The sequence below is a fragment of the Burkholderia sp. LAS2 genome (assembly GCF_018417615.1).
Classification (GTDB): domain Bacteria; phylum Pseudomonadota; class Gammaproteobacteria; order Burkholderiales; family Burkholderiaceae; genus Burkholderia; species Burkholderia sola.
This window is the reverse complement of sequence record NZ_CP071053.1, coordinates 56,970-172,312: the sequence shown is the minus strand read 5'-3', so window position 1 is coordinate 172,312 and position 115,343 is coordinate 56,970. Positions and strand designations below refer to the sequence as shown.

The window sequence follows — 115,343 nt, the reverse complement described above, 5'->3', positions numbered from 1 at the left end:
AAGGCAGCATTCGTGCGGCCGCGCGGCGCCTGAACGTGTCGCCGGCCGCGCTGACGAAGGCGGTCAAGGAGCTGGAGATCGCGCTCGGCGTATCGCTCGTCGTGCGCACCGCGCGCGGCGTGCAGCTCACCGCGTTCGGCCAGCAACTGCAGGTGCGCGCGCGGCTGATCGTCGCGGAAATGCAGCGCGCCCGCGACGACATCGAGCAGGCGCAGGGCGCGATGACGGGCTCCGTCGCGGCGGCGATCACGCCGGCGGCGGCGGTGACGATCCTGCCCGACGCATTCCGTGCATTCCGGCGCCGCTTTCCGGTGGCGCGCGTCAATCTGGTCGAAGGGTTTCCCGGCGTTGCGCTACCGCGCCTGCACGACGGTTCGCTCGATTTCGCAGTGGCCGTCGTCGTGCCGGAGCTGCTGGCGGCCGAGTTCGATCATGCGGAGCTCTATGCGAGCCGCTCGCTGATCGTCGCGCGCAAAGGGCATCCGCTCGCGTCGGCCACGTCGCTCGCCGATCTCGTCGAGGCCGACTGGCTGATGAATCCGTCGCCGGAAAGCTCCACGCAGGTACTGTTCAACTCGTTCGTCGCGTACGGATTGCCGGTGCCGGCGCGTGTCGTCGAGTGCCCGAGCTTCGGTCTCGCGCACAGCCTGATGACCGGTTGCGACCTGATCGCGTCGATGCCCGAGCAATTGCTGCAAGGCGAGTGGGCACGCGATCAGCTCGCGGTGCTGCCGATCCGCGAGCGCTTGCCGGGCGTATCGGTGCAGGTCGTCACGCGCCGCGACAGCCCGCTGACGCCGGCCGCGGCGATGCTGCTCGATTGCCTGCGCGATTCCGCGCGACGCAAGGGATTAAGGTGAGCGCGGCTCCGCAAGGATCGCGTAGTGATCCTGACGATCATGGGCCCGGCATGTGCCGGCCGCGCGCCGTTCGGGCGCACCTTGCGCGAGCCGGTATCATAGCGGCCGGCCCGCCGCTCCGGCCGGCCGCCAACCACACCGCCATCCGGCATCCAGCAATCAGAGGCATCCCATGACCAGTGCAACCCAATTCGACAACGTATCGGTCGTCAAGCGCGCGAACGTCTATTTCGACGGCAAGTGCGTGTCGCATACCGTGCTCTTCCCGGACGGCACGCGCAAGACGCTCGGCGTGATCCTGCCGTGCGCGCTCAACTTCGGCACGGATGCACCCGAATTGATGGAAGTGCAGGCCGGCAAGTGCCGCGTGAAGCTCGACGGCAGCAGCGAATGGCAGACCTACGGCGCCGGCGAATCGTTCTCGGTCCCGGGCAAGAGCCGCTTCGACATCGAAGTGCTCGAGACGCTCGATTACGTCTGCAGCTACCTGTAAGGCGCTTCCCGCGCGGCAAAGAAAAAGCCCCGCCGAAGCGGGGCTGGTCGCAAGCGGATGGCGCAAGGCCATCCGAAGCGCCTGTTCTCGTTACTGCGTTACAGGCAGGCGTTGATGTCGCCGGCGGACGCTGCGTCGCCACGCACGCCGACCCACGTTTTCGCACCCGGCTTCCACGACGGACGAACCATCGCGGCGGCGCCGTTCGGCGGCTGCTGGCCCGGTGCATACACGTCGGTCGCGAGGCCATTGGCCAGCACGTTCTGCGAGATCACCTGTTGTTGCGACTTGTCGGCCCAGGTCTTGGCGATGCACGCCGACACCTCGGGCGCGTTTTTCTGGCTTTGTCCCACGTTCTGCACGGCAGGTTCGGCGGCATGAGCAGAAATTGCCACGGTCAATGCGATGAGCGGTAAGTATTTCACGTTCACGTTATCTCCCTCGAGTCGTGATTGATTGAGTGGGATGCGCAGCAATGCTGCGTGCAAGTGAGATTCCATCCTGCAAGCACGGTTCCGGCCATTCCGAAACAAGTTGTTAACGCGCTTGCCAAATGGCGGCTCGGATGCTGCGCATGTTGCTGCGGCGCGGCATGCGTCGTGTACGGTTCGACGTCATGCGTGGCGCGGTCCGCGCGCTGCCCGATCGTGGTGTGGTGAAGTGACGGCCGCGGCTGGCGGGATGTCTGTGCATCCCGCGCCGCGACGCTTTATCTGATGACGAAGTGGAATGGCTGATGGATGGCCCCGTCGCATGAGCACCATGATGACAAACTTTCGTCTGCCGAATTGTTAACCAACTTTAAACGCCGGAAGGCGGCGGGGAAGCGATGCGCGGCCGGGCGAACGCCCCGCATGCGGTTTGTGTCAGCTGGCCTTGCGCGAGCCGACGTCGCGCAGGTTGACCGGAACGACCGGACGGAAGCGCTCGCGCTTCTGTTCGTCGTCGAAGTGCTGGAGCGCCGGCTTGATCAGGTCGCTGCGCGACACGATGCCCGTGACGCGCAGCGATTGTTCGTCGGCGACCACCGGCAGGCGTTCGAGGCCGAGCATCGCGAGGCGAGACGCGACGACGCGGCACGTTTCGTGCGCCAGCGCGACGGCCGGTGCGCGGTTGGCGAACGCGTCCGAGATCGGCGTGTCGGCGCCGGTTTGCGCGCGCTGCGCATCGAGCATCGCGCGATCGACGAGGCCGAGCAGTCGCCCGTGCTGCACGACCGGATACGCGCGGTGCGTCTGCCTCGCGCCGAAGTATTGCGCTTCGACGGTATCGAGCGTCGTTGCGCCGTCGATCGCGACGAGCCGATCGGCCGACGTCATCACTTCGCCGATGTCATGCCGTTCGAGCGGATCGACGCCGTATTCGCGATAGATGTGATAGCCGCGACGTGCGATTTTCTCCGTCATGATCGAGCGCTTCATCACGATGGTCGCGAAGCCGTGCGCGACGAGCGTCGCCGCAAGCAGCGGCAGCAGCGCGTTGGCGTCGTGCGTGAGGCCGAACGCGAACACGATCGCGGTGAGCGGGGCGCCGAGCGTCGCGCCGAGCGTCGCGGCCATGCACACGAGCGGCCACAACGCCGGATCGCCGCCCGGCAACACCGGCGACAGCACGGTGCCGAGACCGGCGCCGAGCATCAGCAGCGGGGCAAGCACACCGCCCGACGTGCCCGAGCCGAGCGCGATCACCCACATCACGGCCTTCACGATCAGCAGCGCGAGCGCGATCTTCAGCGCGATGTGCTGGTGCAGCAGGTCGCCGATCACGTCGTAGCCGACGCCGAGCGCGCGCGGCTCGAGCCAGCCGCCGACGCCGATCACGATCGCGCCGAGCGCCGGCCACCACATCCAGTGCACGGGCAGCTTCGCGAATGCGTCTTCGACGCGATAGAGCGCCGCCGACAGGCCGCACGCGAGCATGCCCGACAGCAGGCCCGCGACGATGCACGACAGCAGCGCGACGGGCGTCGGCGCGGCCGTCGTCAGCGGAAACAGCGGATCGACGCCGAAGAACACCGCGCGTGCGAAGCCGGCCACCGCGCATGCGAGCGCGACCGGCAGGAAACTGCGCGGACGCCATTCGAACAGCAGCAGTTCGACCGCGAGCAGCACGGCGGCCACCGGCGTGCCGAACACGGCCGTCATGCCGGCGGCCGCACCGGCGACGAGCAGCGTCTTGCGCTCGGCGGCGGTCACGTGCACGCATTGCGCGATCAGCGAGCCGAGCGCGCCGCCCGTCATGATGATCGGGCCTTCGGCGCCGAACGGGCCGCCGCTGCCGATCACGACGCCGGACGACAGCGGCTTGAGGATCGCGACCTTCGGCGACATCCGGCTCTTGCCGAACAGGATCGCCTCGATCGCTTCGGGAATGCCGTGGCCGCGGATCTTCTCCGAACCGAAACGCGCCATCAAGCCGACGATCAGCCCGCCGATCACCGGGACCGCGATCACCCAGGCGCCGAGCGTGTTGTTCGCGGGCGAATGGTCGGCGAACGACAGTTGCTGGAAGAAGAACAGGTTCGTGAACAGGCGGATCAGGCTCAACAGCACGAATGCGGCGAGCGTGCTGAGCAGGCCGATCCCGGCGGCGAGCAACGCGATCCTGGGCAGGCGTTCGTTGGTCGAGAAATCGCGTTTGTGTGGTGCGTTCATCGGAGTGGCAAGGGTCAGTAATCGATCTGGGGAACCAGGAACGTGCCCTTGAGCGACTTCAGCTCGGCACGATGCATGGCCGCGAGACGGGCAAGCAGCGTTTCGCCGGCCGGCTCGAGGTGGACTTCGACCTGGCGGCGGTCGGCTTCGCTCGGCTTGCGCTTCACGAGCCCGAGTGCTTCGCAGCGCGTCACCAGCGCGACGACGCCGTGGTGCTGCGCCTGCAGGCGTTCCGCGAGTTCGCCGATGGTCGCCCATTCGCGATGCGGATAACCCTTGATGTGCAGCAGCAGCAGGTATTGCAGCGGCGTCACGCCTTCGCTTTGCGCGGCGCGTTCGGAGAAGCGCTCGAAGCGGCGCATCTGGTAGCGGAACTCGGACAGTTGCTGGAAATCGCTTTTCGTCAGTGCGCGTCGGGTATCGGTCATCGAGGTCATTCGGGCAGTCGGTTGCGGTGACGATTAATATATCACAATGTGATATAAATGGCCGAAATCGGTCGGATTGGCTGCATTCCGCGTTCCGCCGGCGGCTACATGTGGTGCGCGCTACGCGGCTTCGAGCATTTGGGTCTGCTGATAAAGGCCCGTGACGAGATCCGTCTGCGTAATGATGCCGACGAGCCGGCGCGATGCATCGACGACCGGAATATGGTGGTGGCCCGAATGCGTGAACAGCGGCACGAGCGCGGTGATCGGCATCGTTTCCGGCACCGACGCGACGTCGCGCGTCATTACCGACGCGACGCTCGCGGGCTGGCCGCCGAACGATTGCGGCAGCCGCGCGGACAGGCGCTGCCACAGCGGGGCCGGATGGCGCAACTGGCGCGTGAGGTCGGCGCGCGTGACGATGCCGATGAGGCAGCCTTCGCCGTCGACCACGGGCAGCGCCTTCACGCGGTGGCGGTCGAGCAGCGTGAGCGCGGCCATGACCGACGTCGACGGCGCGACCTCGATCGCATGCTTCGTCATCAGGTCGGCGCACTTCAACTGGCCGAACGTGCGCGTATAAGCCTGCATTTCCGTTTCGCGCAGCAGCGTTTCGAGATCGTCCGGATCGACGTCGAGCCATTCGCTGCGGCGCTTCAGTACCGCATCGAGGTCGTCGCGCGTGAAGCCGCCGCGCGCCGGTGCGGCGCCCGCCTGCGGTTTCGCTTCGGGGCGCACGCCGCCGTGCGGGTAGCGGTGCCCGGTCAGCGCGTGGTAGAGGAGCGCGGCCGACAGCAGGATCGCCGATTGCAGCGCGATCGGCTGCAGCACGAAGCCGAAGCCGAGCGAATGAATCGCCGGGCCGCCGACCACCGCGGTGAGCGCGACGGCGCCCGACGGCGGGTGCACGCAGCGCAGCGCGAACATGCCGCCGATCGCGCAGGCAATGGCGACCGCGGCGGCCGTGATCGGATCGGCGATCCATTGCGCGCACGCGACGCCGACGGTCGCCGCGACGAGATTGCCGCCGACGATCGACCAAGGCTGCGCGAGCGGGCTCGCCGGCACCGCGAACAGCAGCACGGCCGACGCACCCATCGGCGCGACGAGCATCGGCACGAGGCCCGGCACGCCGGGCAGCAGCCGCATCGTGACGCCGACCGTCGCAATGCCCACGAGCGCGCCGGCGCACGCGCGCAGGCGCTCGCGCCAGCCGAGGGTCATCGGATGGGGAATGAAACTGTGCAGCCATTGCCGCAACGTGCGGCGCGACGGGGAGGAGCCTGACGACATGGATGGTGAGCGGTAAAAGGACGGCGCCGGGGCGCGGTGACAAGCGTCGAATTATATCGTGTTGTGATACAAATTGCCGCGCCGCATCACGCCGTTGCACGCGCACGACGTACAAGTCTTGCAAAATCCTTTCATCGCATGAGAGCTTGCGCGCGCATCACCGCGCAAATTTGTCTGCAGCGGCGTACAATTCGGCGCAGTCAATTCCCCCGTCATGCCAGAACCCTGTCCTCGATGCCCGCTCTCCCGCCTTCTCCCCGGCACGGTGATCGATTCGACGCGGTTCGCGGCCGCGTTCCGTTGCCCCTCTGACGCGAGCGCCGCCGACGCCTCCCCACCGACTCTCCCCAAGCCAATTCAATGGACATGCTCGAAAACATGCGCCTGTTCGTGCGCGTTGTCGAAGCCGGCAGTTTTACTGCGGTCGCGAAGGAAATCGACGCGACCACCGCGCAGGTGTCGCGCGCGGTCTCGAACCTCGAAGCCCACGTACAGACGCGCCTGCTGCATCGCACGACCCGCCACCTCGGCCTGACCGAAAGCGGCGAACGCTATTTCGAGCGCGCGAAATCGATCCTCGCGGAACTCGACTACGCGAACGCGGAGGCGCGCAACGCGCTGCTGCGGCCGAGCGGCAAGATGCGCATCCATGCGATGACGGGGCTCGGGCAGAGTCATGTCGTGTCGTCGATCGTGCGCTACCAGGCGGACAACCCCGACGTGTCGGTCGAGCTGACGCTCGCGCAGCGGATGCCGAATCTGGTCGAGGAGGGCTATGACGTGTCGATCGTGACCGCGTCGCAGTTGCCCGATTCCGGCTATGTCGCGCAGACCTGCGGCACGAGCTGCAGCGTGCTGGTCGCGTCGCGCGAATACCTGGCGCGGCACGGCACGCCGCAGACGCCCGACGAGCTGCCGAACCACGTATGTCTGCGCCTCGACACGCCCGCGTCGCCGGCCGGCGAATGGCGGCTCGAACGCAGCGACGGCGAGGAGACCGTCTACGCGCTGCAGCCGGCGCCATTCCAGGTCAACGTGCCGGATGCGCTGTGCGTCGCGGTGCGTGCCGGACGCGGGATCGCGTGCGTGGCGCTGTATACGGTGCTCGACGATATCCGCGAAGGGCGCCTGATCCGCGTGCTGCCCGAATACCGGCTGCAGACGGTGAGCGTCTATGCCGTCTATGCGACGCGCCGTTATCTCGATGCGAAGATCCGCACCTTCCTCGATCACCTGCGCACGACGCTCACGCCCGCGCTGGAGAACGATCTGCGCGAACTCGACCGGCTGACGACCGAGCACGCGCCAGCCGGCCGTCAGCGCGCGTAACGGTGCGCCGTCGCACGGCCGCGACGTTCATGCGGCCGGCGCGATGCGGATCCGCTCGAAGCGGCCCGCGAGCCACGTGTACGCGGCAATGCCGATCAGCCCGTGCGCGGCGACGAACCACAACGCGCCGGCGAACGAACCCGTGCTCGCGACGAAGTAGCCGATCACGAGCGGCGTGACGATCCCGGCGATGTTGCCGAGACCATTGAAGACACCGCCGCTCAGCCCGACCATGCCTTCCGGCGCCGTGTCGGCGAGCACGGCCCAGCCGACCGCCGCGAGTCCCTTGCCGAAGAACGCGATCGTCATCAGCGCGATCACGACCGCGTTCGACGATGCGCCGTTCGCGAGCACGAGCAGCGTCGCCATCGCCATCCCCGCGACGAACGGCGTCTTGCGCGCCCGCGACGGATGCATGCCGCGCCGGATCAGCCAGTCCGACAGCAGGCCGCCGAGCACGCCGCCCGTGAACCCGCAGATCGCCGGCAGCGCGGCGACCCAGCCGGCTTCCATGATCGTCATCCCGCGCCCCTTGATCAGATAGATCGGGAACCACGTGATGAAGAAGTAGGTGAGGGCCGTGATGCAGTACTGGCCGATGTAGATCGCCCACAGGTTCCGGTGGCGGAACAGTTGCGACACGTCGCGCCACGACGCGCGCGGCCGCTCGCGCACGCGGTTCGCCTCGAGATCGACGAGCGCGCCGTGGGCGCGCAGGTAGTCGCGCTCCGCGTCGGTCATGCGCGGGTGGCCGTGCGGTTCGCGATACCACGCGAACCACAGTGCGGCGAGCGCGATGCCGAGCAGCCCCATCCACAGGAATACGTGTTCCCAGCCGAGCGCATGCGTGAGCCACGCCATCGCCGGCGTGAACAGCACGACGGCCATGTATTGCGCGGAATTGAACAGCGCGGACGCGGTGCCGCGCTCGGCCGTCGGGAACCAGCAGGCGACGATCCGCGAATTGGCCGGGAACGCCGGCGATTCGACCAGGCCGAGCATGAAGCGCATCACGAACAGCGCGAGCGTCGCGGCCGCGCCCTGCACGGCGAACCCGCCGACCGTGCCCTGCAGCATCGTGAATATCGACCACAGCAACAGGCTCAGGCCGTACACGCGCCGCGCGCCGAAGCGATCGAGCAGCCAGCCGCCCGGAATCTGGCCGATCGCATAGGCCCACGCGAACGCCGAAAAGACGATGCCGAGCTGGACGGGCGTGAGTCCGAGGTCGTGCGCGACGCCGGTGCCGGCGATCGACATCGTCGCGCGGTCCGCATAATTGATGACGGTGACCGCGAAAATCAGCGCGAGGACCGCATAACGGACGCGGCCGATCGTGCGCGACGCGGCGGACGATGCGGCGAGCGCAGCGCCGCTGGATCGATTGGACATGCGTGTCTCCTGGCCTTCGTCGTGCGAAGGCATCGGTGTTGTAACGGGAAGGGGCGTGCCGCGCTCAGCGCGTGACGCTGGTCGGCGGGCGCTGGCCCGCGAAGCACGCGGCGAGGTTCGCGAGCACGATGCGGCCCATTGCCTCGCGCGTTTCGTGCGTGGCGCTCGCGCGGTGCGGCTGCACGACCACGCGATCGAGTTCGAGCAGCGGGGCCGGCACGTGCGGTTCGTTCGCGAATACGTCCAGCCCGGCGCCGGCGATCGTGCCGTCGGCCAACGCGCGCACGAGCGCGGCCTCGTCGACCAGCTTGCCGCGCGCGACATTGATCAGGAATCCTTTGGGGCCGAGCGCGGCGAGCACGTCGGCCGTCACGATCACGTTGCCGTGATCGGCCGACGCCGCGATCACGAGCACGTCGCTGTCGCGCGCGAGCGCGGCGAGGTCGGGCACGAAGCGATAGCCGCTGTCGCGATGCTCGCGCGGGCCGAAGTAACTGACGGGCATCCGGAACGCCTGCGCGCGCTGTGCGATCGCGCGCCCGACGCGACCGAGCCCGACGATGCCGAGCCGCTTGCCCGTGACCTGCGTCGCGAGCGGCTGGGCCGTCTTGCCCCAGCGGCCGGTGCGCACGATCCGCTCGCCGGCGCCGAGGTCGCGCAGCGTCATCAGGATCAGCCCGAGCGCCATGTCGGCGACGTCGTCGGTCAGCACGTCCGGGGTGGTCGTCACGTGGATGCCGCGCGCCCGCGCGCGGTCGAGATCGACCGCGTCGGTGCCGATGCCGCTGATCGCGACGATCTCGAGCGCGGCGAGCCGGTCCATCAGTGCGGCGGACAGGCCGTTCGCGCCGCCGGTCACGACGCCGCGAATGCGCGGCGCCACGCGATCGAGCAGCGCGTCCGGTTGCTCGGCCGCATACAGTCGATGCACGGTGTAACGGGCGGACAGTTCGGCGTCGATGGTGTCGGGGAGCGGCTGCGTCAGCAGGATGTCGATGGTCATGAAAGTCTCGGTCGTCGTGCGCGACGTAGGCCGCGCATCAGGTGGAACCGAGTATAGAAATCGCATCGATATCGGTCTAACATCAAAAGACTATCGATTGATTCAAGATTTGAATGATTGAACTGCACCAGCTTCGCTGCTTCGTCGCGGTTGCCGAGGAACTGCATTTCGGCCGGGCGGCCAGGCGGCTCTTCATGACCCAGCCGCCGCTCAGTCGGCAAATCCAGTTGCTCGAGCATGCGCTCGGCATCGCGCTGCTCGAGCGCAGCAGCCGGCAGGTCAGCCTGACCGCGGCCGGCGAGCGCTTCCTGCGCGACGCGCGGCACATCCTCGAATTCTCCGCGCGCGCCGAGCAGGCCGCGCAGCGCGTCGCGCACGGCGGGGCCGGGCGCATCACGCTCGGTTTCACGGCCGTCAGTGCGTACCGGATGATCCCGGTGCTGCTCGCGCATGCCGCGCATGCGTTGCCGGACGTCGACGTCGAATTGCGCGAGATGGTGTCGACCGTGCAGATCGACGCGCTCGCGTCGCGGATGCTCGACGCGGGTTTCGTCCGCCAGCGCGCCGCGCGCCAGCCGCTCGAATACCGGCTCGTGCAGCGCGAACCGATGCTCGTCGCGGTCGCGGAAGGCGCGCCGCTCGCGGCCTACGCGCAGCTCGGCCCCGACGAGCTCGACCGACAGCCGTTCATCGCGTATTCGCCGAACGAGGGCAAGTATTTCCACGACATGATCTCGGGGATGTTCGCAGGCGCCGGGCGGTTGCCGAACTACCTGCACTACGTCGGCCAGACGCATACGATCCTCGGCCTCGTGCGCGCGGGGCTCGGCGCGGCGCTGGTGCCGGCGTCGGCGCGCGAGCTTCATGTGGACGGCGTGGTGTTCCGGCCGCTGGCGGGCGCGAACGTGGCGGCCGAGTTGTATCTCGCATGGCGCACGGACAACGACAATCCGGCGCTGCCGTTGTTCAACGCGATGGTCGAGCGGTTTCTGACCGGCTGCCCGGACGACGCGGGCGTTTAGCGGCGCTTGCTCGCATGAGCGGGGCGTCCTTCCGCCCTCAAAAGTCTGTCGTCTGATGATTCGGTCCGTAGGTTCGAATTATTTCGGCGACGTCTGAAACGCATGAGAAACGGCGATCTTTCATCCAAAATTGCGCCGGAACCCACCCGTATACCACCCATCATTTCACCCCGGACAGGGGAAACCCTCATTTTTCTCTCATCGGTCGTCGTATTACTGTATCGATACACTAAATCGATACAGTTGCGTCGCGAGACGCACTCGCAAAGGAGACGGCTCATGAGTACCTATACCCGGCGGCGCTTTCTGCAGACGGTGTCCGCCGCCACGCTCGCGGCCGCGGGCAGCTTGCCGGAGACCGTGCGCGCGCAGCAGCCGGCGGTCACGCTGCGCTGCTCGTCGTCGATGCCGGCCGACCAGAACGCCGCGCACTACGTGTGGTACCAGCGTCTCGCCGCCAACCTGAAGGCGAGCGTCGGCGAGGCGATTCGGGTCGACTACTTTCCGAACAGCCAGCTCGGTAAGGAAAGCGACGTCGTGCAGCAGGTCAAGATCGGCGCGATCGACATGATGATCGCGGGTTCGTCGATCTGGGCCACGATCGCACCGGAGCTCGGGATGCTCGATCTCGGCTACCTGTTCGACAGCTACGCGCACGTCGCGAAGGCGCTCGACGGCCCGGTCGGCACGAGCCTGAACGCGCTGCTGCAAAAGCGCGCGGGTTGCTCGGTGCTGACCTGGGGCTCGCATTTCGGCGGACGCTGCGTATTCACGAAGCAGCCGGTGACGGCGCTGCCCGGGCTGAAGGGGACGAAGCTGCGCGTGCTGCCGACGCCCGCGTTCATGGATACCTTCAAGGCGATGGGCGCGGTGCCGACGCCGATCCCGTTCGGCGAGCTGTACATGGCTGTGCAGACGGGCGTCGTCGACGGCCTCGAACACGATCCCGCCACGGTGCTCGCGAGCCGTTTCGACGAGATCGTGAAGTCGTGCTGGCAATCGCACCACGTATTCGCGGCGATGACCGTCGTGATGGGGCGACGTGCGCTCGACCGGATTCCGGCCAACCTGCGGCCGGCGTTCGACCGCGCGGTGGCCGATGCGACCGTGCAGCAGCGCGCGATTGCCGCGCAGAAGGCCGCGCAGGCGGAGCAGGCGCTGAAGCAGCGCGGCATGGCGTTTCATCCGCTGGCCGAGGGCGAGCACGCGGCGCTGCGGCAGACGATGCAAGACCGCCTGTATGTGGCGTTCGCGAAGCAGTATCCGGCCACTGCGCCGCTCTTTCCGGCGATCGCCGCCGCGCGGGGTTGAGCGATGGACATGCATTCCGTCTCGGGCGCCGCGCCGGCGCCCGCCGCAGGCCGCCCGGCGCATCGCGCCGCCCGCGTGCTGGATGCGGTGCTGCGCTGGATCGAGATCCTGTCGGCCGCGGTGCTCGCCGTCGACGTGCTCGTCGTGTTCGTGTCGGTCGTGTTCCGCTATTTCCTGCACGACCCGGTCGACTGGGCCGAGGAGGTGGCGAGCGCGCTGATGATCGTGCTGGTGTTCTTCGGCGCGGCGACGGTGCTCGGGCGCAGCCAGCATGTCGGCATCGACGTGTTTCGCGGCCTGCTGCCCGCACGCTGGCAGGGCGCGTTGACCCAGGCCGGCCACTGGATCGTGGCGGCCGTTGCGCTGAACCTGCTGGTGTCGTCGTGCCAGTTGCTCGCGGATTCGTACGACCAGATGACGACGGGCGGCTTGCCGGGCTGGATCAACGGGTATCCGATGATGTTCGGCGCGCTGTTCATGACGGTATTCGCGCTCGCCAATGCGCTGAACGCGCCGCGCCGCCGGGTGATCGGCACGTTCGCGTGCTGTGCGGCGCTCGCGGCCGCCATCTACGGCTGGAACGCGCTGTGGCCCGCGCATGCGGTCGCGCCCGGCACGCTGCTCGTCGCGGGCTTCGTCGGCGGGCTGGTGCTCGGCGTGCCGATCGGATTCGTGCTGGCGTTTTCGGCGCTGCTGTATTTCCTCGCGGATCCGACGCTGCCGCTGCTCGTCTACTCGCAACAGGTGATGGCGGGGGCCGATCACTTCGTGCTGCTCGCGGTGCCGTTCTTCGTGCTGGCGGGGCTGCTGATGGAGTCCAACGGGATGTCGGCGCGGCTCGTCGAATTGCTGCTGCGGATGTTCGGACGCGTGCGGGGCGGGCTCGGCCTGATCGTGATCTTCGCGACGGCCTGCTTTTCCGGCGTGTCGGGCTCGAAGCTGGCCGATATCGCGGCGGTGGGCGGCGTCGTGATGCCGGCCGTGCGCCGCGCGCGGCAGGACCCGAACGAAACCGCCGCGCTGCTCGCATGCAGCGCGGTGATGGCCGAGACGATTCCGCCGTGCGTGAACATGATCATCATGGGCTTCGTCGCGAACATCTCGATCGCCGGGCTGTTCGTCGCGGGGATCGTGCCGGCGGCCGTGCTCGCCGCGTCGCTCGCGGTCGTGACGGTGATCACCGGACGCAAGATCGACGTGGCCGAGGTATTCGGCGAGCGTCGCGCGTGGCTGCCGCTCGCGGGCGGCGCGCTCGTCGCGCTGGTCATGGTTGCGATGATCGGCAAGGGCGTGACGTCGGGGATCGCGACGTCGACCGAAGTGTCCGCGTTCGCGGTGGTCTATGCGCTCGTCGTGGGCTGGCTCGCGTTCCGCGAACTGACGTGGCGCTCGGTCGGCCGCGTATTCGTGCGCGCCGCGTCGATGGCGAGCGGCATCCTGTTCATCGTCGCGGCGGCGTCGAGCGTGTCGTTCGCGCTGTCGATCGAGCAGATTCCGGCCCTCGTCTCGGGCACAATGACGGCGTTTGCCCATCAGTACGGCGCGACGATGTTCCTGCTGCTGTCGGCGCTGCTGATGATCGTGTTCGGCGCCGTGCTCGAAGGCGCGCCCGCGCTGATCATCTTCGGGCCGCTGCTCGCGCCGATCGCGCTGCAGCTCGGCATCCATCCGCTGCATTTCGGCACGGTCGTGGTGGTGGCGATGGGGTTCGGGCTGTTCGCGCCGCCGGTCGGGCTCGGGCTGTTCACGACGTGCGCGATCACGGGCACCGAGGTCGGCCGCGTGGCCCGGCCGATGGTGAAATACCTGCTGGTGCTGTTCGCCGCCCTCGTGGCGCTGATCTTCGCACCGGCGTTTTCGTTGTGGCTGCCGGCCCATTTCGGCCTGTAGCCCGTTCCATGCAAGACGACATGAGTACGATTCAGGACGTGGCCCGTCATGCGGCCGTTTCGGTCAGCACGGTTTCGAACGTGCTCAACGGACGCACCGACCAGATGAAGCCGGCAACGCTCGAGCGCGTGAAGGCGGCGATGGATGCGCTGCAGTACCGGCCGAGCACGCTCGCGCGCCAGCTCAAGACGGGGCAGACGCCGCTCGTCGGGCTGCTGGTGCCGTCGATGGCGAACCCGATGTACGGCTACATCGCACGCGAAGTCGAGGCCTGCGCGCAGGAACGGTATGGTCATCGCGTGCTGATCGGCAACACGTACCGCGATGCGCGCAAGGAGGCGTCGTTCTTCGACGATCTCTACGCGCATGGCGTGCGGCGCGTGATCGTGATCTCGTCGCTCGCCGACGAAAGCCACCTCGAGCGCGCGGCCGAACGCGGGATGACGGTCGTCAGCTACGACCGTCGCGCGACGCCCGGCGAGCAATCGAAGGTCGATCACGTGACGGCCGACAACGAGGCGGCCGCGCGGCTCGCGACGCGCCGCCTCGTCGACGCGGGTCATACGCGGCTCGCGTTCGCGACCGTGGCCGGCATCACCGTGAGCCGCAGCGACAAGATCCGCGGGTTTTTCGCCGCGGCAAGCGAGGCGGGCGGCGCCATGCAGGCCCGCGTGCTCGACGGCGGCCCCGCGAACGAATACGGCGACTCGGTGATCGTCGATGTCGGGCGTGCGCTCGGCGCCGAGCTCGCGGCCGATCCGGCGCGGCCGACCGGTATCGTCGCGGTCAACGACCTGTTCGCGCTCGGTCTGATGGCCGGGCTGCGCGACGGCGGGCTGCGGGTGCCGGACGACGTGTCCGTCATCGGGATGGACGGTCATTTCCTGTCGGCGATCTCGTGGCCGGCGCTGACCACGGTGCAACTGCCGGTCACCGAAATGGCCGGCGAGATGGTGCGGCGCGTGATGCGGCAGGAGGGCGACGCGCCGTCCGCACCGGGGCAATGCGTGTTCGCGGACGTGACGCTCGTCGAGCGCGCATCGGTCGCGCCGCCGCCGCCGGATGCGGCCGGTACGAGCGGAGGTCAAGCATGACGCGCGTCTACGTCACGCATCCGACCGGGATGATCGACCACTACTTCGGCGCCAAGGCGTTGCGCGCGCTGGGCGCGCTCGCGGACGTCACCTGCAACCCGCACGATCGCGAACTCGGTACGGACGAACTGATTGCCGCCGCGCAGGGATGCGACGCGATCATCGCGTACCGGCAGACCCCCGCGCCTCGCGGACTGTTCGCGGGGCTGCCCGCACTCGCCGCGTTCCTGCGTTGCGCGGTCGACATCCGCACGATCGACGTCGCCGCGGCGAGCGCGTTCGGCGTGCTGGTCACGCAGGCGAGCCCCGGCTTCGGGCCGGCCGTCGCCGAGTGGGTCGTCGGCGCGATGATCGACCTCGCGCGCGGAATCGGCGGTTACGCGGATGCCTACCATCGTGGTGCACCGCCGGTGCCGAGGATGGGGCGCGAACTGCGCGCCAGCACGCTTGGCCTGATCGGCTACGGGCAGATCGCGCGTCATCTCGCACCGATCGCGACGGCGCTCGGGATGCGTGTGCTCGTCAGCGATCCTTACGTGCGGATCGACTCGCCGCCGCTTGAACAGGTCGATTTCGCAACGTTGCTGCGCGACGCGGATTACGTCGTCTGCCTTGCGCCGGCCACGCCGGCCACCGCGAACCTGATCGATGCGGCGGCATTCGCCGCGATGAAGCCGGGCGCGTATTTCATCAATGCGTCGCGTGGCGAACTCGTCGACGAGCAGGCGCTTGCGGACGCGCTCGACGGCGGCCGGCTCGCCGGCTGCGCGCTGGACGTCGGCCGCGCGGCGGACCAGATGCCGCCTCCCGCGCTTGCCGCGCATCCGCGCGTCATCGCGACCCCGCACATCGGCGGACTGACGCTGCCGGCGATCGAACACCAGGCGCTGGAGACGGTCGACCAGCTTGCCGCGCTGCTCGATGGACGGGTGCCGAACGGCGCGGTCAACGCCATGCAGGCAACGCGGCTCGCGCGCTGGCGCAGGTCGAGCGCATCCGTCGGCCAGGGGCTGCAATGACGCGCGACGGGGCAGACGGCATGCGGTTCCCGGATGCGTGCGATTGCCATATCCATATCTACGACGATGCGTATCCGCTCGCGCCGACGGCGACGTTTCGGCCGCCCCATGCGCCGGTGGATGCATATCGGCGCATGCAGCGGGCGCTCGGCCTCACGCGTGTGGTCGTCGTGCAGCCGACCGGCTATGGCTTCGACAACCGCTGCACGCTCGACGCATTGGCCGCGTTCGGTTCGCGCTCGCGTGGCGTCGCGACGTTGCCGGTCGACGTGCCGGACGCCGAGCTGGAACGTCTGCATGCCGCCGGCATGCGCGGCGTGCGGTTCATGATGCTGGCGGGCGGCACCGCGCAATGGGGCGATCTGGAGCGGATGGCCGCACGGATCGCGCCGCTCGACTGGCATATCGATCTGCAGTTCGACGGTCGCACGCTGTGCGATATCGAACACGCGCTATCGCGGCTGCCGGCGCGCGTGGTGATCGATCACACGGGCAAATTCCTGACGCCCGTCGCACCGGATGCGCCGTCCTTCCTCGCACTGCGCCGCCTGCTCGATCGCGGCCACGCATGGGTGAAGCTGTCCGCGCCGTACGAGACGTCGCGATCCGGCGCGCCGGGCTACGACGACGTCGCGCGTCTTGCCGCCGTGCTCGCGCGCGGCCATTCGGCGCGCTGCGTGTGGGGCAGCAACTGGCCGCACCCGAACGCATCGCCGGTGCCCGACGATGCGCGCCTGCTCGGCTGGCTGCGCGATTGCGCGGCCGACGACGCGACGGCTCGCGCAATCCTGGTGGACAACGCGGCTGCGCTCTACGGATTCCACGCCGATACGCGGCGCGATGACGCGACGTAACGCGCTGTCGATCCGGACGCATTGTGCGATTGCGACCCGGTGACGGCGGCGTGAAGCGAAGGAGGGCGGAAGGGACGGGAAGACGTGCACGCGGCCCGGCGGAGAGGATTCGCCGGGCCGCGCGCATCGGGACGTCAGTGCGTGAACGACAGGAACAGATAAGCGGCGAACAGCGCGACGTGCACGACGCCGTGCAGCACCGTCGTGCGTCCCTGGCTCAGCGTGAGCGTGCTGACCAGCAGCGTGAGCGCCAGCAGGACCGTTTCCATCGCGCCGATCCCGAGCGTGAGCGGCTGGCCGACCCAGATGAATACGGCGGCGACGGTCGGGATCGTGAGCCCGATGCTCGCGAGGGCCGAACCGAGCGCGAGGTTCATGCTGGTCTGCAGGCGGTTCGCACGCGCGGCGGTGACGGCCGCGAGCCCTTCCGGCAGCAGCACGAGCGCGGCGATCACGATACCGACCGCGGCTTCGGGCGCGCCGAGCTTCAGCACCGCATGCTCGACGGCCGGCGACAGCAGCTTCGCGAGCAGCACGACCGCGACGAGGCTCGCGAACAGCAGCACCATGCTGATGATCGCGGTGCGGTTGCTCGGTGCGGCGGCATGCACCGCTTCGTCCGCGCTGTCGTGCGCGGCGAGGAAGTAGTCGCGGTGGCGCACGGTCTGCACGAACACGAACGCGCCATACAGCACGAGCGACGCGACGCCGGCGAACGCGAGCTGCGATTTCGAGAAGAACGGGCCGGGCGCGGCGCTCAGGTAGTTCGGCATCACGAGCGACAGCACCGACAGCGACGCGAGCACCGCGAGCGCCTTGCTCGCGCCGCGCCCCTGGAAGTCCTGTTCGCCGTGCTTCCATGCGCCGACCAGCAGGCAGATGCCGACGATGCCGTTACAGATGATCATCACGGCGGCGTACACGGTGTCGCGGGCGAGGCCCGATTTTTCCGGGCCGGCGCCGAGCATCACCGACACGATCAGCGCGACCTCGATGACGGTCACGGCGACCGCGAGCACCAGCGTGCCGAACGGTTCGCCGACGCGGTGCGCGACGACTTCCGCATGATGGACGGCGGCGAACACGGCGCCGGCCAGCGCGGCGGCGAACACGGCGATGACGAGGCCTTCGGCCGGCACGACGCGCGACAGCGCGAGTACCAGCCACGCGGCAAGCGGGGCCCAGAGGGTCCAGCGCGGGAGCTGGTTGGACGAGAGCGGCATGAGGGATTCCTTATGCGAGTGGCGGCGCGCGACGCGCCGTCACGGGTTGACGAAGCCCGGCCGTACTATCCGCCGAACGAGGACGATGAAACCGATGGGTGGCGGCACGCAGCGGTGCCGCCCTGGGTTCGCTGCCGCGAGGCGGCGACGGCGCGGGCGGGCCGAAGCCCGTCGCGGGATGAAACGATTCGATGCGGTTGCCCGCTGACAGCGCGACGAACATCACGTGGCGACGCGCGGGCCGGAGCCGCGATTCGACCCCGAAAGGGAGCGACGGACGGCGGTGATGTCGCGACACGCGTTTCCCCTGGAATCCGGCGATTTGTCGAATTTTATCAGGCGATCAGGGGGCACTATCTCATATTCGAATCATTACATTGACCTTTCGGTTTACAAAAAGTGCCCCGGCCTGTCGATTTTTTGTCGTTGCAGCTTCCGTAACGGTGTCTTGCACGACACATTCGGGCTCGCCCTGACATAAATCTACCGACCGGTCGGTTTATAATCGCTCGCACTTCCACTTCATGACGGATCGCAAGCGATGGCTGTTTCCTCTGCACATTCGGTGAATTCGGGCGCGCTGGCGCCGTCGGCCGTCGTCGGCGTGATCGGCGCCGGCGCGATGGGGGCGGGCATTGCGCAGGTCGCGGCCGCGGCCGGCCATCCGGTGCTGCTGTACGACCTGAACGAAGCGGCCTGCGACAAGGCGCTGGCGGGCATCCGCGCGCAGTTCGCGCGGCTCGCGGAGAAGGGCAGGCTCGAACCGGCGCAGGCCGACGCGGCCGGCAACCGAATTCGCGCGGTGCGCACGCTGGCCGATTTCGCGGGCGCCGCGCTGATCGTCGAGGCGGCGGCCGAACGGCTCGACGTGAAGCGCGAAATCTTCGCGACGCTCGAGCGTCATGTCGACGACGCCTGCGTGCTGGCGACCAACACGTCGTCGATCTCGATCACGTCGATCGCGGCCGGGCTGCGCGTGCCGCAACGCGTCGCCGGCCTGCATTTCTTCAACCCGGCGCCGCTGATGGCGCTCGTCGAGGTGGTCTGCGGGCTCGCGACCGCGCCCGAGGTCGCGCGGATGCTGCATGCGACCGCCGCCGCGTGGGGCAAGCAACCGGTGATGGCGAAATCGACGCCGGGCTTCATCGTGAACCGCGTCGCGCGGCCGTATTACGCGGAGGCGCTGCGCGTGCTGAACGAACAGGGCGGCGCGCCGGCCACGATCGACGCGGTGATGCGCGAAGCGGGCGGCTTCCGGATGGGGCCGTTCGAGCTGATGGACCTGATCGGTCACGACGTGAACTTCGCGGTGACCGAGTCGGTGTTCCGCGCGTACTTCAACGATCCGCGCTACACGCCGTCGCTGATCCAGCAGGAGCTCGTGAACGCGGGCTTTCTCGGGCGCAAGTCCGGGCGCGGCTTCTACTCGTATGCGGACGGCGCGACGCCGCCCGCGCCCGACCTCGAACCTGCACGTGACGCGCCGGCCGACGTCGCGCTGTTCGCGCAGGACGGCCCGGCCGCCGCGCTGCATGCGCGCTTCGTCGAACGCATCGCGACCGCGCGGCGCCACGACGCGCATGCCGACGCGCTGCTCGCCGTGGCCGGCCGCGCGTCGATCGCGTTGACCGACGGCCGTACGGCGACCGCGCGCGCCGCCCGGACGGGCGTGGCGGATCTCGTGCTCGTCGACCTGGCGCGCGATTACGCGCAGGCGGGGCTCGTCGCGCTGACGCGCGCGCTCCAGTGCAGCGACGCCGCGTATGCGGACGCGGTCGGCCTGTTCCAGCACGCGGGCTTTCGCGTCGTCGGCATCGCGGACGTGCCGGGGATGGTCGCGATGCGCACCGTCGCGATGCTCGCGAACGAGGCGGCCGACACGGTGAACCAGGGCGTGTGCTCGCCGGCCGATCTCGATCTCGCGATGGAGAAGGGCGTGAACTACCCGTGCGGCCCGCTCGCATGGGCCGATGCGATCGGCATCGGCCGCGTGCATCGCGTGCTGTCGAACCTGGCGGCGAGCTACGGCGAGGACCGCTATCGCGTGTCGCCGCGTCTTGCCGCGCTGCACGCGGCCGGCCGCACGTTCCGATCGTGACCACCGCGTCACCTCGAACACGACAACGACATCACTCCATTGGAGGAGTACCCCGATGACTCACCCGACGCATCCCGCCGCCGCCCTCGAGCCGATCGAGACCGCCAGCCGCGACGAACTGCAGGCGCTGCAGCTCGAGCGCCTCAAGTGGTCGCTGCGCCACGCGTACGACAACGTCCCGCACTATCGGCGCACGTTCGATGCGGCGGGCGTGCATCCGGACGACCTGAAGTCGCTCGCCGATCTCGCGAAATTCCCGTTCTCGACCAAGAGCGACCTGCGCGACAACTATCCGTTCGGCCTCTTCGCGGTGCCGCGCGAGCAGGTCGTGCGCGTGCATGCATCGAGCGGCACGACGGGCAAGCCGACCGTGGTCGGCTACACGGCGCGCGACATCGACACGTGGGCGAACGTGACCGCGCGCTCGATCCGCGCGGCCGGCGGCCGCCCGGGCGATACGCTGCACAACGCGTTCGGCTACGGCCTGTTCACCGGCGGCCTCGGGATTCACTACGGCGCGGAGCGGCTCGGCTGCATGGTCGTGCCGATGTCCGGCGGGCAGACCGAGAAGCAGGTGCAGCTGATTCGCGATTTCGAGCCGAAGATCATCCTCGTCACGCCGTCGTACATGCTGAACCTGATCGACGAGATGGTGCGGCAGGGGATGGACCCGGCCGAATCGTCGCTGAAGATCGGCATCTTCGGCGCCGAGCCGTGGACGCAAGCGCTGCGCAATGAAGTCGAGACGCGCGTGGGCATCGACGCGCTCGACATCTACGGGTTGTCGGAAGTGATGGGCCCGGGCGTCGCGTGCGAATGCGTGGAGACGAAGGATGGCCCGGTGATCTGGGAAGACCATTTCTACCCGGAGATCATCGATCCCGTCACCGGCGAAGTGCTGCCCGACGGCAGCCAGGGCGAGCTCGTGTTCACGTCGCTGACGAAGGAGGCGATGCCGGTGATCCGCTACCGCACGCGCGATCTCACCGCGCTGCTGCCGCCGACCGCGCGCGCGATGCGCCGGCTCGCAAAGATCACGGGCCGCTCCGACGACATGCTGATCGTGCGCGGCGTGAACGTGTTCCCGAGCCAGATCGAGGAAATCGTCGTCGCGCTGCCGCAGTTGTCGGGCCAGTTCCAGATCACGCTGTCGCGCGACGGTCACATGGACCGGCTCGACCTCGCGGTCGAATTGCGCTCCGAGGCGGTGGCATCGGTCACCGATGGCGATCGCGCGGCGCTCGCGCGCGAGCTGCAGCACCGGATCAAGACGATGGTCGGCGTGTCGTCCGGCGTGACGGTGCTGGCGGCCGGTGGTATCCCCGCGACCGCGACCGGCAAGGCGCGGCGCGTGATCGATCGCCGCCAGGCCGCCTGATGTCGATGTGTGCCGTTCTACCCGAGGAAACCTGTTCGATGGATGAATTGAAGACCCTGGCCGTCGCGGTCGATGCGCGCGGCATCGCGACCGTCGCGCTGCAGCGCGGCGACGTGCTGAACGCGTTCGACGAGACGATGATCGCGGAGCTGACCGACGCGTTCGCGACGCTCGGCCGGCGCGACGACGTACGCGCGATCGTGCTGCGTTCGGATGGCCGCGCATTTTGCGCGGGCGCCGACCTGCAGTGGATGCAGCGCGCGAGCGCGAACGACGCCGCCGCGAACCTGCGTGACGCCGAGCGGTTCGCCGCGATGATGCGCGCGATCCGGCAGTGCCCGAAACCGACGGTCGCACGCGTGCAGGGCCACGCGTTCGGCGGCGGCGTGGGCCTGTGCGCGGCGTGCGATATCGTGATTGCGAGCGACCACGCGCGTTTTTCGGTCAGTGAGGCGCGCTTCGGAATCCTGCCGGCCGTGATCGGCCCGTATCTGGTCGAGGCGGTCGGCCAGCGTCAGGCGCGCCGGCTTGCGTTGACCGCGACGCAGCTCGCGGCCGCCGAGGCCGTCGCGATCGGCCTGATCCATCAGGCCGTGCCGCTCGATGCGCTCGACGACGCACTCGAGCGGACGCTTTCGGAACTCGGCCGCAACGGCCCGCACGCGCTGATGGAGATCAAGCGCTTTTTCGATGCGATCGGCGAGTATCCGCCGTCGGACGAACGCACGGCATTCACCGCGCAGACGATCTCCCGCGTGCGGGCGACGCCGGAGGCGAAGGAAGGCTTCGCGGCCTTCTTCGCGAAGCGGCCGCCGGCGTGGGAGACGGGCACCGAATAAGGCCGCGCGACGAACTTTCACGACGATCGACGGCGGAACCGGGCCGGCCGCATTTTGCATCTCGGGCGCGGGCGCTTGCACTACAATGCGTGACCCCCGGCGCGCTGCCGGCCCCGTCCCGACCGATGCTTCGCACGATGATCGTCAATCGCCTTGTCTCCGAGATCCTGTTCGGCTTTACCGGCCTGATCGGCATCATCAATCCGATCGGTATCGCGTTCCTGTTTCTCGAACGAACCGAGGCGCTTACCGCGCACGAACGGGATCTGCTCGCGCGGAAGGTCGCGTTCAATGCGTTCGTCGTGCTGATGGTCGCGTTCTTCGCCGGCACGCCGGTGCTGCATTTCTTCGGGATCTCGATGGAAGCGCTGCGGATCGGCGGCGGCTTCGCGGTTGCCGTCGCCGGCTGGCAGATGCTGAACGAACCGGACGGTCCGGGTGGCGGCGACACGCCGGTCAAGCCGATCGACGCGAACGCGATCATGACGCGCGCGTTCTTCCCGTTGACGGTGCCGCTGACGGTCGGCCCCGGCTCGATCGCGACCGCGATCGCGCTGAACGCGAACCGCACGCACAAGCTGTCGGAATTCATGCTGTCGAGCATCGTGTCGATCGCCGTGTCCGTGCTCGTCGCGCTCGTGATCTGGCAGGTCTACAGCCGCTCCGCGCTGCTCGCGCGCTACCTCGGTAGCGAAGGGACCAAGGTCGCGAAGCGCGTGTCGGCGTTCCTGCTGCTGTGCATCGGCGTGCAGATCATGCTGACCGGCTTCTCCGCGTTCCTGCAGCCGATCGCCGACCAGGCCAAGTAACCGGGGCCTTCCGGTTCGTCCTTCGAGGTCCGTCCTTTCACGCAGCCTGCATGCGGCGCGCGGTCATACGCGTTCGCGGCATGCGGGATACCATGCAACGTCTGGCGGATGCGCGGCGCGCATCCGGCCGCAACCCCCAACTTGAGTGGCGAGGCGTGCAATGGAATACGTGAAATTCGGGTCGACCGGGCTGGATGTGTCGAAGCTGGTGCTGGGCTGCATGACATTCGGCGAGCCGTTGCGCGGCACGCACCCGTGGACGCTGCCGGAAGCGGAAAGCCGCCCGATCATCCAGCGCGCGGTCGAGGCCGGCATCAACTTCTTCGACACCGCGAACATGTATTCGGACGGGACGTCCGAGGAGATCGTCGGCCGCGCGCTGCGCGATTTCACGAAGCGCGACGACGTCGTGATCGCGACGAAGGTGTTCTACCGGATGCGGCCGGGGCCGAACGGCGCCGGCCTGTCGCGCAAGGCGATCATGACCGACATCGACCAGAGCCTGAAGCGGCTCGGCACCGACTACGTCGACCTCTACCAGATTCACCGCTGGGACTACGGCACGCCGATCGAGGAGACGCTCGAGGCGCTGCACGACGTCGTGAAGGCCGGCAAGGCGCGCTATATCGGCGCGTCGTCGATGTTCGCGTGGCAGTTCGCTAAGGCGTTGCACACGTCCAAGCAGAACGGCTGGACCCGCTTCGTCAGCATGCAGAACCACCTGAACCTGCTGTATCGCGAGGAAGAGCGCGAAATGCTGCCGCTGTGCGAGGACGAACGCATCGCGGTGATCCCGTGGAGCCCGCTCGCACGCGGGCGCCTGACGCGCAACTGGGACGAGTCGTCGGAACGGCAGCAGAAGGACGACGTTGGCCAGCGGCTGTACGACGCGACGGCCGACGCCGACAAGGCGGTCGTCGAGGCCGTCGCGGCGATCGCCGCCGCGCGCAACGTGCCGCGGGCGCAGGTCGCGCTCGCGTGGGTCGCGCAAAAGCGCGGCGTGACCGCGCCGATCGTCGGCATTTCGAAGCCGCGGCAACTGGACGATGCGCTCGGCGCGCTCGCGCTGAAGCTGACCGACGACGAGATCGCCACGCTCGAACGCCCGTACGTGCCGCACGCGGTGGCCGGGTTCAACTGAGCGGCGGCGCGGGCGACACAGGCGTCGGCGCGATCACCGCGCGGTAGCGAGCATTGGATAGGTGAACAGGCCGAAGTGCACGACGTTCAGCCCCGCATGCGCGAGCGCGGCGGCGAGCAGGCCGCCGCGCCGCCACGCGAGCCCGTAGCCGACGCCGGCCACCGTGCCCAGCACGATCCATGGCCAGCCGCCGGCCGCATGCGCGGCGCCGAACAGCACCGCGCCGGCCGCGAGCGCGACCCACGGGCCCCATGACCAGGCGCGGAGCACGCGGGTCAGCCCGCCTTGCACGTAGCCGCGGAACAGCGCTTCCTCGGCGAGCGTCACCAGCAACAGGTTGTTCGCGAGCCACAGCCAGCCGGACGGCGGCCATTTGGGCGCCCAGCCGACCATCCCGAACGCGAGCGCGCCGACCAGGCACGCGGCAGCCGTCGCGACGGCCGCCACGACGCCGGTGCGCAGCGCGCGCGACAGCGCGACGTCGGGGGCGACCCACGGCAGCATCCACAGCAGCCACAGGCCGACGAGCGGCTTGTCGAAATTCAGGTACATCGTGAACGGCACGGCGTCCGGCGTGAAGCGGATCGGCCCGATCACGCGCGGATTATGGAAGCCGGGAATCAGGTGCAGGCTCAGCGCGATCGCGAGCGCGGCAAAGACGACGTGCGCGGCGATGCGCACCGCGAGCGGGCGCCCGGGCAGCACGCCCCAGCCGGCCGCGATCAGCAGCGCGAACGGCGCCAGCGTGATCGGCGCAAGCTGGCCGAACGCCAGCGCGCCCGCATAGCCGAGCGCGGCGAGGCCGATGCTCAGGCCGTGCAGCGGGCGATGCCATGCGAATGCGGCGGCCGCGAACAGGGCGATCCAGATCGTGGCACACGGAAGGAGCGAAAGGGACATGACGGGAAACGAATCGGCGGACGAGACGCCGCGCATCATACAGCAGGCGCCGTGACATGCCGCCGGGCAACGGGCCAGCCGCGTGTCAGCGGCCGGCCGTCTCGGTGACGCCGCTGCGGCCGGGGATGTCGACGCTGTTGCGCACGCGCATCCGCCGTCGGTACCAGAACGTCCACAGCAGCAGGCAGGCAAACACCGTATAGCCCATGACCGGCGACACGACGAGCACGCGCTCGACCGGCCAGTTGACGACCATCCACCAGCGCAGCAGCATCTCGATCGTCATGATGGCGCCCCACACGAACGTCATCAGCCGCAGCATCTGCCGCAGGCCCGGCTGCGCGTCCCAGACGGCTTCGAAGTGTGCGGCGCCGCCGTCCATCTCGCGGGCCACGGTGGCGCGGGCCAGATAGTAGATCAGCGGGCGTTCGCGGAACAGCGACAGCAGGAACACGATGCCGATCGTGCCCGACCCGATCGATTCGCGCATCAGCAGCGTGCGCGGGCTGCCGCCGAACGCCATCCCGACGATCGACAGCGTGATGCCGAGCAGCACGATGGCCGCCACCGCGTCGACACGGCGCGAGCGGATGAATTCGACGATCGACCAGACGATCGGCGGAACCGCCGACGCGTACAGCGCGCCGGTTTCGCCGAAATACGGATGCGCGACCCGATAGGCCACCCAGGGCAGCACGAGGTTGACGAAGAGTTCGAGAATCAGTCCGGCTCGCGGTTTCACGGTGCGCTTGTCCACGCAGGTCGGGGCGGACGCGCGAAAGGCGCCGTTGCCCTTGTTGCCCCGAAAAGGGTTCGGCCCAGTATATCGAAGAATCGTGCGCGGTTGCGGTGTCGCCTGCCGCGACGGCGATCCGCCGGACTCGCGTGCGGCGGCCGGCGGATTGATCGGCGCACGCGGCAGCAGGGCCGGGGGCGTCCTGCACGATCGCGCCGTGGCGTGGTGTCGTGTCGTGTCGCGGCACGTCGTCGATCGGGATGCATTGGCGGTACGCGAGCCTGCGCGGCGCGGCGTGAATCGATGCCGCGGCCGCGCAGGCCGTGCGGTCAGGAGACGGCCGGCTGGACGATGATCTTCACGTTGCGGTCCTTGTGGTTGACCAGTTCCTCGAAGCCGCGCGTGACGATGTCGCCGAGCGCGATGCGTCCGGTGATCAGCGGCTGCACGTCGATGCGGCCGTCCGCGATGAAGCGGATCACGTCCGCGAATTCGCCGTTGTACGCGAGCGAGCCGATCACTTCCTTCTCGGTCGACACGATGTCGAAGAAGTTGAACGGCGCCGGTTCCTCGAAGATGCCGACCATCACCGACTTGCCGGCCTTGCGGATCACGTCGATCGCGAGCTTCGCGGTGGTCGTGTGGCCGATGCACTCGAACGACACGTCGGCGCCGTAGCCGCCCGTCAGTGCCCTGACTTCCGCGATCGCGTCGGACGTCTTCGGATCGATCACGACGCTCGCGCCGACCTCCAGCGCCTTCTGCTTGCGCGCGGCCGACATCTCCAGCGCGATCACGCGCCCCGCGCCCGCGGCCTTCGCGCACATGATCGTGCACAGGCCGATCGTGCCCGCGCCGACCACGACGACGGTCTGCCCGACGATGTTGCCGGCTTTCTTCACCGCATGCAGCCCGACCGCGAGCGGTTCGATCAGCGCGCCGGCCTCGGTCGGGAAATTATCGGGCAGCTTGTACAGCAGTTCGGCCGGCACGTTCACGTATTCGGCGAACGCGCCGTTGTTCATCAGCCCGGTGAACGCGAGGTTCTCGCAGATGTTGTACAGCCCGTGCCGACAGTACCAGCAGGTGCCGCAATGCTGGCACGCGTCGGCCGTCACGCGGTCGCCGACCGCGAAGCCCGACACGCCCGCACCGAGTTCGGCGATCTCGCCGCTGAACTCGTGGCCGAGGATGCACTGGCCTTTCAGGCCGGTCAGCGGATGCGGCGCGTCGACCGGGATGAACACCGGCCCGGCGACGTATTCGTGCAGGTCGGAGCCGCAGATGCCGCACCAGTGCACGCGGATCGTGACCCAGCCTGTGGGCGGGCGCTCCGGAACGGGAACCTGTTCGACGCGGATGTCGTGGCGGCCATGCCAGACGGCGGCTTTCATGCTGGGCGGGGTGATCGATGCCGGTGTACTCACGTTGCTGTCTCCGTCAGGTTGTCGTCGGGCGTGCGGCAACGCTGCCGGTGCGCCCGTCGCGCGATTGCGCGATCGACCGGTATGCAGGAACGGGGCCAGCGTGAATCGGGGCTGTGCGTGGCGGTCGGAAGATGCCGGTACGCGCACTGCACCATGTCGCTTTTCGCCGTCCGGTAAAGGTTCGGAAGAAATGGTGGGTCGAATTTGCTGCGATAGCGAGCGGCGAGTCGAGTGAGACGCCGGGACGTTCGTCTCAGCGCAATGAGACGAATCGCGAGACGAACCGCCACGGGCAGCGTTGCTCGATCCGCAGTCAGGCGAGCACTTCGTCGACGGCAACCGTCGCGAGCGCCGTGAATCCCGCAGCGCGGTACAGCGGCTGGCCGGCTTCGGTCGAGATGAGCCATACGCGCTGCGCACCGCGGTGCCGCGCGTGCGCGACGATCGCGGCGAGCAGCTGCGTCGCCAGGCCGCGACGCCGGTATGCGTCCGCCGTCCCGACGCGGTCGACGACGATATCGCGCGGCGACGCGAAACCATAGCGCGCGGTGGCCGCGATCTGGCCGTCGATGCGGTGCGCGAACAGGACCGCGGCCGGATTCGGCTGGAACGGCGGGAAGACGCCGCTGGCGTTGAACGCCGCGATGGCGTCCGGCGTGTCGCAGGCGAGTGCTCGCGCGAGCGCGTCGTCGCCGGACAGCCCGTCGATATCGGCGGCCATGAAGTGCTCGTCGGTCAGCCGGCGCGTCCTGCCGTGCAGTGCGGGCGGCAGCGGGGCCGCGCCGTAGCGCGTGATCCACGCGCCGACGGCAAACGGGCCGGCGCCGGCGACGGGCGCACCCTCGATCATGAAATGCTCGAACGGCCGGCCCATCGCGTCGTCGAACTGCACGACATGGCCGTCCGGGCCGTCGTGCAGCGGCGCATCGCGCCGGTCGCGCGCGGCGCAGTATCCGGCGATGAACGCGCGTACGGCCGCCTTGCGGCGCGGGAAGGCGGACCAGGCCTCGTCGAGCGGAAACAGCGTGGCCGGTGCGGGGGAGGCGGTCGGCATGCGTAGGTGCGCAGCGTTGTCGGGGGGCGAGGCCAACAGCTTAAATCAGGACGCCGTCGGGCGTCGCGCCGGCCATTGTCGTCATCGCCGAAACGGATCGTTGCGCACGCTACCCCTTTACTTGAAGTTAACTTCAATTTGTATCATGTGCGGCAGTCCGATTGCGCTCGCGTCAGGCATCCCGTTGCACGCTGCCGCTTCGATGGCGGTGACGATGACCGAAGCGCCGGTCGCGGCCGATGCCGCCATGCCGCCATGCCGCCGTCGCGCGGCTGCCGGCGCGGCGATCGGTCTGTTCCTGCGGCGCGAACCGATGGGGCGGCGCTGAGTGCTGCGCCTGCGTCGGTCCACCTGCACGGAAATCCGTCAAGCATGCTCGACATCATGGAAAGCCTGATCTGCGAAGAAGACCGATCGTGCGATGTGCTCGCGTCCACGCTCGACGGAGACGATGCGCCGCCGTCGCGCGACGGCGTGGTCGCGCATCCGCTCGCGCCGATTCCGGCGCACGCGACGGCCGCGGCGTCGCCGTTGCGCCCGCAACTGTTCGTCACGGTACTGGAGGCGGGCGACGATGCACTGCTGGTGCGATGGGTCGAGAGCGGCCGCTGTCATTACGGCGAGCAGCGCTGGCGCCTGCGCGTCGCGTTGCAGCCCGGTCGCTGCGCGCTCTCGGGGCAGACGATCGAGCCGGGCGAGCCGGTGTTCCGGCCGGTGCGGCGGCCCGTGCCGGCCAATGGCGACGAGATGATCCACCCGGCAGCGGTGTCGGGTATGGACGGTTCGGCGTGTGATGGCGCGCCGGAGGACGGCGACGCACGCCGTCCGGGCGACGACGTTACTTCTTCAGATCGTGCCGGTACTGGATGAACCCGGCGTTGTTCGCGAGCTTGTCGTACAGCGCACGTGCGGTCGTGTTGGTTTCGTGCGTGAGCCAGTACACGCGGCTCGCGCCGGCTTCGCGGGCCCGTTCGTACACGGCCTCGATCAGCGCGCCGCCCGCGCCTTGCCCGCGCGCGTCGGGCGCCGTGTACAGGTCCTGCAGGTAGCAGTACGGCCCTTCCGTCCAGCACGAGCGGTGGTAGATCGCATGCACGATCCCGACCATCGCACCGGACGCGTCGAACGCGCCGAGCACGAACATCGGCTCGGCCGGGTCCATCAGGCGCGCCCAGGTCGTCGCGAACACCGCGCCGCTCAGCGCGGTGTCATAGAACGTCTGGTAACCCTGCCACAGCGGACGCCACGCGGCTTCGTCGGCGGCGACGAGCGGGCGCACCGTGACGCGCGTGGCGTCGTTTGCGCGGCTGGCCGCATCGCGCGCGGCGGCTTGCGCGTGGCGGATCGCGGTGAGCGACTGGCGCTGGTTGCCTTCGGCGTCGAAGTTATCCGGGGCGAGCCACGCGTCGAACGCGGCGCGGACGTCCGGCCATTCGCCGTCGATGATCGAGAACCACGCGGTGTCGCGATTGCGGCTGCGGTAGACGATCGCCTGCCGGAACGTGCCTTCGTAGCGGAAGCCGAGGCGCGCAGCCGCCTTGCGCGACGGCGCGTTCAGGTCGTCGCACTTCCATTCGTAGCGCCGGTAGCCGAGCGTGTCGAACGCATACTTCATCAGCAGGAACTGCGCTTCCGTCGACACCGGCGTGCGCTTGAGCAGTGGCGAGAACGTGACGGAGCCGACCTCGATCACGCCGTTGGCCGGATCGATGCGCATCAGCGCGAGCGTGCCGACCGCGCGGCCCGTGGCGCGATCGATCACCGTGTAGTGGAGCGGATCGGCGCTCGCCTGCGCGCCGCGCGCGTAGTCGCGGTAGCTGGACGCGTCGGCGTACGGGCCGTGCGCGAGATAGGTCCAGTCGCTGCCGTCGGGCGCTTGCGCGTAGGCGGCGTACAGGTCGGCCGCGTGGCGCTCGGCGTCGAGCGGTTCGAGTCGGCAGTAACGGCCTTCGAGCGCGATGCGCTCGGGGCGCGGACGCGCGGACCAGTCGGGAACGGGGTGGCCGATGGGCTGCTGGAAAGCGTTGGTGAGCGTGGGCAAGGTCGATCTCGCTTCGGTTGTCGGCCGGCGACATGCCGGCATGCAGACGATCGTAGTCCCGGCGAGGTACCATGAGAAGCGCCAGAGTATGGCAAATTTATGGTGCCATGAGCGGTGGCCGTCAGGCGTATGAGCGCTTACCGGTGCGCCACCGCCCATCCGTCCCGTTCCCGCCTTTCACGCTGCAATGTTCCGATGACGACTGCCTTTCCTTCCGCCGACGCGCCGTTGCTACCGCTCGATGCGCCGCTGGCGCGCGCGCCCGGCGCGCCTTCGCTGCAGCGCCAGTTGCTGCGCCGCGTGCGCGACGCGATTCTCGGCGGCGCGATGCCGGCCGGCACGCGGCTGCCCGGCACGCGCGCGCTGGCCGAAACGCTCGGCGTGTCGCGCAATACGACGGCCGCCGTGTACGAGCAGCTCGTCGCCGAAGGCTTCCTGCAGTCGGACCGTCGCGGCACGCGGGTCGTCGGGCTGTCGCGGCCCACGCCGCCGCGCCGGCGTGCGGCGCCGCCGGCCGTCGCGCAGCGGCTTGGCCGGATTCGCCCGAGCCTCGTCGGCACCGGCGAATCGGAGGGTTTCCGGCCGGGCGTGCCCGCGCTGTCGCATTTCCCGGTGGACGCGTGGCGGCACGCGATCGACCGCGCGTTGCGCCGCGCGGGCCGCGACCTGCTGGCGTACGGCGATCCGCTCGGCGAGCCCGCGTTGCGCGAATCGATCGCGCGCCATCTGGCCGTCACGCGCGGCGTGCGCTGCGACCCGGAGCAAATCGTGATCACCGAGGGCGCGCAGGGCGCGATCGCGCTGTGCGCGCAGTTGCTGACGAATCCGGGCGATACGGTGTGGGTCGAGGAGCCCGGCTATCGCGGCGCGCGCACCGCGATGCAGGCGGCGGACCTCGACGTCGTGCCGATGCCGGTCGACGCGGAAGGGCTGCGCGCGGAACCGGACGACTGGCGCGAGCGACCGCCGCGCCTCGTCTACACGACGCCGTCGAACCAGTTCCCGACCGGCGCCGTGCTGTCGATCTCGCGCCGGCTCGCGCTGATCGATGCGGCGCGCCGCCATCGCGCGTGGATCATCGAGGACGACTACGACAGCGAATTCCGTCACACCGGCGAGCCGATCGGCGCGATGCAGGGGCTCGCGTCCGATTCGCCGGTCGTCTATCTCGGTTCGTTCAGCAAGACGATGTTTCCGGCGCTGCGGATCGGCTTTCTCGTGCTGCCCGACACGTTGCTGGCCGCCGTGCGGCCGGCGCTGCCGGAGATGCTGCGCGGCGGGACGCGCCACGTGCAGCTCGCGCTGGCCGATTTCATCGAGACGGGCGAGTACGGCCGGCATCTCGGGCGGATGCGCCGGCTGTATCGCGACCGGCGGCGTTTGCTGCTCGCCGCGCTCGACAGCAGCCTGAGCGTGCCGCATCAGGTCGAGGGCGGCCCGTGCGGGCTGCATCTCGCGTTGCGGCTGCCGGCGCGTTATCGCGATCGCGCGATCGTCGAAGCGGCGCGCGCGCATGGCATCGGGCCGTTTCCGCTGTCGGGTTTCGCGATCGATGCGGCGCGGGCCGGCAACGGGCTCGTGCTCGGCTTCGGCAATACGTCGGCCGACGCGTTCGAGCCGATGTTGCGGATGGTGTCGACGATCGCGGAGCGGGTGGGCGCGGGTGGCGCGTGATGGTATGGTTTCGCGATTTCAACTGCTTGCTGCCCGATCGTGATGACGCTCCGCCCATCCCTGCTGTTCGCTGTCATTGCCTGCACGTCGTGGGCGACCGTCGCCGCTCACGCGCAACCGACGCGCGACGGCTTCGTCTGCGATACCGACAAGCATCACATCGTGATCGACCACGCGGCGGATCGCGCATTGCGCTACCGCGCATGGAACAAGCCGCATCCGGTCGACGGGAAGCCGGACGTCGACGTGCGCGGCGGCACGGAAACCACGGGCGGAACGAATCCGTGCGTGAGCACCGACTGGTCGTTCAAGCGCGGCAATATCACGTACGAGGTATCGGACAGCGCCGCCTGCACCGACGGCAAACCGCCGCGCGGCGCTTACGGGACGGTCTCGGTGACAATCAACAAGGAATTCGCCGCGCGTTACTGGTGCGTCAAGTAACCGGTGCTTTAAAACACCGAAAGGCTGCGCCGTCAGCAAAACATTCAATATTTTAAAAAATCGGCCGATATCCCGATATTGAAGTTTCCTGAACGCGCGACGTGAATCGAAAGTCTTGCTTTTTCGATCGTAAGGAATGGTCAATGGCGCTTGCCACGACACATGCCATGAGCGACGATTCTGCCCTGTGACAAGCGGTTACTTTTTCATGATGAATGGATAGTGGAGGACGAAGGCCGGCGCAAGTCGCGATGCGTCGCATCGGCCATGTGCTCCTATAAATAAAAATGCCGATCCGATGAGATCGGCCGCAGGCATCCGAGCGCGCAATCACCGCGTGTGCCGTCTGCGACATCGTACAGAGCCAGATGAAACCCGATTCAAGCCACTATTGCTTCCCGAATCTGCTGGAAGCGTTTTTTATCGTCGTCGTGCTGAACCTGGTCGAGTATTTGACGAACTCGATTATCTGGTCGCTCGGCCGCAACGCAGGGCTTCAGACGATGGCGATCGCCAGCATCGGAAGGGTGCTCGCGAACGGGCTCTTATTTACGGTGCTGCTTCATCACAGCAAATTGACCTACCGTAGCCTGCTGCACGACAGCGTGGATTCCTGGCGAACGACGATCAGGCGATTTCTCGTGCCCGTTTTGCTGATCACACCGGCATTGCTCGTGGCGATGAGCGTGCTTGAAGTCGGCGTCGGGCAGTTTTTCCCGTGGAGCGGAAGCCGGGAGGACGCCGACGAGGTTTATGCGAATGGCGGACTCGGCCTGATCGTATTGACCTGCGTGATTGCGCCGCTACTCGAAGAGATGTTGTTTCGCGGCGTGATGCTGCGCAGCTTCTTGCGACAGTACCCGGAGGGAACGGCTATCGCGCATTCGGCCGCCGTGTTCGGTCTCGCACACTTGAATGTGTATCAATTCGCGCTCGCATTCGGACTCGGTTTGTTGATCGGAAAGCTCTATGCGGCTACCCGATCGTTGTTGCCGGGAATGTTGATTCACGCCTGCTACAACACCGCGGTGGTCATCGTCGCACTGAAATCGCCGTTCGTCCTCACCAGGGAGAGCCTGCTCGAGATCTGGCCGACGTCCTGGTGGTTCGGCGCGCTCGCGTTGGGCGGCGTCGGCGCATGGGGGCTGGTCAAGTCGGTGGATGCGCTGCGAATGGCGCCCGCGCGTACGGCAAACGACAACGGCGCGAACTGAGCGCGCGTCATGATGGTTTCTACAACGAGAAAACGAGGTAAAGCATGCGGGGCAAGCAAGTCTGTCTGGTGGGTCTGGCGAGTACGGTGTTGATGCTGGCGGCGTGTGGCGGCGGCGATGACGGTGGCGCGGCCAAAACGGGCAGCAACGCATCGAACAACGATACGGCGGGAACGCCGACGGTCACGCCGCCCGCCACGCCGGCGCCGGGCGCGCCTGCCCAGCCGTCCGCACCCACGGCCTGCCGACCGAACGGCCGCTTCAGCTATTCGGGCGCGGCGTCGCCGGTTGCGGCGAACAACGGCCAACTGGCGGTGCTCGTAGTGCCGAATTTGCCGAGCGAGTGGGCGAAGAACCGCAACATGACGGCGGACAATGTGCCGGCGACGAGCCTGGTTCAGCAGGGAAGCGGCGCGTTTACGACGCTGGCGTCGTCGGCGGCGGCGACCGACTGCCTCGGGCTCGACCACGGGGCCGTGACCGAGATCCAGGGCGTCGGCACCGATGTGGCGATCGGCCGGTGGAATCGCGCGATGGACACCGACGGCAATACCTATACCGATGCGCAGGGCGTGCACTACGCGGTCGGCACGCCGCTGTCGTTGCCCGCCACGGGCGCTCCGCTTTCGTGTACGCAGGTAATCTCCGACACGGTGGCGAGCAACAACGGCGGCGCGGATGGGACGCTCGTTTCGGCTTCGGCCATGCTGGATCCGGTCACGCGCATGCTCACCACGCTGAACCTGTCGATCCAGCTCGGAAGTGCGCAACACGGGCTGACATATACGCAGGTGCCGTTGAACGGTGTGTTGAAGACCACCGGGCCCGCAACGATTCAATCGATCGTTGTCGGACATGACGCGGCCCAGCCGCTGGTCGCCGTCGGTTACACGGCTGCGTTGCCGAACACGCAAGGCGTCGGCGGGGTGGCGGTATTGTCGTGCCACTGAACGGAGCGGGTGCCGGCTCGTCGACGGATGCGGACCGATGACGGACCATCCGCGCTTCGCATGCTGTCTGTCGGTGATGCGCGACAGGCTGATGATTGCCCGCAGACCGTCACGCTGACGCCGGCACGCGCACCGCTGCGTGGTGGATATTCGGATTGACGAACCGCGCGCTTTGTTCGAAACGAACGCCGTCGCGGTTCCGCCGCCACGGCGCCTCCCGGCATACGGGTTTCGATTCGTGTGTTCCAACCGGCGCGTGCGCTATAAATGGTTGGGTGTACCGGTGCTTGTCGGGCGCCTGCGCGTCTCGCGCAGGGTAGCGTCGCGGCTGCCGGGGGAGGTGGCACCGTGGTTTGCCAGACGCTTGCTCGCGCCGTGCTTCGCACCGCGTTGATCGGGGGCGTGTTTGCCGGATGTTGGCCGCCGCCCGCCGCCGTTGCCGGCACCCTCGCACCGCACGCCGCACCACCGGCGATGAAGGTGCGGCCGCCCGCCGCGCCTTACGCGATGCCGGTCGATTTCCCGGCGATCGTCGAGCGCTACGGCCCGGCGGTCGTGACCATCGTGGCCGCCACACCCGATCCGCAAACCGGCGGGCCGGCCTTTGCCGCCCTCGATCCCGACGATCCGCTCGCCGCGTTCTTCCGGCACGGTGCGGCGCCGCCCGCACAGGCGGCGCCGGCGTCCGATACGCCGCGTGCGGTGTCCGGCAGCGGCTCGGGCTTCATCGTCAGCGCCGACGGCCTGATTCTCACGTCCGCCCACGTGGTCGACGAGGTGACCGACGTGACGGTGCGGCTCACCGACCGCCGCGAATTCAAGGGGACGGTGCTGGCCGTCGATCCGCAAAGCGACGTCGCCGTGCTGCGCGTCGACGCGACGAAGCTGCCGTTCGTGCGCGTCGGCGATTCGTCGAAGGTCCGCGCGGGAGAACCGGTGATGACGATCGGCGCGCCGGACGGATCGGGCAACACGGTCACGGCCGGCATCGTCAGCGCGACGTCGCGCCGGTTGCCGGACGGCAGCGCGTTTCCGTTCTTCGAGACCGACATCGCACCGAACCCGGACAACTCGGGCGGTCCCGTGTTCAATCGCGCGGGCGACGTGATCGGCATCGCGGTGCAGGTCTATACGGGCACCGATCGCTACGCAAGCACGACGTTCGCCATCCCGATCGCATTCGCGGCAAGGATGCGCGCCCAGTTGCGCGCGCAACAGCAGGCGCAGATGCAGACGCAACAGCAGGCGCAGCAGGCCCAGGCGCCTGCGCCGTCGGGCAATGCGCTGGGCGCGGACGTGCAGGACGTCGGCGTCGGGCTGGCCGCGGCGTTCGGGCTGCCGCGTCCGGCAGGCGCGCTCGTCAACGGCGTCGCGCCCGGCTCGCCGGCCGCCGCGGCGGGCCTGAAGCCCGGCGACGTGATCGTGAAGATGGGCGACAAGACCATCGGTCGCTCGGCGGAACTGGACGACCTGGCCGCCGCGCTGTTGCCCGGCGCAAAGGCGCCGCTGCGCGTGATCCGCAACCGTGCGCCGGTGAAGCTGACGATCACCGGCGCCGACGACGCGGGCATGAGCGCGGCCGCAACGGTCGGCATGGCCGCACCTAAGTCCGCTGGACGGCCGGGGCCGGGGCCGGCCGCCGGCGAGCCCGGCGACGGCGGTGCCAGCGGTGACCGCGGCGATCGCCTCGGGCTGACGATGCACGCGCTGAGCGACGCCGAGCGTCGGTCGACGGGGCTCGCGATCGGGATGATGGTGGACGCGGTGCACGGCCCGGCCGCGCGCGCAGGCATCCTGCCCGGCGACGTCGTGCTGGAACTCAACGACACGCTGCTGGAGACGCCGGACGACGTGCAGACGCTCGAAGCGAGCGGCGGCAGCGTGATCGCCGTGCTGATCCAGCGCAACAACGCGCGGAAGTTCGTCTCGGTGCGCGTGCGGTAGGGCGTTGACGCGGCTGCTAGCGTCCGCCTAACATCGTCCGGTATCGCTGGCGGTCCGCCACGCATTCAGGAGCCACTCGGCATGAAAACGGCTTGCTTCATCGTAGTAGTCCACAGGCGCAGGGTCCGGTAGCGGCACCGCGCCGGCACCCATGCGCCCCCGACTCGTTCGGGGGCTTTTTTTGTGTTGCGCACGGCCGTGCGGCCCGTGCGCGGGAGGGCATCCGCTTGTCATCGAACCTGTCGACCGCTTCCGATCCGGCGTCGCCGCGACACGCAACGTTGATCCTGTTGTGCGCGTTGTCGGTGCTGCCGCTGAGCCTGTTCCTGCCGTCGCTGCCGGCGATCGTGCGCGACCTGCACACCGACTATGCGCTCGTCGCGCTGTCGCTCGGTGGTTATGCGGCGGTGGCCGCGTCGCTCGAATGCGTGACGGGGCCGCTGTCCGACCGGTTCGGGCGGCGGCCGATCGTGCTGACGAGCGTCGCGATATTCGCGCTCGGTTCGCTCGGCTGCGCGATGGCGACCGATATTCGCGTGTTTCTCGGCTGCCGGCTGATGCAGGCGGCGATCACGTCGGTCTATCCGGTGTCGATGGCGGCGATCCGCGATACCGGCGGCGGGGCGCGCGCGGCGAGCCGGATCGGCTATGCGGCGATGGCCGCCGCGTTCGCGCCGATGCTCGGCCCGACGCTCGGCGGCGTGCTCGATCAGACGGTCGGGTGGCGCGCGAGCTTCTGGCTGCTCGGCGCGGTCGGCAGCGCGCTGTTCGGCTGGTGCGCGTTCGATCTCGTCGAAACCCATACGCGCCGGCCGTCGAGCTTCGCGCAGCAGCTTCGTGCGTATCCGGCGCTGCTGCGTGCGCGCCGTTTCTGGGCCTATGCGCTGTGCATGGCGTTTTCGACGGGCACGTTCTATGCATTCCTGGCCGGCGCGCCGCTCGCCGCGAAAACGCTGTTCGGCATCGCGCCGGCGGAGATCGGCTTCTACATGGGGACGATCACGGCCGGTTTCGTGGGTGGCAGCTTGCTGGCCGCGCGGGTCGCGCGCCGCTACGCGCTGGCCACGACGATCCTGTGCGGGCGGGTCGCGGCGTGTGCGGGTCCGCTGACCGGCCTCGCGCTCGTGTCCGGCGGCGCGACGCACGCGCTCGCATGGTTCGGTCCGTGCGTGCTGGTCGGCATCGGCAACGGGCTGAGCAATCCAGGCGCCCATGCGGGCGCGGTGTCGGTGCGCCCGGAGCTGGCAGGCAGCGCGTCGGGGCTGGCCGGCGCGATGACGATCGGCGGCGGCGCCGCGCTGTCGTCGCTGACAGGCGCGCTGCTGACCCCGCGCAATGCCGGCTACCTGCCGCTCGCGATGATGCTGCTGTCGGCGGCGATCGCGCTGGCGGCCGCCGTGTGCGTGCGGGCGTTCGACGGGCAGGACGCCGGGCGGTGAGCGCGGGTGCGCCCCGGTACCGGCGCGCGGCCGAATGACGGACAATCCGCCGCATGCCGGGAGACGACGCATGATCCGCGCGCCGCGTGTCCCGGCGAGCGCAAAGGGCGACTGGACGAGGATGCGATGAGCGACTTTTCTGATTTCCAGCGGGACATTGCCGACGCCGCGAGGGCGACCTTCAGGGCGCTGCGGGCGTTGCACCCGGACGAGCATTTCTATGCGTTTGCGCTGTACACCGACAGCGGCGCGATGACGGTGGTGCCGGCCGCCAATTCTGTCGAAGGGCTGCGCCGAATCCGCGCGCAACAGGCGGTGGCGGACGACGATCCGTGGTTCGTGTGGGGCGTGTCCGAATGGGCGTACGCGGCGGCCGAGGCGTCGCCGTTCAACGCGATCTGCGGCAGGCTCGCCGACGAAGTGCTGAGCCCGCAGTTCGTCCAATCGCGCTTCAGCGAATTTTCCCGGCAACTGCACGTCGACATGATCTCGGCATTGCGGCTGCTCGATCGCGACGGCGTGTTCGGCACGGGCGACGACAGGGCGGCCATCACGCTGTTCGTGTCGATCAGCGACGACGACGCGGCCGAGGCGCTGGAAAACGCATCGGCGAAAGCGCTGAATCCGCCCGCCGTCGCCGACGCGTTCCTGCGCCGCTACGACTGACCGGCATCAGAATCTCGTACGGCGGCCCGGGCACGCGGCCGCCGCGCATGTCGCGTTACGGCTTCGCGCCGACCACGAATTCGAACGTCGCGATGCCGTCGACGCCGCCCGTCACGCGATCGCCCGGCTGCAGCGCGCCGACGCCGGCCGGCGTGCCGGTGAAGATCAGGTCGCCGGCCTTCAGCTCGACCGAGCGCGACACGTACGCGATGACGTCGGGCACGGGCCAGATCATGTCGGCGAGGTCGCCTTGCTGGCGCGTGTCGCCGTTGACCGCGAGCCAGATGCGGCCGGTCGCCGGGTGGCCGGTGGCCGTCGCCGCGCGCAGCGCGGTCACCGGGCCCGATGCGTCGAAACCCTTCGCCCAGTCCCACGGCCGGCTCAGCTTCTTCGCTTCGGCCTGCAGGTCGCGGCGCGTGAGGTCGACGCCGACGCCGTAGCCCCACACGTGCGACAGCGCGTCGGCCGGGTCGATCGACCGGCCGTCCTTGCCGATCGCGACGACCAGCTCGATTTCATGGTGGAGGTCGTTCGTCAGCGGCGGATAGGCGACCGTGCCGCTGGCCGGGACGATCGCGTCGGCCGGCTTCGTGAAGAAGAACGGCGGTTCGCGGTCGGGGTCGGCGCCCATTTCGCGGGCGTGGTCGGCGTAGTTGCGGCCGACGCAGAAGACGCGGCGCACCGGAAAGCGCGCGGACGACTGTTCGACTTCGACGGAAGGACGCTCAGCGGCGTCGATGACATAGGCGGACATCGGATTGGCCTCGTTCGGTAGGAAGACGGACGACCGGCGCGTCGGCCGGCATGCGTGCAACGATACCCGACGCGCGTGCGCGCGGATGCGACGCAACTGCGTTTTACCGGGACAAAACTACGCGTCGGCGGCCGGCTGCGCGTCGTCGGCGGCGGGCAGCGCGGCGTTCGCGTCGCGGTACGCCTTCGGCGACACGCCGACCCGCGCACGAAAGCGCCGTGCGAAATAGCCTTCGTCGCGAAAGCCGACCGAGCGTGCGATGTCCGCGATGCGCCGGCTGGTATGGGCCAGCAGCGACTGCGCGAGCGCGATCCGGCGCTCGGTCACGAGATCGGTGAAGGTGCTGCCGGTTTCCTTGCGCACCAGGTGCGCGAGGTAGTTCGGCGACAGAAACGCGGCTTCGGCGGTCGCGGCGAGCGTCAGGTCCTCCCGGGTCAGGTTCGCCCGCACGTGGCGCAGCACGCGGGCCAGTGCGTCGCGCCGGCCGGCGCGCTGGGCGCCGCGTTGCGCGAGCTTGTCGAGCGCGCCCGCGTACTGCGTGCAGACGAGCCCGATCAGTTGCAGCAGGTAGCCGCGCAGCAACGTGGTCGAGCCGAACGTGCGCACGCGATCGGCGTCGAGCATGCACAGCGCGAGGCGGCGCGCTTCGTCGTACGTATCGCCGGTCAGGATGAAATCGACGTGCTCCTGGAAGCGGAACGGCGTCAGCTCGGGGAAGCGGTGCGCGGGCACGTCCTCGAGATCGAGCGGATCGACGTCGAGATCGGCGCGCAGGAACGCCTGGCTGAAGTTGATCACGATGAAATGCGCGCCTTCCGGGTGCGGAATCAGGTGCTCGCGGTGCGGCAGCACGAACGCGAGCGCGCCGCGCGGAAACGGTCGCGTGACGCCGCCGATGCGCTGCTCGGTGTCGCCGCCGAGATTGAACTGGATCTGGAAATACGCGTGCCGGTGCGGCTCGGTGATCGCCTGGCGCGACGCCTGGTCGCGGATGTAGAAATCGAGCCGGTCGCTGCGTTCGGGCATCCCGTACAGGCGCGGCGGGGCGGTGGAGGGCATGAAGGATTGTGCTGTTCGTGACGCGGTGGAGCCGCGATGGTACAGCGAACCGGGCGCGACGGGGACGGGCGCGGCCCCGCGCCTACCTGGTCAGCCCGTCGCGAGCGGCGCGACCCGGCGCCGCAGTTCGGGCACGACGTCGGCGTCGAACCACGGATGGCGCTTGAACCATGCCTGGTTGCGCGGCGACGGATGCGGCAGCGGCAGGATCGCGGGGCCGTAGTCGCGCCACGCATGCACGGTGTCGGTCAGCGTCGCCTTGCGCGCGCCGCGCAGGAAATGCCGCTGCGCGTACTGGCCGATCAGCAGCGTGAGCCGGATCGACGGCAGTTCGGCCAGCAGCCGGTCGATCCACAGCGGCGCGCATTCGGGGCGCGGCGGGTTGTCGCCGCTCGCGCCGCGGCCCGGGTAGCAGAAGCCCATCGGCACGATCGCGAAGCGCGTCTCGTCGTAGAAGGTGTCGGCGTCGACGCCGAGCCAGTCGCGCAGCCGCATGCCGCTCGCGTCGTCCCACGGGATGCCGCTCGCATGGACGCGCGCGCCCGGCGCCTGCCCGACGATCAGGATGCGTGCGTCGCGATGCGCGCGCACGACCGGGCGCGGGCCGAGCGGCAGGTCGGCTTCGCATGCACGGCACGCGCGGATTTCGGTGAGCAGCACGTCGAGCGGCGCGCGCGTTGGTTTCGGCATTGATTCGGAGCGGGGATGAGGTGGCAACGCGGTGTCGCCCGAGCGGCACGAGCGGCCGGCGGTCGGCGGCCGGGCCCCCTCCGGGGCGCCGGCGGGTACCGGCTGCACTGCGCGGTGCGCGCTACGGCTACGCGCTACGCCAGCGACAGACCCGCCGCGCCGCCTTCGGCGACCGCAGCATCATACAACGCGGTCTGCGCGATCGCCGCGGCGATGCCCGCGTCGTCGTGCGAGCCGTCGAGCATGCCCCAGCGCCGGTATTGCGACAGGAACCACTGGCCCTCGCGCGGGTCGGGCCGGTTCACCGCGCCGCCGTCGTGAAAGCGGATCGGCAGCGGCGGCGTCGCAAACGGCCCCGCGCCGTAGTCGCCGAGCAGGCGCGGCGCGATCAGCCGGGCCGGCACGCCCAGCGCGTCGGGCGACGCGAGCCAGTCGGCCGCCTCGCGGCGGTGCGCGGCGCTGTCGAGCCACGCGCATGCGTCGACGAGCGTGCGGACCAGCGCACGTGAGGCGGCCGGATACAGTGCGACGAAATCGCGCCGGGTCGCGAGCACCTTCTCCGGGTGATCGGGCCAGATCTCGCTCGTGACGGCGACGGTGCGGCCTGCGCCGCACGCTTCGGCCACCGCGTGCCACGGCTCGCCCGCGCAGAAGCCGTCGAGCTCGCCGCCCGCGAGTGCCGCGACCATCTCGGGCGGCGGAATCACGACGCTGCGCACGTCGCGCAGCGGATCGACGCCGTGCGACGCGAGCCATGCGTTCAGCCACATCGCGTGCGTGCCGGTCGGGAAAGTTTGCGCGAGCAGCGGCTTGCGGCCGAGCGTCGCGAACGCGGCGCGCACGCTGCCGGTCTCACGGTAAGCGTCGGCGAGGCCGCGCGACAACGTGATCGCCTGGCCGTTGCGGTTCAGCACCATCAGCGCGGCCATGTCGGCCTGCGGGCCGCCGATGCCGAGCTGCAGCCCGCAGACGAGCCCATACAGCGCATGCGCGGCGTCGAGCTCGCCGCTGAGCAGCTTGTCGCGCACGGCCGCCCACGACGGCTGGCGGCTTAATTCGAGCGTGAGGCCATGACGCGCACCGAGGTTCAGGCGTTGCGCGACGATCAGCGGGGCCGCGTCGCTGAGCGCGACGAACCCGAGGCGAAGATGCGCGCGTTCCGGCGCGGCGGGAGGAGAGGTATTCATTGGACTCATGACTGGGGTGACGCGTCGAGCAATTGTCGCGCGACGTCGACGATGCGCAGGCCCTGATCCATCGCGCGCTTGCGCAGCGCCGCATAGGCGTCGTGTTCGGACAGCTTGCGCTGGTCCATCAGCACGCGTTTCGCGCGGTCGATCAGCTTGCGCTCCTCGAGTTCGCGCTCGACGTCGGCCAGCCGGCGGCGCAGCGCGTCGTCGTGCGAGAAGCGCGCGAGCGCGACTTCGAGAATCGGCGCGAGGCGCTCGGCCGACAACCCTTCGACGAGATATGCGCTGACGCCCGCGCCGACCGCCGCGCGGATCAGTTCCTGGTCGGCGTCGTGGCTGAACATCAGCACGGGGCGCGGCGCGGTTGCATGCATGACCGCGAGTTGCTCGAGCGTGTCGCGCGACGGCGAATCGGTATCGATGATCACGACGTCGGGGCGTTGCTCCTCGACGGCCGCCGGCAGGCGCGCGGGCGTCGCGACGTCGTTCAGCATCTCGTAGCCGAGGCGCGCGAGCGCGTCGCCGAGTTCGCCGATCGGCTTGTCGGTATCGGTGACGAGCAGCACGCGCAGGCGGGCGGGGGCGGACGAACTCATGAGGCGGGCAACAGGAGCAGTGATGCGTCGGTGCAACCGGCGAGCGATGCAGGCAGGCCGCACGCGCGGCCGGCGCGAAAGGAAACGGGGAGCGGCTGAGGCCGCGCGATGCCGCGCATGTCAGGCGGCCCGCGCAAGCGCCGCGTCGGCTGCCGCGTCCGCGTCCTGCGCGGCCGCTTCGCCGATCGCGCCGCCGACGAGGATCACGGCCGGGCTGCCGAGCCGCGCGGCTTCGACGCCGCGCGCGAGCGTGCCCAGCGTGCCGGTCCAGCGGCGCTCGTCGGGCGTGCCGGCCCATTGCACGGCTGCCGCCGGCGTCGACGCGGGGAGCGCGGCGAGCAGGCCGGCCGCGATGCTGTCGACGCGGCTCATCCCCATGTAGATCGCGAGCGTGGTGCCGGTCGCCGCGAGCCGTGCCCAGTCGGGTTCGCCATGGTCCTGGCGGTGCGCGGTGACGAACGTGACGCCCTGGCAGTGCTCGCGGTGCGTGAGCGAGATGCCGAGGCTCGCGGCGGCGGCGAATCCCGACGAGATGCCGTTGACGATCTCGACCGGAATCGCGGCCGCGCGCAGCGTCGCGAGTTCTTCGCCGGCGCGCCCGAACAGCAGCGCGTCGCCGCCCTTCACGCGCACCACGTGCGCGCCGCGCAGCGCGTAGCGACGCATCAGCTTCTCGATGAACGCCTGCGGCGTGGAGCGGCAGCCGCCGCGCTTGCCGACGCGGATCACGCGCGCCTGCGGCGCGAGTCCGACAATGCCGGGCGCGACGAGATCGTCGAGCAGCAGCACGTCGGCGGCGGCCAGCGCCTTTACCGCCTTCAGCGTGAGGAGATCGGGGTCGCCGGGGCCGGCGCCCAGCAGCGTGACTTTGCCTGTCGTCATTGTCGTATTCCTGTGCCGCATCGCATCGCTGCGGCGGTCTGATGTCGCGTTGTTGCGCGGCGGCGGCGGGCGGTCAAAACGCACCGGCATCCGGCCGTGCCGTGCACGGGGGGACGCCGTTGTCCTGTCGGACCCGCCGTGAAGGGCGGGCAGGGTTTTGCGGGGACTGCCCACCGGCGCCGTTGCCGGTGATGCATAGCGTTCAGCAATATCCGGGCCAACCGACGCAACGCGCGGTCAGCGCATGCCGCGATGCACTGCGCGATGGCCGCACGCGTGCATGCGCATGCCTCACATAGGCCGTCGCCATGTCGCATCGGTGTGCATCGTGCGCCGTCCGCGCGCACCGCGATGTCGCACGGCGACAGTGCTGCAGCGCACCACATCTGTGCCTCGGTGCATCGCGACGGAGAGCGCGCGATGCGTCGCCTCGCGTCGCGTGCTGTCCGGCAAGCCTTGTGCGACGAGGCTTTCGGCCGGATTCGTGCCGATATGGCACGGCGTTTGCGTAAGCTGGTTCGGGCGGATCAACGGCGATTCGCCCGCAGTACCGAATACTGACGCGCCCGGCAACGGGCTTCATGGGCAACGGCGTCCTACGCATCGGGTCTCGACGAGACCGGGTGCGCAGGACGCCGTTTTTCGTTTGGGCGGACGACATGACCGACAAAGCTACCCGTATCGATCTCTTCAGCCTCCGCACCGCGCCGATGCGCGCGTTCCATCTGACGTGGATGGCGTTCTTCGTATGCTTCTTCGCGTGGTTCGCGTGCGCGCCGCTGATGCCGCTGATCGCGCGCGAATTCCATCTCACGGCGGCGCAAGTCGCGAACATCAACATCGCCGCGGTCGCCGCGACGATCGCCGTGCGGCTGCTGGTCGGCCCGATGTGCGACCGCTTCGGCCCGCGCCGCGTGTATGCCGGGCTGCTGCTGCTCGGCGCGATTCCCGTGTTCGCCGTGTCGTTCACGCACGACTACCTGTGGTTCCTGATCTGCCGGCTCGGCATCGGCGCGATCGGCGCGGGCTTCGTGATCACGCAGTACCACACGTCGGTGATGTTCGCGCCGAACGTGGTCGGCACCGCGAACGCGACGACGGCCGGCTGGGGCAATGCCGGCGCGGGCGCGACGCAGGCGCTGATGCCGCTGCTCGTCGCCGCGGGCCTGATGCTCGGCTTCGGCGAGGATTCGTCGTGGCGCATCGCGCTGGTCGTGCCGGGCGTGGCGATGCTCGTGATGGCGTGGGCGTACTGGCGCTTCACGCAGGACTGCCCGCAAGGCGATTTCGTCGCGCTGCGCAAGCAGGGCGTAACGATCGACAGCGGCAAGAAGGGCGGCTGGGCGAGCTTCTTCGCGGCCTGCGGCAACTACCGCGTGTGGATGCTGTTCGTCACGTACGGCGCGTGCTTCGGCGTCGAGGTGTTCATCCACAACATCGCCGCGCTGTACTACGTCGATCACTTCAAGCTGTCGCTGAAGGACGCCGGCTTCGCGGTCGGGATGTTCGGGCTGCTCGCGCTGTTCGCCCGCGCGCTCGGCGGCTGGCTGTCCGACAAGATCGCCGCACGCCGCAGTCTCGACGTGCGCGCGACGCTGCTGTGCGCGCTGATCATCGGCGAAGGGCTCGGGCTGATCTGGTTCTCGCATGCCCAAGGCATCGGCATCGCGCTCGTCGCGATGCTCACCTTCGGCCTCTTCACGCACATGGCGTGCGGCGCGACCTACGCGCTGGTGCCGTTCATCGACCGCAAGGCGCTCGGCGGCGTCGCGGGCATCGTCGGCGCGGGCGGCAACGTCGGCGCGGTCGCCGCGGCTTTCCTGCTGAAGGGCGTCGGCGACGTGCAGCACACGTTGAGCCTGCTCGGCCTTGCCGTGACAGCGACCGCGTTGTGCGCGATGGCCGTGCGCTTCAGCGAAGAACACAAGGCGCGCGAAGCCGAGCTGCGCGATCGCGCGCTGGCCGCCGCGAGCGCCGCGAACTGATCGACCGAAGGAACCGCCATCATGAAACTCATCGTCATCGGCCACGGCATGGTCGGCCACAAGCTCCTCGAATGCGTCGCGGCGCAAGCCGGCGTGGCCGGCGCGCTGCAGGCCACCGTGCTCGGCGAGGAGCCGCGCCCGGCCTACGATCGCGTGCATCTGTCGGAATTCTTCGCCGGCAAGTCGGCGGACGAGCTGTCGCTCGTCGAACCCGGCTTCTTCGCGCGCCATCCGCAATTCGACCTGCGCCTGAACGCGCAAGTCGCATCGATCGACCGCGCCGCGCATACGGTCACGCTCGCGTCGGGCGAAACGCTCGCGTACGACAAGCTGGTGCTCGCCACCGGCTCGCGTCCGTTCGTGCCGCCGGTGCCGGGCCGCGATCGCGCGGGCTGCTTCGTGTACCGGACGATCGAGGATCTCGAAGCGATGCAGGCGTGCGGCGCGCACGCGAAGCGCGGCGTCGTGATCGGCGGCGGGCTGCTCGGCCTCGAATGCGCGAAGGCGCTGCGCGACATGGGGCTTGAAACGCACGTCGTCGAATTCGCGCCGCGCCTGATGGCCGTGCAGGTCGACGACGGCGGCGGCCGGATGCTGCGCGCAAAGATCGAGGCGCTCGGCGTGACCGTGCATACCGGCAAGAACACGCTCGAAATCGTCGACGGCGACGAAGGCGCGCACCGGATGGCGTTCGCCGACGGCTCGCATCTCGACACCGACATGATCGTGTTCTCGGCCGGCATCCGTCCCCGGGACGAACTGGCCCGCGCGTGCGGGCTCGAGATCGGCCCGCGCGGCGGCATCGCGATCGACGACGCGTGCCGCACGAGCGACGCCGACATCTATGCGATCGGCGAATGCGCGGCCTGGAACGGCATGGTGTACGGCCTCGTCGCGCCCGGCTACGACATGGCGCGCGTGGTCGCGAAGCAGCTCGCGGGCGACGCGGACGAAGCGGCGGACGCCGCGTTCGCCGGCGCCGACATGAGCACCAAGCTGAAGCTGATGGGCGTCGACGTCGCGAGCATCGGCGACGCGCACGGCACGACGGCCGGTAGCCGCACCTACCAGTACGCGGACGAGCGCCGCCAGGTCTACAAGAAGCTCGTGGTGTCCGACTGCGGCAAGTTCCTGCACGGCGCGGTGATGGTCGGCGATGCGGCCGAGTACGGCACGCTGCTGCAGATGATGCTGAACCGCATCGAGTTGCCCGAGTCGCCGGAATTCCTGATCCTGCCGTCGTCGGACGGCGCGGCGAAGCCGGCGATCGGCGTCGATGCGCTGCCGGAAGGCGCGCAGATCTGCTCATGCAACAACGTGTCGAAGTCGCAGATCTGCGCGGCCGTCGCAGACGGCGCGACGAGCCTCGGCGCGCTGAAGACGTGCACGGGCGCCGGCACGTCGTGCGGCGGCTGCGTGCCGCTCGTCACGCAGATCATGAAGGCCGAGATGAAGAAGCAGGGCCTCGCGGTCAACAACCATCTGTGCGAGCACTTCCCGTATTCGCGCCAGGAGCTGTTCCACCTGATCCGCGTCGAGCGCATCACGACGTTCGACGCATTGCTGCACAAGCACGGCCGCGGGCTCGGCTGCGACGTGTGCAAGCCGGCCGTCGCGGGCATCCTCGCGTCGTGCTTCAACGAGTTCGTGCTGAAGAAGGAGCACGCAGGCCTGCAGGATTCGAACGACTACTACCTCGCGAACATCCAGCGCGACGGCACGTATTCGGTCGTGCCGCGCATGCCGGGCGGCGAAGTCACGCCGGAAGGGCTGATCGCGGTCGGCCAGGTCGCGAAAAAATATGGCCTCTACACGAAGATCACCGGCGGCCAGCGCGTCGACCTGTTCGGCGCGCGCGTCGAGCAACTGCCGTCGATCTGGGAGGAACTGATCGCGGCCGGCTTCGAATCGGGGCACGCGTACGGCAAGGCGCTGCGCACGGTGAAGTCGTGCGTCGGGTCGACGTGGTGCCGCTACGGCGTCGACGATTCGGTCGGCCTCGCGATCGACCTGGAAAATCGCTACAAGGGGCTGCGCGCGCCGCACAAGATCAAGTTCGGCGTGTCCGGCTGCACGCGCGAGTGCGCGGAAGCGCAGGGCAAGGACGTCGGCATCATCGCGACCGAGAAGGGCTGGAACCTGTACGTGTGCGGCAACGGCGGGATGAAGCCGCGCCACGCGGAACTGCTCGCGTCCGATCTCGATCGCGACACGCTGATCCGCTATATCGACCGCTTCCTGATGTTCTACGTGCGCACGGCGGACCGGCTGCAACGCACCAGCGTGTGGCGCGACAACCTCGAAGGCGGCCTCGATTATCTGGCCGACGTCGTCGTGCACGACAAGCTCGGGATCGCGGCCGAGCTCGAAGCCGACATGCAGCACGTGGTCGACACCTACGAGTGCGAATGGAAGCGCGCCGTCACCGATCCCGACACGCGCAAGCGCTTCCGCCACTTCGTGAACAGCGACGCGCCGGATACGACCATCGAGTTCGTCGAGACGCGCGGCCAGATCCGGCCCGCGACGCCCGGCGAGCGCGGGGGCGGCAAGCCCGTGTCGATTCCCGTCGTCGCCGAACCCGCAACCGTTTGACTCTGACCGACACCAGCGTCTTTTCCAAGGAGCTCATCATGAACGATCGTCTTCCGCTGTCCTGGACCCGCGTGTGCCCGCTCGACGACATCGTGCCGAACACCGGCGTATGCGCGCTCGTCAACGGCGAGCAGGTCGCCGTGTTTCACGTCGCGCATGCCGAGGAAGGCGGCGTGTTCGCGATCGACAACGTCGATCCCGTGTCGCAGGCCGCCGTGATGTCGCGCGGGCTGATCGGCAGCCTCGGCGAGCGCGTCGTCGTTGCATCGCCGTTGTACAAGCAGCACTTCGACCTGCGCACCGGCGAATGCCTGGAAGCGCCCGAGAAATCGGTGAGCGCGTATCCGTCGCGGGTCGAGGACGGCTTCGTATGGATTGCGGCCTGAGCGCCCCGGAGCACGCATGACCGCCACCCCCGTCAAGAGCGTGTGCCCGTACTGCGGCGTCGGCTGCGGGATGGTGCTGCACGTCGAGGATGGCGAAGTCGTCAAGGTGTCCGGCGACGCCGACCATCCGACCAACTTCGGGCGGCTGTGCACGAAGGGTTCGTCCGCGCACGTCGCGCTGCGCCGCTCGGGGCGGCTCGACCGTGCGTTCGTGCGCCGCGCCCGCGAGGACGACCTCGTGCCGCTGCCGGCGCGCGACGCGATCGCCGAGACCGCGCGGCGGCTGCGGGCGGTGCTCGATACGCACGGGCCCGATGCGCTGTCGTTCTACGTGTCGGGGCAGATGTCGATCGAGGCGCAATACCTCGTCAACAAGCTCGCGAAGGGCTTCGTCGGCACCAACAACATCGAGTCGAATTCGCGGCTGTGCATGGCGAGCGCGAGCACCGGCTACAAGCAGTCGCTCGGCGCGGACGGCCCGCCCGGGTCGTACGAGGATTTCGATCGCGCGAACCTGTTCTTCGTGATCGGCGCGAACATGGCCGACTGTCATCCGATCCTGTTCCTGCGGATGATGGATCGCGTGAAGGCCGGCGCGAAGCTGATCGTCGTCGATCCGCGCCGCACCGGCACCGCCGACAAGGCCGACCTGTTCCTGCAGATCCGGCCAGGCACCGATCTCGCGCTGACCAACGGGCTCTTGCATCTGCTGCATGCGAACGGGCGCACCGACGCCGAGTTCATCGATACGTACACCGAAGGCTGGGACGCGATGCCCGCGTTCCTCGCCGACTACACGCCCGAGCGCGTCGCCGAGATCACGGGGCTCGCGGAAGCCGACATCCGCACGGCCGCGCAATGGATCGGCGACGCGCAGGAATGGATGAGCTGCTGGACGATGGGGCTCAACCAGAGCACGCACGGCGTGTGGAACACCAACGCGATCTGCAACCTGCATCTCGCGACCGGCGCGATCTGCCGCCCGGGCAGCGGGCCGTTCTCGCTGACCGGCCAGCCGAACGCGATGGGGGGACGCGAGATGGGCTACATGGGGCCGGGGCTGCCGGGCCAGCGCTCGGTGGCATCCGATGACGACCGCCGCTTCGTCGAGAACCTGTGGCACGTGCCGGCCGGCACGCTGCGCAAGGACACCGGCAACGGCACGATCGACCTGTTCGAGCGGATGGCGGCCGGCGACATCAAGGCATGCTGGATCGTCTGCACGAACCCGGTCGCGACCGTGCCGAACCGGCGCAACGTGATCGCCGGGCTGCAAGCCGCGGAACTCGTGATCGCGCAGGACGCGTTCCTCGACACCGAGACCAACCGCTACGCGGACATCCTGCTGCCCGGCGCGCTGTGGGCGGAGGGCGACGGCGTGATGATCAATTCGGAGCGCAACATGACGCTGATGCGCGCGGCGGTCGCGCCGCCCGGCGACGCGCTGCCCGACTGGCGCATCATCGCGGAAGTCGCGCGCGCGATGGGCTTCGGCGATGCGTTCGACTATGCGTCGGCGGCCGACGTGTTCGACGAGATCGTCCGTTTCTCGAATCCGGCGACCGGCTACGACCTGCGCGGCGCGAGCCACGCGGCGCTGCGCGACGGGCCCGTACAGTGGCCGGTCGCGCCGGGCGCCGCGCGCGAGCGGCACCCGATCCGCTACCTGAACGACGGCGTGAACCAGGCGCTGCGCCCGGCAGCCGGCGGCAACGACGCGCCGCGCCTCGCGTTCCCGACGCCGTCGGGCAAGGCGCGCTTCTTCGCGCGGCCGCACGTCGATCCGGCCGAGCTGCCCGACGACACGTTCCCGATCGTGCTGAACACCGGGCGGCTGCAGCATCAGTGGCACACGATGACGAAGACGGGCAAGGTCGCGATGCTGAACAAGCTCAACCCGCGCCCGTTCGTCGAACTGCACCCGGACGATGCGAGCGCGCTCGGCATCGCCGCGAAGGACAGCGTCGAGATCCGTTCGGCGCGCGGCCGCGCGGTGCTGCCGGCCGTCGTGACCGACCGCGTGCGGCGCGGCAACTGCTTCGCGCCGATGCACTGGAACGACGTGTACGGCGACGACCTGTGCATTAACGCGGTGACGAACGACGCGATCGACGCGGAATCGCAGCAACCCGAACTGAAATACTGCGCGGTCGCGCTGACGCGCGTCGACACGGACGCGTTCGCGTCGACCGCCGACGACACGGCGCGCACCGACGCACGCGAGGACGATGCACCGCCCGCGTCCGTGCCCGCGATAGCGCCGATCACGGCCTCACAGGAATCCGACATGGCAGACATCGACACTTTCGCGGCCGCGCTCGGCGTCGCCGATTTCGCGCCGCCGCCGCTGACCGACACCGAGCGGCTGTACGTGGCCGGCCTCGTCAGCGGGTTGAAGGCGAGCGCCGGCCGTCGCGAAGGCAGCGTGCCCGTGCTGCCGGCCGGCGCGCCGTTGACGCCGCCCGTGCGGTTCTGGCTCGACGGCATGCTCGCGGGGCTGTTCAGCCGCTCGCTACCCGCGCACGCCGCGGAGCGTGCCGCGCCCGCGCTGCCGCCCGACGCTGCGGCGGCCGGCGGCGTGCGCATCGTGCGCCCGCGCCCGAAGGTCACGTTGTTGTGGGCGTCGCAGACCGGCAACATCGAATCGTTGACCGACGATTACGCGACCAAGCTGATGAACGCGGGCTTCGAGATCCGCACCGCGTGCATGTCCGACTATCCGGTCGCGTCGCTGGCCGGCGCGCAATACGTGCTGCTGATGACGAGCACGTTCGGCGACGGCGATGCGCCCGACAACGGCAGCGAGTTCTGGGACGCGTTGCAGGGCGGCAGCGCCGCGCGCCTCGACGGCGTGCATTTCGCGGTGCTCGCGTTCGGCGACCGCAACTACGACCAGTTCTGCGGCCACGGCCGCCGGCTCGACGCGCGGCTCGCGGAACTCGGCGCGGCGCGCCTGTGTGCGCGCGTCGATTGCGACGTCGAATTCCAGCACGATGCCGATCAATGGCTCGAGCGCGTCGTCGCGCGGATCAAGGAGGCCGATGCCGCGCTGCACGCGGTGCCGGCCGGTGGATTGAGCCCGTCGGGGCTGCTGCCGACGAAAGCGCATCCGGCGCCGTCGAAACTCGTCGCGAACCTGCGGCTGAACCGGCCGGGCGCCGCGAAGGACACGCGCTACGTGTCGCTGTCGACCCAGGGCGCGAACCTCGAATACGAAACCGGCGATGCGCTCGGCGTGTGGCCGACCAACTGCCCGGAGCTGGTCGACGAACTGCTGTCCGTCACCGCGCTGAAGGCCGATGCACCCGTGTCGGTGCCGGGCGTCGGCGATATCCGGCTCGGCGACGCGCTCGCGCGCCACTTCGACATCACGCGCCCGCATCCGGACACGCTGGCCTTCATCGCGTCGCGCAGCGCGAACGGCGCGCTGAAGTCGCTGCTCGGCGACGATCGCAAGGCCGACCTCAAGCAATGGTTGTGGGGGCAACAGCTTGCGGACGTGCTGCACGAATACCCGGTCGAGCTGTCGGGCGCGGAGCTGGTCGGCATGCTCAAGCGCATGCAGCCGCGCCTGTATTCGATCGCGTCGAGCCCGAGCGCGCACGCGGGCGAGATTCACCTGACCGTGTCTGCCGTGCGCTATCACAACGGCCGGCGCGCGCGCAAAGGCGTCGCGTCGACGTTCCTCGCCGATCGCGCGGACGACAGCCGCGTGCCCGTGTTCGTGCAGAAGTCCGCGCATTTCCGGCCGCCGGTGAACGGCGACGTGCCGATCGTGATGGTTGGTCCCGGCACCGGCGTCGCGCCGTTCCGCGGCTTCCTGCACGAGCGGCAGGCGCGCGGCGCGCGCGGGCGCAACTGGCTGTTCTTCGGCGAGCAGCACGCGCAGACCGACTTCTACTACGGCGACGAGCTGAGCGCGATGCGCGACAGCGGGTTCCTCACGCGGCTCGATCTCGCGTTCTCGCGCGACCAGGCCGACAAGGTCTACGTGCAGGACCGGATGCGCGAGCAGGGCGCCGAGCTGTTCGCATGGCTGGAGGAAGGCGCGCACTTCTACGTGTGCGGCGACGCCGCGCGGATGGCGAAGGACGTCGATACGGCGCTGAAGGCGATCGTCGCCACGCACGGCGGCATGTCGGACGAAGCCGCGAACGACTACGTCGCGCGGCTTTCGAAGGCACGGCGCTATATGCGGGACGTGTATTGACCGGGCGAGCGACGGGCGTCTTGGGGCGCTTGCCGCTCCGCCGTCAGCTTGGAAACGCTAACCACATGAATGGCGGGGCGATTAATCCGTCGCGCGCTCGATGAGCCTATACGATGTTTCGCTGACGAGGAGGCCATGGTCATGAACCGCTGGTTTCTTCCCACTGCGCCAGAAGCTCGGCCGGAATTGCCGTGACGACCTCAGCGTAAGGCTTGCCGACGAACCGCTCCGCACGCTTGAGCAATACGGGAATCGGGCTGCTGGGTTCGTGGGTCTCGAACCATGTTCGCGCCGTACGAATCAGAGTGAGCGCGGCCTGGCGGTCTGCGGGTGAGGATGTCGGTCGGGCCGTGATGTGGTCGTTGGCAGCAACCGTTTTGTCATTCGCCGGTTCTAGTTGCACCGACGCATCGCTCTCTGAGGATGCGTCGTGGACTAGAGCAGGATCGGGGGCTTCTTCCATCTGTTCGGGGGTGTTCGCCGACACCGTGACACTCAGCTTGCCGAGCAGCCGAGTGAGTGACGCCAGATCGGGCAGATATCCTTCGAGATGACGGGCGCACCACGCATCGACTGCAGCGAGATGCGCAATCGCATCATCGAAACCCGTCATCACCTCTGGCTGCACCGCGCGCACATCCAGCAACTGCTGCGTAACGGACTCGGGCGCGAGCGCATCGGCGGGGCGAGGGTGCGCAAAAGCACGCTCGACATCGCGCACCTGCAGTCGCGCCAGCGTCGACTTCGAAAGCACGATCTCGCGCACGTCTGCGAGCAGTCCTTCCGGATCGGCGAGGGCCTGTATCGCATTCATCCGCACTTCACTTGCGGCGCCGTGCCCACCGTCGATATCGGGCTGGGGATGGACGTGTTCGGCAAATGCATCGAGCCACGCGGCCAGCAGTTTCGTGCCATCCGCGAGACCTGCGGCACCGGCGAGCCGCGTGCGACACCGCGTATATAGCACGGCGACCCGAATGTCTTTCGTCCGCACCATGAGCCGTCGGCAGTCGCGCTCGAGCTCGCTCCAGTTGATGGGATCGGGTGCGCCGACGAACGCGCCGTACTGCACATCCTGCCTGGGTGCCGCACGCGCGAACAGCACGACGAAATCGTGGTCGTATTCGAGGTCGGGGCCGCAGGGCATGGAATCGCTCACGGGCGCGAGCCAGTCGTGATGCGGCGTGTCCTTCGCGGTACCTTGACCGGATACGGACCGTCGGGTTGATTGCTTTTTGCTCATGGTCGATTGTCGGATTCAGCCGTGCGCCGTTCGAAATGCCGTACGTAACGCTCGGGTTCGAACCGCATGCCGGTAATCGGCCGGTCGGGGTTCGGGCGGCCAAGCCACCCGGACCATCCGATGCGTTGGCGGCCGCCCATCACGGCCGGCGGCGCGCTTTCGGGCTTGATGCGCAGTTCAAGTTCCCATTCCAGTTCGTAGCCGACGAATGCCCGCACCCATTCGACGAGGCGCGGCAGATCCTCGCCCTGCGGTGTGAAGCGCAAATACGCGTCGAGATCGATGGGGCCGATCACGACGCGGAACCGGTGCTGACGGTCCGGTGCCACGCGACCGAGCATCGCGGCTTGCCCCATCGTCGCGGCGGGGCCAGGCCGGCCCATGCGTCCCTGATCGGCCGCATCGATTGCGATCCAGTGGAACACGTGCTCGTCGATCGCGACCGGCACGCCGAAGTAGTGCTCGAGTGTGGCGCGCAGGCCGTCCGCGTCGCGCGACTCGCGGACGAGATGCGCGGACGCCGCCAATCGCGCGTGCGAGGGCAGGGGGCGCCGCGCAATTTCCGCGGTGTCGTGGCCCGTGAGGCTCGCAATGTAGAACGAAAACCGCTCGTCGTCTTTCCGGTCGAGGCCGGCTGTCGACTGTGCCGATGCCCACGCACGATAGAACAGCGTCAGGAACCGGTGATGGAAGATGTCGAAGAAGTCGACCGTCGTCGTGTCGCGACGACTCTCTTCGCGTTCACGCGCCCATTCGGTCACATGGATCGGCAGGGGCCCGTTCGGACCGAGCATGCCGAGACCGAAGAGCCGTACCTTGAGCCGTCCCGCCGCTTCCTGGACGCTGGCGATTTCGCGCGGCGCGAAAGCGAGACTCGGTTGTTGTCCGAGCCGGAACGGCTCCGACCGTGGTCGGCGGGCAGTGCCGACGGGGTCGACCGCGGGATTCGCGCCGATGCGCCGCAGCAGTGACAGGAACCCGAAGCGCCACGGCTCCATTTGAAGACTCTCCAGCAGGTCGGGCGAGAGCGTGCTGTCGCGCACGAGCGCCGGCAAGGTAGCGCGTTCCATCACAGCACTCCGCGGGTCCCGGTGCGCACGGGCCAGCGTGCGATACGGCCGCGCTGCATCGAATGCAATTCGGTCTGCGTGAAGCTGTTGATCGATACATGCCGCGCCAGCCAGTGCTCGAGAATCGTACCGAACAGATAGGGGCTCACACCGGAGAAACCGGTCTCGTCGACCGTTACCGCACACTCGATGCCACGCCCGAACGTCATTGGGCCGGTGCCCGGAAGCTTGCGCGTGACCGCGCGAGTATTGACGCCGACGAGGCTTTCGATCTGCCGCAGTTGTTCATCGTTGTCGTTCGACACGGTCAGGCGCAGCAGGTCACGTATTCCCTGCCCCCCGTCACGATGATCGAGACCTTCGAGCGGCAGGTAGTTGAAGTTGAGCTGGCGGATCAGGCGCCACGCCATTTCTCGTTCCGCATACGGCGCTTTCGGCGGACTCGGCGGGCGAATGAGGCCAATACTTTCGACTGGCGTGGACGCGTCGGTTGTGAGGTCGCGCACGCCATTGCGCGGCACGAGCGTGGCGAGATCGCGGTTCGTCAGCAGCGCGGCGACCGACAGAAAACGAATGTTCTCGCCATAAGGCGCCTCGTTCTGATCGACCAGCGAGAGAAACACTTCGGTGCCGACATAGGGCGTCCGTGTGCCGTAACGGCGCGCTGAATCCGACACGATCCGTCGTTCGCGCCGTGTCGAGAAATACCGGCCGTGATTGCCTTCGTCGTTGTTCAGCGTCTGATAGAGCGGACGGAATTCCAGTTCGTTCGAGGTTGCAGCGACCTGTCCATGCACGGTCTCGACCGAGAACACTTCGTAATCGAGCGGTGCGAGCCGGGCGGGCACCAGATGAGACTCGGTCTCGCGGGGAGAAATCTCGATGCGGTCGGTATGCCGTTTGAAGAGATTGATGACTGGCGTGCAGAACAGCGCGAAGCGCGACGCGTCGACGAGGTTCGTGAGCAGGCCCGGCGCTCGGTCGAGCAGCACGACGATTTCGACCTCGCGACCGTTCACGCGAGACAGCCCTTGCGCCAGACCGTTGAGTGCGAAGAACCAGAATCGTGCGGGGCACGCGAAGTATTCGTGCAGCAGGTTATGGCCGTGAAACTTCGTCCAGGTCAGTGGCAGCAAGTTCTGATCGGTGCGCAAGCCCTCGTGTTCGATCGCGCCGTGCGTCACGGCGGCGGGAGCGCCCCCCGGTGCGCCGAACTTGCCCGGCGCGGCAATCACGGACGCGACGCCGGCGACGTGCAGCAGCTCGAACAGGTGAGAGGCGACCTGTTCGTCGCCGGCCAGATACACGGGCAGCCGATCGAGCCCCTTCAGATCGGCGATGAGCATGTCGCTTGTCGTCGCCAGCCGCAGCCGTAATGCGCCGCGCACCTGTCGGTCGGGTGGAACATAGCGGTCGAGCGCCGGGATGTCGGGCGGAATGCCCGTCAGGCGCGCATCGGTGATCGTGAGCGGCCAGAGCGTGACGTCCTGGCCACTCGTAAACTGGCAGGCGGTTTTTTCGCCATCGGGAATCCGCGCCTTGAACGACGTGCCGCGCGCGATACGGTAGCCTGCGGCCAGATTGCCTTCGGCCTGGCCGGGATACAGGCGCGCGACCGCGATCGACGGCGTGGGCGCGACGTAATTCGGGTAGATCACTTCCAGTAGCCGCCCGGTGAAGCGCGGAAACTCCGCATCGAGCTTGAGCTGCATGCGCGCGGCCATGAAGCAGAACGACTCGATCAGGCGCTCGACGTAGGGGTCTGCCACTTCGCCGGCCTGCATGCCGAGCCGGCGCGCGATTTTCGGATGCGCCTGTGCGAACTCGGTGGCGAGTTCGCGCATGTAGACAAGTTCCTGGTTGTAATAGTCGAGTAGCCGCGGGTCCATAGGAAAGGTCTCGTTGTGTCGTTGTGCCGTGCCTACCCGGCGCGCATGCCGGTGATCTGGATCTCGCTCGTCTCGAGATCGAGCGAGCTCTGCACCATGAATTCGAGCGGATACGGGTCCATGTGAACCAGGCCGCGCACGTCGAACGCGAGCACATTGTGATGACCGCTGGCGTCGTCACCTTGACGGGGCGACACCACCAGCGAATCGGCGATCAGCCGCGGCTCGAAATCGGTGATGGCCCGCCGGATCATCTGCTCGATGTCGTTCCATTGGCGCGACGCGAGAAAAGTGCCGGCGAGCGGCGGCACGCCGAAATTGACGGTGGACGCGGCCGCCTGCGGATAGTGCGCGCGCTCGATCTGGTCTTCGATGCTCGTCGTGTTCAGCAGATAGGCGAGATCGCGCTGGACGATATCGCGCATCTGCTTGCGCGTGACGGCGTATTCTTCGGGCGCTTCGACGAGTCGAAGCGGTGCGTCGTCCCGCAGCCGGTCCAGCAGGGTCGGCATCAGGTGCGCGTTTGCCTGCCTCGGTGGGCGGGGAACGGCCGAGTTGCCCCGCACTGGACGCTGTTTGCGCTCGGTCATCGACCGATTCTCCGGTAGTGGTGGTCGCCACACACGAGCCAAATTACGCGCGGGCCAGCTCGAAGAGACCGAAATCCCCGCGATTCGTTGTTCGGGGCGTGACTGGACGGCTCTGCGGCTGCAAATGGCATCTTCATGCTTCGCTCTCGCGTACAGGCGCGGACAGCGGGCTGTCGACCGACAGCGCGTGATGCTCACGCCGGGTTAGCGCGGGCGGCAGAGGCGGTGCGCGGTGCGCTTGCGCCGCATGGAATTCGGCCGGCGCAAAGAGGCGTAACACTTCCGGAACGGATCCGACTTCCAGATCGGGCATCAAACTCTGCTCCAGCTGTCCGAACGCGTCCTCGAGATTGTGTTTGCCAGATAGCAGCACTTCAATGGAACCAGCGCTGGCTGGATTTGCCGGTGTCAGCTGTACGTCGTGCAAATCGGGCATCACTGACGCGACAGGCGTCGCAGGGGAGTCGAGCTGTTCGCGCCATGAGTCGGACAGGGCGGTGTGCGGGTCCGTTAGCGCGCGCCAGTACTGCGCGTGAAGCGTTTCGACGAGGTCGTCGGTGCGTTCAGGGGCCGGCGTCGCAAGCGATCCGCCGCCGAGCTTCTCGCGGACGCCGTTTCCGCTGATACCGTGGCTGCCAATCAGATCAAGGATCGACTGACCGCGGTCAGCGAGACCCGACGATTCGAACGGGAGTGCGGCTGCGCCGTCCTCCTGCTTGTCGGGACCGCGCGGCGCGTTACGCAACTCGGGCTCGGCAAGCGAGGTGTCGAGTCGACGGTGCCACGGCAAGCGGAATGAGCGCATGGAAGAGTCAGTGATGGCGGATTGCGCATTTTACTCATGGATGTACGTAATTGGACGATTTTAAATGGGCCGATCGATTTGAAAATATTATCGAGATGAAATCTCCAAATAATAAATTCATGTGATGCATGGATTGCGCACGGCGAATATTGGGATGGTTGGGGTTGGCGGGTGATTGTAAAAAATTTCGTTCACGTTTAATTTCGTATTTTATCAATTTAATCAATTGGTTAGTGGGTTTGTCATGTGGGTGGTTGCCTCTCTCGTTCGGTACGTGGGACGAACGCGGAATATCTTTGATTGGCTGGGTGCTTGCCCGTTTGAGTGGATTGACGGCGGAGAAAGTTAATTGAAATAATGTTCGGCCTGAGAGGCTTGCACATTATTTGTGTGCGAAGTGCGTCAGTAGACCAATGCCGCATGAACAGGATTCCTGATCGTTCCGGCCAGAGCCGGGAAAATATCGAATCAACAACAAGAAGGTTCGCATGACGATTTCACGCCAGGCGCTGTTCGGCAAGCTCGGGGTTCAGCTCTACCGCAGCATCGAATCGGCGACACGGTTCTGCAAGCTGCGCGGCAATCCGTACGTGGAGCTCGTCCACTGGTTGCATCAGCTCCTGCAGCAACCCGATAGTGACCTGCATCGCATCGTGCGGCATGCTGGCATCGATCGCGACGCACTGGATCGGGATTTCGCAACCGCGTTGGCCGCGCTGCCGGCCGGTGCCAGTTCGATCGGCGATTTCTCGTGGCACATCGAGACGGCGATCGAACGCGCGTGGGTGCTCGCGACGCTGAGTCATGGCGATCGCCGCGTGCGCGGTGCGTGGCTCGTCGCTGCGCTTGTTTCGACGCCCGAGTTGAGGCGCGTTCTGCTGTCAGTCTCCCCCGCGTTCGGCAAGATTCCTGTCGACGGGCTGGGCGACAAATTGCCCGCATGGATCGACGGCTCGCCGGAAGCCGCCGATGTGCCATACGATCACAGCGACTTTTCGGCGGCAACGCCGGGCGAAGCGTCCGGTGCAATTCCGGTCGTATCGAAGGGCGGTTCGCTCGACCAGTACTGCGCAGACCTGACAGCGCGCGCTCGCGCGGGCGAGATCGATCCGGTCATCGGCCGTGAACTCGAGATTCGCACGATGATCGACGTTCTGTTGCGCCGTCGGCAGAACAACCCGCTGATAACGGGGGAGGCCGGCGTCGGCAAGACGGCCGTCGTGGAAGGGCTTGCCCGGGCAATTGCATCGGGCGATGTGCCGCCGAAGCTGGCCGACGTGCGACTGCTGTCGCTCGACGTTGGCGCATTGCTCGCTGGCGCCAGCATGAAAGGGGAGTTCGAAGCGCGCCTCAAAGGGCTGCTCGAAGCCGCTGCAAAATCCCCGGCGCCGGTGATCCTCTTCATCGACGAGATTCACACGCTGATCGGCGCGGGCGGTCAGGCGGGTACGGGCGATGCCGCCAATCTGCTGAAGCCCGCGCTTGCGCGTGGCACGATCCGTACGATCGGCGCGACGACCTGGGCGGAGTACAAACGCCACATCGAGAAAGATCCGGCGCTTACCCGACGCTTCCAGGTGCTGCAGGTCGCGGAGCCGTCCGAGGCTGCCGCGGTCGATATGGTACGCGGGCTCGTGCAAACGTTTTCGCGGCATCATGGTGTCGTGGTGCTCGACGAAGCGATCCGCGCGGCGGTGACGCTCTCGCACCGTTACATTCCGTCGCGTCAGCTGCCGGACAAGGCCATCAGCCTGCTTGACACCGCCTGCGCGCGTGTGTCGCTGTCGCAGCATGCTGCGCCGCGTGAACTGGACGATGTGCGCCAGCGCTTCGCGGCCGCACGTGCCGAGGAAGCGTTGCTGGTGCAGGAAGCCCGTATCGGCCTGGATACCGACAGGGCGCTGACGGCCGTGCGCGCGCGCATCGATACGTTGGCGAGCGAAGAGTCGGCAATCGAACATCGCTGGCGCGCTCAGGCGGCTGCCGCACAGGCGCTGCTCGCCGCACGCGAAGCCATTGAACCCCACGACGGCGAAACCCCGCAGGACGATGCGGCAGCGCTTCCGAAGCTGCGCGAACTCGAACGCGCGCTCGCGGCGCTGCAAGACGATGCGCCGCTCGTCTTTCCCGAAGTCGACGAGGCGATCGTCGCGGCAATCGTGTCCGACTGGACCGGCATCCCTGTCGGCCGGATGTTGACCGACGAGGTCGCCGCGGTGCGCACGTTGCCCGACACGCTCGAGGCACGCGTGATCGGCCAGGCCGATGCGCTGCGTCAAATTGGCGAACGTGTGCAGACTGCACGCGCAGGTCTCACGGATCCGAAGAAACCACTCGGGGTGTTTCTGCTCGCCGGCCCCTCTGGCGTCGGCAAGACGGAAACCGCGCTGGCGCTCGCCGAAGCGCTGTACGGTGGTGAACAGAATCTGATCACGATCAACATGAGCGAGTATCAGGAGGCACACACCGTCTCGGGCCTGAAGGGCGCGCCCCCGGGTTATGTCGGCTACGGCGAGGGCGGAGTGCTGACCGAGGCGGTGCGCCGCCGTCCGTATTCGGTGGTACTGCTCGACGAGATCGAGAAGGCCCACCACGACGTGCACGAGATGTTCTTCCAGGTATTCGACAAGGGCTACATGGAAGACGGCGACGGCCGCTATATCGATTTCCGCAATACGACGATCCTGCTCACGAGCAACGTCGGTTCCGAACTGAGCACGAGTCTTTGCGCCGATCCGTCGCTTGCGCCGGATCAGGACGGCCTGCGGGCAGCACTGACGCCTGAACTCCTGAACACATTCCCGGCGGCATTCCTCGGGCGCGTGACCGTCGTGCCCTACCGGCCACTTGCCGACGGTGCGCTCGCCAGCATCGTCCGCCTGCATCTGGGCCGGGTCGTCAAGCGTATGGCCGACGGCCATGAAATCGCGCTGACGTACGACGACGCGGTCGTCGATTACATCGTCGACCGCTGTCTCGTGCAGGAAACCGGCGCACGCGTGTTGATCGGATTCATCGAGCAGTACGTGCTGCCCCGCTTGTCGTCGCTGTGGCTCGAGGCCTTCGAGGCGAAGCAGACCCTGTCGCGTATTTCGATCGGCGTGGTCGATCCGTCCGGCGCACCGGGGCAGGCCCTCGCGTTCGACGCTACCGCCCTTCATTCAGACGAGCCGGTTCGCTGAGCTCGCCGTCCCACCACCACTGTTCAGGAGTTTCATTCATGGCCGCTTCCAGCAGTTCGCAGAAATTCATTGCGCGCAACCGTGCGCCGCGTGTGCAAATCGAGTACGACGTCGAGGTCTACGGCTCGGAGAAGAAGGTCGAGCTGCCGTTCGTGATGGGCGTGCTCGTCGATCTGTCGGGCAAGCATCCGGCCGAGCCGCTGCCGGCGGTATCGGACCGGCGCTTTCTCGAAATCGACATCGACAATTTCGACGAGCGCATGAAGGCGATCCGGCCGCGTGTCGCGTTCGCCGTGCCGAATACGCTGACGGGCGACGGGCAGATGATGGTCGACATGACCTTCGAGAGCATGGAGGATTTTTCGCCTGCCGCGATCGCGCGCAAGGTCGAGCCGCTGCGCCAACTGCTTCAAGCGCGCACGCAGCTCGCCAATCTGCAGACCTACATGGACGGCAAGTCGGGTGCCGAGGCGCTCGTCACGCAGCTGCTTCAGGACCCGGCGCTGCTCAAGTCGCTGGCCGCGGCGCCGAAGCCCGAGCGCCATGCGGACGAAACCGCCGCACAAGACGGCGCGAACTGACCGACGAACCGATAAAGGATGACCATCATGGCGAAACAGGAAGCACGGGGCGCAGTGGCGCAGACGAATACCGAATCCGATTTCACTCAGCTGCTGGAGCGCGAATTCCGACCCAAGACCGACGACGCGCGCGAAGCCGTCGAACTGGCCGTTCAGACGCTCGCCGAGCAGGCGCTGGCTCAAACGGCAACGATCAGCGACGATGCGTACAAGAGCATCGCGGCGATCATCGCGCAGATCGATCACAAGCTCTCCGAGCAGATCAACCTGATTCTGCACCACGGCGATTACCAGGCGCTCGAATCCGCGTGGCGTGGCCTGAATCACCTCGTGTCGAACACCGAAACCGACGAGCATCTGAAAATTCGCTTCATGGATGTCTCGAAAGCCGAGCTGCATCGCACGATGCGTCGCTACAAGGGCTTGGCCTGGGATCAGAGCCCGCTTTTCAAACAGATCTACGAAGAGGAATATGGTCAGCTCGGCGGCGAACCGTACGGGTGTCTCGTCGCAGACTACTACTTCGACCATACGCCACCGGACGTCGACCTGCTCGGCTCGATTGCGAAGGTCTCGGCTGCCGCACACACGCCGTTCATCACCGGTGCCGCACCGTCAGTTTTGCAGATGGAGTCGTGGCAGGAGCTCGCGAACCCGCGTGACCTGACGAAGATTTTCACGCAGAACCTCGAATACACCGCGTGGAACTCGATGCGCAACACCGAAGATGCGCGCTATGTGGGGCTTGCAATGCCGCGATTCCTCGCGCGCTTGCCGTATGGCGCGAAGACCAACCCGGTCGACGAATTCGATTTCGAGGAAGACACGAACGGTTCGGACCATGGGCGCTATGGCTGGGCGAACGCGGCGTACGCGATGGGCGTCAACGTCAACCGCTCGTTCAAGCAGTACGGCTGGTGCTCGCTGATTCGCGGTGTCGAATCGGGCGGCACGGTCGAGAACCTGCCGACCCACACGTTCCCGACCGACGATGGCGGCGTCGACATGAAGTGCCCGACCGAAATCGCGATCTCGGACCGACGCGAGGCCGAGCTGTCGAAGAACGGCTTCATTCCGCTCGTGCACCGCAAGAACACCGATCACGCGACGTTCATCGGCGCCCAATCGCTGCAGAAGCCGGCCGAGTATCACGATGCGGACGCGACGGCCAACGCGAACCTGTCCGCGCGCCTGCCGTACCTGTTCGCGTGCTCGCGGTTCGCGCACTACCTGAAGTGCATCGTGCGCGACAAGATCGGCGCGTTCAAGGAGCGCGAGGACATGCAGCGTTGGCTGAACGAATGGATCATGCATTACGTCGACGCCGATCCGACCAACTCGTCGCAGGAGACGAAGGCGCGCCGGCCGCTTGCGGCCGCTGAAGTGGTGGTCGAGGAGGTCGAGGGCAACCCCGGCTACTACAACTCCAAATTCTTCCTGCGTCCGCACTTCCAGCTCGAAGGGCTGACCGTCTCGCTGCGGCTCGTGACGAAGCTGCCGTCGATCAAGGAAGCGGCTTAACCATCCGGTAGGTCCAGCAGGGACGGACATCGAACGCCTTTGGTGGACGATGATCGACCGGTTTCAAATCATTTAATAAGAGGAGTACTACGCATGGCGCAAGACATTTTCCTGAAGATCGACGGCATCAACGGTGAATCGCTCGACGACAAGCACAAGGACGAAATCGAAGTTCTGACCTGGGAGTGGGACATCCAGCAGGAATCGACGATGCACGCCGGTAGCGGCGGCGGCGCCGGCAAGGCCACCGTCAAGGACCTGACGTTCGAGCACAACATCGACCGCGCCAGCCCGAACCTGATGAAGTACGCGCTCACGGGCAAGCACATCGACCAGGCAACGCTGGTGATGCGCAAGGCCGGCGGCAACCCGCTCGAATACCTGAAGCTCACGATGAGCGACGTGATCGTCACGCGCGTGAAGCCGTCGGGCAGCAAGAACGACGCGGAAAAGAGCCGTGAATCGGTGTCGCTGTCGTTCGCGAAGGTCAAGCAGGAGTACGTCGTGCAGAACGCGCAGGGCGGCAGCGGTGGCGCCGTGACCGCGAGCTTCGACATCAAGGGCAACAAGGAAGCGTAATCGCATCGATGCCTCGCAACCGGTGCAGGCGAATCGTCTCCGTCGGTTGTGGGGCGTCCCACATTGGGAATAAGGGTTCATAGCTGCATGCGCTCGATACCGACCGTCGCCACACTTGTCTGCGCGCTCGCGCTTTCCGCTTGCGCAAGCAGTGGCGAGCCGAAGCCGAAGGAGCCGATTCGGCTCGATATGCGCGTGAACGCGCTGCCCGATGTCAATCCGGACGACCGGGGAAGGGCTGCGCCGATCGTCGTGCGCGTTTACGAACTGAAGAACGACGGTGCCTTCGAGGCATCCGACTTTTTCACGCTGCAGACCCAGCACAAAACGGTGCTGGCCGACGACGTGGTGAAACGCGACGAGTTGCAGTTGCGCCCTGGCGAGCACCGGACGTTCGTGCGCCGGCCCGATTCGGCCACGAAGGCCATCGGCGTGATCGCGGCTTATCGCGACTTGCCGAATGCGGTGTGGCGAGCAGTTTATGTGATGCCGACCGCACCGGACAAGGCGTGGTACCGCCTGTTCACGCCGAAGCTGAAACTGACCATCGATCTCGAGGCCAAGGCCGTCAAGATCACGGAGGCGAAAAAATGAAACACGTCGCGCAACAAAACGGACGGCACGCATGAGCTGGTACGCCAAGGTCGCCTGGCAGGAAGGGCTGTTCTTCCGCCCGCAGCTGTTCCAGCAGCAGGACCGCTATTTCGAGAAATACGCGCATCAGCGTGCGGCGCCGCTGTCGCCGTTCTTTTTCGGCTTCACGCACTACGCGCTCGACCATGAAGCGCTGGCGCTCGGCAAGGTGGTCGTCAAGTCGGCGGCCGGGGTGTTCGCCGACGGCACGCCGTTCGATGCGCCGGGCAACACGCCGTTGCCGCCGCCGTTGACGATTCGGCAGGAGCATCTGGATCAGGTCATCTATCTGGCCGTGCCTGTCCGGTTGCCGAATTGCGAGGAGACCACCTTCGACAACACACCCGATTCGCTCGCACGCTATCAGGTGTTCGACACGGAGCTGCGTGACACGAACTCGATCGGTCTTGCGCCCGAATCGGTGCAACTGTCGAACTTGCGAGTACGCCTGCTGCCTGAAAAGGAGTTGGGCGATGCGTGGATCGGTCTCGCACTCACGTGCGTGAAGACGATTCGCGCGGATGGCAGCATCGCGCTCGACGACACGCTTGTGCCGCCCGTATCCGGTTACGGCGCGAGCGACCTGCTCACGAGTTGGGTGACAAAGATTCATGATCTCGCGCGCTTGCGCGCGAATGCGCTGGCGCAGCGCCTGGCCGGAACCGATGACACCACCGCGAGCGCGGCGACTGTTACCGATTACCTGCTGTTGCAGATTCTCAACCGCTACGAGCCGCTGCTTCAGCATCTGCTGCGGGTGCCGGCGACATCGCCATCGGACGTATACGCGCTGCTGATCGGCATGGCTGGCGAGTTGTCGACGCATCTGCGCACCGATACGCGCCGTCCGCTCGAAACGCATCCGATGTATCAGCATACGACGCCGCATGTGTGCCTGAAGCCGGTTGTCGACGACACGCATCGGCTGCTCAACGCCGTGCTGGTGCGCAGCGCGCAGAGCATCGCGCTCGAGGATCGCGGTCACGGCATGCGCAACGCGGTGGTCGATCCGGTCGACATGCAAGGGTTCACCGCGCTGGTGCTGGCCGTGCATGCGGCAATGCCTGCGGATGCGCTGAAGCAGCAGTTTCTCGCGCAGGCGAAGGCGGGGCCGTCGGACAAGCTGCCGAGCCTCGTGCGCAGTCACTTGCCGGGTATTGGCCTCGAAGCGTTGCCGGTGCCCCCGCGGCAGATTCCATTCAACGCGGGCTACATCTATTACGAATTGACTCAGGGCGGGCCGCTTTGGGAGGAAGTCGTGCGGCATGGCGGCGTTGCGTTGCATGTCGCGGGGGAGTTTCCGTCGCTCAAGCTCGAATTGTGGGGCGTACGGGCATAAGCGCGTCCGTTGCGAGAGAGCTAGATAGCTAATTGGCCCAAGCTCTTAACTAACTCGAATCTGGAAAATGAAAAATATCACCAAGCGGTCTCCGAACCCAACTCAGAAAGAACTCATACGGCGCGGTATCGGACTGGCTTGGTTGATTGTGGTCGTAGGCTATTGCTTTGTCTTATTTGTAGGTGTGGGATCGCAGTCGTTTTGGGGGGGCTATGGCCTTATCGTGCCACCGTTGCTAGCGGTCGGTTGTGCGATTGTCTTGTTTGTACGCGGCGAACCGGATATCGCCGGCGGAATCTTTCTTGGTCTTGTATATGTTTTTTGTGTATTGATTGTTTCGGTGGGTATTTTGTTTTTCTATTTCATTAATAATCCGCCTCAGCTCGTCAACGGCTGGAAATGAATCGGCGGATAGGCGTCGATACCCGAACGCACTATAGGTAAACCGCAGCTCAAGTGATTCAATGGAGATGTCGGAATGGCTTTGTTTGATGCACCACGGACACTATCAGTCTCAGGCGCGGCCCTGCCGCTGTATGCGGGACAGTCGATCCTCACTCCGGTGAAACTCACCGGTGGCGAGACCGTTGGCGAACTGTTCGAGTACACGCTTGAGCTGAAAACTCCGGATGCGCTCGGGTTTTCGCAGAGCATCGCGGCGAACGTCAAGCTCGACACGCTGATCGGTACGGAAGTGACCGTATCGATTCAGCTCGAGGGCAAGGGCCGCTTCATCCCCGGCTTGGCCGGCAATGCTGGCATGGCCAATCTCGGCGCGGGCGCACGCGAGATTACCGGTATCGTGAGCCATGCGACGCTCGTGCGCGAGGATGGTCGTTCGATCGTGTATGCACTCACGCTGCGGCCATGGCTCTGGCAAGCAACCAAGAATTGCGACTGTCGTATCTTCCAGGACATGTCCGTGGTCGAGATCACTGATGCGGTGCTCTCGTCGTATCCGTTCCCGGTCGAAAAACGGCTCACCACGCCGCGGCCGAACAACGCATGGCCCAAGCGTGACATTCAACGCCAGCACTTCGAAAGCGACTGGACGTTCCTGCAGCGCCTGTGGGAAGAGTGGGGCATCTACTACTTCTTCGAGCATGGCGAAGGCAAGCATCGCCTTGTGCTGTGCGACTCGATGGGCGCGCTCAAACCGCTTGGTGACGCGTATGCCGCGCTTCGCTACGAACCGCCGACCGGTCGACGGCTTGACGAGGAACACATTCAGGACTTCTCGGTCTCCCACGCGCTGACCGCAGGTGCGGTGACGAGCGTCGACTACGACTATACGTTGCCGCGTGCGGACCTGAAGGTGACGCGTGAGGATCCTCGCGATACGGGGCTTGCCCACCAGGAGCACTACACGTGGGGTGATTACGCACAGCCGCAGGCTGGTGCGGCTGGACTCTCGGGCGATCACAACGAGCCGCGCACGGAAGCGGAGTACCTGACGCTGGTGCAGATGGAGGCTCGGCGTTGTCAGGGGCTGAGGGCCTACGGCAAAGGCAACCTGCGCGGCATGGTGGCAGGCCAGACGTTCGTGCTGTCGCACTATCCGCAGGATGCGGCGAATCGCGAGTATGCGGTGATCGCCTGCAAGCTGACGATCGAGGAGATTGGCGAAGCGTCCGGATCCGGCCAGCGATACCGTTGCGAGGCGGATTTTACGGTGCAGCCGACAATTGAACCGTTCAGGCTGCTGCGTACGATTGCAAAGCCACGTGTGAACGGCGTCGAATATGCCGTCGTGACGTGTCCGGAGAATCAGGAAATCTGGACTGATGCGTACGGTCGGGTGAAGCTCCAGTTTCTGTGGGACCGGCTCGGCAACAACGACGAGCGTTCAAGTTGCTGGGTGCGCGTGGCCGGTGCGTGGCATGGCGATCAGTTCGGCGGAATCTTTCTGCCGCGCCGGGGGCATGAGGTCGAAGTCGCTTTCGTCAACGGCGATCCGGACTTACCGATCATCGTGGGGCGTGCGGCCAATGCATTCAACATGCCGCCGTTCGCATTGCCGAAAAACCAGACGCTTGCCGGCTATCGCAGCCGGGAGGTCGGCGGCCGTCGGGCGAATACGCTCGCCTTCGACGACACGAACGGAAAAATCCAGGCCCACCTGTCGAGCGACGAAGGCACTTCGCAGTTGAATCTCGGGTATATCACGCGCATTGCCGGCAATGCTGGGCGGCAGGATGAGCGTGGTCGAGGGGCTGAATTGCGAACGGACGGCAAAGCTGCGGTTCGGGGGGCCGAAGGGCTATTGCTCACGACCTTCAGTCGACCAGCCGCCAATGGCGACGCATTCAGCGTCGACGAGATCGATGCGCAGCTTTCCGAGTCCCAGGAGCTTGCAGAAGGGCTTGCACACACTGCTCAGTCCGTTCATGCGCACGATGGTGAACAAACCACCATTGTGACGTCTTTGAAAGCACAGGCGAATGCTATTCGGGGCGGCGGCAAGCTGAATCAGTTCCGGGACCCTCAGCTTGTACTCGCCAGTCCCGCCGGCATCGTTGCGAGTACGCCGGAACAGATTCATCTGAGCAGTGGCCGTGCTGCCGCGGTGACTGTCGGTACCGACATGTCGGTCAGCACGGGCGGTGGCTTGTTCGCGAGCATGCGCAAGGCGTTACGGTTGTTTGTCTATCAAGCCGGTATGCGCTTGGTGGCCGCGGCAGGTGACATCGATCTAAAGGCGCTGAAAGACAGTATTAACCTGCTCGCGAAACTCAATGTCACGGTCGTTGCCGACCGGATTCGCATCAGTGCTCAGCAGGAAGTGGAAATAAGCGGAGGCGGTAGCTACACGCGCTGGCGTGCCGGTGAGATCACAAGCGGTACAAACGGGAGTTTCGAAGTGCATTCGGCTGGGCGCATATTCACCGGTCCGGACAACAAGAGCAGCCCGCTCGTGCTCGACGCCCCGGAATTGCCGGAAAACCTGCACTTCACGCTTGGCGCGCTACCTGGGGCCGCGAACCGGTACGTGGACGAGCCGTACGAATTGTTCAAGGGAACCGCAAAGATCGGAGAGGGCGTGACCGACGAGTTCGGGCGCGTGATCGTCATGAATCATCAGCCGGGAACAAGCGCGTATCGCGTCAAACTCAGCAACGGCGGTGAGTTCAATCTTAAGGTGCGCGATGCGCTTAATCACGATCCCGAGCATGTCGATCTGCGCTCGAATCGTGGCGAACGCGTGTGACGTGTGCTCGAAACGCTACGGGACAACTATATGGCCGACGACATCAAGACGCATAATCCAGTTGATATTGCAATCGACGAAGCTGGGCGTAGGGCGCAAGGCACCGTGCAATGGCTGCTGGAAAAGCGCGAGAAGAATCCGATTACTTACGGCAACGCATTGGATTTCTTTGTATGTGGCCGCGAAGGCTTCGAAAGAATCGAGAAGGACATCCGTGACGCCAAGGCAACCGTGGATATTGTCTGCTGGGGGTTCGATCCGGCAATGGAACTCGTCCGCTCTGGGGCGGAATGGAAGCGTGGAAAAACATACGGTGAGTTGCTGCATGAAATCACTACTCGAGCGCGGAATCCCGTTCGCGTTCGCTTGCTGATTTGGTATGACTTGCTCGCATCGACCAAGCAGAACAACATGCCTGGTTACACCGATGCGAAGCACGGACCACTTGGATCGCCATACGCAAATCACGCTCGCCACGATTACTGCGTGAAGTGGTGGCAGGATCATCTCCCTTCGTCGCAAAGGGCGCAAGGAAGAAACCCAAATCTACAGATCGTTTTGCGAAGTATTTCCAGATCAGATGTCAAGGCTTTAATCGATCAGGCTCCAAAGGAGCAAGATCCACCCGCGTTCGAATGGTATAACCCCGTAGACGAGGCCGGGCTTCTGTGGAATTTTCCGACGCATCACCAGAAGCCGATACTGATTGATTACGAGCATGAAGGAGGCCTTCATGCCATTGGATATGTCATGGGCCTCAACTCCGTGACGGACTACTGGGACAGCGAAAACCATCGAATCGACGACTCGCTGCGCGAGACCTGGTCGGCAACAAATGTCGATGGCGAGCACGCGCAAGCAAAAGCTACGCAGAATCCCGGAAATCGAACTGGTACGGGGCAATACAAGCATGCGAGGCCACTGCAAGATTACGCTTGCCGGGTAGTCGGGCCGGCGCTCAAGCGTCTGCACCAGAATTTTGAGCAAGGCTGGAATTTGTTCGCGCCCAAAGACTGGAAGACGAAGGAGTTGGCAGCGTTGCCACCTCGGATCCCCACCTTGCCGAAAAACCCACGGCAGGCTGTACAGATAGTTCGGACTCAGGCTCACGAGCGGGAAAAAAGCATCAAGGAGCTGTATTTCCAGGCGACAAGCTACGCACGTAACTACATCTATATCGAAAATCAGTACTTTTATTACCCGGAATTCGCGTGTCATTTGAAGGATCAGCGAGAAAAGTTCTGTGATGCTTGGGATCGTCTGTCCAAGAAGCCGATTGCCGAAATTCCTAGGCTCCATCTGTTCATCGTCATTCCACATCCGGAGGACGACGGAATGGTGCCGCGTACCTTTGACACATTGACGGAACTCGGTCACGGAAAAGCGATGCCGAATCAGGCCGATTTGGTGGATTCTGGAAAGATGAGTCAGGACTATAAAAGAGCAAAGTATGTTCAATACGACCTGAATCTCAAGGATGAACACGGAAATCCGCTCAAGGTCAAGGCAAGGCACAAGGTGCTCAATCGTCCGAGCGTGGAGGCGTTGGAGGGCACGCTTGGCCTGAAAGTGAGCGTGGCGCGACTGCGCACAAGCGGGATGGTGGGAGGGAAGATGGCGTATCGCGAGATTTATATTCACTCGAAGCTGATGCTGATCGACGATGTATTCGTGACACTCGGGAGCGCCAACCTGAATCAACGAAGTATGTCGGTGGATAGCGAAATCAATATTGCTGCGACTGGGGAGGAGTGGGCTGCGAAGTTGCGTGAGCGCGTGTTTGGGTTGCAATCGGGTGGAGGGATCAGTGGGACGGGGGAGCGAACCTTGATTCCAACAGTTTATAAAGCATGGGGCGATCTCATGAAGCAAAACGCATTAGCGAGAAAAGATGGTGCGAGTATGCAGGGTTTTCTGCTTGAATTCGAGGACTACCGAGCGACGGCAACTATGCACGCCCAGGTAACTGTTCCGTCATATGACGGGACGTTGGTGGTGTGAGTGGAGGTGTGTGTGACCATATTTATACGCTTTATTTGCGTTGCTCTATTCTTGAACGGTATTAATGTTCAAGCTGGGCCATCGATTACTTTGACCAACAAATTGACCACTGTCATGTCTGACCAGCCCCGCTACGAGAAACTTCCGTTGTTTAATCCGCACCGCAAGGAATTCAAGTGCGTATATCAGGATCAGCACGTGCCGCCGATCGATCCACAGGCAGAGCAGTGGTTCCAGCAGGCGTTGGCGCTCGACGATCCGGACGTGTACTACAAGCGGCGCGACTACGCGAAGATTTATCGACTATACGAGCAAGCGGCCGAACACGATCACTGGAAGGCAATGCTCAATCTCGCGGGATTGATTTTGAGCAGCTATCCGGGGGTGCCTGAGCGTAATCCGGAAGTAGCGATTCGTTGGGTGGAGAAGGCGATGACGCTAGGTGTGCCGGATGCGTACGATCAGATGGGCGTGTACCACCAGAGGGGGCTGGTCAAGGGGGGAAATGCGACCAGTGCCTATGCGTTCTTCCAGAGAGCGGCAGATATGGGAAGTCCATCGGCTATGACTTTCCTTGGCGACAAGCTGGGCGGTACCTATGATTCCCCAGACGGCGATTTTTGGGGAAATCGGCCAATCGCTATGCAAATGTTGCAGTGTGCGGTTTCGCAGGGATATGGTGATGCTGCCTATGAGTTAGGATTTTTGCAATCGAGTGGATACTCTGACGAGGCAAAAAAACTCGCACTGAAAATATTCCATAATGGTGTAAGGCTTGGTAGTGCGAAATGTTCAAATAAACTATCCGTCGAGTTCAATGGAACGTACCTAAAAAATGGGAAAAGTCTTGCAGAACGTGTCGACAGAGACCGCGCGGAACGTTATAGCAAGATTGGCGATGCCCTGGAGCACTACCAAGGCCGTTTGAAGTTGCCAAACCTCGACAAAGTTCTACCGCTTCCCCCGGCACCGTTGCCGAAATGGGATGGCGACGTTAAGACACTGATCGATGCAGCCAAGGCGGTGACACCTCATCCCAAAAAAGACCCGGCATCCAAATTGGAAGGTCGAACCCGCATGCCTGAGGGGCAGGGTGTCATGTCGCTAGCGCAAAGTCCGTATGCCGTGAGCGGCGACAAGGTGGTGCCGGAAAGTGGCTACTGGATGGCGCTCTACGGCTTGTCGACCATGCGTAAGGACCAACTGAAATTTGCCCGCGGTGGTCACCCCGAGCGCTATCGGGCCGGTGAGCGTTTCGACCCGCCGCACGTCAACTGGCTGGAAGCCGAACAGGTGCAGTGGCATTACCTGGGCGAATCTCGACCAGTGCCGCCGAGTCGATCGGTATTTCTGGCGCAACTGCGCGATACCGGATTTTTGCGTCAACTTGAGACGCAGCCTGAGAAGTTGTCGTGCCACGGATCGGAGCGATGCCCGCAAACGGGTATTTGGGAGGCAAGCGTCGGAGTGGATCATCCGCTCGCGGCCTTGTACAACCGCTGGGATCAGCAAGCATTCGTGCCGGAGGGGCAGCCGTTTCCGAAACCAGTTGATCGTCACTTGGAGATTGACCCAGTGCATGTGCGGTGGGTCTTCATGGGCAGCCCCAATGCACGGACGGACGACGGTTTCGAAAGGATTGCGCTGTGAGCAAATCCGGAACGAGTGTGGTCGGGCGGCGCTTGTGCGTTGTGGTCATGAGCCTTTGCTTGTTCGCGGTCAGCGTGCAGGCGGGGCCGCTAACTACCGTGACCAACAAATTGACTGCCGCGATGTCTGACCAGCCCCGCTACGAGAAACTTCCGTTGTTTAATCCGCACCGCAAGGAATTCAAGTGCGTATATCAGGATCAGCACGTGCCGCCGATCGATCCACAGGCAGAGCAGTGGTTCCAGCAGGCGTTGGCGCTCGACGATCCGGACGTGTACTACAAGCGGCGCGACTACGCGAAGATTTATCGACTATACGAGCAGGCGGCCGAACACGATCACTGGAAGGCAATGCTGAATCTCGCGGGATTGATTTTGAGCAGCTATCCGGGCGTGCCTGAGCGTAATCCGGAAGTAGCGATTCGTTGGGTGGAGAAGGCGATGACGCTAGGTGTGCCGGATGCGTACGATCAGATGGGTGTGTACCACCAGAGGGGGCTGGTCAAAGGCGGAAACGCGACCAGTGCTTATGCGTTCTTCCAAAGAGCAGCTGATATGGGAAGCCCGTCGGCCATGACGTTCCTAGCCAGCAAGCTAGCCGGGACATATGACGATCCGGGGGGCGAGTTCTGGGGGAATGAACCCATTGCGACGCAGATGCTTGAGTGTGCTTTGGCGCAAGGGCATGGGGATGCCGCCAATAAACTCAGCTACATTTATGCCCGACCGGTGACGCCAGCGGCGAAGCGACGTGCACTAGAGGTGCTGCACGAGGGGGTGAGGCTTGGAAGTTCCAAATGTGCTAGCAATATCTTTACCGAATTCGATGGATTTGATTTGACCGACGGTAGCAATCTTGTCGGTTACATCGATCAAGCCCGCGCCCAGCGGTATAGCAAGATTGCCCGAGTCTTGGAGCATTACCGGGGTCGTCTTAAGCTCCCGAACCTAGACAAGGTCCTTCCGCTCCCGCCGGCGCCGTTGCCGAAATGGGATGGTGACGCCAAGACACTGATCGATGCGGCCAAGGCGACGACACCATCGTTCAAGAAGAATGCGGTGCCGCCTCTTGACGGTCGAGGGCATATATCGCGGGACGTCGACACATTACCGGTCGATCACGGTCCTTATACCGTATCAACGAATTTTGAACTTTCCACAGTCGATCGACTTCTTGTTTCTAATTGACTTCAATTGAGAAAAACATGTCCCGACAGATCATTGTGGTCAGTGACACGCTGGCACCTCACGGCGGCGAGATATTAACGGGAAGTAGTACGGATAGTATTGAAGGAAAAGCCATTGTTCGTAAATTCGACCTCGTCCGTTGCGCAGAGCACGGCGTGAATCGAATCGAGGAAGGGGACGAAACTTTCCTGGTCGATGGAGTGCCGGTTGCTCTCGAAGCACATCATGCTGGTTGCGGATGTGTGCTGGTGAGTCGATTGAAAACCATATCGGTATCTTGAATTAAATAAATTCGTATTGTTATGTAAGCGTTATTAAAAATCGATGTTTCTTTATGACTAACCAATCAAGCGAGGCCGTGGCGCCCCTCGTCGATCAAAAGCCATCACCGGATAATCGGCAAGAAGCTCCGGGAGCCATGGCCATCCCGTTGCCGAAAAGGCTGTTGGCCGTCCAGAGCGCAAAAAACCCGTTGCTTGAAGCAGCAAGTGCACTCCTGCGTGCGCAGGCGGATATGCCGGAACATCTTGAACCTGAGCAGATACTTGCACTACACATGCTCCTCGATCAGGAAGTGCGCGTATTCGAGAAACTCTGCGAACAGGCAAACATCCGGCGAGATCACATGATCGGCGCGAGCTACTGTCTGTGCACGGCACTGGACGAAGCCGCAACACAAACCGCATGGGGCCAGGAGGGTTCGGCGGCAATCGAATGGATCCACGATGGGCTTGCAACCACTTTCCACGGAGATCTCAAGGGCGGCGACAAGGTCTATCTTCTGATTGGGCGCTTGCTGGAAGATCCGGATGAGCACCGGGACCTCCTTCAAGTGATCTACCGCATTCTCAGCCTCGGTTTCCAAGGCCGATACCGGGACATGACTGACGGCAAGCGCAAGCACGATGCGATTCGTCAACGGCTCTACAACGTGATCACGTCTCAGCGCGAACCCGTGCCGCTGACGCTATCGCCCCACTGGCAATCGCCCGCGACAGGCAAACGCTTGTCGTTCACCGATTTTCCGGTATGGATCACCGTCACGATCCTGTCGGTCATCCTGCTCGGCCTGTTCGGATGGTTCAAGTACGAACTGTTCAGCCGCAGCGCGGACGTCCAGAAGCAGATTGCCGACATCGCCCGCATGACGCCACCGCCTGCACCGCCTCCACAACTGCATCTCAAACAGTTGCTCGAGGACGAAATCGCGGCAGGCACGGTAAGCGTCGTCGAGGATGCCCGCCACAGCGCCGTCACGTTCCGCGGCGACGCCATGTTCAAGCCCGGTGGCGCTTCGGTTCAGGCATCGATGAATCCGCTGATTTCGAAGATCGCCACAGAGATCGCCAAGGTGCCGGGCAAGGTCACGATCATCGGCTACACGGACAACGTGCCGATTCGCAGCCGACATTTCGCATCGAATCAGATGCTGTCGGAAGAACGCGCCACCCAGGTCATGCAGATGCTGCAAACCGCCGGCGTGCCGGCGAACCGGCTCGAAGCCGTCGGCAAGGGCGATGCCGATCCGGTCGGCGACAACCGCACCGCGCAGGGGCGCGCGCAAAACCGGCGCGTCGAGATCGACGTCGCACGCTAAGCCAGATCCGTTTCCGGAATAACACATGAAGAAGTTCCAGTTCCTGTCGTTTCTGGCCTCGCGCCAGTTCCTCGCGTTCCTCGCACTGATCGTCGTTTCGCTCGTGATCTGGTTCGTCGGCCCGTTTTTCGCGTTCGGCGGGCTCAAGCCGCTCGCCGGCGCCGGCATCCGCGTGCTGCTGATCGCGCTGTTGCTCGCCGGTGTGCTGCTCTGGCTCGTGGGCGTGTCGACGAGCATCGTGTTCATCGCGTTGCTGTGCCTGCTGATCTGGTATGCGGCGCCGCTGCTGTCGCTTGGCCATACAACGCCGTTCGAGCCCGTGTCGGCCCGACTCACCGCGATCGCACTGATCGTGGCGGCTTTTGTCCTCTTCTGGATCGTCCGCGTGTGGCAAAAAATGCGCGAAGACGATGCGTTCATGAAGAAGATGCTGCGCATGGATCGCCGCAAGAATGAGTCGCCCGCTGCAGCCCGCCTGCGGAAAATCGAAGGGATCGTGACGAGCGCGCTCGTGCGCCTGCAATCGATGCGTACCGGCGCGCGTGGTCTTGGCAAGCTATTCCAGGGCAAGCGCTATTTGTACGAACTGCCTTGGTACATCACGCTCGGTTCGCACGCGTCCGGCAAGACGAGCGTACTGATGAGCGGTGGGTTGGCGTTTCCCGTTGCCGAGCAGATGCAGCGCGCGGCCGGGACGCCTGTCGGCGACGCTGCCGCGGTGGACTGGTGGTTGACCAACGAAGCTGTATTGATCGACACGGCCGGCTACTACACGCGTCATGGCACGTCGACGGCTGATGACGTCGGCGCGCCCACTGAGGAAACGGGAAAGCCCGCAACCCGCGTTCCGGGCAAGGCCGGCGCCGATGCCGAGCCGGCTGCGGATGGTGCTGGAGAAGATGAGAAGCAGAACGAGGCGTCGCACTCGAAAGCCGCTGCAACGTCGATGGCCAGCGGCCATGTCGTTTCGCCTGGCCCGGGTACGGGCGAACGCCGACAGAAGGTGGATCGTGCGGAGTGGCTCGGATTTCTGGGCATGCTGCGCCGGCATCGTCCTCGCGCACCGATTAACGGCGCGTTGCTGACGATCGATCTTGCGACGTTGGCAAGCGCCGACGAACAGGCGCGCGTGGCGGAGGCTGCCGCGTTGCGCGCGCGGCTGGCGGAACTGAGGCAGGAGCTGGGTATTCGTTTTCCTGTTTATGTGGTCGTCACGAAGATGGATCGTCTGACAGGCTTCGCCGAGTATTTCGGCGCGCTGACAGCCGAGGGGCGGGCGCAGGCATGGGGCTTCGCGCTTCCGTATGGCAAGGAAACCGTTGCGAAGCAAGGGCTGCGCGCGCGCTGCCATACGGAACTCGCCGAACTTGCGCAACGGCTCAGCGCTTCGATCGATACGCATTTGCAGGACGAATACGAATCGCACAAGCGCCGATCGCTTGCCGCGTTGCCCGAGGAGTTCGCCGCGCTGCTCGGACCGCTGCTCGAGATGATCGACCGCGTGTTCCTCGATTCGCGTTACGACGACACCCAGCTCCATTCGACGTTGCGCGGCGTGTATTTCACGAGTGCGCGGCAACGGGATGGCGAGCTCGTTGCGAAGCGCAACACAGTCGTTCAACGTCTTCTGTCGACTCAGAAACACGCGCCCGTTTCACCCGCGCGCGCCGAGGGCAATCAGGGTTTCTTCTTGCACGATCTCCTGACTCGCGTCGTGTTCCCTGAAGCGCATCTGGTGAGCCCCAACCTGCGCTGGGAATATCGTTACCGCCTCTCGCGCCTGATCGGCCACACATTGGCGCTGGTGTTGTTCGTGTGGTTGGCAATCGGACTCCGCGCGAGCTTCGGCCACAACAGCGACTATCTCGATGCGGTTGACCGCAAGGTGCAGGCGCTTGCGGCGCGCGTCACCCAGCTCTACAAGGCACCCAAACCGGAGGCCGTGCCGGACACGCTGACCGACGCGCGCGATTTGCCGACCTTCCCCGGTCTGGACCTGTCGAATCCGGACAGCACGTGGCGCTACGGTCTCTACACGTCGGCGGACATCGCCACCGAAAGCCGCCATGCGTATGACGTGCTGGAGGACAACCTGTTGCTGCCGCAGATCGTGCACCGCCTGGAAGACGTCATGTCCCGGGCGATCGCCAGCAAGGACCCGAAGGCCGCCTACGATGCGCTGCGCGTCTACCTGATGCTGTACGACAAGGCGAAGTTCAACGCGGATGACGTCAAGGCCTGGGTGCTCGACGACTGGGCGAAGACCGACAGCGCGGCTGCTTTCGGTGGACGTGTGTCGATGATCGACCACGTGCAGCAGCTTTTCTCCGGAGCGCGCGTGGTGCAGTCGCCGCTCATCCGCAACGATGCGCTGGTGCAGCAGGCGCGCGCGTTTCTCGATGGCAGCAACGCAACCGATCGCCTTTACCAGCGCGCGAAGGCAGCCATGCTCAAGGAGGCGCCCGACGAATTTACGTTGCTGCGCGCGATCGGCCCGCAGGCCGGCACGGTGTTCACGCGAGCGAGCGATGCACCGTTGTCGCGCGGCGTGTCGGGGCTCTTCACGTTCGAAGGCTATCGGAATCTGTTCGACAAGCGATTGCCGGAATTCGTGCAAATCGCGCGAGACGACGATGCGTGGGTGATGGGGCGCTCGTATCTGGCGGGTTCGTCGGATTCGGCTCAAAAAAAAACGGCTGAGATCGTGAGCAGCGCGACTGGCGCGGACGATGCGTTGACCGACGCGGTCCGCCGCGAATACCTGATGGAATATGCGCAGCAATGGGACGCGTTTCTCGACGACATCCGCACCGTGAGCGGTACGAGCCTTGCGTTCAATCTGAAGGTGCTGCGCAGCTTCGCGGCGCCCGATTCGCCGCTCGTGCGGCTGGCCCGCGCGGCCGTGCGCGAGACGACGCTCACGCAGCCGCTCGCTGCGTCGGACGGTTCGCTGCTGCAGCGGGCCGCCGACCAGCTCAATCAGAAGGCGGACAAGGCGTCGGGTATTCGGGCGTCGGAGCGCGTTGAACGGGAACTCGTCGACAATCACTTCGCGGCGCTGCGCGAGGTCGTGACGGGGAGCGTGGATGCGCAGTCCGATACGCAGCCTGTCGCCGCGCGGGCGGACAAGACGGGGCTGGATGGCGTCACCAACCTGCTGAACGACTATTACACGGCGCTCACCGTCGCCGACAATGCGTTGTCGAACAACAGCATGCCACCGGCGAGCGACGTCGCCGCGAAATTGAAAATGACGGCCGACACGATGCCCGCGCCGTTCCGCGCGGTATTGCTGCAGCTCTCGGCCGACGGCTCGCGCGAAGTCAATCAGGGGATTGGCCACCTGCTGTCGCGCCAGATGCAGGCGGTGGTCGGCGATACGTGCCGGCTGATCGTCGAGGGCAACTATCCGTTTTCACCGGACAGCACGCGGGACGTCGGCATCGACGATTTCACGCGGGTATTTGCGCAGGGCGGCTTGATCGACGACTTCTTCACGAAAACGCTTGCCCCGTTCGTCGACACGGCCGCGAAGCCGTGGCGCTACCGGACGCTGCCTGGCGCAGCCGAACCCATGCGGGGGCCGGACCTGGAGCCGTTCGAGCATGCGAAGGCCATTCGCGATGTCTTTTTCAACGATCCCGGCCACAAGCAACTGACATGGAAGGCCGACATCCGGATTCCCGAGCTTGACCCGACGATCATGAGTCTGTCGCTCGACATCGACGGACAGACTGCGCTCTATCAACACGGTCCGGTCGCGCCTTTCACGGTCACGTGGCCGGGGCCGCGCGGTGGCGTCCACACGGAAATCACGGCCAGCCCGCGGATTCGGCCGGACACGTCGACGATCGCAGCGGACGGACCGTGGGCGTTGATGCGCCTGCTCCAGAAAGGTCGCGTGGTGGACACGGCGACGCCGGGCCGTACGCGCATCGCGTTCAGTTTCGACGGTCGACAAGCGGCGCTCGACGTCGTAAGCGCCGGGAGCGTCGCGAATCCGCTCACGAGCGACGTGCTGAAGACCTTCCGGTGTCCCAGCACGATGTCGACGTTCAACCTGCCGGACAGCGGCCCGCCGCCGGGGTTGCCGCGAGGCATGTTGCCGGCGAGCACGGAAAGCGCCTCCCGCTGAATCGGAAGGAATCGATCGATGACTCTTTCGACATCTTGCCCGCAGGGTGACGCAAGGGCTGTGGCGTCGCTGCCTGTTGCCGCACGTCTCGAGGCTGCCCGGCAAGCGATCAACCCGCTACTCGAAGCGTCGCGCATCCTGTTGCAGGCGTTGGCCGATACGCCGGAAACGCTCGATGCCGATGCGATCGCACCGCGGCGTCGATGGCTGGGGCACGAAGTTCGCCTCTTTACCTGGATCTGCAATGCGCTCCCGGTCCGACCCGAGCATGTCCGTTCCGCAAGCTATTGTCTGTGCTCCGCGCTCGACGAGGCGGCGATGCAGACGTCTTGGGGAAAGGGCGAAGCAACCGGCGTCGAATGGCAGGACAACTGCCTGGCGAGTGCGTTCGGACATGATCGTCAGGGCGGCGACCGTGTTTTCCGACTGATCGACGAGACAATGCGCGATCCGCGTGCGAACCTCGATCTGATCGAGCTATACCAGAACGTACTCGATCTCGGCTTTCGTGGGCGCTACCGGTTTGAAGCCGGGGGGCAAAAGCGCCTGCAGGTCATTCGCGAACACGTACACGACGTGGTCACGACGGGGGGACACGGCGTGAATCGCGTCAGCAAGCCGCCGAAACGTCAGCGACAGACGGTCGATCCGTGGGTACGTCCCGTTTCGGTGCGTCGATCGCGAGCGAGGTTCGCCGGAGGTCTCGCCGTCGCGTTATTGCTGGGGGCCGGGGGCTACGCCGCGGTGGACCGGTGGGTTCACGCGAAATCGAGGCGACCGGCGTCGACGCTCGATGCACTGGTTCGCAATCTGGAACTGCGGCTGCGCGATGAAGTCGCGGCAGGGAATGTCGAACTGATTCGCGACGCCGGGCGCCATGCGGTGACGCTCCGATTCAGCGGAATGTTTGGGCCCGGCGACGCAACGGTCGCGCCGTGGGGCGCTTCGGTCGCGGCTTCGGCAGGCCGGGAAATCGCGACCGTGACCAAGGACGCGACCGTCCGAGTGGCAGGATATGCGGACAGCACACCGATCAGTTCGGCACGTCAAGCATCCAACTACGCGCTTTCCGAAGCACGTGCCCGGCACGTCGCCCAGATTCTCGCTGCGGCAGGCGTGCCGGCGCCGCGCATCATCGTCGAGGGAAATGGCGATGCCGATTCGCTGGCGGACAACGTTACCGCGTCCGGAAGGGCGAGAAATCGTCGTGTCGAAGTGACCATTACGGATTGCGGATTCAACCGGTCGATGCAACAGATTGATGGAACCGCTGGGCGGGTGTGTCAAAGTTTAGCGTCTTACGCGGACGCTCGTTGAGACGCCTCGCTACAGCGTCGAGTTGGGCTTGGGAATAGGCAGAGACGTCGGTGCCTTTCGGGAAGTACTGCCTCAGCAGTCCGTTCATGTTTTCATTCGAGCCGCGTTGCCACGGATTCTGCGGATCGCAGAAATAGACCTGGATCTTGGTCGCCACGGTAAAGCGTTTGTGATCAGCCATTTCCGTGCCCCTGTCCCAGGTCAGCGATTTATATAGTTCTCGAGGTAACTTGCTGGCGTGTCGTATCAGCGCGTTGACCACAGCCTCGGAATCCTTACCGGCTACTTTTACCAGCATCACGTATCGACTCTGACGTTCGACAAGAGTCGCAATCTGGCTGGTCGCGTTGCCAAACAGCAAGTCACCTTCCCAGTGCCCGGGTATCGCGCGATCCTCCGCCGTCGCGGGGCGTTCACTGATCGATACAGCGTCGCGAATGTTCGTGCGGTCTTCGGTTTTCAATGTGTGATGGCGAGACCGGCGCATCGCTCGAGAGCGTCGCAAGTGTTCAAGCAATTCCTTTTTCAGGGCACCGCGAGCTTGAATATAGAGGCTCCGATAGATCGTCTCGTGTGACACCAGATGGTCCTTGTTGACGGCATACGTATGCTTGAGCCAACCAGAAATCTGCTCAGGGGACCACTGCAGCTTCAGCTTTGCAGCGACAACTCGCGCCAGCGTCTGATTGCTCACTAATTTGCAAATCTTCGGGCGACGTGCCCGATCCCAGGCGAGCTCATCCGCCCGGCTCGCTCGATAACCTTGGCTGCCTCCGTTGCGCTGCAGCTCGCGGCTGATCGTGGAAGGAGCACGTCCCAGCTTGGCCGCGATAGACCGAATCGATAATCCGCTTACCAGGCAGCGAGAGATTTCCTCGCGTTCCGCGAGCGTCAATGTCTGCGGTGCGCGATGTCTTTGCGGTGGCTCGATGCCGCCGGCCTCTGACAGGATCCGCTGTATCGAAGAGTGGCCCCGATCGAACAGTTTGGCAATTTGATGAATCGTTTCACCTTTGCGCCAGCGGTCCCACATGAGTGCTTTCTGACTCTCAGAATAGTAGATCCTCGGCCTCTGCTTCATTTGCAACACCTCCACTGCTTGCGCAGATTCTAGTGTGTTGCATCGACCGGTTGAATCCGCAATTGACGTTCGATTGCGAGCGACAATTTCAGCCGTGAGCAGGCGACGAGTGCATGTCCAGCAAGATCACGGGCACAGCCGTGTTCGCGGGCCCGGTCACCGACTACCTTCTCGCCGAGGGAGGAGAAGTCAGGGGCTCATGTAGTGGGAGCTGTTTGAGGATCCTGACACATTCAAACAGCCCCCGGCCTTTCATCTCATTGGCGTTTCTTATTGCTGCCGTTCCCACGCACGCGCCTGCTCGGCGCGCACGAACGCTTCCGACGAGGCCGGCAGCAGGTTGCGGAACGCGCCGCCGTCGCTGTCGATCACGTCGACCATCTTCGCGATCATTTCTTCCGGGTCGTGCTGTTCGAGCGGGAACGTCAACCGCTCGGGCGTCACGGTATGCACGGCCGGATCGTGCCAGCGCCGCGTCGTTTCCATCATCCGGTCGTTGAAGCCGGTGCGATACGGGCCCGGGTTCACGACCGCGACGCGGATGCCGTGCGGCGCCAGCTCCGCGTGCATCGCCTCGGCCACCGATTCGACCGCGTGCTTCGACGCGCAGTACGCGCCGGTGAACGGCCCCGTGATCAACCCCGCGATCGACGACACGAACACGATCTTGCCGCGTTTGCGCGCGAGCATCCCGCGTGCGATCTGCTGCGTGAGTTCGAGCGGCCCGAACACGTTCACGTCGAACAGCTCGCGCACGATCTCGATCGGCAGGTCGACGAGCGCGCCGGCTTCGCCGACGCCCGCGTTGTTCACGAGCACGTCGATGTCGAGTTCGGCGGCGCGCGCGCGATCGTAGGCCGACGTGACGTCGAGCTTCACCGCGCGCAACGCGGTGTCGCGCTGCGCGGCGGCGTCCGTCAGGGCGTCGATCTCGACGGCCGTGCGCACGCCGGCCGTCACGTCGTGGCCGCGTTCGGCGAGCCGCAGCGCGACTTCGCGGCCGAAGCCGGTGCCCGCGCCGGTGATGAAGATGCGTTTCCGTGTCATGTGCTTACCTCGTGGAGTGAAGGGTTGCCTGAAAAAGGTCGCGGCAGTGCTGCGCGATCGCGGCGTCTTCGTCGACGCTGCCGCCCGAGATGCCGATCGCGCCGACGCAGCGCCCGTCGCCGTCGACGAGCGGCTCGCCGCCGCCGAACGTGACCAGGCCGCCGTGACTGTGTTCGATGCCGCGCAGCGGACCGTCGCCCGACATCGCACCCAGCGCACCGGTCGACGTGCGAAAGCGGACGGACGTCAGCGCCTTGCGCTGCGCGAGGTCGATCGCGCCGAGAAAACAGTCGTCGGTGCGCACGAACGCGAGCAGGTTCGCGCCGGCATCGACGACGGCGATCGCGACGCCGGCCGCCTGCAGCGACGCGGCATGAGCGAGCGCAGCGTCAATCGTGCGGCGGGCGACGGCGAGCGGCAGCGGAAGTGAGGCAGTGAGCGGGTTCATGCGAGGCTCCGAGGGACGACAGCGCCAGTGTAGGCAGTTGCGGTATATGGGAGAATCCGTATTCCGCTCGAAGCAGTTTCAAGTTTTTCTAATGATGAACAGACGATGAGCAGACGCGATCCGATGGCCGGCCTGCACGTGTTCATGACCGTCGCGACGGCCGGCAACTTCACGCGGGCCGCCGCCGCGCTCGGCCTGACGCCGGCGGCCGTCAGCCTGGCGATCGGGCAGCTCGAGGGCGAGCTGAACGTGAAGCTGTTCAACCGCAGCACGCGCGGCGTGAGCCTCACCGAAGCCGGCCAACGCTACCGGCGGCAGACCGAGCCGGCATACCGGCAGGTCATGCAGGCACGGGACGAACTGAAGGATGCGCGCAGCGAGCCGAACGGGCTGTTGCGCGTGACCGCGCTGCCGCTCGCGCGCTTGCTCGTGATCGCGCCGGTGCTCGCCACGTTCCGCGAGCGCTATCCGAAAGTCCGGCTCGAAATTCGCTACGAGAACGAACTCGTCGACATCGCGAAGGACGGCTTCGACGCGGGGATTCGCCTGGCCGATCGATTGCAGCCGGGCATGATCGGCGTGCGGATCGCGCCTGCGCTGACGTGTGCACTGGTCGCGTCGCCCGGCTATCTGGCGCGGTACGGTGCGCCGGAATCGATTGCGCAGCTCGAGCATCATGCGTGCGTCCGTTTCCGGTTCTCGGAAAGCGGACGCCTGCATAAATGGCTGCTGCGCGACGGGCGACGCGACGTCGATCTTGATCCGGACGGCGTGTTCGTGACGAACGACGACGATGCGGTGATCGACGCGGCGCGCGCCGGTGTCGGCATCGCGTTCGCGTTCGTGCGCGAGCGGATCGAGCAGGACCTGCGCGACGGCACGCTCGTCGAGGTGCTGCCGGGCGCGTGCCGCACGCTGCCGCCGATGTGGCTGTACTACGTGAATCGCAAGCACATGCCGGCCAAGCTGCGCGCGTTCATCGACGTGCTGCGCGAGCGCGAAGGCGCGGGTGCGGCGTAAGCACGTCGGCCGCTCGCTGCAGCAATGGGTCCGGCGGCGCATGATGGCGGCTCCCCCCACGAAGCCATGGAGTCGCGTGATGACCGTATTCCCGCATTTTCCGATTCGAACGTTCGTGATTGCCGCCGCGCTGGCGGCCGCCGCGGTGTGCAGCGCAGCGGCCATCGGCCAGACGTCGACGGTGCCGGCCGGCACGGCTGTCGCAACGCCCGACAACGCGGTGCTGCTGACCGTGTTCCTGAAACACGACCAGTCGCGCCCGCTTGCCGAGTTGAATGCGCAGCTTGCGAAGCAGGGGTTCTACAAGGCGTTTCCGCCGCCGGGCGTCGAGGTGGTGAGCTGGACGGTGACGATGGGAATCGGGCAGATCGTCGTGCTGCGGCTGCCGGCGTCGCGGGTGCGCGAGGTCAATCGTGTGCTCGAGGATACGGCCTGGGGCGCATACCGCACGGAGTTCTACCCGACATACGACTACAAGGCGATCGGGATGGGGGAGCATGAGCGGGCGAAGTAACGCGCGGTGGCGTATGTCCGTACCGGCGGTGCGCCGCGGAGGGGCGCAGCGAATCGGCCCGCCGCCATTCCGCACCGCGCCGCGCCCTCGCGTTTTCGTCCTCACCCGGCGGGCTCGGCGCGGTAAATTCCACCGAAATGCATCACAAGTCATTCATCCGATGAAAAAACGACCTCCGTTGCCGGTATGATGCGCACCTTGCGTTCGTGGGACGCACGGTTTCTTTATGCGTTTCGATGCGCGAGAAACCACAAATCCGCACAAAGGCGACGTGAAAGATTCTGTAATATAAGTTCCGTATACTCGTAAGTTCTGATCCAGGCGCCACGCCCGTCTTCGGCCGGCCGCCCATGCAGAACAACCAGACAGGTCGCCGCCCGGCCAACCCGCGCCGCGACACGCTATGCACCACCACTGAACACGTTATGTCTTCCCGCCACCCTGGTTCGCCCGGTCGTGCCGAGGCGGTGATCGCCCGTGCCCGGGCGCTGATCCGCCACGAGCGCGTGCTGTCGCCGCTGCTCGCGCTCGGCATCGGCCTGCTGCTGATCGTGGTTTTCCAGCATCTGTCGGAATCCGTCGACTACCGCTCGGTGATCCGCCAGTTGCGTCACATGTCCGTCGGCGAGTGGGGCGCGTCGCTCGCCGCGACGGCCCTCAGCTACCTCGCGCTCGTCGCCCGCGATGCCGTTGGCCTGCGCTATGTCGCGGCCAAGGTGCCGCGCGTCGCGTTGTGGATCGGCGCGATCGCCGGTTCCGCGCTCGGCAACGCGACCGGCTTCGGCGCGCTGACGGGCGGTGCGGTGCGCGCCCGCGTGTACGGCGTGTCGGGCGTCACGCCCGCCCAGATCGGCCGGATGACGGTGTTCACGAGCGGCACGCTGGCGCTCGCGATGGTGCTGATGACGGCGGTCGGCATGGTCTGCGTGCCGGAGGCGCTCGCCGCGATGCTGCACGTCGCGCCCGGCGTGCTCACGTGGACGGGCGCCGCGTTGCTCGTCGCGCTCGCCGCGCTGGTCGTGCTGTGCGGCAACACCGCACGCCCGGTCGTCACGCGCTTCAAATGGCTGTCGTTCGACGTGCCGGCGCGGCGCGATCTCGTCGCGCAGGTCGTCTACGCGGTGCTCGACGTCGTTGCCGCAGGCCTCACGCTGTGGGTGCTGCTGCCGGCGGCGCCCGTCGGCTTCCCGACCTTCATTACCGTTTACGCGGCCGCGTTGCTGCTCGGGATGATCGGCCATACGCCGGGCGGGATCGGCGTGTTCGAGGCGGCGATGGTTTTCACGCTCGGTCGCGAAGTGCCCGCGCACGCGATGGTCGCCGCGTTGATCGCGTATCGCGCGATCTACTTCGGCGTGCCGCTCGTGCTATCGGCCGGCCTGCTGGCCGGTTTCGAGGGCCGCGCGCTGCGGCGCCGGCTCGTGACGCGGCAGGCCGTGCGCGTGTCGCAGCTCGCGCCGGTGTTCCTGAGCCTCGTGACGTTCGCGGTCGGCGGGATGCTGGTGATCTCGAGCGCGACGCCCGCGTTCTGGCACCGGATCGCGATCCTGCGCCACATCGTGCCGCTGTGGGTGCTCGAAGGCTCGCAGGTGATCTGCAGCGTGCTCGGCGTCGCGCTGCTGTTCGTCGCGCGCGGGCTGCTGCGCCGGCTCGACGGCGCATGGTGGATGACCTTCGCGTTGACGCTCGCGAGCCTCGCGCTGTCGCTGGCCAAGGGCCTCGCGTTCGTCGAGGCCGGCGTCCTCGGCACGCTGCTCGTGCTGCTGCTCGTCAGCCGTCGCCGGTTCAACCGTCATTCGTCGCTGCTCGCCGAGCGCTTCACGGTGAGCTGGTTCGTGTCGGTGGCGATGGTGCTGATGCTGGCCGTGTGGGTGCTGTTCTTCGCGTTTCGCGACGTGCCGTACACGCGCGATCTGTGGTCGCATTTCTCGTTCGATGCGCGCGCGCCGCGGGCGCTGCGCGCGACGCTCGCGTCCGGCGTGTTCGTCGCGCTGTTCGCGCTGTGGCAACTGCTGCGCCCGGCGCCCGGGCGTTTCGTGAAACCCGCGGAGCAGGACCTGATCGACGCGGAGCAGATCATTCGCGCGCAGGAGTGCAGCGACGCGGGCCTCGCGCTGATGGGCGACAAGTCGTTCCTGTTTTCCGAATCGCGTCGCGCGTTCCTGATGTACGCGAAGAACGGCCGCACGTGGGCCGCGCTGCACGACCCGGTCGGCCCGCGTGAAGAGTGGCCGGCGCTGATCAGCAAGTTCATCGCGCTCGCACACGCGCACAGCGGCCGCGCGGCGTTCTACCAGGTGCGCGCGAACGCGTTGCCGCTGTATCTCGACGCGGGGCTCACGCTGATGAAGCTCGGCGAGGAAGCGCATATCGCGCTCGACCAGTTCGACCTGAAGGGATCGAACCGGTCGCACCTGCGCTACGCGCTGCGCCGCGGCGACAAGGATGCGCTGACGGTCGAGGTGATCGCGCCGGGCGACGTGCCGGCCGCGCTGCCGGCGCTGCGCGACATCTCCGACGGCTGGCTCGACAGCCGCGATGCGCGCGAGAAGAGCTTCTCGGTGGCCGCGTTCCACGACGGCTATCTGTCGACGCAGTCGGTGATGCTGGTGCGTCAGGCCGACAAGCCGATCGCGTTCGTCACGTTCATGACGACCGACCTCAACACCGAGGCGACGGTCGGCGTGATGCGCCATCTGCCCGACGCATCGCCGTACGCGATGGAGTATCTGTTTACGCAGCTCGCGCTGCATCTGAAGGAAGCGGGGTTCCGCAAGCTGAGCCTGGGCATCGCGCCGTTCTCGGGGATGGGGGCGGCGAAGATGCCGTCGCCGTTCCACCGGCTCGGCCTGATGGTCTGGCGCTTCGGCGGCCGCTTCTACAACTTCCGCGGCTTGCGCGCTTTCAAGAGCAAGTTCGAACCGCACTGGGAGCCGCGTTATCTCGCGGCCTCGGGCTCGGTCGGCGTGTTCGTCACGCTCGCGGATCTGTCATTGCTGGCTGGAGGTCGGCGTTCATGATGTCGAAGAAGTTAATCGCGCGGGCGGCAGCCGCCTGCGCGGGAATGATGCTGGCCGGCGCCGCGTGCGCCGCGCAGCCGGCCGCAGTGAAAGCAGAAACCGTCTCCGGCGGCCGCTACGGGCCCGTGACCGTGACCCGGCCGAGCGGGCCGCTGCGCGGTTTCGTCGTGCTGTTCTCGCGTGAGGCCGGCTGGCATGCCGCCGATCAGCAGGCGGCCGACGCGCTCGCGAAAGCCGGCGCGATGACGGTCGGCGTCGATTCCGGGCGTTACGCGGCGAATCTCGCCGCGAAGCAGGAGGCCTGCCACCACCTCGACGGCGACGCCGAGGCGGTCAGCCATCAACTCGAACGGCTTGCGCAGTCGTCGCGCTATTTCACGCCGATCGTCGCGGGCATGGGCCAGGGCGGCGCGATCGCGAAGCAGATCCTGTCGATGGCGCCGGAGAACACGATCGCCGGCGTCGTCGCGGTCGGTCCGGCCGCGAAGCTCGATCCGCGCTTCAAGCCGTGCCCGCCCGATTCGACGATCGTGCGCCGCGCGATGCCGGGTTTCGTCGAAACGGCTGCCGCGGGCGACACCGCGAAGCTCGTATCGCTCGTCACGTCGCACCTGCGCGACACCAGCAGCAGCGACGAACTCGACGTGTCGGACCTGCCGCTCGTCGAACTGCCCGCCAAGGGCGGCAGCGACCGGCTCGCGATCGTGATCTCGGGCGACGGCGGCTGGCGCGATCTCGACAAGACGATCGCCGAGGCGCTGCAGCGCGACGGCGTGTCGGTGGTCGGCATCGACGCGCTGCGTTACTTCTGGAGCGAGAAGCCGCCCGCGCAGGTGAGCCGCGATCTGGCCCGCGTGATGCGCACGTACACGGCGCGCTGGCATGCGAACCGCGTGGCGCTGGTCGGCTACTCGTTCGGTGCCGACGTGATGCCGTTCGCGTACAACCGGCTGCCCGCCGACCTGCGCGACAAGGTCGCGGTGATGTCGCTGCTCGGCTTCGCGCCGTCGGCCGATTTCCAGATCCGCGTGACCGGCTGGCTCGGCATGCCCGCGAGCGACAAGGCGCTGAAGGTTGCGCCGGAAATCGCGAAGGTGCCGCCGGCGCTCGTGCAGTGCTTCTATGGCGCGGAAGAGACGGACACGATGTGCCCGGCGCTCGCGAACACGGGTGCCGACGTGATCAAGACGCAGGGCGATCACCACTTCGGCCGCGATTACATCGCGCTCGAGAAGAAGATCCTCGGCGGGTTCGGCAAGCCGGCGGCGGCGCGCTGAACGCCGGCGGCGCCCGCGTGACGGCGGGCGCCGGCCGGTTTTGCTTCCGGTTCATCGTACGGGCGGCCAGCGAGCCGCCCGTTTCATTTTCCGGGCTGCGCTGCCGCGTCCTGCGGCGGCATCGTCGTTCTCGCATCGCGCTGATAGAAGCCCGGAAACCGGTCGAGCTGCCGCCGTGCGGCCGTGAGGTCGGTGTCGTCGCCGAGCACCGCGCTCGAAAACCCCGTGCGTTCCATCAGCAGCAACTGGTCGACCAGGACGTCGCCGGTTGCGCGCAGGTCGCCGGCGAAGCCGTAGCGCTTGCGCAGCAGGTAGGCCTGGCTGTATGCGCGGCCGTCGGTGAACGACGGAAACTGCAGGTCGATGCGCTCGGCCTGCGCGATGCGCGCGGCGAGCGGCGGCAGTGCCTCGTCGTTGCCGATCGTCAGCGTCGTCGCGCCGTGCTGCTCTGTATCGTCGGCATGGTCGGCCGGCGTCAGCAGCCGGATGCGTTCGTTTGCGTTCGCGATCTCGTGGTTCATACGGGTTCTTCCTGATGACGCGCGGCGTTCGCGGCGGCCTTGAACGGCTCCGTTCCGACGCGGCGCACCGTGTCGATGAATCGTTCGCAGCGGCCGTTCGCGTCGACGCGCGCGTCGAGATACGCGTTGACGATCGCGTCGACGACGTCGACGATCTCGTCCGCCGAAAACGACGGGCCGATCACCTTGCCCGGCCGCGCGGGGCCGCTTGCGATCGAGCCGTCCGACCCGCCGAGCGTGACCTGGTACCACTCCGCGCCGTCCTTGTCGACGCCGAGGATGCCGAGGTGGCCGCTGTGATGATGGCCGCACGAGTTGATGCAGCCGCTGATGTGCAGGTCGATGTCGCCGATGTCGTGCAGCAGGTCGAGATCGTCGAAGCGCTCGGCGATCGCGTCGGCGACCGGAATCGAGCGGGCGTTCGCGAGCGCGCAGAAATCGCCGCCCGGACACGCGATCATGTCGGTCAGCAGCCCGACATTCGCGCTCGCGAGCCCGATCGCGCGGGCGTTTTCCCACAGCAGGAACAGGTCGTCGACGTGTACCCACGGCAGCACGACGTTCTGCGTGTGCGTGACGCGCGCCTCGCCGGCCGAGAAGCGGTCGGCGAGATCGGCGAGCGCATCGAGCTGGTCCGGCGACGCGTCGCCGGGCGCCTGCAGGCGGCGCTTGAACGACAGCGTGACGATGCGCAGTGCCGGGTCGCGATGATCGGCGACATTGCGGGCGAGCCAGCGCGCGAACGCCGGATGACGGCTCGCCTGCGCGGACACGCGCGCGTTGGCGTCCGCGAGGTCGAGCGTGCGCGGCTTCAACCGCGGCGGGACGAACGACGCGGCGACGCGATCGAATTCGGCCTGCGGGATCGTGTGCGGGCCGCCGTCGTGGACGACGATCTGGCGGAACTCTTCCTCGACGTCGTCGATGTAGCGTTGCCCTTCGGTCTTCACGAGGATCTTGATCCGCGCCTTGTACTTGTTGTCGCGCCGCCCGTAGCGGTTGTACACGCGGACGATCGCCTCGATGTAGTTCATCACGTGCTCCCACGGCAGGAACGCGCGCAGCAGCATCGCGATCGTCGGCGTGCGGCCCATCCCGCCGCCCACGCTCACGCGAAAGCCGAGCGCGCCCGCGTCGTCGCGCACGAGCTTCAGCCCGACGTCGTGCCAGTCGGTCGCCGCGCGGTCTTCGGTCGCGCCCGTGATCGCGATCTTGAACTTGCGCGGCAGGAACGCGAATTCCGGATGCAGCGTCGTCCACTGGCGCATCACTTCGGCGAACGGGCGCGGATCGGCGATCTCGTCCGGCGCGACGCCCGCGCGTTCGTCGCACGAAATGTTGCGGATGCAATTGCCGCTCGTCTGGATGCCGTGCATGTCGACGGTCGCGAGCAGGTCCATCACGTCGGCCGCCTTCGCAAGCGGAATCCAGTTGAACTGCACGTTGGTGCGCGTCGTGAAGTGCGCGCTGCGGGTCGGCAGGCGCAACGTGCCGAGCAACGCCTGGGCGTCGCACGCGGCGCGGTAGGTGGCGTCGTCGGGTACGTCGTAGTCGCGCGCGATCCGCGCGAGCATGCGAAGCTGCGCGCTCGACAACTCGCCGTACGGCACCGCGACGCGCAGCATCGGCGCGTGGCGCTGCACGTACCAGCCGTTCTGCAGGCGCAGCGGCCGGAACGCGTCCTCGCCGAGCGTGCCTTGCTGCCAGCGTTCGAGCTGGTCGCGGAACTGGGCGGCGCGGCTGTGCACGAGCGCCCGGTCGAAATCGGTATATCGATACATGACGTGATACGCGAGAGGCGCCACGGCGAATGGCGCGCGGCGCGGGAAGGCGTTGCGACGGATGTCAGGCAACGGAAGACAGCGTAGGGAACGCGATGCGGCGCGACAAGCAGCAGATCGGAACAAAAAAGGCGCAGCAGATGGCCGGCGGGGCGCCGGCGTGGGCCGGGCATGCGCGCATGCCCGTGGCCGAGGTCATGCGTCGACGACGAGCGCCGGATCGAGCGCGCGAATGCGCTGGTCGATGAAGTAGCCGCCGCCTTCCTGGTAGCGCAGGAACAGGCGGCCGCACGCGCGACAGCGGCTGACGGCGCAGCGGTTGTACGGGAAATGGCGCGGCGCGATCGGCGCGTCGTCCGACGCGTAGCGCGTGCCGGCCGGATGATATTCCGCGTAGGTCGGCTCGGGTTCGCCCGGCGGGATGAGCGTGGCCACTTCGATCAGTTGGGTGTCCGGCAGCGACAGCGGCAGGGTCGTCCAGCCGGCGAGCGAGGTCTTCGTGCACGTGCACGGCAGCGTGACGTGCGCCGCTTCGGCCGTCAGTTTCAGCAGCGCGTCGTGATCGAGGTAAGGCAATTGGCTCATGGGCAATCGGGAAAGGGCGGCGGGACCTGCAATGTAACCCGCGTACGGATCGTCTGCATGGCCGTGACGCGGCCGGCGCAGCGCGCGTTGCGCGATCAGCCTGCCTTGCGGACCGACGGCTGCGCGACCAGTTCGCCGAGCACGCGGATCGCGCGCTCGATGTCGCGGCTCCACGGATGGCCGAAGTTCACGCGTACGCAGCGCTCGAAGCCGTGCGCGGCCGAAAACAGCGGGCCCGGTGCGAAGCTGATACCGCGTGCGATCGCCTGGCGATGCAGCTCCATCGCGTCGATCGCGTCGGGAAACGCGAGCCACAGGAAATACCCGCCGTCGGGCCGCACCCATTCGACGCCGGCCGGCAGCCAGCGCCGCAGCGCGTCGTCCATCCGGTCGAGCTGCGTGTGCAGCGCGCCGCGCAGCTTGCGCAGGTGCCGGTCGTAGCCGCCGTGCTCCAGATAGTTCGCGATGCCGGCCTGCGCGGGAATGCTGGCCGACAGCGTCGTCATCAGCTTGAGCCGCTGCACCTTCTCCGCGAACCGGCCCGCGGCGGCCCAGCCGATCCGGTAGCCGGGCGCGAGCGTTTTCGAGAACGAACTGCAGTGCATCACGAGGCCATGACGGTCGAACGCGCGGGCGGGCAGCGGATAGTCCGGGCCGAAATGCAGTTCGCCGTACACGTCGTCCTCGATCAGCGGCACGTTGCGCGCCGCGAGCAATTCGACGAGCGCGCGCTTTTTTTCGGCGGTCAGCGTGACGCCGGTCGGGTTCTGGAAATTGGTCATGAACCAGCACGCGCGGATGTCGTGCCGGTCGAGCGCGTTCGCGAGCGCATCGAGATCGAGGCCCGTGCGCGGATCGACGGGAATCTCGACCGCGCGCAGGTCGAGCCGCTCGATTGCCTGCAACGCCGCATAGAAGCCCGGTGCTTCGACGGCGACGACGTCGCCGGGGCGCGTCACCGCCATCAGGCACAGGTTCAGTGCTTCGAGCGCGCCGTTCGTGACGACGATTTCGTCGATCGGCTGCGAGATGCCGGTCGCGAGATAGCGCCGCGCGATCTGCTGGCGCAGCGCCTCGTTGCCGGGCGGCAGGTCGACGACCGTGCTCCACGGGCTCACGAGCCGCGTGGCCTGCGCGAGCGACTTCGCCAGGCGCGGCAGCGGAAACAGCTGCGGCGCCGGGAATGCGGAGCCGAGCGGCACGATGCCGGGCTGCGTGGCCGCATCGAGCACGGAGAACACGAGGCAGCTGATGTCGACCTTGCGCGTGACGCCGGCGCGGCTCGCGCGGCGTTTCGTCGTCGGGCTCGCGGCCGGCTGGGCGCCCGGCGCGACGTAGTAGCCCGAGCGTTCGCGCGCGCGGATCAGTCCCCACTGTTCGAGCAGGTAGTACGCGCGAAACACCGTCGACTGGCTGACGCCATGCTGCGCGATGATCTGCCGCAGCGACGGCAGGCGCGTGCCGACTGCAAGGTTGCCGTTGCGGATGTCGTCGGCGATCGTATGGGCGAGGGTTTCGTAGCGTTTCATCGGCGTGGGCGGAGCGCGTCGTCGCCGTGCGCGGGCCGGAGCGGCGCCGCGCCGGCGGGCGCGGCACATTGTCCGATGCGCGGCCTGAAAAGGAAAGGCGCGGGTGTGTCGGCCGCGCCGTCCCGCTGCGTCAGGCCGCGTTCGGCTCGGCAATCGGCCCGCCGCTGCCGCGCGGCGGCGGCGGCACCGGCTCGACCTTGCCGACCACGACGACGCACAGCCCGCCGGCCACCGCGAGCGGCGCCACGAACGAGCCTGTCGCGATCGACAGCATCACGTCGGTGAAGGTCGTGATGAAGATGCCCGCGAAATTGCCCGCGCAGTTCCGGATGCCGCCGCGCGATGCGACGTGCGCGGGCGTCGGCGCGACCCCCACACGGGCCCCTGTAATTGGGGGACGTTCGGCCGTGAGGCCCGCGAATATGCGCGATGTGCGGCTTGTTCCGATTGCGTGACCCTGCGTTTTATGGTCTCGTTGCGGGATATCGCATCGACTCAAAAAAGGACAGTCGGATGCAGGCGGGCGATTCACGCGGGGTCCGATTGATCAGGGGAATCGGCGCATGCGCGCGCGCCCGCGGCGCCGTGCGCATGCTGCTCGTCATATCGATGCTGGGCTGGCTCGCGCCCGCTCTGCCGGCCTTCGCCGTCTCTCCCGAAACCGTCAACGACAACGTGCTGCGCGTGCTGGCCTGGCCCGGTTACGCGGATAGCGATATCGTCAGCGCATTCGAGACGCAGTTTCATGTGCGTGTCGAAGTGACGCTGGTCGATTCCGACGAAGCGCTGTGGACGCGGATGCACAGCGCGTCGCCGCCGCCATACGACGTGCTGGCCGCGAACACGGCCGAGATCCAGCGCTATGCGCATGAACGCCTGCTCGCGCCGATCGACCTGACGCATATCCCGAACCGGCGGCGGCAATTGCCGAATTTCCAGCAGCTCGCGACGATCGGCGGCCTCGTGCAGGACGGCGCGTCCTACGCGATCCCGTTCACGTATTCGTCGATGGGACTGATCTACGACCGCAAGCAGGTGCCGGCCGCGCCGCGCTCGATGCGCGAGTTGTGGAACCCGCGCTATCGCGGCAAGGTGCTCGACTTCAACAGCGCGCAGCACAATTTCTCGTTCACGGCGCTGGCGCTCGGCTATCCCGATCCGTTCCGCCTGTCGCCCGCGCAGACGCTTGCCGTGGCCCGCAAGCTGATCGACTTGCGCCGCAACCTGCTGACGTACTACACGCTTCCCGAGGAAGCGACCGCGCTGTTCATCCAGCATCGCGCGGCGCTGATGTTCGGCAACTACGGCACGCAGCAGGTCGAGCAGTTGCGTCGCGCCGGCGCGGACGTCGGCTACGTGATCCCGGACGAAGGTGCGCTCGCGTGGCTCGATTGCTGGGCCGTCACGCGAGGCGCGCGACGGCCGGAGCTTGCCTTCGCGTGGATCAACTACATGCTCGAACCGGCGATCGGCACGCTGCTGACCGAGCGTCAGGGGCTCGCGAACACGCTCGAGCCGCGCGGCCTGGATACCGGGCGCCAGCATCTCGTGTGGCTTCAGCCCGTGGAGGACATCGCGCGCCGCGAGTCGCTGTGGAGCCGCATCGTGTCGGGCGATCGGCCGGAGCGGTTCGCAAAATGATCCGGCTCGGGCTCACGTCGAAGCTGTCGGTGCTGTTCGCGTGCATCGGCGTGATCGCGTCGGGCACGACCGGCTACTACGCGTATCGCGCCAACCGCGCGATGCTCGTGCAGGAAGCGCAGCACAGTCTGCTGATGTCGACGCAACTGCTCGGGCAGCGCTTCACGACCGCGCTCGCCGACGTTGCGGACGACGCGCTCGTGCTCGCGCAGTTGCCGTCGTCCGCGGCCGTCGCGGGCGGCGACAATGCGGACAACGCGCGACGCATGCGGCTCGAGCAGGTGTATTACAGCTTCATGAGAAATCATGCGGAATACTTGCAGATCCGCCTGATCGCAAGCGGGCATTTCGGGATCGAACGCATTCACGTGGATCGCGATGCGCGCGGCATCGTCGTGCTGCCCGAAAGCGCGTTTCAGGAGAAAGGGCAGTTCTCCTACGTATTCGATACGCTCGCGACGGCGCCCGGCCATATCTACCTGTCGCCGATCGTGATCAATCACGAGACGGGATCTCATGCGGCGCAAGGGCTGCCGATCCTGCGCGTCGGGACGCCGGTGGTCGACGCGTCGGGCCAGACGGTCGGCGCGCTCGTCGTCGATGTCGAACTTTCCCGGGTGTTCGACCGGATCGAACGCGATCTGCCGGACGACTATGCGGTCTATCTCGCGAACGAGTGGGGCGATTTTCTCGTGCATCCCGATCCGGAACAGGCGTTCGGTTTCGATCGCGGCCGGCGCGTGCTGATGCAGGACCGTTTTGCCGTCACGCGCGTGCTGTTCGACGGCGGGCGCACGAACGTGACGCTCAATGGACTCGCGCAGCCCGATCAGGCGCCGGGCCAGATGTTCGCGTTCGTGCGCACGCCGTTCGGGCACGACGAGGGCAGCCGCTTCGTCGTGCTCGGGATGGCGCGCCCGCTGGCCGACGTGCTCGCGCCGGACGGCATGCTGGGCGAACGGATCGTCAGGATGGTGCTCGTGTCGAGCGTGCTGGCGGTGATTCTCGCGATCCTGTTCGCGCGTGCGATCACGCGGCCGCTGCAGGCGCTCGCGCGCGCGGCGACGCACGTGTTCGACGATTCGGCTGCCGAACGGCTGCCGGTCGCGCGGGCCGACGAGATCGGCGTGCTCGCGCGTTGTTTCGACAGCATGCGCGTCGAGATCCGCACGCAAATGGCGATGCTGCGCGCGAAGCAGCAGGAGCTCACGCATCTCGCCGGTCACGACCCGCTGACCGGCCTGCCGAACCGCCTGCTGTTCATGGAGCATCTCGATGCGGCGATCCGGCATGCGGCCGCGGCGCGCGAGGGGCTGGCGGTGATGTTCGTCGATCTCGATCGCTTCAAGCAGATCAACGACCAGCACGGCCACTCGGCCGGCGATCGCACGCTCGTCGCGGTCGCGAAGCGGTTGAGCCAGGTGCTGCGCGGCGACGACATGGCTGCACGGCTCGGCGGCGACGAATTCATCGTGCTGATTTCGGACGTGCATTCACCGGCGGTGATCGGCGATGTCGCGACGCGCATCCAGATCGTGATGGCCGAGGAGCTGGAGTTCGACGAAGGGCGCATGGCCGTCGGCGCGAGCATCGGCGTCAGCGAGTTTCCCGCGGACGGCGCATCGGCCGAGGAGCTGCTCGTCAAGGCCGACGCGGCGATGTACGCGGCGAAGGCCTCCACGCAGTGCGTGTGCGTGCGCTATCAGGATCTGGTCCGCGGCGGCGTGCCCGACGGGACCGACCGTGCCGCATCGAGCAGCAGCGGCTGACGGCGGGGCGAAACGCGACGAGCCCGTCGCGGGACGGGCTCGTCACGGGCGCGGGCTGCACGCGCAAGGCGCGCAGCGGCACGCTTAGTGGCCGAAGTAGACCGAGTCGCGCGGGCTGTGTGCCCGGCCGACCGGTGCGCCGCCTTCGACGGTCGCGGCCGGTTGCGCACCGTAGCCGCTGTTGTCGATGCCCTGCACGCGGGCTTGCGCGGCCTCGAGGTCGGCCGGGTAGTGCGGGCTCGCCTGGCTGGGCTTGTAGCCGGCCTTTTCGAGCTGGACCAGTTCGTTGCGCACTTGGGCGCGGGTCACGGTGCTTTGCGCGAATGCGCCGAACGAGGCGGACAGGGCGACGGCGGCAACGACTGCGGAAACGAGCGATTTCATGATGACCTCCGATGTTTATTGGCTTTCCGCGTTCGACACCATGTCGTCAGCGGTTGATTACATCGTAGGCGTCGGCTCACCTAGGGTAAACCTGACTTTCAGCGAAAGATCGTTGCTTTACGGGTAATAATTCGACGCAAACGCGATCCGTCCCCATGCTGTATTGCGAGAATGGCAAGCAATCGCGGGAGAAGTGGGGGCTGGGGCCCGCGCCGGACGGTAAACGACGGGGCGAAGAGCTCACGCTGGAACCGCAGGGCGACAGCGCTGCCGGATCAGACCCCGTCGTCGTCGATTTCCTTGCGCTCGCGACGTTCCTCGTTACCGCGGCGCGCGCGCAGGCGCTGGCGCGACAGGACGGCGATTACCTGCTGGGTCGGCGCGCCGGACGGCAACTCGTTGCGGATGCGATCGGGCACCATCGGCAGGCCCGCGCGCTGTCGGCGCAGCGCCTTGGCGATCGCGCGGCGGCATTCGTCGCCGTGGCAATCCCATTCATCGCGGATTCTCTGGCAATAACGACATTGTTCCATCCGAATAGTCTAACGCGTCTTCGGGAATGGAGCAGGGCGTGGCGCCGGCCGGATGACGCGCTGGGCGGTCGACGGCCCGCGGTACAGGCGCGTCGCAGCTTTCGGAACCCGTGTGCGATCCCGCTCGCGCCCGACGTATGACCATCGAACCGGTTCAATATAATTCAACAGAACTGGCCGCCTCATGCGCGGCGTGCATATCCCCGAACGAAAGGAAATCCGATGACGCTTGCCCAGTTGCAGGCCCTGGCCGCCGTGGTCGAACTCGGCTCGCTGACGGCCGCGGCAGACCGGCTCAGCCGCAGTCAATCCGCGATCAGCCACGCGCTGACGGAGCTGGAGGACATCACGCAGGTCAAGCTGCTCTGGCGCGACCGGCAACCGGTCGTCCTGACGGCGGCCGGCGAACGCCTGTGGCCGTATGTCCAGAGCGTGGTGCGGGAAGCGCAACTGCTGCGCCAGCAGTTCAGCCTGTCGCGCGGCAAGCTCGAAGGGAAACTGGTGGTCGCATCGCTGCCCAGCGTGTCGCTGGCGTTCGTCGTGCCCGCGCTCGAGGCGTTGAAGGACATGCACCCGGGTGTATCGGCGGTGCTGCTCGAAGGGACGGACAGCGAAGTCGAAGGGTGGATCGACGACGGGACGGCCGACGTCGGCGTGGTGGCCGGCACGAAGACGTTCGCGCACCACCTGCCGCTGCTCGACGAGGATTTCGTCGCGGTCGCGGCAGACGATCTGTTCGCGAGCCGCAAGAGCGTGTCGGCCAGGCAACTGGCCGCGGCGCCGTTCATTTTCTCGAAGGCGGGGTGCGGGCCGGTGATCGCGGATTACTTCGCGCGCGGCGGCGTGCCGCTTCGGGCCGCGTTCAACGTCGTCGAGATGCGCACGATCCTGTCGATGGCGGAGGCCGGCATGGGCGTGTCGATCGTGCCGCGCATCACGCTCACGTACACGCCGTTCGGCGGCCGCGTGCTGGCGCTGTCGCCACGGCTGCATCGCTCCGTGCGACTGGCGTGGAATACCGCCGGCAATGCGGTTGCCGATGAGTTCGTGCGGCTCGTCGACGCGCAGCGTCCGAAGGCCGAAAAGACGATCCGGACGCGCGCGAAAAAGGGCAAATAGCGAGCGGCGAACGCGATGAACGGCGCTCATGGGCGACGTGCAGTTTATTCATGCTGACGATGGCCGGGATGCAATACATTGTTCCTACCTCGTCATCGATCCCGAAGGAGTGTGCCGTGCCGGCCCCGCCCATCCTGTTTGCGTTCGGACTCGTGTCGCTCGGCATGGCGCTGACGCCCGGACCGAACATGATCTATCTGGTGTCGCGCTCGATCTGCCAGGGCCGCCGCGCCGGGCTGGTCTCGCTCGGCGGTGTCGCGCTGGGATTCGTGTTCTACATGGTGTGCGCGGCAGTGGGCATCACCGCGCTGCTGATGACCGTGCCGTATGCGTACGATGCGCTGCGCGCGGCCGGCGCGCTGTATCTGGCCTACCTCGCATGGCAGGCGCTGAAGCCGGGCGGGCGCTCCGCGTTCCAGGTCCGGCAGTTGCCGCACGACAGTCGCGTCAGGCTGTTCATCATGGGCTTCGTCACGAACCTCGCGAACCCGAAGATCGCGGTGATGTATCTGTCGTTGCTGCCGCAGTTCATCGTGCGGGGGCACGGCAGCGTGCTCGCGCAATCGCTGGCGCTCGGCTGCGTGCAGATCGCGGTGAGCGTCAGCGTCAACGCGCTGATCGCGTGCGCGGCCGGTTCGATCGCGGGTTTTCTCGCGGGACGGCCGCGCTGGGCGGCGGTTCAGCGCTGGCTGATGGGCACGGTGCTGGCCGGGCTGGCCGTGCGGATCGCGCTGGAATCGTGAAGCTAGCGCGTGTCGATCAATGGTTCCGGGAATCGCCGGCAGCGATCCGGCGTTGTGTCGACGGCACCCGGCATCGTCACCCTTGGCAATTGCTCTTCGCTTCCTTGGCGATCGGCACGGGCTCGGTCGTGTCACGACGCCGTCCGCGCGTCGCGAGCCAGCACAGGATCGAGCCGCCGCACACCATCGACGCGCCTTGCCAGAATTCCGCCGACAGCGGCGCGTGCAGCAGCGTCGCGGCGAGGGCGGCGGCGAGCACCGGCGTGAAGTACGATGCGCCGACGATGACCGTCACGTTGCCGTGCATGATGCCGGTGTTCCAGGCCGCATAGCCGAAGCCGAGTGCCGACGCCGCCAGCACGAGATACGCGACCGCACGCAAACTGAACGTCATGCCGCCACCGCCTTCGATTGCGAACTTGATCCAGAGCACCGCGGCGACCAGCATGAAGAACGGCGTCACGCCGTTCTTGCCGTCGGCGATGCGCGCGGTCACCGTGCAATAGGCGGCCCAGATCAGCGCGCCGAAGAACGCCAGCCCGTAGCTCAGCGGATTGTCCGCGACATTGCGCAGCATGCCGGCCGGATCGAGCCCCTGGTCGCCGCCGAGCACCCAGCAGATGCCGAGCATCGACAGCAGGACGCCGGGCACGACCAGCAGGTTCGCGCGCTGCTTGTTGAACACGATGGCGGCGACGAGCGTGAGGCTCGGCCACAGATAGTTGACCATCGCGACTTCGATCGCTTGTCGAGCGTTGCTCGCATAGCCGATCGACAACGACAGGCACACCTCGTACGACACGAACAGCAGCCCGCCCCACAGCAGATAGTTTTTCGGGAACCGGCTCAGGTCGGGGAAGCCGATCGAAAACAGCAGAAGCACGGACGCCACCGTATAGATCATCGCCGCGCCGCCGGTCGCGCCGAGGTTTTCGCTGACCCCGCGCACGAGCGCGACCACCGACGCCCATAACAGCACCGCGCCGAGCCCGGCGAGCGTTGCGTTGTTCTTGCGTTTGATGTTTGCTGCCTGTTTCAACATGCTGATTCGATTTCGGATGATTCGGGTCGGCTCGCGCATGCCGTCATCGCGAGCAGCGATACAAAACGGAGATTTCGCCGGAAGCGCACATTTTACGGGGGCGCAGCCGTCGCGGCGATTCAGCCGGACCGGCGTGTCCGGTCGATTCGGTCGTGCGAGCCGATCACGCGTCGTCGATACGCCACGGTGCACCGATTTCCGACAGCGCACGTCCGATCGAATCGAGCATCGCGTTTCGCGTCGGGCCCAGCGTCGTGACAAGGAGGAAACCGGCTGCTTCGATCGACAGATCGATGAGCGGCCAGCCGTTGGCCGCATCGCGAATTTCAAGTCGTCGTTCGTGTGGATCGACGTCGATGTCGACGTCGACGTCGCCATGCGCTTGTCGCAGCACATTGGCGATGGCGTCGAATGCGTCGGCCGAAGGGGGCGTGTGAATGCGGTATTCGAAACTCATCTGCGTGGACCGGTGTGCGAGGCGGGCAGTCTAACCCGCGCCGTGCCTCCCGTCCGTCGACTGTAACGCATCGGGCGCCCACCGCAGCGGGCGCCCGATGCGTCGATCACCGCTCGCGCCGCTTCTTGCTCAGCTCGATCGTCTCGAACAGCTCGTATTGTGCGGTCGGGTGCTGGTCGGCGCCCGGCGCGTGGTAGTAGCGCATCGTGATCGTCGTGTGGCCGCCCGGCTTGCCCGGATCGTGATCGAACACCGCGATCCCGTAGCCGGTGCCCGTATCGCGGCGTGCGGACCAGATCGCATCCTCGAGCGCATCGGCCGGCTGGCGCACGAACGTGTTCGGCGCGGTGCCCGGCACCGGCCGGTTCGGCTTCGTGAATACCTTCGCCTGCGCAAAGCCGGTCGACGGGTTTTCGCCGTACACGTCGAGCGGCGCGCTGGTGCCGCCGCCGCCGAGGATCAGGTGGATCGTGCCGTGGCTCGTGTCGAACTTCGTGCGGTCGGGATCGTTCGAGCCGACCGGGCGCGGCTGCAGCGTCTCGACCACTTCGCCGGTCTTCGCGTCGACGCCCGCGCGGTGATTGCAGCCGCGCACCGGGTAGCTGCGCTCGTAGTCGTGATCGTGGCCGCACAGCACGAGATCGACGCCGTAACGGTCGAACAGTGGCAGCCACGCTTCGCGAATGCCCTTGTCGGACCCGTTGCCCGTCTTCGACGAACTGAGCGCGTCCTGGTGCATCTGCACGACGATCCAGTCGATGTCGTCGTCATGCGCGGCATGGCGCAGCGTGCGTTCGAGCCAGCGCGTCTGCTCGCCGTTGCTGTAGCCGCGCACGTAGAACGACGTGCCGGGCTCGATCGGCGGTCGGCCGGTGCTCGCGGCCGGCACGAGCGGCGCGGGGCCGCCGACGAACGCGGCGGCATCCTGGTACACGACGTCGTCTGCGTCGAGCGACACGAACAGCACGGAGCTCACGCGGAAGCTGTACCAGCGGCCCGGAAAGTGCGTGCCGTTTTCCGGCAGCGTATAGCGCGCGAGGTACGAGTCGAGCCCTTGCGGTCCATTGTTGAACTCGATCTCGTGATTGCCGGGGCAAGGCATCCACGGGCGATTCGCGGCCGACGTCTGGTTGTTGTTGCCGAAATCGCGCCACACGTCGGGCTGGTGCGCCGGGTTCAGGTTCGCGTAGCAGAGGTCGCCGTTCAGCAGGTGAAACAGCGGCTGGAACTGCTCGACGGCCTGCACCGCGAAGCGGCTCTGCGGCGACGACAGGACCCACGCACCGTTCGGCGTCGCGAGATCGCCGTAGCTCGTGAAACGGAACGGCGCCCGGCCGCGCGGCGCGGTCGAAAAATTCGCGGAGAACGGCTGTGCGGCGTTGCTGTCGTTGTCGGCCGTGATTTCGTAGCGGTAGCGTGTGTCGGGCTTCAGCCCGTGCACGCGCGCGTGATACGCAAACACGGTCTCGCCGTTCAGGCCGTCGGTGTACAGGCGCTGGACGCCGTGCACGGTGCGCGGCGGCTCGCCGTCGGCGACGATGCGCGCGCGCGGATTGACGGCCGCGGCGAGCGATGCCCACGAGATCACGACTTCGGACGTCGGGTCGTTGCCCCACGTCAGGTGAACCTGTTCGGGCGTGCCGTCCGGATTCGACGCGGCAGCGCGGGCGGCCGCGAGCCCGCCGGCGGCGGTGGCGAGGCCGGAGACGCCCGCGAGTTTCAGGAAGCCGCGACGCGACACGGAAGCGGCCGGCTCGTTCGGCTGATCAGGGGAGGTGTCCTGGTTCGACATGGTCGGTGTGTTCGTTGATGGGACGCGAGAGGGGAGCCGCACGGCCATGCGCGAGCGCGGCCGGGGCGTGGGCCGGAAACGAGCGGGATCCCGGTCGCATGCATTGTCGAAGGGCAGTTTTGCCGCGTTGTGACAGTTCGCAACCCGGCGTGTGCGCTGGCCGATACATAGGGCCCCGCGCCGCGCGGCCTCCGTGAAAATTATTCGCCGATGTCGCGACGGATTTCTCCCGCCTGCTCCGTTTAACGCATGAACGACCGCTTCCGGTCAATGCCATTACTTCGGAGTCTTTCATGAAACTTTCTGTTCCATTGCGATGGGCTGCCGGCTGCATGGCTGCGTTCGCGACGTCCGCCGTATTCGCGCAGGCCGTCATCGTCGCGCCTTTTGCGCCGCCGCCGCCGCGCGTCGAAGTGATGCCGGCGCCCCGGGCGGGCTACGTCTGGGACCAAGGGCACTGGCACTGGCGGCAGGGCCGTTACGTGTGGATTCCGGGCCACTGGCAGATCGTGCGGGTCGGTTACCACTGGGTGCCCGGGCATTGGGCGGCGCGCGGCCCGGCCTGGCGCTGGGTGCCGGGCCACTGGGCCTGACGGGCCCTGACGTGCACGCCGCCGCGCGTCGAAGCGATGCGCGCGCGGCGGATTCTTCATGCAACCTCATGAGTCGAAGCGATGCTTTTTCGAACCATCGTGATACTGGCGGCCGCGGCCCTCGTGCTGGCCGGCTGCGTCGTGGTGCCGGCCCGTCCGGTGTATTACCGGCCCGCGCCGGTCGTCGTATATTGAGCGCGCCGGCCGACGGTCGCGCGGCCGGCAGACAGGATCGACATGCGGCGCGAACCGGATGTCGATGAAACCGGCACGGCCGATGCCGTGTGCGACGCCTGGCGCGACGCGCGCGGAGATCCCGAACCATCGGAACCGTCGGCATGGCGCCGTCCGGCGATGGCCCGACGCATGCAAGGAGAGCACGACGATGAGCTTCAGCCGGGCGGCGGGTCCTTCTGCCGTGACAATGCGGCGCCCGCGCGCCGCGCAACGGAGCAGGCGGCGTTGAACGATCGCGGCGACCGCGATCCGGACGCGGAACTCGTCGCGCGCGTCGGCGCACGCGATGCATCGGCGGTGCGCGTGCTTGTCGCACGCAAGCTGCCGCGGCTGCTCGCATTGGCGACGCGCATGCTCGGCGACCGGAACGAAGCCGAGGACGTCGCGCAGGAGACGTTCTTGCGAATCTGGAACCAGGCGCCGCGCTGGCGTGAAGGCGAAGCCCGCTTCGACACGTGGCTGCATCGCGTCGTGCTGAACCTGTGCTACGACCGGTTGCGCAGCCGGCGCGAGGAGCCCGGCGACACGCTGCCCGACGTGCCCGACACGCAGCCGGAGCCGGCCGTGCATGCGGAACTGCGTTCGCGCGACGCGCGCGTGCGGCAGGCGCTGGCCGCGTTGCCGCCGAGGCAGCGGGAAGCGCTGGTGCTCCAGTACTATCAGGAAATGTCGAATGGGGAAGCGGCCAACCTGATGGGCATCACCGTCGATGCGCTGGAAAGCCTGCTCGCCCGTGCGCGGCGCAACCTGCGCGCGCAACTGGCCGGCGACCCACCTAGCGAGGACAAGCGATGACACCCGAACGATTTCGTACCATCGTCGCCGCGTATGGCTCGGACGCGCGGCGCTGGCCGCAAGCCGAACGCGCGGCGGCCGAAGCGTGGGCGCACGCGCATCCGCGCGACGCACTGAACGCGCTCGACGAGGCCGCCGAGCTCGACGCGTGGCTGATGCAGGATACGGTGGCGCCGCCCGCGCCGGCGCTGGTCGAACGTATCGTCGCGACGGCGCCGCCGCCGCAACGCGCGCCGCCGCGGCCGCGTGTGGTGGTCGGGCGCCGCGTTCGCAGGCGTCGGGCTGGCCGGCGCGCTGGCCGGTGCGGTGGCCGTGTCGATGCTGATGCTCGGCAGCGCGCCGATCGCGCAACACGAACCGGGCTACCTGACGACGACGTTCGGCGGCCCGAGCATCGACGGAGCCGACGAATGACCGAACGCGGCTGGAAATTCACCCTCATCGGCTCGGTCGTGCTGAACGTGTTCATGCTCGGTGCGATCGGCGGCGGCGCGTATCAGTGGTTCTCGACCCATCGCGACCTGCACGCGGCCGGCACGCCCGCATCGCGCACCGCGTTGCGTTTCGCCGCGGATGAATTGCCCGATGCGCGGCAGCGCGAGTTCGCCGCCGCGCTGAAGGCGGCGCGCAAGAGCGGCCGCGATTTCGCGCGGGAAGGGCGCGACGGCCGGATCACCGTGCTCGACCTGCTCGCGGCGCCGCAACTCGATCGGGCGGCGATCGATGCGGCGCTCGACCGCACGCGCGCGGCCGACACCGCGATGCGGGCGCAGATCGAGCGCAGCGTCGTCGATTTCGCGGCGACGCTGACGCCCGACGAGCGCGTGAAGTTCGTCGACGGCTTGCAGCACAGCGGAAACTGGCGTCTGCCGCCGAGGCTGCAGAAGAAGCCGGACGCATCGGCGAGCGAGTAAGCCGAATAAACACCGCGCGCGCGGGCGGCATGCAATCTGCGTGTTGCTCGCGCGTCATGCGTGTGCCGCTTCCGATGAATCGCGCGGTCGTTATCCATCGACGACGCACGCCGCCGCGCTGCGAGACTTTCGCCCGGCGTTTCCCCGATCACAAAAAATATTTCCCTTCCCGCGACGGATTTCTTGGTGTGCTTGCGTTGAACGTGAGTATGCACCGCAAGAGAGCCCGTCATGGACCACCCGAACGACGCCACACCGGCCGCGATCGCGCTGAACCGCTTCGGTCTCGGCGCGCGCGCCGACGAAGCCCCGCCCGCCGACCCGAAGGCCGCATTGCTCGCCCAGTTCGACCGCTACGACGCAGGGCCCGCCCCATGGGCGAGCGAGCCGGACGCGATCATGCTCGCCACGCGCTTCGCGAACACCCGCAACGCGATGACGAGCGACGACCCGGCCGCCAAGCGCGCAACCGAGCAATCGATTCGCCGCGACGGCTACGACGCGTATCGCAGCGCCGTCGCCGCGCGCATGAACAGCGCGCTGACTACGTCCGCGCCTTTTGTCGAGCGTCTCGTGCATTTCTGGGCGAACCATTTCGCGGTATCGGTCGACAAGGGGCAGGTGGCCGCGTACGCGGGCGCGTTCGAGCGCGACGCGATCCGCCCGCACGTGCTCGGCCGTTTCGAGGACATGCTCGTCGCCGTCGAGCAGCATCCCGCGATGCAGGTGTTCCTCGATCAGGCGCGCTCGGTCGGCCCCGACAGCCCGGCCGCGCTGCGCGCGCAGGCACGCAATCCGTCGGCGAAGCGCGGGCTCAACGAAAACCTCGCCCGCGAGATCATGGAACTGCATACGCTCGGCGTGCGCACCGGTTACACGCAAGCCGACGTGACGGAATTCGCGCGTGCGCTGACCGGCTGGAGCATCGCCGGCGGCCGCGGGCCGCAACCGGGCGATGCGGCGCCCGGCGCATTCGTGTTTCGCGCGAATCTGCACGAACCGGGTTCACGCACGGTGATGGGCCGCACCTACGATCAACCGGGCGAAGCGCAGGGGCGCGCGGTCCTGCACGACCTCGCGCGATCGGAGGCGACGGGCCGGCACATCGCGTTCCAGCTCGCCCGTCATTTCGTCGCCGACACGCCGCCGCCCGCGCTGACCGACCGGCTCGCGCGCGCATTCGACGCGAGCGGCGGCGACCTGCCGACCGTCTATCGCGCGCTGGTCGACGCGCCCGACGCGTGGTCGCCGGTCAACCGCAAGTTCAAGACGCCGTGGGAATGGGCCGTATCGACGCTGCGCGGGCTCGGCTGGCGCGACACCGCTGATCTCAAGGCCGCGCCGCTGCTCGCGCAGCTCGGCCAGCCGGTGTGGCGCCCGGGCTCGCCGGCCGGCTACGACGACGTCGCCGCGAGCTGGGCGGCGCCCGACGCGCTCGTGCGCCGCGTCGAGATCGCGCAGCGTCTGGCCGCGCGTACGGGCGACCGGCTCGATCCGCGCACGCTGGGCAACACGCTGCTCGCCGGTTCGATGAGCGCGCCGACCGCGACCGCGGTCGCGCGCGCCGAAAGCGCGACGACCTCGCTCGCGCTGCTGCTCGTGTCGCCCGATTTCCAACGGAGATGACCATGACACTGTCCCGCCGACAATTCCTCCGCGTGGCCGCCGCCGGCGCGGGCGCGATCCTCGTCGCGCCGCGGATCGTGTTCGCGAACGTCGAGACCGACCGGCGCTTCGTGTTCGTGATCCAGCGCGGCGCAGCCGACGGCCTGAACATCGTCGTCCCGTATGCGGAGCCCGCGTATGCGTCGCTGCGCGGCCCGCTCGCGATCGACGCGGCGGCCGCGACGCGACTCGACGGCACGTTCGCGCTGCATCCGTCGCTCGCGCGGACCGCGCAGTTGTACCGAGACGGGCAGGCGCTGTTCGTCCATGCGATTGCGTCGCCGTATCGCGACCGCTCGCATTTCGACGGCCAGAACGTGCTCGAAACGGGCGGCCGCGCACCGTACCAGGTGAAGGACGGCTGGCTGAACCGGCTCGCCGCGCTGCTGCCGGCGACGCGCGACAACGCGATCGCATTCGCGCCCACCGTGCCGCTCGCGCTGCGCGGCACGGTGCAGGCCGCGTCGTATGCGCCGTCCGGTTTGCCGGCCGCGCCGGACGATCTGCTCACCCGCGTGTCGGCGCTCTACGAAGCCGACGCGCAGCTCGGCCCGTTGTGGCAATCCGCGATGGAAGCACGCGGCCTCGCCGGCGACGCGCATGCACGGCAGGACCCGGCCGGCGTCGGCAAGCTCGCCGCGACGTTTCTCGCGCGCGACGACGGGCCGCGGATCGCGATGATCGAGACGGGCGGCTGGGATACCCATAGCGCGCAGAACGCGCGGCTCGCGAATCAGTTGAAGGCGCTCGACACGATGCTCGCCGCGCTGCGCGACGGCCTTGGACCTGCGTGGCAGCAGACCACGGTGCTGGTCGCGACCGAGTTCGGCCGCACGGCCGCGGTGAACGGCACGGGGGGCACCGACCACGGGCAGGCGTCGGTCGCGATGCTCGCGGGCGGCGCGGTTGCCGGCGGGCGCGTGATCGCGGACTGGCCGGGGCTGCGGCCGGGCGACCTGTACGAAGGGCGTGACCTGAAGCCGACCGCGTCGCTCGACGCGCTGATCGCGGGCGCGGCCGCCGACAGCCTGCGGCTCGATCCGCGCCGCACCGCGTCCGCGTTATTTGCGGAAAGCGGCGCGACACGGCCGATGAGCGGCCTGATTCGTGGGGTCGCGTAACGTGGCGCATGCCGCGCGCGGCCCGATCAACCTATTACCCAACAGGGAGAATCGACATTGAAGATCCAATCCGTTTCGCTGGCCGTGCTGGTGAGTGCGAGCGCCATGCTGATGTCCGCCTGCGTAGTCGAGCCCGTGCGGCCGCCGCAGCCCGCGCCCGTCGTCGAGGTGGCGCCGCCGTCGCCCGCACCCGGCTATCGCTGGGCGAAGGGGCATTACCGGTGGGCCGGCAATCACTGGGCGTGGGTGCCGGGGCATTGGGTGGCCGTGTACTGACACGGCAAGCGCATCGACGTGCTGCTGTGCGGCGAGATCGACGTGCCGGCCACAAGCGATCGTGCGAAGTGCCGCAGCAACGGCGGTCTCGGCGGGCTCGACCTCGTACGCTGAGCGGCGCAACGCAGCCTAGTCCCACCCGATCCGGTGCTTCTCCTCCGTCTCGCGATGGCGCCAGTCGTCGTCCGCGTGAAGATACTGGCTCGTCGTCGTGAGCGATACATGGCCGAGGTTGTCGCGCACGAGCCGCAGGTCGACGCGGCCGTCGGCCATGTGCGAGCCCGCGCTGTGACGCAACCAGTGCGCGGATGCCTGTTCGAGCACGCGCGCCGCCTGCTCGCCGGCCTCGCCATTCGCACGTAGCCGGTCGGCCGCGTGCCGGAACACCTGCTTCACGATCCGGTGCAGCGCCGCACGCGTGAGCGGCTTGCGCGTCTGGCCGACCGGCAGCACGAGCGGCGTCGGTTCGCCGTCGAGCGGCAGCGCGGGCAGGCCGTGCGCACGCCGGTAGCGCGACAGCTCGGCCATCATCTCGTCGGTGGCCGGCACGAGCCGCCGCCGGCCGCCTTTGCCCGTCACGTCGAGCCACCAGCGCGCGTGCCCGTTCGCGTCGCGCCGGCAGAAAAATTGCCCCATCGTCGTATCGGCCGCTTCGGTGATGCGCAGCCCGCCGAGATACAGCAGCGTGAAGAGCCACCGCGCGCGATCCGCATGGAAGCATGCGCGTGCATCGTCGCGCGGCATCGCGGCGATTGCATCCTTCACCGATTGCCACAACGGCTGCCCGAGATGGCGCGTGACGCGCGGCGCGGGCCGGCGCTGCCGCTGACGCGACAACGCGAGCGGGTTGCCGGCCAGATAGCCGGCCTGCACGAGCCACGAGAACATCACGTTCAGGATCACCAGCGCCTGCCGCTGGCTCGCTGCCGACAGCGGCCCGTAGAACGGCCGCCAGCGCGGATCGTCGCGCGGATGCTTGCGGCCGCCGTTCGCGCACCATAGCTCGGCCGGCGCGGGCGCGAGCAGGAACTGCCGGTACACGACGAGATCCTCGTGCGTGAGCGACGACAGCGGCTTGCCGCATGCGATCACGGCCCACAGCAGCAGGCGTTCGGCTTCCTTGCGGTAGTTCTGGAACGTGGTCGGCGTATCGACGAAGCGCGCGAGCCACGCACGCACGGCGTCGAGGTCGTTGGTCGCGGCGATCTGCGGATGCGCGCTGCCCGACCGATTGGTGCCTGAGCGTCCGTCGAGCGCGGCCGGCACGGTCAGCGTATCGATCGGCAGCGGGCGGAGTGCAGTGTCGGGCGAAGCGGATGCGGTCATGCGAAGGAAACGCGCTGCGCGAATCGCACGGGCGTGGCCGGGCGCACGACCGCAGCGCACGAAAGCGTATCGGGAAGCGCCGATGGTACACGATCACCATACGGTGAAGCCGCCGTCGACGGCGATCGCCCGGCCGGTGACGAAGCGCGCGGCGGAACCGGAACACGGTAACGTATCGGCTCGCACGCGACATCCGATAAACGACGGCAGTCGAGCACGTTCAGTAAGGTGTTTGTGAACCTTCTCACCGGGCGGTTCGTCTAATTGGCCCTCCAACGCTCGCAGAGGCATACCAGATGATTCACAAGATTCGAACGCTGCTCGGCGCGGCCGTCATTGCCGGCAGCACGCTCGTCGCCGGATGCCAGACCGACGCCGCTGCCATCGCGCCGAGCGCGGCGCGCCCGGCCGACGGCACGCCCGTGACGAAGACGGTCTATGTCGCGCCGCAGTCCGCGCGCTGCACGGGCGTCGCGCCGATGGAGTGCCTGCAGGTGCGCAGCAGCCCGAGCGAGCCGTGGAGCCTGTGGTATGCGGGAATCGAAGGGTTCGCGTACCAGCCCGGCTACCTGTACACGCTCGAAGTCGACGAATACCGCGTCGCGCGGCCGCCGGCCGACGGTTCGTCGATCCGCTGGGTGCTCAAGCGCGTCGTCGAGCGCAGCCAGGTGAACTGACGGCCGCGATCACGCGGAAGGGCGCGCCGCCGCACCGGCCGGCGGCGCGGCCGTATCGATCCGCCGGAACACGACCGACGACAGCAGCGTCACCGCGCCCATGCACGCGAACGACAGCATGAACCCGTGCGCCATCGAGCCCCGATAGGCAGCGAACAGGTTGACGAGCCCGCCGCCGATCGACACGCCCAGCCCCATCGCGAGCATCTGCATCATCGTGAACAGGCTGTTGCCGCTGCCGGCATCGGCATGCGACAGCCCCTTGAGCGTCACGCCGTTCATCGCGGCGAACTGCATCGAATTCGCCGCGCCGAACACCATCAGCAGCACGCCTTCCAGAACAGGCGCGGGCCGCGCCGACACCAGCGCGAACCCGGCGATCGCGAAGCCGACGATCCCCGTATTCACGACCAGAAACGCCGCATAGCCGAAGCGCTTCACGAGCGGCGCGATCCAGCGTTTCGCGACGACGCCCGCGATCGCGGCCGGCAGCATCATCAGCCCGGATTGCAGCGGCGTATAGCCGAGCTGCACCTGCATCAGCAGCGGCAGCAGGAACGGCACCGAACTCGTGCCGATCCGGCACAGCAGGTTGCCGAGCAGCCCCGAGCCGAAGTTCGGCTCGCGGAACAGCCCCAGCCGGAACAGCGGCTGAGTGCGGCGCCGCGCGTGGGGCAGGTACGCCAGCGCGCTCGCCAGCCCGAGCCCGGCGAGCCCGGTCGCCCACGCGGTGCGGTGCGCGGACATCGGCGGGTCGATCGCGAGCGACAGCGCGATCATCGCGGCCGACAGCAGCGCACAGCCGACGAAGTCGAACGGCGGCGGCTGCGTCGCCTGGTCGTGCGGCAGGTAGCGTTGCACCGCGATGAAGCCGATCACGCCGACCGGCACGTTGACGATGAACACCCAGTGCCACGAAATCGCCTGCGTGAGCCAGCCGCCGAGCGTCGGCCCGACGATCGGGCCGAGTTGGCCGGCGATCGACACGAACGCGATCGCCGCGACGTACTGCTCGCCCGGCACGCGGCGCAGCACGGCGAGCCGCCCGATCGGCAGCAGCATCGAGCCGCCGATGCCCTGCACGGCGCGCGCGACGACGAGCTGGCCGAGCGTGTGCGACGCCGCGCAGCCGATCGACGCGACCACGAACACGAGGATCGCGACCGAGAACACGCGGCGCGTGCCGAACCGGTCGGCGAGCCAGCCGGAGGCCGGCGTGAGCATCGCCATCGTCAGCGTGTAGACGACCACGACGGGCTGCATCGCGAGCGGCGACGCATGCAGGCTTTGGGCGATCGACGGTAGTGCGGTGTTGACGATCGTCGTATCGAGCGACTGCATGAAGAACGCCGCGGCGACGATCCAGAGCAGCGCGGAATGTGTGGGTTCGCGGGACATGGTGAAATCGGTGGTACGGAAGACGGGCGCCGGCGCGGGGTCGCGCGGCGGCCGCCGGGCCTCAAGCGCTCGATGGTACCGATTCCGCCGGTCATCGGGAAGCGGTCTCGCCGACCGCATCGAGGGCATGTTCGTCGTCGGCGGGACGCTGCTCGACGTGGCGCAGGCGCGTTTGCGCGGTCGCGCGGCGTGCCGCGCGTGCGTCGTGGCGCTTGGCGATGAACGGATGCTCGACATAGCGGTAAGTCAGCAGCGAACACAGGACGGCAACCAGCGCGCATGCGAGCGCGAGCGCCCAGATGCCGGAATCGCCAGCCGAATTGATCGGGAAAACGAACTTGTTGAACGCATGAATGATCATGTACACGATCACCATGTGGATCATGTAGATACTGAAACTGGCGGTGCCGAGCAGCGCGAGCGGCCGGGTGTCGAGCAGGCCGTAGAACGTGTTCCCGCTGGCGATGCAGAGAAACACCGGGAGCAGCGGCAGCGCGCCTTCGATCGAATAGCGTTCGGCCGGGGACGGCGACATCGCGAGGATCAGCACCGCGACGGTTGCCGCCGGTTTCGTCGCGAGCCGTGCGCGGATCGCGGGGTGCCGCGACACCTCGTAGGCCACCGCGCCGAGCGCGAACAGCAGCGCCATGCCGCCGGGCGGCCCGAACAGCGCCGCGCACGCCGTGACGATCGCGAGCGCGAGCAGCTTGCGCCACGCACGTGTGGCGACGAACCAGGCGAGAAACGGAACGGCGACGTAGAACCGCCATTCGTAGGCGAGCGTCCACCAGACGCCGCTCAGATACGGCGTCCGCTCCGCTCCGTTGATCGGGAACGCGCCGAACCAGCCGAGCGAAACGGTCTTGAGCAGGTCGGCCAGCAACTGCGTCGGTGCGCCGACGGCGTTGCGGGGAAACCAGTAAAGCGTGCAGACGACGATGACGGCCGCGTAAAACAGATAGAGCGGCGCGACGCGTCGCACGCGTCCGACGAAGAAGGTCCGCACGTCGAGCGCGCCTCGGCATGCGCGTTCCCAGAACAATAGCCCGGTGACCATGAAGAACATCGCGACGGGAATCGTGCCGAGATTGCGCAGGAAATCGGTGCCGGCACCCCAGACGCCGGTCGACAGCAACGCCTGGTTGCACGCGAAATGATGGAAGACCACGGAGACGGCCAGCAGGCCGCGGAAACCGTCGAGATTGCGATAGCGCATCGACAGCGACTTGTCGACGGCCGACCGGTAGAACGGCACGTGTCGCGCGACGAGCCACGCGATGATCGCCACGGCCGCAACGCATGCCGGGAAGTAGAGTTTGTCGGGTGTCGGGGAGAACAGGGTTTCCAGAGAGGGCGTAACAAAGTCCACTGAAGAGCGTCTCGTGTCTTGGATCGGGATGTCAGGCACGGATGGTCGGATGGTCCGCGTCGATGCAAGGTCTTCTGCGCGCTTCGCACGGCTTTCGATCACCGGTCTTGTGATCCGATGGTATCAAACGATTGCGAGCGTCGCGGGCGATGTGGCGGCCCGTTGTGCAACACGATGTTTCAGGGCGAATCGATGCGGGCGCGTACTCGTCGTGCTGGTCGCCTGCGGGGCTCGCCTCGCAAATCCTGTTCCTCGCCGGTCGGACATTCGTCGTCGTCAATGGCACGCGACTGGCCATTCGGCCGGCTTCCCCGTCGTCCGGCGCGGGCTTACCTTGAGCGACAGCAGTTCGATGCGTCGGGCCAGCGGCGGAAGAAGGGCGGATTCCTGCCGTCCGTTGCCGCTGGTCTACGCCGACCCGGGATCCGTCCGGTCCTGAAGGTGATAGCAATGCTTGCAATTTACCTTCATGGTGCTATCATTGATAGCAAATCTGGATGGAGGTACTCATGGCAAATCTTCTGGTGCGTAACGTGGATGACACTATCGTTCAAAGCCTGCGCGAGCAGGCCGCGGCTAATGGCAGGAGCGCCGAGGCCGAACATCGAGCCATTCTGGCCGAAGCGCTCGGCCGACCGAAGCGGCGCACATTCGCGCAAGTGCTGATGAGCATGCCGGAGGTGGGCGAAGACGCGGATTTCCAACGTGTTCAGGATTCAGGCGAGGTCACGCGTGTTTTTGATTGATACGAACGTCATCAGCGAAATCAGGAAGGGCAGGCGAACCAACCGCGGCGTGCGGGCGTTCTTCAGGCAGGCCGAAGCCGAAGCGAGCCCGCTTTACCTGTCCGTCGTGACGGTGGCCGAGCTGCGGCGCGGCGTCGACCTGATCCGTCATCGCGGCGATCACCCGCAGGCGTCGGCGCTCGAGGCCTGGATGGCGATGATCGTGTCCGGCTATGCGCCGAACATCCTACCGGTCGATATCGAGATCAGCCAGATGTGGGGGCATTTGCGCGTGCCCGATCCGACGCACGAACTCGACAAGCTGATCGCGGCCACCGCACTGATCAATGATCTGACGGTCGTCACGCGTAACGTCGACGATTTCGCTCGCACCGGCGTTCGGTTGTTGAATCCGTTCGACTAGCGCCGGGGGCGGGCTCGATGCCGCGTG

General features: G+C 66.8%; 98 protein-coding genes and 1 pseudogene (1 of these 99 only partly in view). 60 read left to right on the top strand and 39 right to left on the bottom strand.

The genetic code is table 11. The annotated features are described in order from the left end of the window. Positions 1 to 860 carry the 3' portion of a LysR substrate-binding domain-containing protein gene (locus JYG37_RS21150; RefSeq protein ID WP_050012778.1) on the top strand. 43 nt of this gene lie to the left of the window's left edge, so the window shows 860 of its 903 coding nt (coding positions 44-903); its start codon lies off the left edge, out of view; its stop codon occupies positions 858 to 860. 172 nt (positions 861 to 1,032) lie between these two features. After that, the gene (ppnP, locus tag JYG37_RS21145; RefSeq protein ID WP_006478890.1) at positions 1,033 to 1,353 is read left to right on the top strand and encodes a pyrimidine/purine nucleoside phosphorylase; all 321 of its coding nucleotides are present in this window, start codon (positions 1,033 to 1,035) and stop codon (positions 1,351 to 1,353) included. Between the two features lie 98 nt (positions 1,354 to 1,451). Here the strand turns inward: ppnP and JYG37_RS21140 are convergent, their stop codons facing one another. The 4 genes from JYG37_RS21140 to JYG37_RS21125 all read right to left on the bottom strand — a co-directional run bounded on the left by JYG37_RS21140 (position 1,452) and on the right by JYG37_RS21125 (position 5,728). Continuing rightward, a complete protein-coding gene (locus JYG37_RS21140) occupies positions 1,452 to 1,784 on the bottom strand; it encodes a hypothetical protein (protein ID WP_176015842.1) in 333 nt (110 codons plus the stop codon). Between the two features lie 435 nt (positions 1,785 to 2,219). Beyond that, positions 2,220 to 4,007 (bottom strand): chloride channel protein, encoded by a 1,788-nt coding sequence (locus JYG37_RS21135; protein ID WP_213346331.1) that lies wholly within the window; start codon positions 4,005 to 4,007, stop codon positions 2,220 to 2,222. A gap of 14 nt (positions 4,008 to 4,021) precedes the next feature. Then, positions 4,022 to 4,435: a MarR family winged helix-turn-helix transcriptional regulator gene (locus JYG37_RS21130; protein ID WP_050012872.1), complete on the bottom strand. Its 414-nt coding sequence runs from the start codon at positions 4,433 to 4,435 to the stop codon at positions 4,022 to 4,024. Between the two features lie 120 nt (positions 4,436 to 4,555). Then, positions 4,556 to 5,728 carry an HPP family protein gene (locus tag JYG37_RS21125; protein ID WP_213346329.1) on the bottom strand — a complete coding sequence of 391 codons (1,173 nt, stop codon included), beginning with the start codon at positions 5,726 to 5,728 and terminating at the stop codon, positions 4,556 to 4,558. Positions 5,729 to 6,088: 360 nt separating this feature from the next. Between JYG37_RS21125 and JYG37_RS21120 the strand changes: the two genes are divergently transcribed. Next, positions 6,089 to 7,057, top strand: coding sequence for a LysR family transcriptional regulator (locus JYG37_RS21120; protein ID WP_050012775.1), 969 nt, complete (start codon positions 6,089 to 6,091; stop codon positions 7,055 to 7,057). Between the two features lie 27 nt (positions 7,058 to 7,084). On the opposite strand, the gene JYG37_RS21115 is transcribed toward JYG37_RS21120, so the two are convergent. Continuing rightward, positions 7,085 to 8,449, bottom strand: a complete 1,365-nt coding sequence (locus tag JYG37_RS21115) for an MFS transporter (RefSeq protein WP_050012774.1) — start codon at positions 8,447 to 8,449, stop codon at positions 7,085 to 7,087. Positions 8,450 to 8,513: 64 nt separating this feature from the next. Beyond that, positions 8,514 to 9,452: a 2-hydroxyacid dehydrogenase gene (locus tag JYG37_RS21110; protein ID WP_213346328.1), complete on the bottom strand. Its 939-nt coding sequence runs from the start codon at positions 9,450 to 9,452 to the stop codon at positions 8,514 to 8,516. A 113-nt stretch (positions 9,453 to 9,565) separates the two neighbouring features. Between JYG37_RS21110 and JYG37_RS21105 the strand changes: the two genes are divergently transcribed. The 6 genes from JYG37_RS21105 to JYG37_RS21080 all read left to right on the top strand — a co-directional run bounded on the left by JYG37_RS21105 (position 9,566) and on the right by JYG37_RS21080 (position 16,642). Beyond that, positions 9,566 to 10,474, top strand: coding sequence for a LysR family transcriptional regulator (locus tag JYG37_RS21105; protein WP_050012772.1), 909 nt, complete (start codon positions 9,566 to 9,568; stop codon positions 10,472 to 10,474). A 279-nt stretch (positions 10,475 to 10,753) separates the two neighbouring features. After that, positions 10,754 to 11,785 (top strand): TRAP transporter substrate-binding protein, encoded by a 1,032-nt coding sequence (locus tag JYG37_RS21100; RefSeq protein ID WP_124631088.1) that lies wholly within the window; start codon positions 10,754 to 10,756, stop codon positions 11,783 to 11,785. A 3-nt stretch (positions 11,786 to 11,788) separates the two neighbouring features. Then, complete coding sequence (locus JYG37_RS21095; protein ID WP_124631089.1) at positions 11,789 to 13,675, top strand: TRAP transporter large permease; 1,887 nt, start codon at positions 11,789 to 11,791, stop codon at positions 13,673 to 13,675. 8 nt (positions 13,676 to 13,683) lie between these two features. Then, positions 13,684 to 14,769 carry a LacI family DNA-binding transcriptional regulator gene (locus tag JYG37_RS21090; protein WP_050012770.1) on the top strand — a complete coding sequence of 362 codons (1,086 nt, stop codon included), beginning with the start codon at positions 13,684 to 13,686 and terminating at the stop codon, positions 14,767 to 14,769. Then, a complete protein-coding gene (locus JYG37_RS21085) occupies positions 14,766 to 15,788 on the top strand; it encodes an NAD(P)-dependent oxidoreductase (protein WP_050012769.1) in 1,023 nt (340 codons plus the stop codon). The genes JYG37_RS21090 and JYG37_RS21085 overlap by 4 nt, the downstream gene beginning before the upstream one ends. Then, entirely contained in the window at positions 15,785 to 16,642 is an 858-nt protein-coding gene (locus JYG37_RS21080; RefSeq protein ID WP_050012768.1) for an amidohydrolase family protein, read from the top strand. Before JYG37_RS21085 ends, JYG37_RS21080 begins: the two co-directional genes overlap by 4 nt. A 134-nt stretch (positions 16,643 to 16,776) precedes the next feature. Here JYG37_RS21080 and JYG37_RS21075 read toward each other — a convergent pair whose 3' ends face one another. After that, positions 16,777 to 17,865 (bottom strand): calcium:cation antiporter, encoded by a 1,089-nt coding sequence (locus tag JYG37_RS21075; RefSeq protein ID WP_124631091.1) that lies wholly within the window; start codon positions 17,863 to 17,865, stop codon positions 16,777 to 16,779. Positions 17,866 to 18,406: 541 nt separating this feature from the next. On the opposite strand from JYG37_RS21075, the gene JYG37_RS21070 reads away from it, so the two are divergent. The 5 genes from JYG37_RS21070 to JYG37_RS21050 all read left to right on the top strand — a co-directional run bounded on the left by JYG37_RS21070 (position 18,407) and on the right by JYG37_RS21050 (position 24,130). Continuing rightward, a complete protein-coding gene (locus JYG37_RS21070; RefSeq protein ID WP_213346326.1) occupies positions 18,407 to 19,963 on the top strand; it encodes a 3-hydroxyacyl-CoA dehydrogenase in 1,557 nt (518 codons plus the stop codon). Between the two features lie 55 nt (positions 19,964 to 20,018). Beyond that, a complete protein-coding gene (paaK, locus tag JYG37_RS21065; protein ID WP_089489422.1) occupies positions 20,019 to 21,341 on the top strand; it encodes a phenylacetate--CoA ligase PaaK in 1,323 nt (440 codons plus the stop codon). Positions 21,342 to 21,379: 38 nt separating this feature from the next. Continuing rightward, positions 21,380 to 22,180, top strand: a complete 801-nt coding sequence (locus JYG37_RS21060) for an enoyl-CoA hydratase-related protein (protein ID WP_050012764.1) — start codon at positions 21,380 to 21,382, stop codon at positions 22,178 to 22,180. A 137-nt stretch (positions 22,181 to 22,317) separates the two neighbouring features. Continuing rightward, on the top strand, positions 22,318 to 22,989 hold the full coding sequence (locus tag JYG37_RS21055) for a MarC family protein (protein ID WP_027780810.1): 672 nt from the start codon (positions 22,318 to 22,320) through the stop codon (positions 22,987 to 22,989). A 160-nt stretch (positions 22,990 to 23,149) separates the two neighbouring features. Continuing rightward, the gene (locus JYG37_RS21050; protein WP_050012763.1) at positions 23,150 to 24,130 is read left to right on the top strand and encodes an aldo/keto reductase; all 981 of its coding nucleotides are present in this window, start codon (positions 23,150 to 23,152) and stop codon (positions 24,128 to 24,130) included. A gap of 33 nt (positions 24,131 to 24,163) precedes the next feature. On the opposite strand, the gene JYG37_RS21045 is transcribed toward JYG37_RS21050, so the two are convergent. The 4 genes from JYG37_RS21045 to JYG37_RS21030 form a co-directional block, all read right to left on the bottom strand. Then, positions 24,164 to 25,030, bottom strand: coding sequence for a CPBP family intramembrane glutamic endopeptidase (locus JYG37_RS21045; protein ID WP_050012870.1), 867 nt, complete (start codon positions 25,028 to 25,030; stop codon positions 24,164 to 24,166). A gap of 85 nt (positions 25,031 to 25,115) precedes the next feature. Continuing rightward, positions 25,116 to 25,772, bottom strand: coding sequence for a VC0807 family protein (locus JYG37_RS21040; RefSeq protein ID WP_050012762.1), 657 nt, complete (start codon positions 25,770 to 25,772; stop codon positions 25,116 to 25,118). Between the two features lie 323 nt (positions 25,773 to 26,095). After that, positions 26,096 to 27,160 carry a 2,3-butanediol dehydrogenase gene (locus tag JYG37_RS21035; RefSeq protein WP_213346633.1) on the bottom strand — a complete coding sequence of 355 codons (1,065 nt, stop codon included), beginning with the start codon at positions 27,158 to 27,160 and terminating at the stop codon, positions 26,096 to 26,098. Positions 27,161 to 27,506: 346 nt separating this feature from the next. Beyond that, positions 27,507 to 28,247 (bottom strand): GNAT family N-acetyltransferase, encoded by a 741-nt coding sequence (locus JYG37_RS21030; protein WP_089489420.1) that lies wholly within the window; start codon positions 28,245 to 28,247, stop codon positions 27,507 to 27,509. Between the two features lie 100 nt (positions 28,248 to 28,347). On the opposite strand from JYG37_RS21030, the gene JYG37_RS21025 reads away from it, so the two are divergent. Next, positions 28,348 to 28,575 carry a hypothetical protein gene (locus JYG37_RS21025; protein WP_213346325.1) on the top strand — a complete coding sequence of 76 codons (228 nt, stop codon included), beginning with the start codon at positions 28,348 to 28,350 and terminating at the stop codon, positions 28,573 to 28,575. Between the two features lie 44 nt (positions 28,576 to 28,619). Then, a complete protein-coding gene (locus JYG37_RS21020) occupies positions 28,620 to 29,117 on the top strand; it encodes a DUF3331 domain-containing protein (protein ID WP_089489419.1) in 498 nt (165 codons plus the stop codon). On the opposite strand, the gene JYG37_RS21015 is transcribed toward JYG37_RS21020, so the two are convergent. Next, the gene (locus JYG37_RS21015; RefSeq protein WP_050012758.1) at positions 29,086 to 30,288 is read right to left on the bottom strand and encodes a GNAT family N-acetyltransferase; all 1,203 of its coding nucleotides are present in this window, start codon (positions 30,286 to 30,288) and stop codon (positions 29,086 to 29,088) included. The two genes, JYG37_RS21020 and JYG37_RS21015, sit on opposite strands and share 32 nt — an antisense overlap. A 195-nt stretch (positions 30,289 to 30,483) precedes the next feature. Here JYG37_RS21015 and pdxR point away from each other — a divergent pair, with 195 nt between their 5' ends. The 7 genes from pdxR to JYG37_RS20980 all read left to right on the top strand — a co-directional run bounded on the left by pdxR (position 30,484) and on the right by JYG37_RS20980 (position 38,619). Further along, the gene (gene pdxR, locus JYG37_RS21010) at positions 30,484 to 31,962 is read left to right on the top strand and encodes a MocR-like pyridoxine biosynthesis transcription factor PdxR (protein ID WP_050012757.1); all 1,479 of its coding nucleotides are present in this window, start codon (positions 30,484 to 30,486) and stop codon (positions 31,960 to 31,962) included. A 42-nt stretch (positions 31,963 to 32,004) separates the two neighbouring features. Further along, positions 32,005 to 32,406 carry a hypothetical protein gene (locus tag JYG37_RS21005; protein ID WP_239468975.1) on the top strand — a complete coding sequence of 134 codons (402 nt, stop codon included), beginning with the start codon at positions 32,005 to 32,007 and terminating at the stop codon, positions 32,404 to 32,406. Between the two features lie 368 nt (positions 32,407 to 32,774). After that, positions 32,775 to 33,620 (top strand): CPBP family intramembrane glutamic endopeptidase, encoded by an 846-nt coding sequence (locus JYG37_RS21000; protein ID WP_050012756.1) that lies wholly within the window; start codon positions 32,775 to 32,777, stop codon positions 33,618 to 33,620. Between the two features lie 44 nt (positions 33,621 to 33,664). Next, the gene (locus tag JYG37_RS20995; protein ID WP_050012755.1) at positions 33,665 to 34,570 is read left to right on the top strand and encodes a hypothetical protein; all 906 of its coding nucleotides are present in this window, start codon (positions 33,665 to 33,667) and stop codon (positions 34,568 to 34,570) included. A 348-nt stretch (positions 34,571 to 34,918) separates the two neighbouring features. Further along, the gene (locus JYG37_RS20990; protein WP_179233170.1) at positions 34,919 to 36,514 is read left to right on the top strand and encodes a trypsin-like peptidase domain-containing protein; all 1,596 of its coding nucleotides are present in this window, start codon (positions 34,919 to 34,921) and stop codon (positions 36,512 to 36,514) included. A gap of 227 nt (positions 36,515 to 36,741) precedes the next feature. Then, positions 36,742 to 37,953 (top strand): MFS transporter, encoded by a 1,212-nt coding sequence (locus JYG37_RS20985; RefSeq protein WP_050012753.1) that lies wholly within the window; start codon positions 36,742 to 36,744, stop codon positions 37,951 to 37,953. A gap of 126 nt (positions 37,954 to 38,079) precedes the next feature. Beyond that, positions 38,080 to 38,619: a DUF4303 domain-containing protein gene (locus JYG37_RS20980; RefSeq protein ID WP_124639582.1), complete on the top strand. Its 540-nt coding sequence runs from the start codon at positions 38,080 to 38,082 to the stop codon at positions 38,617 to 38,619. Positions 38,620 to 38,674: 55 nt separating this feature from the next. On the opposite strand, the gene JYG37_RS20975 is transcribed toward JYG37_RS20980, so the two are convergent. From JYG37_RS20975 to cobA, 6 genes are all read right to left on the bottom strand, one after another. Next, positions 38,675 to 39,373 (bottom strand): fumarylacetoacetate hydrolase family protein, encoded by a 699-nt coding sequence (locus tag JYG37_RS20975; RefSeq protein ID WP_050012751.1) that lies wholly within the window; start codon positions 39,371 to 39,373, stop codon positions 38,675 to 38,677. A gap of 117 nt (positions 39,374 to 39,490) precedes the next feature. Continuing rightward, entirely contained in the window at positions 39,491 to 40,432 is a 942-nt protein-coding gene (locus tag JYG37_RS20970) for a helix-turn-helix transcriptional regulator (protein ID WP_050012750.1), read from the bottom strand. Between the two features lie 90 nt (positions 40,433 to 40,522). Beyond that, positions 40,523 to 41,122, bottom strand: a complete 600-nt coding sequence (locus JYG37_RS20965; protein ID WP_050012749.1) for a uracil-DNA glycosylase family protein — start codon at positions 41,120 to 41,122, stop codon at positions 40,523 to 40,525. 134 nt (positions 41,123 to 41,256) lie between these two features. Further along, the gene (locus JYG37_RS20960) at positions 41,257 to 42,309 is read right to left on the bottom strand and encodes a CmpA/NrtA family ABC transporter substrate-binding protein (protein ID WP_050012748.1); all 1,053 of its coding nucleotides are present in this window, start codon (positions 42,307 to 42,309) and stop codon (positions 41,257 to 41,259) included. A gap of 5 nt (positions 42,310 to 42,314) precedes the next feature. Next, on the bottom strand, positions 42,315 to 42,908 hold the full coding sequence (locus tag JYG37_RS20955) for an ANTAR domain-containing response regulator (protein WP_050012747.1): 594 nt from the start codon (positions 42,906 to 42,908) through the stop codon (positions 42,315 to 42,317). A 120-nt stretch (positions 42,909 to 43,028) separates the two neighbouring features. Beyond that, the gene (gene cobA, locus JYG37_RS20950) at positions 43,029 to 43,790 is read right to left on the bottom strand and encodes a uroporphyrinogen-III C-methyltransferase (protein ID WP_050012868.1); all 762 of its coding nucleotides are present in this window, start codon (positions 43,788 to 43,790) and stop codon (positions 43,029 to 43,031) included. A 659-nt stretch (positions 43,791 to 44,449) separates the two neighbouring features. On the opposite strand from cobA, the gene JYG37_RS20945 reads away from it, so the two are divergent. Genes JYG37_RS20945 through JYG37_RS20930 form a run of 4 tightly spaced genes read left to right on the top strand, consistent with a single transcriptional unit; the run spans position 44,450 to position 52,966 of the window. Continuing rightward, a complete protein-coding gene (locus JYG37_RS20945; RefSeq protein ID WP_050012746.1) occupies positions 44,450 to 45,775 on the top strand; it encodes an MFS transporter in 1,326 nt (441 codons plus the stop codon). Between the two features lie 21 nt (positions 45,776 to 45,796). Then, entirely contained in the window at positions 45,797 to 48,370 is a 2,574-nt protein-coding gene (gene nirB, locus JYG37_RS20940; RefSeq protein ID WP_213346324.1) for a nitrite reductase large subunit NirB, read from the top strand. Between the two features lie 38 nt (positions 48,371 to 48,408). After that, the gene (gene nirD / locus JYG37_RS20935) at positions 48,409 to 48,756 is read left to right on the top strand and encodes a nitrite reductase small subunit NirD (protein WP_050012744.1); all 348 of its coding nucleotides are present in this window, start codon (positions 48,409 to 48,411) and stop codon (positions 48,754 to 48,756) included. Between the two features lie 16 nt (positions 48,757 to 48,772). Then, entirely contained in the window at positions 48,773 to 52,966 is a 4,194-nt protein-coding gene (locus JYG37_RS20930) for a bifunctional nitrate reductase/sulfite reductase flavoprotein subunit alpha (RefSeq protein ID WP_213346322.1), read from the top strand. A gap of 139 nt (positions 52,967 to 53,105) precedes the next feature. Here JYG37_RS20930 and JYG37_RS20925 read toward each other — a convergent pair whose 3' ends face one another. The 5 genes from JYG37_RS20925 to JYG37_RS20905 form a co-directional block, all read right to left on the bottom strand. Beyond that, positions 53,106 to 54,209, bottom strand: a complete 1,104-nt coding sequence (locus JYG37_RS20925; RefSeq protein WP_089489414.1) for a type VI secretion system protein TssA — start codon at positions 54,207 to 54,209, stop codon at positions 53,106 to 53,108. After that, complete coding sequence (tssG, locus tag JYG37_RS20920; protein ID WP_213346320.1) at positions 54,206 to 55,279, bottom strand: type VI secretion system baseplate subunit TssG; 1,074 nt, start codon at positions 55,277 to 55,279, stop codon at positions 54,206 to 54,208. The genes JYG37_RS20925 and tssG overlap by 4 nt, the downstream gene beginning before the upstream one ends. Next, positions 55,279 to 57,168, bottom strand: a complete 1,890-nt coding sequence (gene tssF, locus JYG37_RS20915; RefSeq protein ID WP_050012740.1) for a type VI secretion system baseplate subunit TssF — start codon at positions 57,166 to 57,168, stop codon at positions 55,279 to 55,281. Before tssF ends, tssG begins: the two co-directional genes overlap by 1 nt. A gap of 32 nt (positions 57,169 to 57,200) precedes the next feature. Continuing rightward, positions 57,201 to 57,758, bottom strand: coding sequence for a type VI secretion system baseplate subunit TssE (tssE, locus tag JYG37_RS20910; protein WP_050012739.1), 558 nt, complete (start codon positions 57,756 to 57,758; stop codon positions 57,201 to 57,203). A 133-nt stretch (positions 57,759 to 57,891) separates the two neighbouring features. Next, on the bottom strand, positions 57,892 to 58,563 hold the full coding sequence (locus JYG37_RS20905; RefSeq protein ID WP_213346319.1) for a TagK domain-containing protein: 672 nt from the start codon (positions 58,561 to 58,563) through the stop codon (positions 57,892 to 57,894). A gap of 488 nt (positions 58,564 to 59,051) precedes the next feature. Between JYG37_RS20905 and tssH the strand changes: the two genes are divergently transcribed. From tssH to icmH, 15 genes are all read left to right on the top strand, one after another. Next, on the top strand, positions 59,052 to 61,745 hold the full coding sequence (gene tssH, locus JYG37_RS20900; protein ID WP_204384285.1) for a type VI secretion system ATPase TssH: 2,694 nt from the start codon (positions 59,052 to 59,054) through the stop codon (positions 61,743 to 61,745). A 38-nt stretch (positions 61,746 to 61,783) separates the two neighbouring features. Then, entirely contained in the window at positions 61,784 to 62,326 is a 543-nt protein-coding gene (tssB, locus tag JYG37_RS20895; RefSeq protein WP_213346317.1) for a type VI secretion system contractile sheath small subunit, read from the top strand. A 27-nt stretch (positions 62,327 to 62,353) separates the two neighbouring features. Next, positions 62,354 to 63,847, top strand: a complete 1,494-nt coding sequence (gene tssC, locus JYG37_RS20890; RefSeq protein WP_050012735.1) for a type VI secretion system contractile sheath large subunit — start codon at positions 62,354 to 62,356, stop codon at positions 63,845 to 63,847. Positions 63,848 to 63,940: 93 nt separating this feature from the next. Then, the gene (locus JYG37_RS20885; protein ID WP_050012734.1) at positions 63,941 to 64,426 is read left to right on the top strand and encodes an Hcp family type VI secretion system effector; all 486 of its coding nucleotides are present in this window, start codon (positions 63,941 to 63,943) and stop codon (positions 64,424 to 64,426) included. An 87-nt stretch (positions 64,427 to 64,513) separates the two neighbouring features. After that, the gene (gene tssJ, locus JYG37_RS20880; RefSeq protein ID WP_050012733.1) at positions 64,514 to 65,020 is read left to right on the top strand and encodes a type VI secretion system lipoprotein TssJ; all 507 of its coding nucleotides are present in this window, start codon (positions 64,514 to 64,516) and stop codon (positions 65,018 to 65,020) included. 31 nt (positions 65,021 to 65,051) lie between these two features. Continuing rightward, positions 65,052 to 66,398, top strand: coding sequence for a type VI secretion system baseplate subunit TssK (gene tssK, locus JYG37_RS20875; protein ID WP_050012732.1), 1,347 nt, complete (start codon positions 65,052 to 65,054; stop codon positions 66,396 to 66,398). Between the two features lie 67 nt (positions 66,399 to 66,465). After that, positions 66,466 to 66,801 (top strand): hypothetical protein, encoded by a 336-nt coding sequence (locus tag JYG37_RS20870; RefSeq protein ID WP_124631106.1) that lies wholly within the window; start codon positions 66,466 to 66,468, stop codon positions 66,799 to 66,801. A gap of 75 nt (positions 66,802 to 66,876) precedes the next feature. Then, positions 66,877 to 69,606 (top strand): type VI secretion system Vgr family protein, encoded by a 2,730-nt coding sequence (locus JYG37_RS20865; RefSeq protein WP_124631107.1) that lies wholly within the window; start codon positions 66,877 to 66,879, stop codon positions 69,604 to 69,606. A gap of 30 nt (positions 69,607 to 69,636) precedes the next feature. Beyond that, positions 69,637 to 71,607, top strand: a complete 1,971-nt coding sequence (locus JYG37_RS20860; RefSeq protein WP_213346313.1) for a phospholipase D-like domain-containing protein — start codon at positions 69,637 to 69,639, stop codon at positions 71,605 to 71,607. 114 nt (positions 71,608 to 71,721) lie between these two features. After that, the gene (locus JYG37_RS20855) at positions 71,722 to 73,257 is read left to right on the top strand and encodes an SEL1-like repeat protein (protein WP_213346311.1); all 1,536 of its coding nucleotides are present in this window, start codon (positions 71,722 to 71,724) and stop codon (positions 73,255 to 73,257) included. Beyond that, positions 73,254 to 74,444, top strand: coding sequence for an SEL1-like repeat protein (locus tag JYG37_RS20850; RefSeq protein WP_249746064.1), 1,191 nt, complete (start codon positions 73,254 to 73,256; stop codon positions 74,442 to 74,444). Before JYG37_RS20855 ends, JYG37_RS20850 begins: the two co-directional genes overlap by 4 nt. Positions 74,445 to 74,461: 17 nt before the next feature. Next, the gene (locus JYG37_RS20845; protein ID WP_080334197.1) at positions 74,462 to 74,725 is read left to right on the top strand and encodes a PAAR domain-containing protein; all 264 of its coding nucleotides are present in this window, start codon (positions 74,462 to 74,464) and stop codon (positions 74,723 to 74,725) included. Positions 74,726 to 74,778: 53 nt separating this feature from the next. Continuing rightward, the gene (gene tssL, locus JYG37_RS20840) at positions 74,779 to 76,041 is read left to right on the top strand and encodes a type VI secretion system protein TssL, long form (RefSeq protein ID WP_213346309.1); all 1,263 of its coding nucleotides are present in this window, start codon (positions 74,779 to 74,781) and stop codon (positions 76,039 to 76,041) included. Positions 76,042 to 76,066: 25 nt separating this feature from the next. Next, a complete protein-coding gene (gene tssM, locus JYG37_RS20835; protein ID WP_050012729.1) occupies positions 76,067 to 80,176 on the top strand; it encodes a type VI secretion system membrane subunit TssM in 4,110 nt (1,369 codons plus the stop codon). Positions 80,177 to 80,194: 18 nt separating this feature from the next. Beyond that, positions 80,195 to 81,493 (top strand): type IVB secretion system protein IcmH/DotU, encoded by a 1,299-nt coding sequence (icmH, locus tag JYG37_RS20830; RefSeq protein WP_213346308.1) that lies wholly within the window; start codon positions 80,195 to 80,197, stop codon positions 81,491 to 81,493. Here icmH and JYG37_RS20825 read toward each other — a convergent pair. The 3 genes from JYG37_RS20825 to JYG37_RS20815 all read right to left on the bottom strand — a co-directional run bounded on the left by JYG37_RS20825 (position 81,414) and on the right by JYG37_RS20815 (position 84,069). After that, on the bottom strand, positions 81,414 to 82,574 hold the full coding sequence (locus JYG37_RS20825; RefSeq protein ID WP_124632026.1) for an IS30 family transposase: 1,161 nt from the start codon (positions 82,572 to 82,574) through the stop codon (positions 81,414 to 81,416). The genes icmH and JYG37_RS20825 overlap by 80 nt on opposite strands. Before the next feature lie 270 nt (positions 82,575 to 82,844). After that, a complete protein-coding gene (locus JYG37_RS20820; RefSeq protein WP_050012727.1) occupies positions 82,845 to 83,621 on the bottom strand; it encodes an SDR family oxidoreductase in 777 nt (258 codons plus the stop codon). Between the two features lie 4 nt (positions 83,622 to 83,625). Then, positions 83,626 to 84,069, bottom strand: a complete 444-nt coding sequence (locus tag JYG37_RS20815) for a GlcG/HbpS family heme-binding protein (RefSeq protein ID WP_124630208.1) — start codon at positions 84,067 to 84,069, stop codon at positions 83,626 to 83,628. Positions 84,070 to 84,174: 105 nt separating this feature from the next. On the opposite strand from JYG37_RS20815, the gene JYG37_RS20810 reads away from it, so the two are divergent. From JYG37_RS20810 to JYG37_RS20795, 4 genes are all read left to right on the top strand, one after another. Continuing rightward, positions 84,175 to 85,089: a LysR family transcriptional regulator gene (locus tag JYG37_RS20810; RefSeq protein WP_050012725.1), complete on the top strand. Its 915-nt coding sequence runs from the start codon at positions 84,175 to 84,177 to the stop codon at positions 85,087 to 85,089. Between the two features lie 79 nt (positions 85,090 to 85,168). Continuing rightward, positions 85,169 to 85,603: a hypothetical protein gene (locus JYG37_RS20805; protein ID WP_124554896.1), complete on the top strand. Its 435-nt coding sequence runs from the start codon at positions 85,169 to 85,171 to the stop codon at positions 85,601 to 85,603. A 425-nt stretch (positions 85,604 to 86,028) separates the two neighbouring features. Then, on the top strand, positions 86,029 to 88,623 hold the full coding sequence (gene mprF, locus JYG37_RS20800; RefSeq protein ID WP_050012723.1) for a bifunctional lysylphosphatidylglycerol flippase/synthetase MprF: 2,595 nt from the start codon (positions 86,029 to 86,031) through the stop codon (positions 88,621 to 88,623). Then, positions 88,620 to 89,900 carry a virulence factor family protein gene (locus JYG37_RS20795; RefSeq protein WP_050012722.1) on the top strand — a complete coding sequence of 427 codons (1,281 nt, stop codon included), beginning with the start codon at positions 88,620 to 88,622 and terminating at the stop codon, positions 89,898 to 89,900. Before mprF ends, JYG37_RS20795 begins: the two co-directional genes overlap by 4 nt. 83 nt (positions 89,901 to 89,983) lie before the next feature. Here JYG37_RS20795 and JYG37_RS20790 read toward each other — a convergent pair whose 3' ends face one another. From JYG37_RS20790 to JYG37_RS20770, 5 genes are all read right to left on the bottom strand, one after another. Then, positions 89,984 to 90,421 carry a DUF934 domain-containing protein gene (locus JYG37_RS20790; protein WP_050012721.1) on the bottom strand — a complete coding sequence of 146 codons (438 nt, stop codon included), beginning with the start codon at positions 90,419 to 90,421 and terminating at the stop codon, positions 89,984 to 89,986. Continuing rightward, positions 90,418 to 92,202 carry a nitrite/sulfite reductase gene (locus JYG37_RS20785; RefSeq protein WP_050012719.1) on the bottom strand — a complete coding sequence of 595 codons (1,785 nt, stop codon included), beginning with the start codon at positions 92,200 to 92,202 and terminating at the stop codon, positions 90,418 to 90,420. Before JYG37_RS20785 ends, JYG37_RS20790 begins: the two co-directional genes overlap by 4 nt. A 195-nt stretch (positions 92,203 to 92,397) precedes the next feature. Next, positions 92,398 to 92,787, bottom strand: coding sequence for a hypothetical protein (locus JYG37_RS20780; protein WP_050012718.1), 390 nt, complete (start codon positions 92,785 to 92,787; stop codon positions 92,398 to 92,400). Between the two features lie 95 nt (positions 92,788 to 92,882). Then, the gene (locus JYG37_RS20775; protein ID WP_176015742.1) at positions 92,883 to 94,316 is read right to left on the bottom strand and encodes an aminotransferase-like domain-containing protein; all 1,434 of its coding nucleotides are present in this window, start codon (positions 94,314 to 94,316) and stop codon (positions 92,883 to 92,885) included. 130 nt (positions 94,317 to 94,446) lie between these two features. Continuing rightward, positions 94,447 to 94,692 carry a hypothetical protein gene (locus JYG37_RS20770; protein ID WP_050012716.1) on the bottom strand — a complete coding sequence of 82 codons (246 nt, stop codon included), beginning with the start codon at positions 94,690 to 94,692 and terminating at the stop codon, positions 94,447 to 94,449. A gap of 137 nt (positions 94,693 to 94,829) precedes the next feature. On the opposite strand from JYG37_RS20770, the gene JYG37_RS20765 reads away from it, so the two are divergent. Further along, positions 94,830 to 95,957, top strand: coding sequence for an extracellular solute-binding protein (locus JYG37_RS20765; protein WP_050012715.1), 1,128 nt, complete (start codon positions 94,830 to 94,832; stop codon positions 95,955 to 95,957). Beyond that, on the top strand, positions 95,954 to 97,726 hold the full coding sequence (locus tag JYG37_RS20760) for a GGDEF domain-containing protein (protein ID WP_050012714.1): 1,773 nt from the start codon (positions 95,954 to 95,956) through the stop codon (positions 97,724 to 97,726). The genes JYG37_RS20765 and JYG37_RS20760 overlap by 4 nt, the downstream gene beginning before the upstream one ends. An 84-nt stretch (positions 97,727 to 97,810) precedes the next feature. Here the strand turns inward: JYG37_RS20760 and JYG37_RS20755 are convergent, their stop codons facing one another. Together JYG37_RS20755 and JYG37_RS20750 are read right to left on the bottom strand one after the other, a co-directional pair. After that, on the bottom strand, positions 97,811 to 98,110 hold the full coding sequence (locus JYG37_RS20755) for a DUF4148 domain-containing protein (RefSeq protein WP_089489402.1): 300 nt from the start codon (positions 98,108 to 98,110) through the stop codon (positions 97,811 to 97,813). A gap of 275 nt (positions 98,111 to 98,385) precedes the next feature. Beyond that, positions 98,386 to 98,643 carry a hypothetical protein gene (locus JYG37_RS20750; RefSeq protein WP_006478949.1) on the bottom strand — a complete coding sequence of 86 codons (258 nt, stop codon included), beginning with the start codon at positions 98,641 to 98,643 and terminating at the stop codon, positions 98,386 to 98,388. Positions 98,644 to 98,865: 222 nt separating this feature from the next. On the opposite strand from JYG37_RS20750, the gene JYG37_RS20745 reads away from it, so the two are divergent. Continuing rightward, a complete protein-coding gene (locus tag JYG37_RS20745; protein ID WP_050012712.1) occupies positions 98,866 to 99,762 on the top strand; it encodes a LysR family transcriptional regulator in 897 nt (298 codons plus the stop codon). Positions 99,763 to 99,878: 116 nt separating this feature from the next. Continuing rightward, a complete protein-coding gene (locus tag JYG37_RS20740; RefSeq protein ID WP_050012711.1) occupies positions 99,879 to 100,505 on the top strand; it encodes a LysE family translocator in 627 nt (208 codons plus the stop codon). Between the two features lie 76 nt (positions 100,506 to 100,581). Here JYG37_RS20740 and yddG read toward each other — a convergent pair whose 3' ends face one another. The 3 genes from yddG to JYG37_RS20725 all read right to left on the bottom strand — a co-directional run bounded on the left by yddG (position 100,582) and on the right by JYG37_RS20725 (position 103,796). Beyond that, entirely contained in the window at positions 100,582 to 101,526 is a 945-nt protein-coding gene (gene yddG / locus JYG37_RS20735; protein WP_148095983.1) for an aromatic amino acid DMT transporter YddG, read from the bottom strand. 184 nt (positions 101,527 to 101,710) lie between these two features. Then, a complete protein-coding gene (locus tag JYG37_RS20730; RefSeq protein ID WP_124630212.1) occupies positions 101,711 to 102,004 on the bottom strand; it encodes a hypothetical protein in 294 nt (97 codons plus the stop codon). A gap of 106 nt (positions 102,005 to 102,110) precedes the next feature. After that, positions 102,111 to 103,796, bottom strand: a complete 1,686-nt coding sequence (locus tag JYG37_RS20725) for a purple acid phosphatase family protein (protein WP_209928473.1) — start codon at positions 103,794 to 103,796, stop codon at positions 102,111 to 102,113. Positions 103,797 to 104,089: 293 nt separating this feature from the next. Between JYG37_RS20725 and JYG37_RS20720 the strand changes: the two genes are divergently transcribed. The 7 genes and pseudogenes from JYG37_RS20720 to JYG37_RS20690 all read left to right on the top strand — a co-directional run bounded on the left by JYG37_RS20720 (position 104,090) and on the right by JYG37_RS20690 (position 109,397). Then, positions 104,090 to 104,389, top strand: coding sequence for a YXWGXW repeat-containing protein (locus JYG37_RS20720; RefSeq protein ID WP_050012707.1), 300 nt, complete (start codon positions 104,090 to 104,092; stop codon positions 104,387 to 104,389). Between the two features lie 237 nt (positions 104,390 to 104,626). Further along, positions 104,627 to 105,421: an RNA polymerase sigma factor gene (locus JYG37_RS20715; RefSeq protein ID WP_080334195.1), complete on the top strand. Its 795-nt coding sequence runs from the start codon at positions 104,627 to 104,629 to the stop codon at positions 105,419 to 105,421. Next, positions 105,418 to 105,835 (top strand): annotated as a pseudogene (locus JYG37_RS20710) (hypothetical protein). Before JYG37_RS20715 ends, JYG37_RS20710 begins: the two are co-directional and overlap by 4 nt. Then, the gene (locus JYG37_RS20705; protein ID WP_050012705.1) at positions 105,832 to 106,335 is read left to right on the top strand and encodes a periplasmic heavy metal sensor; all 504 of its coding nucleotides are present in this window, start codon (positions 105,832 to 105,834) and stop codon (positions 106,333 to 106,335) included. Before JYG37_RS20710 ends, JYG37_RS20705 begins: the two are co-directional and overlap by 4 nt. A gap of 231 nt (positions 106,336 to 106,566) precedes the next feature. Further along, positions 106,567 to 107,961 (top strand): DUF1800 domain-containing protein, encoded by a 1,395-nt coding sequence (locus JYG37_RS20700; protein ID WP_124630214.1) that lies wholly within the window; start codon positions 106,567 to 106,569, stop codon positions 107,959 to 107,961. Positions 107,962 to 107,963: 2 nt separating this feature from the next. Next, positions 107,964 to 109,121, top strand: a complete 1,158-nt coding sequence (locus JYG37_RS20695) for a DUF1501 domain-containing protein (protein WP_050012703.1) — start codon at positions 107,964 to 107,966, stop codon at positions 109,119 to 109,121. Between the two features lie 57 nt (positions 109,122 to 109,178). Beyond that, complete coding sequence (locus JYG37_RS20690) at positions 109,179 to 109,397, top strand: YXWGXW repeat-containing protein (RefSeq protein ID WP_050012702.1); 219 nt, start codon at positions 109,179 to 109,181, stop codon at positions 109,395 to 109,397. Positions 109,398 to 109,526: 129 nt separating this feature from the next. On the opposite strand, the gene JYG37_RS20685 is transcribed toward JYG37_RS20690, so the two are convergent. Beyond that, positions 109,527 to 110,723 carry a tyrosine-type recombinase/integrase gene (locus JYG37_RS20685; protein WP_124630215.1) on the bottom strand — a complete coding sequence of 399 codons (1,197 nt, stop codon included), beginning with the start codon at positions 110,721 to 110,723 and terminating at the stop codon, positions 109,527 to 109,529. Between the two features lie 296 nt (positions 110,724 to 111,019). On the opposite strand from JYG37_RS20685, the gene JYG37_RS20680 reads away from it, so the two are divergent. Continuing rightward, on the top strand, positions 111,020 to 111,400 hold the full coding sequence (locus JYG37_RS20680; RefSeq protein WP_089489398.1) for a DUF4377 domain-containing protein: 381 nt from the start codon (positions 111,020 to 111,022) through the stop codon (positions 111,398 to 111,400). A gap of 9 nt (positions 111,401 to 111,409) precedes the next feature. On the opposite strand, the gene JYG37_RS20675 is transcribed toward JYG37_RS20680, so the two are convergent. Then, the gene (locus JYG37_RS20675) at positions 111,410 to 112,798 is read right to left on the bottom strand and encodes a DHA2 family efflux MFS transporter permease subunit (RefSeq protein ID WP_124639833.1); all 1,389 of its coding nucleotides are present in this window, start codon (positions 112,796 to 112,798) and stop codon (positions 111,410 to 111,412) included. Between the two features lie 91 nt (positions 112,799 to 112,889). Then, positions 112,890 to 114,167, bottom strand: coding sequence for an acyltransferase family protein (locus JYG37_RS20670; protein WP_244137957.1), 1,278 nt, complete (start codon positions 114,165 to 114,167; stop codon positions 112,890 to 112,892). Positions 114,168 to 114,676: 509 nt separating this feature from the next. Between JYG37_RS20670 and JYG37_RS20665 the strand changes: the two genes are divergently transcribed. Then, the gene (locus JYG37_RS20665) at positions 114,677 to 114,913 is read left to right on the top strand and encodes a FitA-like ribbon-helix-helix domain-containing protein (RefSeq protein WP_050014174.1); all 237 of its coding nucleotides are present in this window, start codon (positions 114,677 to 114,679) and stop codon (positions 114,911 to 114,913) included. Further along, positions 114,900 to 115,316 (top strand): type II toxin-antitoxin system VapC family toxin, encoded by a 417-nt coding sequence (locus JYG37_RS20660; protein ID WP_235356229.1) that lies wholly within the window; start codon positions 114,900 to 114,902, stop codon positions 115,314 to 115,316. Before JYG37_RS20665 ends, JYG37_RS20660 begins: the two co-directional genes overlap by 14 nt. Positions 115,317 to 115,343 lie beyond the last annotated feature (27 nt).

Excerpts from the sequence above, each read along its gene's own strand:
- JYG37_RS20970 (WP_050012750.1), bottom strand. The coding sequence starts at position 40,432 with ATGCCCTCCACCGCCCCGCCGCGCCTGTACGGGATGCCCGAACGCAGC.
- JYG37_RS21105 (WP_050012772.1), top strand. The coding sequence starts at position 9,566 with ATGATTGAACTGCACCAGCTTCGCTGCTTCGTCGCGGTTGCCGAGGAA.
- JYG37_RS20925 (WP_089489414.1), bottom strand. The coding sequence starts at position 54,209 with ATGAGCAAAAAGCAATCAACCCGACGGTCCGTATCCGGTCAAGGTACC.
- JYG37_RS20680 (WP_089489398.1), top strand. The coding sequence starts at position 111,020 with ATGATTCACAAGATTCGAACGCTGCTCGGCGCGGCCGTCATTGCCGGC.
- JYG37_RS20805 (WP_124554896.1), top strand. The coding sequence starts at position 85,169 with ATGACCGTATTCCCGCATTTTCCGATTCGAACGTTCGTGATTGCCGCC.
- JYG37_RS21095 (WP_124631089.1), top strand. The coding sequence starts at position 11,789 with ATGGACATGCATTCCGTCTCGGGCGCCGCGCCGGCGCCCGCCGCAGGC.
- JYG37_RS20945 (WP_050012746.1), top strand. The coding sequence starts at position 44,450 with ATGACCGACAAAGCTACCCGTATCGATCTCTTCAGCCTCCGCACCGCG.
- tssJ (WP_050012733.1), top strand. The coding sequence starts at position 64,514 with ATGCGCTCGATACCGACCGTCGCCACACTTGTCTGCGCGCTCGCGCTT.
- tssG (WP_213346320.1), bottom strand. The coding sequence starts at position 55,279 with ATGGAACGCGCTACCTTGCCGGCGCTCGTGCGCGACAGCACGCTCTCG.
- JYG37_RS20870 (WP_124631106.1), top strand. The coding sequence starts at position 66,466 with ATGAAAAATATCACCAAGCGGTCTCCGAACCCAACTCAGAAAGAACTC.
- JYG37_RS20930 (WP_213346322.1), top strand. The coding sequence starts at position 48,773 with ATGACCGCCACCCCCGTCAAGAGCGTGTGCCCGTACTGCGGCGTCGGC.
- JYG37_RS20705 (WP_050012705.1), top strand. The coding sequence starts at position 105,832 with ATGACCGAACGCGGCTGGAAATTCACCCTCATCGGCTCGGTCGTGCTG.
- JYG37_RS21005 (WP_239468975.1), top strand. The coding sequence starts at position 32,005 with ATGACGCTCCGCCCATCCCTGCTGTTCGCTGTCATTGCCTGCACGTCG.
- JYG37_RS21085 (WP_050012769.1), top strand. The coding sequence starts at position 14,766 with ATGACGCGCGTCTACGTCACGCATCCGACCGGGATGATCGACCACTAC.
- JYG37_RS21110 (WP_213346328.1), bottom strand. The coding sequence starts at position 9,452 with ATGACCATCGACATCCTGCTGACGCAGCCGCTCCCCGACACCATCGAC.
- tssM (WP_050012729.1), top strand. The coding sequence starts at position 76,067 with ATGAAGAAGTTCCAGTTCCTGTCGTTTCTGGCCTCGCGCCAGTTCCTC.
- JYG37_RS20785 (WP_050012719.1), bottom strand. The coding sequence starts at position 92,202 with ATGTATCGATATACCGATTTCGACCGGGCGCTCGTGCACAGCCGCGCC.
- JYG37_RS21035 (WP_213346633.1), bottom strand. The coding sequence starts at position 27,160 with ATGAAAGCCGCCGTCTGGCATGGCCGCCACGACATCCGCGTCGAACAG.
- JYG37_RS20855 (WP_213346311.1), top strand. The coding sequence starts at position 71,722 with ATGTCTGACCAGCCCCGCTACGAGAAACTTCCGTTGTTTAATCCGCAC.
- JYG37_RS20745 (WP_050012712.1), top strand. The coding sequence starts at position 98,866 with ATGACGCTTGCCCAGTTGCAGGCCCTGGCCGCCGTGGTCGAACTCGGC.
- ppnP (WP_006478890.1), top strand. The coding sequence starts at position 1,033 with ATGACCAGTGCAACCCAATTCGACAACGTATCGGTCGTCAAGCGCGCG.
- JYG37_RS20665 (WP_050014174.1), top strand. The coding sequence starts at position 114,677 with ATGGCAAATCTTCTGGTGCGTAACGTGGATGACACTATCGTTCAAAGC.
- JYG37_RS21135 (WP_213346331.1), bottom strand. The coding sequence starts at position 4,007 with ATGAACGCACCACACAAACGCGATTTCTCGACCAACGAACGCCTGCCC.
- JYG37_RS20675 (WP_124639833.1), bottom strand. The coding sequence starts at position 112,798 with ATGTCCCGCGAACCCACACATTCCGCGCTGCTCTGGATCGTCGCCGCG.
- JYG37_RS20845 (WP_080334197.1), top strand. The coding sequence starts at position 74,462 with ATGTCCCGACAGATCATTGTGGTCAGTGACACGCTGGCACCTCACGGC.
- JYG37_RS21090 (WP_050012770.1), top strand. The coding sequence starts at position 13,684 with ATGCAAGACGACATGAGTACGATTCAGGACGTGGCCCGTCATGCGGCC.
- JYG37_RS21070 (WP_213346326.1), top strand. The coding sequence starts at position 18,407 with ATGGCTGTTTCCTCTGCACATTCGGTGAATTCGGGCGCGCTGGCGCCG.
- JYG37_RS20995 (WP_050012755.1), top strand. The coding sequence starts at position 33,665 with ATGCGGGGCAAGCAAGTCTGTCTGGTGGGTCTGGCGAGTACGGTGTTG.
- JYG37_RS21055 (WP_027780810.1), top strand. The coding sequence starts at position 22,318 with ATGATCGTCAATCGCCTTGTCTCCGAGATCCTGTTCGGCTTTACCGGC.
- tssH (WP_204384285.1), top strand. The coding sequence starts at position 59,052 with ATGACGATTTCACGCCAGGCGCTGTTCGGCAAGCTCGGGGTTCAGCTC.
- JYG37_RS20975 (WP_050012751.1), bottom strand. The coding sequence starts at position 39,373 with ATGTCCGCCTATGTCATCGACGCCGCTGAGCGTCCTTCCGTCGAAGTC.
- tssK (WP_050012732.1), top strand. The coding sequence starts at position 65,052 with ATGAGCTGGTACGCCAAGGTCGCCTGGCAGGAAGGGCTGTTCTTCCGC.
- JYG37_RS20960 (WP_050012748.1), bottom strand. The coding sequence starts at position 42,309 with ATGAATACCTCTCCTCCCGCCGCGCCGGAACGCGCGCATCTTCGCCTC.
- JYG37_RS20815 (WP_124630208.1), bottom strand. The coding sequence starts at position 84,069 with ATGAACCCGCTCACTGCCTCACTTCCGCTGCCGCTCGCCGTCGCCCGC.
- tssE (WP_050012739.1), bottom strand. The coding sequence starts at position 57,758 with ATGACCGAGCGCAAACAGCGTCCAGTGCGGGGCAACTCGGCCGTTCCC.
- icmH (WP_213346308.1), top strand. The coding sequence starts at position 80,195 with ATGACTCTTTCGACATCTTGCCCGCAGGGTGACGCAAGGGCTGTGGCG.
- JYG37_RS20790 (WP_050012721.1), bottom strand. The coding sequence starts at position 90,421 with ATGAACCACGAGATCGCGAACGCAAACGAACGCATCCGGCTGCTGACG.
- JYG37_RS20765 (WP_050012715.1), top strand. The coding sequence starts at position 94,830 with ATGCAGGCGGGCGATTCACGCGGGGTCCGATTGATCAGGGGAATCGGC.
- JYG37_RS21060 (WP_050012764.1), top strand. The coding sequence starts at position 21,380 with ATGGATGAATTGAAGACCCTGGCCGTCGCGGTCGATGCGCGCGGCATC.
- JYG37_RS21125 (WP_213346329.1), bottom strand. The coding sequence starts at position 5,728 with ATGTCGTCAGGCTCCTCCCCGTCGCGCCGCACGTTGCGGCAATGGCTG.
- JYG37_RS21080 (WP_050012768.1), top strand. The coding sequence starts at position 15,785 with ATGACGCGCGACGGGGCAGACGGCATGCGGTTCCCGGATGCGTGCGAT.
- JYG37_RS21130 (WP_050012872.1), bottom strand. The coding sequence starts at position 4,435 with ATGACCGATACCCGACGCGCACTGACGAAAAGCGATTTCCAGCAACTG.
- pdxR (WP_050012757.1), top strand. The coding sequence starts at position 30,484 with ATGACGACTGCCTTTCCTTCCGCCGACGCGCCGTTGCTACCGCTCGAT.
- JYG37_RS20965 (WP_050012749.1), bottom strand. The coding sequence starts at position 41,122 with ATGCCGAAACCAACGCGCGCGCCGCTCGACGTGCTGCTCACCGAAATC.
- JYG37_RS21000 (WP_050012756.1), top strand. The coding sequence starts at position 32,775 with ATGAAACCCGATTCAAGCCACTATTGCTTCCCGAATCTGCTGGAAGCG.
- JYG37_RS21050 (WP_050012763.1), top strand. The coding sequence starts at position 23,150 with ATGGAATACGTGAAATTCGGGTCGACCGGGCTGGATGTGTCGAAGCTG.
- tssF (WP_050012740.1), bottom strand. The coding sequence starts at position 57,168 with ATGGACCCGCGGCTACTCGACTATTACAACCAGGAACTTGTCTACATG.
- JYG37_RS21100 (WP_124631088.1), top strand. The coding sequence starts at position 10,754 with ATGAGTACCTATACCCGGCGGCGCTTTCTGCAGACGGTGTCCGCCGCC.
- JYG37_RS21020 (WP_089489419.1), top strand. The coding sequence starts at position 28,620 with ATGCTCGACATCATGGAAAGCCTGATCTGCGAAGAAGACCGATCGTGC.
- JYG37_RS20715 (WP_080334195.1), top strand. The coding sequence starts at position 104,627 with ATGCGGCGCGAACCGGATGTCGATGAAACCGGCACGGCCGATGCCGTG.
- JYG37_RS20980 (WP_124639582.1), top strand. The coding sequence starts at position 38,080 with ATGAGCGACTTTTCTGATTTCCAGCGGGACATTGCCGACGCCGCGAGG.
- JYG37_RS20695 (WP_050012703.1), top strand. The coding sequence starts at position 107,964 with ATGACACTGTCCCGCCGACAATTCCTCCGCGTGGCCGCCGCCGGCGCG.
- JYG37_RS20750 (WP_006478949.1), bottom strand. The coding sequence starts at position 98,643 with ATGGAACAATGTCGTTATTGCCAGAGAATCCGCGATGAATGGGATTGC.
- paaK (WP_089489422.1), top strand. The coding sequence starts at position 20,019 with ATGACTCACCCGACGCATCCCGCCGCCGCCCTCGAGCCGATCGAGACC.
- tssB (WP_213346317.1), top strand. The coding sequence starts at position 61,784 with ATGGCCGCTTCCAGCAGTTCGCAGAAATTCATTGCGCGCAACCGTGCG.
- nirB (WP_213346324.1), top strand. The coding sequence starts at position 45,797 with ATGAAACTCATCGTCATCGGCCACGGCATGGTCGGCCACAAGCTCCTC.
- JYG37_RS20860 (WP_213346313.1), top strand. The coding sequence starts at position 69,637 with ATGGCCGACGACATCAAGACGCATAATCCAGTTGATATTGCAATCGAC.
- JYG37_RS21030 (WP_089489420.1), bottom strand. The coding sequence starts at position 28,247 with ATGCCGACCGCCTCCCCCGCACCGGCCACGCTGTTTCCGCTCGACGAG.
- cobA (WP_050012868.1), bottom strand. The coding sequence starts at position 43,790 with ATGACGACAGGCAAAGTCACGCTGCTGGGCGCCGGCCCCGGCGACCCC.
- JYG37_RS21120 (WP_050012775.1), top strand. The coding sequence starts at position 6,089 with ATGGACATGCTCGAAAACATGCGCCTGTTCGTGCGCGTTGTCGAAGCC.
- JYG37_RS20720 (WP_050012707.1), top strand. The coding sequence starts at position 104,090 with ATGAAACTTTCTGTTCCATTGCGATGGGCTGCCGGCTGCATGGCTGCG.
- JYG37_RS20685 (WP_124630215.1), bottom strand. The coding sequence starts at position 110,723 with ATGACCGCATCCGCTTCGCCCGACACTGCACTCCGCCCGCTGCCGATC.
- JYG37_RS20725 (WP_209928473.1), bottom strand. The coding sequence starts at position 103,796 with ATGTCGAACCAGGACACCTCCCCTGATCAGCCGAACGAGCCGGCCGCT.
- JYG37_RS20760 (WP_050012714.1), top strand. The coding sequence starts at position 95,954 with ATGATCCGGCTCGGGCTCACGTCGAAGCTGTCGGTGCTGTTCGCGTGC.
- JYG37_RS20775 (WP_176015742.1), bottom strand. The coding sequence starts at position 94,316 with ATGAAACGCTACGAAACCCTCGCCCATACGATCGCCGACGACATCCGC.
- JYG37_RS20700 (WP_124630214.1), top strand. The coding sequence starts at position 106,567 with ATGGACCACCCGAACGACGCCACACCGGCCGCGATCGCGCTGAACCGC.
- JYG37_RS21075 (WP_124631091.1), bottom strand. The coding sequence starts at position 17,865 with ATGCCGCTCTCGTCCAACCAGCTCCCGCGCTGGACCCTCTGGGCCCCG.
- JYG37_RS21045 (WP_050012870.1), bottom strand. The coding sequence starts at position 25,030 with ATGTCCCTTTCGCTCCTTCCGTGTGCCACGATCTGGATCGCCCTGTTC.
- mprF (WP_050012723.1), top strand. The coding sequence starts at position 86,029 with ATGTCTTCCCGCCACCCTGGTTCGCCCGGTCGTGCCGAGGCGGTGATC.
- JYG37_RS20780 (WP_050012718.1), bottom strand. The coding sequence starts at position 92,787 with ATGAGCCAATTGCCTTACCTCGATCACGACGCGCTGCTGAAACTGACG.
- JYG37_RS20885 (WP_050012734.1), top strand. The coding sequence starts at position 63,941 with ATGGCGCAAGACATTTTCCTGAAGATCGACGGCATCAACGGTGAATCG.
- JYG37_RS20825 (WP_124632026.1), bottom strand. The coding sequence starts at position 82,574 with ATGAAGCAGAGGCCGAGGATCTACTATTCTGAGAGTCAGAAAGCACTC.
- JYG37_RS20865 (WP_124631107.1), top strand. The coding sequence starts at position 66,877 with ATGGCTTTGTTTGATGCACCACGGACACTATCAGTCTCAGGCGCGGCC.
- JYG37_RS20730 (WP_124630212.1), bottom strand. The coding sequence starts at position 102,004 with ATGAGTTTCGAATACCGCATTCACACGCCCCCTTCGGCCGACGCATTC.
- nirD (WP_050012744.1), top strand. The coding sequence starts at position 48,409 with ATGAACGATCGTCTTCCGCTGTCCTGGACCCGCGTGTGCCCGCTCGAC.
- JYG37_RS20820 (WP_050012727.1), bottom strand. The coding sequence starts at position 83,621 with ATGACACGGAAACGCATCTTCATCACCGGCGCGGGCACCGGCTTCGGC.
- JYG37_RS20795 (WP_050012722.1), top strand. The coding sequence starts at position 88,620 with ATGATGTCGAAGAAGTTAATCGCGCGGGCGGCAGCCGCCTGCGCGGGA.
- JYG37_RS20905 (WP_213346319.1), bottom strand. The coding sequence starts at position 58,563 with ATGCGCTCATTCCGCTTGCCGTGGCACCGTCGACTCGACACCTCGCTT.
- tssC (WP_050012735.1), top strand. The coding sequence starts at position 62,354 with ATGGCGAAACAGGAAGCACGGGGCGCAGTGGCGCAGACGAATACCGAA.
- tssL (WP_213346309.1), top strand. The coding sequence starts at position 74,779 with ATGACTAACCAATCAAGCGAGGCCGTGGCGCCCCTCGTCGATCAAAAG.
- JYG37_RS20955 (WP_050012747.1), bottom strand. The coding sequence starts at position 42,908 with ATGAGTTCGTCCGCCCCCGCCCGCCTGCGCGTGCTGCTCGTCACCGAT.
- JYG37_RS20755 (WP_089489402.1), bottom strand. The coding sequence starts at position 98,110 with ATGAAATCGCTCGTTTCCGCAGTCGTTGCCGCCGTCGCCCTGTCCGCC.
- JYG37_RS21115 (WP_050012774.1), bottom strand. The coding sequence starts at position 8,449 with ATGTCCAATCGATCCAGCGGCGCTGCGCTCGCCGCATCGTCCGCCGCG.
- JYG37_RS20810 (WP_050012725.1), top strand. The coding sequence starts at position 84,175 with ATGAGCAGACGCGATCCGATGGCCGGCCTGCACGTGTTCATGACCGTC.